This is a genomic window from Mesorhizobium sp. ISC11 (assembly GCF_037162595.1).
Taxonomy (GTDB): Bacteria; Pseudomonadota; Alphaproteobacteria; order Rhizobiales; family Rhizobiaceae; genus Mesorhizobium; species Mesorhizobium ciceri.
In genome coordinates, this window is record NZ_JAVSPW010000002.1 from 279,685 (window position 1) to 395,027 (window position 115,343).

General features: G+C 61.7%; 92 protein-coding genes and 2 pseudogenes (2 of these 94 only partly in view). 30 read left to right on the plus strand and 64 right to left on the minus strand.

The features are described 5' to 3' along the window. The 7 genes from RPF88_RS32435 to tagH (RPF88_RS32465) all read right to left on the minus strand — a co-directional run. On the minus strand, positions 1–1,773 hold the 5' portion of the coding sequence (locus RPF88_RS32435) for a M23 family metallopeptidase (RefSeq protein ID WP_337123937.1). 558 nt of this gene lie to the left of the window's left edge; the window shows 1,773 of its 2,331 coding nt (coding positions 1–1,773); the start codon lies at positions 1,771–1,773; its stop codon lies off the left edge, out of view. After that, positions 1,770–2,180, minus strand: coding sequence for a DUF1036 domain-containing protein (locus tag RPF88_RS32440; protein WP_024504491.1), 411 nt, complete (start codon positions 2,178–2,180; stop codon positions 1,770–1,772). Before RPF88_RS32440 ends, RPF88_RS32435 begins: the two co-directional genes overlap by 4 nt. Positions 2,181–2,264: 84 nt before the next feature. Beyond that, the gene (locus tag RPF88_RS32445) at positions 2,265–4,673 is read right to left on the minus strand and encodes a serine/threonine-protein kinase (RefSeq protein ID WP_063170599.1); all 2,409 of its coding nucleotides are present in this window, start codon (positions 4,671–4,673) and stop codon (positions 2,265–2,267) included. 5 nt (positions 4,674–4,678) lie between these two features. After that, positions 4,679–5,452, minus strand: a complete 774-nt coding sequence (locus RPF88_RS32450) for a PP2C family protein-serine/threonine phosphatase (protein WP_013525286.1) — start codon at positions 5,450–5,452, stop codon at positions 4,679–4,681. Between the two features lie 166 nt (positions 5,453–5,618). After that, complete coding sequence (gene tssM, locus RPF88_RS32455) at positions 5,619–9,182, minus strand: type VI secretion system membrane subunit TssM (RefSeq protein WP_337123938.1); 3,564 nt, start codon at positions 9,180–9,182, stop codon at positions 5,619–5,621. A 19-nt stretch (positions 9,183–9,201) separates the two neighbouring features. Continuing rightward, positions 9,202–10,698 (minus strand): type VI secretion system protein TssL, long form, encoded by a 1,497-nt coding sequence (gene tssL, locus RPF88_RS32460; RefSeq protein ID WP_337123939.1) that lies wholly within the window; start codon positions 10,696–10,698, stop codon positions 9,202–9,204. Between the two features lie 292 nt (positions 10,699–10,990). Further along, positions 10,991–12,031, minus strand: coding sequence for a type VI secretion system-associated FHA domain protein TagH (gene tagH / locus RPF88_RS32465; protein WP_337123940.1), 1,041 nt, complete (start codon positions 12,029–12,031; stop codon positions 10,991–10,993). 365 nt (positions 12,032–12,396) lie between these two features. Here tagH (RPF88_RS32465) and RPF88_RS32470 point away from each other — a divergent pair, with 365 nt between their 5' ends. Genes RPF88_RS32470 through RPF88_RS32480 form a run of 3 tightly spaced genes read left to right on the plus strand, consistent with a single transcriptional unit; the run spans position 12,397 to position 16,339 of the window. Continuing rightward, positions 12,397–14,724 (plus strand): type VI secretion system Vgr family protein, encoded by a 2,328-nt coding sequence (locus tag RPF88_RS32470; RefSeq protein ID WP_337123941.1) that lies wholly within the window; start codon positions 12,397–12,399, stop codon positions 14,722–14,724. A gap of 9 nt (positions 14,725–14,733) precedes the next feature. Then, complete coding sequence (locus RPF88_RS32475) at positions 14,734–15,156, plus strand: DUF6484 domain-containing protein (protein WP_027163193.1); 423 nt, start codon at positions 14,734–14,736, stop codon at positions 15,154–15,156. A gap of 10 nt (positions 15,157–15,166) precedes the next feature. Further along, positions 15,167–16,339 carry a hypothetical protein gene (locus RPF88_RS32480; RefSeq protein WP_027163192.1) on the plus strand — a complete coding sequence of 391 codons (1,173 nt, stop codon included), beginning with the start codon at positions 15,167–15,169 and terminating at the stop codon, positions 16,337–16,339. A gap of 14 nt (positions 16,340–16,353) precedes the next feature. Here RPF88_RS32480 and RPF88_RS32485 read toward each other — a convergent pair whose 3' ends face one another. The 18 genes from RPF88_RS32485 to tssA all read right to left on the minus strand — a co-directional run bounded on the left by RPF88_RS32485 (position 16,354) and on the right by tssA (position 36,332). Continuing rightward, positions 16,354–17,280, minus strand: a complete 927-nt coding sequence (locus RPF88_RS32485; protein WP_156949330.1) for a beta-ketoacyl synthase N-terminal-like domain-containing protein — start codon at positions 17,278–17,280, stop codon at positions 16,354–16,356. A gap of 107 nt (positions 17,281–17,387) precedes the next feature. Continuing rightward, positions 17,388–18,476, minus strand: a complete 1,089-nt coding sequence (locus RPF88_RS32490) for a DUF2169 family type VI secretion system accessory protein (protein WP_050596340.1) — start codon at positions 18,474–18,476, stop codon at positions 17,388–17,390. A gap of 1 nt (position 18,477) precedes the next feature. Further along, the gene (locus RPF88_RS32495) at positions 18,478–18,972 is read right to left on the minus strand and encodes a hypothetical protein (RefSeq protein ID WP_027163190.1); all 495 of its coding nucleotides are present in this window, start codon (positions 18,970–18,972) and stop codon (positions 18,478–18,480) included. A 13-nt stretch (positions 18,973–18,985) separates the two neighbouring features. Beyond that, the gene (locus tag RPF88_RS32500) at positions 18,986–19,453 is read right to left on the minus strand and encodes a hypothetical protein (protein WP_027163189.1); all 468 of its coding nucleotides are present in this window, start codon (positions 19,451–19,453) and stop codon (positions 18,986–18,988) included. Positions 19,454–19,465: 12 nt separating this feature from the next. Beyond that, complete coding sequence (locus RPF88_RS32505; RefSeq protein WP_050596339.1) at positions 19,466–20,263, minus strand: PAAR-like domain-containing protein; 798 nt, start codon at positions 20,261–20,263, stop codon at positions 19,466–19,468. Between the two features lie 2 nt (positions 20,264–20,265). Next, positions 20,266–20,802 (minus strand): type VI secretion system-associated protein TagF, encoded by a 537-nt coding sequence (tagF, locus tag RPF88_RS32510; RefSeq protein WP_084652707.1) that lies wholly within the window; start codon positions 20,800–20,802, stop codon positions 20,266–20,268. Further along, entirely contained in the window at positions 20,784–24,323 is a 3,540-nt protein-coding gene (gene tssM, locus RPF88_RS32515) for a type VI secretion system membrane subunit TssM (RefSeq protein ID WP_337123942.1), read from the minus strand. The genes tagF and tssM (RPF88_RS32515) overlap by 19 nt, the downstream gene beginning before the upstream one ends. A gap of 1 nt (position 24,324) precedes the next feature. Next, positions 24,325–25,647 carry a type IVB secretion system protein IcmH/DotU gene (gene icmH / locus RPF88_RS32520; protein ID WP_127385728.1) on the minus strand — a complete coding sequence of 441 codons (1,323 nt, stop codon included), beginning with the start codon at positions 25,645–25,647 and terminating at the stop codon, positions 24,325–24,327. A 4-nt stretch (positions 25,648–25,651) separates the two neighbouring features. Further along, entirely contained in the window at positions 25,652–26,986 is a 1,335-nt protein-coding gene (gene tssK / locus RPF88_RS32525) for a type VI secretion system baseplate subunit TssK (RefSeq protein ID WP_013525301.1), read from the minus strand. 40 nt (positions 26,987–27,026) lie between these two features. Further along, a complete protein-coding gene (gene tssJ, locus RPF88_RS32530; RefSeq protein WP_024504481.1) occupies positions 27,027–27,479 on the minus strand; it encodes a type VI secretion system lipoprotein TssJ in 453 nt (150 codons plus the stop codon). Positions 27,480–27,482: 3 nt separating this feature from the next. Then, positions 27,483–28,955, minus strand: a complete 1,473-nt coding sequence (gene tagH, locus RPF88_RS32535; protein WP_337123943.1) for a type VI secretion system-associated FHA domain protein TagH — start codon at positions 28,953–28,955, stop codon at positions 27,483–27,485. Then, a complete protein-coding gene (gene tssG, locus RPF88_RS32540; RefSeq protein WP_024504479.1) occupies positions 28,952–30,019 on the minus strand; it encodes a type VI secretion system baseplate subunit TssG in 1,068 nt (355 codons plus the stop codon). The genes tagH (RPF88_RS32535) and tssG overlap by 4 nt, the downstream gene beginning before the upstream one ends. After that, on the minus strand, positions 29,983–31,857 hold the full coding sequence (tssF, locus tag RPF88_RS32545; protein WP_337123944.1) for a type VI secretion system baseplate subunit TssF: 1,875 nt from the start codon (positions 31,855–31,857) through the stop codon (positions 29,983–29,985). Before tssF ends, tssG begins: the two co-directional genes overlap by 37 nt. 1 nt (position 31,858) lies before the next feature. Then, positions 31,859–32,614, minus strand: a complete 756-nt coding sequence (gene tssE, locus RPF88_RS32550; protein WP_013525306.1) for a type VI secretion system baseplate subunit TssE — start codon at positions 32,612–32,614, stop codon at positions 31,859–31,861. Beyond that, positions 32,601–33,059: an Hcp family type VI secretion system effector gene (locus RPF88_RS32555; RefSeq protein ID WP_013525307.1), complete on the minus strand. Its 459-nt coding sequence runs from the start codon at positions 33,057–33,059 to the stop codon at positions 32,601–32,603. Before RPF88_RS32555 ends, tssE begins: the two co-directional genes overlap by 14 nt. A gap of 46 nt (positions 33,060–33,105) precedes the next feature. Further along, a complete protein-coding gene (gene tssC, locus RPF88_RS32560; RefSeq protein ID WP_024504477.1) occupies positions 33,106–34,611 on the minus strand; it encodes a type VI secretion system contractile sheath large subunit in 1,506 nt (501 codons plus the stop codon). A 2-nt stretch (positions 34,612–34,613) separates the two neighbouring features. Continuing rightward, entirely contained in the window at positions 34,614–35,153 is a 540-nt protein-coding gene (gene tssB, locus RPF88_RS32565; protein WP_013525309.1) for a type VI secretion system contractile sheath small subunit, read from the minus strand. Positions 35,154–35,159: 6 nt separating this feature from the next. Next, the gene (gene tssA, locus RPF88_RS32570; protein ID WP_013525310.1) at positions 35,160–36,332 is read right to left on the minus strand and encodes a type VI secretion system protein TssA; all 1,173 of its coding nucleotides are present in this window, start codon (positions 36,330–36,332) and stop codon (positions 35,160–35,162) included. Positions 36,333–36,659: 327 nt separating this feature from the next. Between tssA and tssH the strand changes: the two genes are divergently transcribed. Then, positions 36,660–39,425: a type VI secretion system ATPase TssH gene (gene tssH / locus RPF88_RS32575; RefSeq protein ID WP_013525311.1), complete on the plus strand. Its 2,766-nt coding sequence runs from the start codon at positions 36,660–36,662 to the stop codon at positions 39,423–39,425. Between the two features lie 421 nt (positions 39,426–39,846). On the opposite strand, the gene RPF88_RS32580 is transcribed toward tssH, so the two are convergent. Beyond that, a complete protein-coding gene (locus RPF88_RS32580) occupies positions 39,847–40,062 on the minus strand; it encodes a hypothetical protein (protein ID WP_024504475.1) in 216 nt (71 codons plus the stop codon). Between the two features lie 578 nt (positions 40,063–40,640). Between RPF88_RS32580 and RPF88_RS32585 the strand changes: the two genes are divergently transcribed. Together RPF88_RS32585 and RPF88_RS32590 are read left to right on the plus strand one after the other, a co-directional pair. Then, the gene (locus tag RPF88_RS32585) at positions 40,641–40,841 is read left to right on the plus strand and encodes a hypothetical protein (RefSeq protein ID WP_024504472.1); all 201 of its coding nucleotides are present in this window, start codon (positions 40,641–40,643) and stop codon (positions 40,839–40,841) included. Between the two features lie 410 nt (positions 40,842–41,251). Then, the gene (locus RPF88_RS32590; protein ID WP_442921310.1) at positions 41,252–43,888 is read left to right on the plus strand and encodes a bifunctional diguanylate cyclase/phosphodiesterase; all 2,637 of its coding nucleotides are present in this window, start codon (positions 41,252–41,254) and stop codon (positions 43,886–43,888) included. Between the two features lie 261 nt (positions 43,889–44,149). On the opposite strand, the gene RPF88_RS32595 is transcribed toward RPF88_RS32590, so the two are convergent. Next, positions 44,150–44,431 carry a hypothetical protein gene (locus tag RPF88_RS32595; RefSeq protein WP_063173908.1) on the minus strand — a complete coding sequence of 94 codons (282 nt, stop codon included), beginning with the start codon at positions 44,429–44,431 and terminating at the stop codon, positions 44,150–44,152. Positions 44,432–44,592: 161 nt separating this feature from the next. Here RPF88_RS32595 and RPF88_RS32600 point away from each other — a divergent pair, with 161 nt between their 5' ends. Then, complete coding sequence (locus RPF88_RS32600; RefSeq protein WP_337123945.1) at positions 44,593–46,806, plus strand: putative bifunctional diguanylate cyclase/phosphodiesterase; 2,214 nt, start codon at positions 44,593–44,595, stop codon at positions 46,804–46,806. Between the two features lie 202 nt (positions 46,807–47,008). Here RPF88_RS32600 and RPF88_RS32605 read toward each other — a convergent pair whose 3' ends face one another. The 9 genes from RPF88_RS32605 to nanR all read right to left on the minus strand — a co-directional run bounded on the left by RPF88_RS32605 (position 47,009) and on the right by nanR (position 56,663). Beyond that, on the minus strand, positions 47,009–48,928 hold the full coding sequence (locus RPF88_RS32605; protein WP_337123946.1) for a hypothetical protein: 1,920 nt from the start codon (positions 48,926–48,928) through the stop codon (positions 47,009–47,011). Positions 48,929–48,984: 56 nt separating this feature from the next. After that, positions 48,985–50,079, minus strand: a complete 1,095-nt coding sequence (locus RPF88_RS32610) for an ABC transporter ATP-binding protein (RefSeq protein ID WP_013525320.1) — start codon at positions 50,077–50,079, stop codon at positions 48,985–48,987. 12 nt (positions 50,080–50,091) lie between these two features. Next, positions 50,092–50,940 carry a carbohydrate ABC transporter permease gene (locus tag RPF88_RS32615; protein ID WP_013525321.1) on the minus strand — a complete coding sequence of 283 codons (849 nt, stop codon included), beginning with the start codon at positions 50,938–50,940 and terminating at the stop codon, positions 50,092–50,094. Next, a complete protein-coding gene (locus tag RPF88_RS32620) occupies positions 50,940–51,881 on the minus strand; it encodes a carbohydrate ABC transporter permease (RefSeq protein WP_013525322.1) in 942 nt (313 codons plus the stop codon). The genes RPF88_RS32615 and RPF88_RS32620 overlap by 1 nt, the downstream gene beginning before the upstream one ends. Positions 51,882–51,985: 104 nt before the next feature. Then, positions 51,986–53,641 carry an extracellular solute-binding protein gene (locus RPF88_RS32625; RefSeq protein WP_024504468.1) on the minus strand — a complete coding sequence of 552 codons (1,656 nt, stop codon included), beginning with the start codon at positions 53,639–53,641 and terminating at the stop codon, positions 51,986–51,988. A 115-nt stretch (positions 53,642–53,756) separates the two neighbouring features. Further along, entirely contained in the window at positions 53,757–54,809 is a 1,053-nt protein-coding gene (locus tag RPF88_RS32630; protein ID WP_024504467.1) for an NAD(P)-dependent oxidoreductase, read from the minus strand. A 14-nt stretch (positions 54,810–54,823) separates the two neighbouring features. Then, positions 54,824–55,600, minus strand: a complete 777-nt coding sequence (locus RPF88_RS32635) for an HpcH/HpaI aldolase family protein (RefSeq protein WP_337123948.1) — start codon at positions 55,598–55,600, stop codon at positions 54,824–54,826. Positions 55,601–55,650: 50 nt separating this feature from the next. Beyond that, the gene (locus RPF88_RS32640) at positions 55,651–55,956 is read right to left on the minus strand and encodes a putative quinol monooxygenase (RefSeq protein ID WP_013525326.1); all 306 of its coding nucleotides are present in this window, start codon (positions 55,954–55,956) and stop codon (positions 55,651–55,653) included. Then, complete coding sequence (nanR, locus tag RPF88_RS32645; protein WP_013525327.1) at positions 55,953–56,663, minus strand: transcriptional regulator NanR; 711 nt, start codon at positions 56,661–56,663, stop codon at positions 55,953–55,955. The genes RPF88_RS32640 and nanR overlap by 4 nt, the downstream gene beginning before the upstream one ends. 760 nt (positions 56,664–57,423) lie before the next feature. Between nanR and RPF88_RS32650 the strand changes: the two are divergent. The 6 genes and pseudogenes from RPF88_RS32650 to RPF88_RS32675 form a co-directional block, all read left to right on the plus strand. Then, positions 57,424–57,738, plus strand: a pseudogene (locus RPF88_RS32650) (type IV secretory system conjugative DNA transfer family protein); the annotation flags it as partial. A 939-nt stretch (positions 57,739–58,677) separates the two neighbouring features. Then, positions 58,678–59,880 (plus strand): plasmid partitioning protein RepA, encoded by a 1,203-nt coding sequence (repA, locus tag RPF88_RS32655; RefSeq protein WP_013525328.1) that lies wholly within the window; start codon positions 58,678–58,680, stop codon positions 59,878–59,880. Between the two features lie 77 nt (positions 59,881–59,957). After that, positions 59,958–60,923, plus strand: a complete 966-nt coding sequence (gene repB / locus RPF88_RS32660; protein ID WP_013525329.1) for a plasmid partitioning protein RepB — start codon at positions 59,958–59,960, stop codon at positions 60,921–60,923. Between the two features lie 153 nt (positions 60,924–61,076). Beyond that, a complete protein-coding gene (repC, locus tag RPF88_RS32665) occupies positions 61,077–62,282 on the plus strand; it encodes a plasmid replication protein RepC (protein WP_337124088.1) in 1,206 nt (401 codons plus the stop codon). A gap of 186 nt (positions 62,283–62,468) precedes the next feature. Further along, positions 62,469–62,858 (plus strand): MbcA/ParS/Xre antitoxin family protein, encoded by a 390-nt coding sequence (locus RPF88_RS32670; RefSeq protein WP_013525331.1) that lies wholly within the window; start codon positions 62,469–62,471, stop codon positions 62,856–62,858. Further along, entirely contained in the window at positions 62,855–63,373 is a 519-nt protein-coding gene (locus RPF88_RS32675) for an RES family NAD+ phosphorylase (protein ID WP_337123950.1), read from the plus strand. The genes RPF88_RS32670 and RPF88_RS32675 overlap by 4 nt, the downstream gene beginning before the upstream one ends. Before the next feature lie 23 nt (positions 63,374–63,396). On the opposite strand, the gene RPF88_RS32680 is transcribed toward RPF88_RS32675, so the two are convergent. Continuing rightward, positions 63,397–64,569, minus strand: coding sequence for a site-specific integrase (locus RPF88_RS32680; RefSeq protein WP_013525333.1), 1,173 nt, complete (start codon positions 64,567–64,569; stop codon positions 63,397–63,399). 124 nt (positions 64,570–64,693) lie between these two features. On the opposite strand from RPF88_RS32680, the gene RPF88_RS32685 reads away from it, so the two are divergent. Both RPF88_RS32685 and scpB read left to right on the plus strand, forming a co-directional pair. Then, complete coding sequence (locus RPF88_RS32685) at positions 64,694–65,647, plus strand: DUF1403 family protein (protein WP_337123951.1); 954 nt, start codon at positions 64,694–64,696, stop codon at positions 65,645–65,647. 2 nt (positions 65,648–65,649) lie between these two features. After that, the gene (gene scpB, locus RPF88_RS32690) at positions 65,650–66,372 is read left to right on the plus strand and encodes an SMC-Scp complex subunit ScpB (protein ID WP_337123952.1); all 723 of its coding nucleotides are present in this window, start codon (positions 65,650–65,652) and stop codon (positions 66,370–66,372) included. Positions 66,373–66,410: 38 nt separating this feature from the next. Here the strand turns inward: scpB and RPF88_RS32695 are convergent, their stop codons facing one another. The 3 genes and pseudogenes from RPF88_RS32695 to RPF88_RS32705 form a co-directional block, all read right to left on the minus strand. Next, positions 66,411–66,935: an RES family NAD+ phosphorylase gene (locus RPF88_RS32695; RefSeq protein WP_027163175.1), complete on the minus strand. Its 525-nt coding sequence runs from the start codon at positions 66,933–66,935 to the stop codon at positions 66,411–66,413. After that, positions 66,932–67,318: a hypothetical protein gene (locus RPF88_RS32700; protein WP_013525337.1), complete on the minus strand. Its 387-nt coding sequence runs from the start codon at positions 67,316–67,318 to the stop codon at positions 66,932–66,934. Before RPF88_RS32700 ends, RPF88_RS32695 begins: the two co-directional genes overlap by 4 nt. Before the next feature lie 264 nt (positions 67,319–67,582). Then, positions 67,583–68,511 (minus strand): annotated as a pseudogene (locus tag RPF88_RS32705) (type I restriction-modification system subunit M); the annotation flags it as partial. A 318-nt stretch (positions 68,512–68,829) separates the two neighbouring features. On the opposite strand from RPF88_RS32705, the gene RPF88_RS32710 reads away from it, so the two are divergent. Next, entirely contained in the window at positions 68,830–74,112 is a 5,283-nt protein-coding gene (locus RPF88_RS32710; RefSeq protein ID WP_442921311.1) for an autotransporter domain-containing protein, read from the plus strand. Between the two features lie 74 nt (positions 74,113–74,186). After that, a complete protein-coding gene (locus RPF88_RS32715; protein ID WP_337123954.1) occupies positions 74,187–75,233 on the plus strand; it encodes a hypothetical protein in 1,047 nt (348 codons plus the stop codon). 250 nt (positions 75,234–75,483) lie between these two features. On the opposite strand, the gene RPF88_RS32720 is transcribed toward RPF88_RS32715, so the two are convergent. The 3 genes from RPF88_RS32720 to RPF88_RS32730 all read right to left on the minus strand — a co-directional run bounded on the left by RPF88_RS32720 (position 75,484) and on the right by RPF88_RS32730 (position 78,568). Next, positions 75,484–76,110, minus strand: a complete 627-nt coding sequence (locus tag RPF88_RS32720; RefSeq protein ID WP_337123955.1) for a LysE family transporter — start codon at positions 76,108–76,110, stop codon at positions 75,484–75,486. 131 nt (positions 76,111–76,241) lie between these two features. Beyond that, positions 76,242–77,351 carry a helix-turn-helix transcriptional regulator gene (locus RPF88_RS32725; RefSeq protein WP_337123956.1) on the minus strand — a complete coding sequence of 370 codons (1,110 nt, stop codon included), beginning with the start codon at positions 77,349–77,351 and terminating at the stop codon, positions 76,242–76,244. 74 nt (positions 77,352–77,425) lie between these two features. Then, on the minus strand, positions 77,426–78,568 hold the full coding sequence (locus RPF88_RS32730; RefSeq protein ID WP_013525342.1) for a helix-turn-helix transcriptional regulator: 1,143 nt from the start codon (positions 78,566–78,568) through the stop codon (positions 77,426–77,428). A 639-nt stretch (positions 78,569–79,207) separates the two neighbouring features. Between RPF88_RS32730 and RPF88_RS32735 the strand changes: the two genes are divergently transcribed. The 8 genes from RPF88_RS32735 to RPF88_RS32770 all read left to right on the plus strand — a co-directional run bounded on the left by RPF88_RS32735 (position 79,208) and on the right by RPF88_RS32770 (position 89,340). Further along, on the plus strand, positions 79,208–80,152 hold the full coding sequence (locus RPF88_RS32735; protein ID WP_337123957.1) for a YadA-like family protein: 945 nt from the start codon (positions 79,208–79,210) through the stop codon (positions 80,150–80,152). 10 nt (positions 80,153–80,162) lie between these two features. Next, positions 80,163–80,834 carry a hypothetical protein gene (locus RPF88_RS32740; protein ID WP_337123958.1) on the plus strand — a complete coding sequence of 224 codons (672 nt, stop codon included), beginning with the start codon at positions 80,163–80,165 and terminating at the stop codon, positions 80,832–80,834. An 825-nt stretch (positions 80,835–81,659) separates the two neighbouring features. Next, positions 81,660–84,095, plus strand: a complete 2,436-nt coding sequence (locus tag RPF88_RS32745) for a hybrid sensor histidine kinase/response regulator (protein WP_337123959.1) — start codon at positions 81,660–81,662, stop codon at positions 84,093–84,095. Between the two features lie 5 nt (positions 84,096–84,100). Next, positions 84,101–84,478, plus strand: coding sequence for a response regulator (locus RPF88_RS32750; RefSeq protein WP_013525346.1), 378 nt, complete (start codon positions 84,101–84,103; stop codon positions 84,476–84,478). A gap of 263 nt (positions 84,479–84,741) precedes the next feature. Further along, positions 84,742–85,134: a response regulator transcription factor gene (locus RPF88_RS32755; protein ID WP_063174078.1), complete on the plus strand. Its 393-nt coding sequence runs from the start codon at positions 84,742–84,744 to the stop codon at positions 85,132–85,134. Continuing rightward, the gene (locus RPF88_RS32760) at positions 85,134–86,876 is read left to right on the plus strand and encodes a YaiO family outer membrane beta-barrel protein (protein ID WP_337123960.1); all 1,743 of its coding nucleotides are present in this window, start codon (positions 85,134–85,136) and stop codon (positions 86,874–86,876) included. Before RPF88_RS32755 ends, RPF88_RS32760 begins: the two co-directional genes overlap by 1 nt. 2 nt (positions 86,877–86,878) lie before the next feature. Further along, positions 86,879–87,916, plus strand: a complete 1,038-nt coding sequence (locus tag RPF88_RS32765; protein WP_337123961.1) for a HEAT repeat domain-containing protein — start codon at positions 86,879–86,881, stop codon at positions 87,914–87,916. Next, positions 87,916–89,340 (plus strand): glycosyltransferase family 2 protein, encoded by a 1,425-nt coding sequence (locus RPF88_RS32770; RefSeq protein ID WP_013525350.1) that lies wholly within the window; start codon positions 87,916–87,918, stop codon positions 89,338–89,340. The genes RPF88_RS32765 and RPF88_RS32770 overlap by 1 nt, the downstream gene beginning before the upstream one ends. 15 nt (positions 89,341–89,355) lie before the next feature. On the opposite strand, the gene RPF88_RS32775 is transcribed toward RPF88_RS32770, so the two are convergent. Both RPF88_RS32775 and RPF88_RS33500 read right to left on the minus strand, forming a co-directional pair. After that, the gene (locus RPF88_RS32775; protein ID WP_063170508.1) at positions 89,356–89,640 is read right to left on the minus strand and encodes an Hpt domain-containing protein; all 285 of its coding nucleotides are present in this window, start codon (positions 89,638–89,640) and stop codon (positions 89,356–89,358) included. Positions 89,641–89,973: 333 nt separating this feature from the next. Next, positions 89,974–90,168, minus strand: a complete 195-nt coding sequence (locus tag RPF88_RS33500; protein ID WP_063170507.1) for a hypothetical protein — start codon at positions 90,166–90,168, stop codon at positions 89,974–89,976. Between the two features lie 429 nt (positions 90,169–90,597). Between RPF88_RS33500 and RPF88_RS32785 the strand changes: the two genes are divergently transcribed. Then, positions 90,598–91,266: a N5-glutamine methyltransferase family protein gene (locus RPF88_RS32785; protein ID WP_164752012.1), complete on the plus strand. Its 669-nt coding sequence runs from the start codon at positions 90,598–90,600 to the stop codon at positions 91,264–91,266. Continuing rightward, positions 91,263–92,378, plus strand: a complete 1,116-nt coding sequence (locus RPF88_RS32790) for a hypothetical protein (RefSeq protein ID WP_013525353.1) — start codon at positions 91,263–91,265, stop codon at positions 92,376–92,378. The genes RPF88_RS32785 and RPF88_RS32790 overlap by 4 nt, the downstream gene beginning before the upstream one ends. Before the next feature lie 48 nt (positions 92,379–92,426). Here RPF88_RS32790 and nadE read toward each other — a convergent pair whose 3' ends face one another. Genes nadE through asnB form a run of 4 tightly spaced genes read right to left on the minus strand, consistent with a single transcriptional unit; the run spans position 92,427 to position 97,229 of the window. Continuing rightward, positions 92,427–93,434: an NAD(+) synthase gene (gene nadE / locus RPF88_RS32795; protein ID WP_337123962.1), complete on the minus strand. Its 1,008-nt coding sequence runs from the start codon at positions 93,432–93,434 to the stop codon at positions 92,427–92,429. Beyond that, the gene (locus tag RPF88_RS32800; RefSeq protein WP_013525355.1) at positions 93,431–94,975 is read right to left on the minus strand and encodes a class I adenylate-forming enzyme family protein; all 1,545 of its coding nucleotides are present in this window, start codon (positions 94,973–94,975) and stop codon (positions 93,431–93,433) included. Before RPF88_RS32800 ends, nadE begins: the two co-directional genes overlap by 4 nt. A 26-nt stretch (positions 94,976–95,001) precedes the next feature. Beyond that, a complete protein-coding gene (locus tag RPF88_RS32805) occupies positions 95,002–95,268 on the minus strand; it encodes an acyl carrier protein (RefSeq protein ID WP_013525356.1) in 267 nt (88 codons plus the stop codon). A gap of 23 nt (positions 95,269–95,291) precedes the next feature. Beyond that, on the minus strand, positions 95,292–97,229 hold the full coding sequence (asnB, locus tag RPF88_RS32810) for an asparagine synthase (glutamine-hydrolyzing) (RefSeq protein WP_013525357.1): 1,938 nt from the start codon (positions 97,227–97,229) through the stop codon (positions 95,292–95,294). 186 nt (positions 97,230–97,415) lie between these two features. On the opposite strand from asnB, the gene RPF88_RS32815 reads away from it, so the two are divergent. Next, a complete protein-coding gene (locus RPF88_RS32815) occupies positions 97,416–97,814 on the plus strand; it encodes a M24 family metallopeptidase (protein ID WP_027163535.1) in 399 nt (132 codons plus the stop codon). 736 nt (positions 97,815–98,550) lie between these two features. Here the strand turns inward: RPF88_RS32815 and RPF88_RS32820 are convergent. After that, a complete protein-coding gene (locus tag RPF88_RS32820; RefSeq protein WP_013525359.1) occupies positions 98,551–100,050 on the minus strand; it encodes a winged helix-turn-helix domain-containing tetratricopeptide repeat protein in 1,500 nt (499 codons plus the stop codon). Between the two features lie 122 nt (positions 100,051–100,172). Here RPF88_RS32820 and RPF88_RS32825 point away from each other — a divergent pair, with 122 nt between their 5' ends. Then, positions 100,173–100,430, plus strand: coding sequence for a hypothetical protein (locus RPF88_RS32825; RefSeq protein ID WP_013525360.1), 258 nt, complete (start codon positions 100,173–100,175; stop codon positions 100,428–100,430). A gap of 208 nt (positions 100,431–100,638) precedes the next feature. Here RPF88_RS32825 and RPF88_RS32830 read toward each other — a convergent pair whose 3' ends face one another. Then, positions 100,639–101,232 (minus strand): winged helix-turn-helix domain-containing protein, encoded by a 594-nt coding sequence (locus RPF88_RS32830; protein WP_337123963.1) that lies wholly within the window; start codon positions 101,230–101,232, stop codon positions 100,639–100,641. After that, positions 101,150–102,556 (minus strand): FAD-binding oxidoreductase, encoded by a 1,407-nt coding sequence (locus tag RPF88_RS32835; protein ID WP_337123964.1) that lies wholly within the window; start codon positions 102,554–102,556, stop codon positions 101,150–101,152. The genes RPF88_RS32830 and RPF88_RS32835 overlap by 83 nt, the downstream gene beginning before the upstream one ends. Before the next feature lie 86 nt (positions 102,557–102,642). Here RPF88_RS32835 and RPF88_RS32840 point away from each other — a divergent pair, with 86 nt between their 5' ends. After that, complete coding sequence (locus tag RPF88_RS32840; protein WP_024505318.1) at positions 102,643–103,674, plus strand: GlxA family transcriptional regulator; 1,032 nt, start codon at positions 102,643–102,645, stop codon at positions 103,672–103,674. Positions 103,675–103,960: 286 nt separating this feature from the next. Here the strand turns inward: RPF88_RS32840 and RPF88_RS32845 are convergent, their stop codons facing one another. The 12 genes from RPF88_RS32845 to RPF88_RS32900 all read right to left on the minus strand — a co-directional run. Beyond that, entirely contained in the window at positions 103,961–104,965 is a 1,005-nt protein-coding gene (locus RPF88_RS32845; RefSeq protein ID WP_013525363.1) for a response regulator, read from the minus strand. Positions 104,966–104,978: 13 nt separating this feature from the next. After that, positions 104,979–105,998, minus strand: a complete 1,020-nt coding sequence (locus tag RPF88_RS32850) for a chemotaxis response regulator protein-glutamate methylesterase (RefSeq protein WP_013525364.1) — start codon at positions 105,996–105,998, stop codon at positions 104,979–104,981. 22 nt (positions 105,999–106,020) lie between these two features. Beyond that, positions 106,021–108,294 (minus strand): hybrid sensor histidine kinase/response regulator, encoded by a 2,274-nt coding sequence (locus RPF88_RS32855; RefSeq protein ID WP_337123965.1) that lies wholly within the window; start codon positions 108,292–108,294, stop codon positions 106,021–106,023. Next, positions 108,291–108,995: a chemotaxis protein CheW gene (locus RPF88_RS32860; RefSeq protein ID WP_013525366.1), complete on the minus strand. Its 705-nt coding sequence runs from the start codon at positions 108,993–108,995 to the stop codon at positions 108,291–108,293. The genes RPF88_RS32855 and RPF88_RS32860 overlap by 4 nt, the downstream gene beginning before the upstream one ends. Beyond that, positions 108,995–110,236 carry a CheR family methyltransferase gene (locus RPF88_RS32865; RefSeq protein WP_337123966.1) on the minus strand — a complete coding sequence of 414 codons (1,242 nt, stop codon included), beginning with the start codon at positions 110,234–110,236 and terminating at the stop codon, positions 108,995–108,997. Before RPF88_RS32865 ends, RPF88_RS32860 begins: the two co-directional genes overlap by 1 nt. Continuing rightward, positions 110,233–110,700, minus strand: coding sequence for a chemotaxis protein CheW (locus RPF88_RS32870; RefSeq protein WP_224673617.1), 468 nt, complete (start codon positions 110,698–110,700; stop codon positions 110,233–110,235). Before RPF88_RS32870 ends, RPF88_RS32865 begins: the two co-directional genes overlap by 4 nt. Positions 110,701–110,723: 23 nt before the next feature. Continuing rightward, entirely contained in the window at positions 110,724–112,361 is a 1,638-nt protein-coding gene (locus RPF88_RS32875; protein ID WP_337123967.1) for a methyl-accepting chemotaxis protein, read from the minus strand. A 517-nt stretch (positions 112,362–112,878) separates the two neighbouring features. Then, positions 112,879–113,322 (minus strand): type II toxin-antitoxin system VapC family toxin, encoded by a 444-nt coding sequence (locus RPF88_RS32880; protein ID WP_013525370.1) that lies wholly within the window; start codon positions 113,320–113,322, stop codon positions 112,879–112,881. Positions 113,323–113,324: 2 nt separating this feature from the next. After that, positions 113,325–113,576, minus strand: a complete 252-nt coding sequence (locus RPF88_RS32885; RefSeq protein WP_024505312.1) for a type II toxin-antitoxin system Phd/YefM family antitoxin — start codon at positions 113,574–113,576, stop codon at positions 113,325–113,327. 119 nt (positions 113,577–113,695) lie between these two features. Continuing rightward, positions 113,696–114,049: a hypothetical protein gene (locus RPF88_RS32890; RefSeq protein WP_013525372.1), complete on the minus strand. Its 354-nt coding sequence runs from the start codon at positions 114,047–114,049 to the stop codon at positions 113,696–113,698. A 155-nt stretch (positions 114,050–114,204) separates the two neighbouring features. Next, positions 114,205–114,852, minus strand: coding sequence for a helix-turn-helix domain-containing protein (locus tag RPF88_RS32895; RefSeq protein ID WP_013525373.1), 648 nt, complete (start codon positions 114,850–114,852; stop codon positions 114,205–114,207). Positions 114,853–114,990: 138 nt separating this feature from the next. Next, on the minus strand, positions 114,991–115,343 hold the 3' portion of the coding sequence (locus RPF88_RS32900) for a pyridoxamine 5'-phosphate oxidase family protein (protein WP_013525374.1). The gene runs 94 nt beyond the window's last position; 353 of the gene's 447 nt are visible here — the last part of the coding sequence; the start codon falls outside the window, past its right edge; its stop codon occupies positions 114,991–114,993.

Below are 115,343 nucleotides of genomic sequence, written 5' to 3' on the forward strand. Positions count from 1 at the left end.
GATACGGTCGGTGAGCGTCTCGACCGCGGAATCGTCGGAAGCGACCGCGGTGACCGTGCCGAGTGGGTCGATCGCTGCGCCATTCTGGTAGAGTTCGAAATGCAGGTGGGGCCCGGTCGAAAGGCCGGTGGTGCCGATATAGCCGATCACATCGCCGGCTTTCACCCTGGTTCCGACACCGGTCCCGATTGCAAATTTCAGCATATGCGCATAGCGCGTCTCGCGCCCGTTTGGGTGCGAGATCTTCACCAGATTACCATAGCTGCCGCCATCGCCCTGGAAGGTGATCTCACCATCGAAGGCGGCTGCGATCGGCGTGCCAACGGGAGCCGCCCAGTCGACGCCCTTGTGGATGCGAACGGTGCCGAGAATTGGATGCTTGCGTGGCCCGAAGGTGGATGTCATCACCCCGTTGACGGGCGTGACCATGCCGTTGGTGACCGTCAGCGAGCGGACCTGATCGTCACCGTTAACGCACGCAAACTGGCCCTCGCTCAGCTGGAAGACGAAACAGTCGAGGCTCTTTTCGGTGCCCTGCACGCCGACATACAGCACACGCCCGTCAGTCTCGCCCTTGCCGCGCGGCGTTTGCGAGTAGATCAGCACAAGGCGCTGGTCCTCGCTGGCGAAGGCGTCCAGATCCTGCCCTCGCGATAGGTACATGATCGCTTCGCCGATCACGCCGGTTGGAACACTGTTGCGAGCCGCCGTCGAGTAGATCGCGTCGAGCAGGCGATACTGCCGCTTGTGCGTGCCTTCCCCCTGTGCGCCCGAATAGTTGAACAGATCTTCACGGACCCAGGGATCGACACCCGATACGAATGCGCCCGCCGCATTGCGTGTCAGCGTGCCAACAAAGACGTTCTTGGCGTAGATGGACACCTGCATCAGCGACATGGTCGTCGTCTCGCGCCTCGGCCTGAAACCACGCATGGCGATGACATAGCCCGGTTCCAGGCCGTCGCGGTTGAAAAGCGCCTTCAGCGCTTGCCCTGCCAGCTTGGCGTCCTCTGCGGAGAAATGCGCATCGAGCGCGACGCTGTCCAAAGAGCGGTCGTTGAGGATTTTCACGAACGTGTCTTCGGTCGCCTCGAACCGCTGATACTCATTCGAGACGGTTGCGACACTCGTGTTGTTTTCGATCTGCGTCTTCTGGAATGCGGGAAGGGCTGCATCGCCCGCATCGATGGTCTCGCCCCAGCCGGCTTCGGGATCATCGGCGTCCGCCCTTTGGTCGGGTGCTGCGGCTGGTTCCCCCTCTATCGGCGATGGCTCAAGATCATTCTGCAGATCACCGGATGGTGGGGCAGCAGTCTTTCGTTGCGCCTGGAAGAATGCAAAATCCTCTTGCGTCGACGGTATCGTTGTCATGAATTTTTCGCTCGCGCTAAGCATGACGTCAGACAGGATTTCGATCTGTGGAGAAACGCCGGCCTGGTTGAGTTCCGCCGGGCGCGGCATTGTCCGGCCTTTGGTTGCGGCGCTGGCATCGGGCGCCAGCGTGATCCACATCGGGTCCCCCGCCAGATCGATAATGGCTGGCACATACACGGATGCGTCCGCCGGCATATCGTCCGCCCCTTCGACCGCATGCAACTCCTCGTCTTCGTCTCCGAACGACCAATACTCGGCGGTGAGGTAGAAACCGGCGGCGATAGAGAGCAGCACAGCCACCGCGAGACCGGCAACAAGCCTGCGCCGAAGCGTGCGCCTGCGAAGGGCCGCGCGCGCCTGCTTTTTCTGCCTGAAGCTCGTGTCGATACCGTGCGTCACGGATTGCTTCCCGTAAGAAAGAAAGTCCACCGCGCCTGTTCGAGGGTATCGACTTCAAGAAATTGTGCCGCGATATGGCCGCGCTGCCAGCACTCGTCGATGCCGCGTATCGAAAAACGTCGCCGCTCAATGCACATTTCGGTCGATCCTGTGAGGATCGCATGACCAAACACGTCCGTTGCGTAGATGTAGATGTAGCGGTTCGTCAGTTCCTCACGAATGACGTTTACGCATTGATTGGCGCCGATGGTCCACCAGCCATCGGTCTGGTCCGCATTGTCGACCTTCTGGCCGACGGCGAGATTGACGACATCCAGAGTCTGATTGCAGACCGTGAACTCGGCGCGCGCTTCGCTGGATGACAGCACGGCCAACAGGGCCGCCCCCCCCATGACCGCAAGCCTCATGCTGCCACGCAGGGCAGGGGCCCGAACCGGATCAAACTGCCTTATCGGCGGGTCAGAGCGGCTGAGTTGCATCGGGCGCCCATGCTATCCGCCGAGCCGGAAATACTGGGCGGTGGCCGAGAATTGAGACCCGTCGGTCTCGATTTCCTCAAGAATCTTTGGGAGCAGCACCGAGGCTGGCATGGGCGTGGAGAACGCGGCTGCCTGGATGTCCTGAGGGCCCGTGATCACCATTATGATCTGCGGCACCGCCTTTCCGGCGGCTTTGTCGGCGGCCCCGAGACCAATCGGGATGCTGAAAGTAGCCTTGCCGGGTTCTACGACGATGCGGTCGTCGAGATTGAACACCATGCCTTTATGGTCGATCAACAGCACGCTGGACCTGAGCCCGCCACGCGTCACCAGCGTTCCGCTGATCGGCGTACCGTTTGGCACCGATGTCCGATCGAGAACAAGCTGCGGCTTGTCTGATGCGGTCTGCCCGATAAAGCGCAGAAAATTGGTGACTTCGCATTGGCTTGGTTCAATGAGCCGGACGCTGATGTCCGGCTCGACATGGAATTTGGCCTGGAACTCGGCCAGCATGCCTTCGAATGGCTGGACCGATGTTCCAAAGCCTTCGATCGCGGCAGCCTTGTCGGTTGCTGAGGTCATCGTCGCATAGAAACAGTCGCCGCCGCCGAAGTCGCGAACCCATGACACCCGTTGGGCGATGTCGTCGACGGCCGGGGGAATCTCCGGTTTGGGCACGTTCAACGCGACAGCAGGTTGGTCCGGCTGGTTGCTTGTCGGCAAGGCAGGGCTCTCGGCGTTCGCGACAGCCGGCGGGGCCGCAGTGGGATTGGGCTCCCGCGTTGCGGGTGCCGCCGGCTTGCTGGCCTGCGGTTCGGGCTTTTGGCTCTCGCCAACCTTGGGCTCAGCGGGCGGCAGCGTCGAGGCTTTCTCTACCGGCGGCGTCGGGGCGGTTGTCTCACTGGAAGCGGCCAACGTTTGACTGTCGCTGGTCATCGTATCCGGCTGGATTGGCGGCGATGCCTTTTCGGGTGGCGGCCTGGCGTCCGTTGCGGGTGACTTCGCGACGACGTCGTTCTGCGAGGGGACTTCGGCGGGCTTGGTAGGCTCCGGCTTTTGAACCCCCAACGTATCTGCCGGATTTTCAGCCGCCTGTCCGCTGGCCTGCACGGGCGAAACTGCCTTTGCCGGCTCAGGGGCGGCAGAGTCCGCCAGGGGCGGCTTTGACAGGCCGGGCGGGAGCTTGGACGGCTCCGGTGGCAAAAGCGATGTCTTGCCGGCAGTCGGTGTGGCAGGCGTCATGAAGCCGCCCAGGTAAAGGCCCGCGCCGGAGGCCACAGCCAGCATCGCCAAGCCAGCGATCGCCAGGGTTCGGGTCTTTGTGGACCTTCCAGGCAAACGCGCCGTGGCCTCGCGCGGCATCGGCGCCGGAGGCGGCCGTTCGAACAAATGCGCGGGCCGCACGTGCTCTACGAAGGGCTGTCCGCCTGGGCCCGCTGCGGCTGCGTCGTCGTGCCTCTCAACATTGTGTGATCGTGCCTGGGTTTTGCTGCCGGATGCAAAGGTTCGCGGCAAAGCCGACCGATCGCGGGGTGTGATGGAAGCCGGCGGGGTTGTCTCCTCGTTTTCGTCACGCGTCATCCTGGCGATTTCCGCCATGCTAACCGGTCGGTCCTGCGGATCCGGTTGCAGCATGGGTTCAACGATGTCACGAAAATCATCGTCGATGTCGGTGAGATCAGGCACGGTCCGGCGCTTTTCGATGACCTCGAATTGCGATCCGCTCATATCGATTGGCTTGCCGCGCAAGGCGGCAACCAGCACCAGCCCCAGGCTGTAGATATCGGATTGCTCACTGACATCGCCGCTGTAAAGCCCGAGCTGTTCGGGTGAAACATAGTTGTATTTTCCCGCAAACTTTCCGCCGATCAGGGTCTCACCGCCGACACTCGCCGACCGGGCGATACCGAAATCTATGATCTTCGCGCGGTCGACCCGGCCTCCCGGCAAGATGATGTTATCGGGCGAGAGGTCGCGGTGTATTGCTCCCGCCTGGTGCACGGCGCTCAGGCCGGAGGCGAGGCGGTGGCAGAGCTTGCGCACATCAGCCGCCGGCATCGCGCCACGCCGCATGATGTCGAACAGCGACTCACCGTCGACGAATTCCATGGCAAGGTAGGGACGGCCGATCCCGGGATCGATCGTGAAGACGTGGTAGCGCACGACCGCGTCATGCGACAGGTGATTGAGGATCAATGCCTCCTTGCGAAACAGCGACAAGATCGTCTGGTCACGGGCGAACTCGGGCAAGACGATCTTGATCGCGACATGGTCACCGGTCTGGATATTATGACCACGGTAAACCTCGCCCATGCCACCGAATGCGATGCGTTCGTCGAGCTCGTAGATGCCGCTGAGTTGCGTGCCTACGACGGTGTTGGCCATGCCCCCCGATATGCGCGTCTTGTCGTCGGAGCCCATCAACCTCAGGCCTTCGCTCTATGCAGATATGGAGGAGGCAATTGGCCATCGCGCTCGTGTCCTATCTTTACGAGGACGATCGTGACGTTATCCGTTGCGCCGCGCGCCAGCACCATGTCGAGCAGGTTCTCGCAGGCTGCCTGAGGTGTCGCCGACACCGTCGCCGCCTCGATCTCGGCGTCGGTGACATGCGCCGTCAGACCATCCGTGCTCAACACAAAAATATCCCCCGGCATGATTTCTCCCTGCTGGAAATCGATGACAATCTCGTCGCTGACGCCGATCGCTTGCGTGATGACATTGCGGCGCGGCCACGTGCGTGCTTCGGCTGCGCTGATGATACCGCGGTCGATGAGCTCCTGAACTTCGGTGTGGTCTCTCGAGATCTGCGAGATCGAGGCGTTGCGGACAAGATAGACGCGGCTGTCACCGGCCCACAGGCAGGCAAACCGCCCGTCCATCGCCAGCAGGGCGGCAACGGTGGAACCGATGGTTATGCCGCGGGATTCAGATATGCCTCGGATCTCGGCATTGGCCCGGCCCAGCCTGTCCTCGAAGCGGGCGCGAAGATCGGGAGCTGAGCTCGCAATGCCGATTGTTGACAGATGATCGACGATACTGGCGGAAGCGACCTCTCCGGCGTCATGTCCACCCATTCCGTCGGCTACCACCCAGACGCCAGTTTGTGGCTCGACCAGATAGCTGTCTTCATTGAGCTCACGGACACAGCCTTTGTGGCTCACGCCGAAGCTCTCAACGGAAAGGGCGACAGTATTCAATTTGCCACCAAGCGCTTTTCAAGCGTCCTTCTGCGGCGCACCTTTGGACGCTCGCTGGCGCCACTTTGCCACAGGCTCGAACATTAAAGTATCGAAAACTAAGGAAAACCAGGCTTTGAACGCCGTGGTCAGCGGACCGACGCCATGTTCAGCAGATGAACCCTGTTCAAAACGCCTTGGGACAGCTGAATCCGGACAGGGCCGGGAGGAAGAAGGGGTTGGAGCCTGAGCCTGTCTGGAGAGCATAAGTAACGTCGCGTCCGCCGATCACGAAGCGCGCTTGCATGTTGCTGTCGTCGCCGGTGACGGCAGCCTTGTCCAGAAGTCGTTTCAGCGCCCAGGGCCCTTCGAACTTGATGGCGGATTCGCGGCCTGGCATCTCCGGCGTCAAGCTTAGGCTGGCGGACGCGGAAGCTGCCTCGCCCGGCCAGGTGACCGCGCTCGGCGCGTTGCCCGTCTGATTGCTCCAGACGATCTGGCCTTCGGCATCGAGTATCGCCGTATCGACATCGCCATTCAGTGAGAACGGTGTGAAAGTGATGCTGACCGAAGGCAACGAACCGCCCGATGGGAAGAAGGCGCTGCGGATTTCCGCCGCAAGCTGGAAGTCTTTCAGGGTCGATTTCGACAGGTCGCGTCCAAATCGCGCATCCTGTTTCCAAGTCCAGTCCTGGCTGGTCATGTCGATCAGCGATGCTAGATTTTGTGCGAAGAACCGGTCCAGCAAGCCGCCAGGGGCGAACAATTTGGCGAAATCTGCCATCGCAACATCCTCGGTGGCGTCGCGGGCGAAGGGATAACGGCCGCTGATTGCGGCTTCACAAGGGGCTGTGACCGTCTGGTCAAGTATCTGATTCAAGTTGGTCACCGAGGTTTCGGCAACGTTGCCTTCGAACTCATCCGCCGTCGCGTTGACCATCCGGCCGAGTTGCTTGGGCAGGCGCGAGACATTGGCGCGAAGCGTGGCTATCTGCAGCTGCAGGTTCGAATTGACGCGTTCCGTCTGCGAAGGAACTTCGGCCGCCAGTTGCAGGCTCTGATAGATATCGCTGAAGTTTTGGGTCAGAGCATCGATCGGGCGATGTCCGGCAGGGCCGTTCACCAGGGCCTGGAATGGTCTGAATTGCGCTTCGATGTTTGCTCCTGGACTGAAGTTCCGTGCGTCGGCGGCCCCGGTGCCGGCGCGGCTTTGCGATTTGCCGCTGGCGATTGTTATGCCGATGCGGGCCAGGCCCTTGGCCAGATCCGCGGGGTTGCGCGGCGGGTTCTGGGCCGTGCCTTCGATCTCGGTGCCGGGATCGGGGCCGTCACCTGAGTCCCGCGTCAGAGCTGTTTCATCGGCGATTGCCGCAAAGAGCTGATTCATCGGTGAGCTTGGGGAGGCAGCGGCCGAAAGCGCGATGTAGTGCGGCTTGTCCGTCAGCATCGCCTTGAATTTCAACTGGCCGAGAACGCCGTTCCACGCGGCCGCGAACTCCTTGCCGTAGCGATCAAGAAGTTCGGGGCCGAGCTTGAGCAATTGCTGGTTGATATCGCCTTGTTCGCCGCCGCCCCCGAGAACCCACTGCTCGTCGACAAGCATCTGCGCAATGCGCGACAGTTGCCGGAGATAGAAGGTGTTGAAGCCGGAATGAGTATAGATGCCGGGAATACGAAGCCCTGACAGATCGCCGCCATCGATGCGCTCGAACAGCAGCTGCGCTTCCGGCCCGCCTTTCTGAGACAGTGAAAAATCGTCCAGCACCGCTGCGTATATAGCCGACTTGATCAAGGCCGAAGCGCGATCGGCAAGGCTCATACGCCCGAGTGAACGTTGAGCGGCTTCGACAAGCGGCTGGTTGAGTTCGAAGACCGGATCATAGGCGTCGTCCAATGCAAGCATGGCGCGCAGGTGCTTTTGGAGCTGCTCGCGTCCTTCGCGATTGTTTTCGCCCGGATATCGGTTCTGCTCCCAGTCCCGCTTCATCCACGAAACGATCAAAGCGTCATCGACCTTCGGTGCCTTGCCGCCAAGCATCAGATAGATTTTCAACGGTTCGTAGAGTGCGACGGGATCGGCCATCTTGGCATGGATCGTCCGCTCGGCCTGGATCAACAGGCGCGATCGGAGCAGTCGCTCCAGCGCCTGCCGATAGGCTGTTTTGGATGCCGAAAGAAGTCTCTCCCTCTGGCTGAGGCCGAACGTCTCCTCTAACGGTGTCGGCAAGTCACCGGTTTCATACCCGGCCGGCAGATCGCGCAACTGGTCAAGCGGGCCGATGACGTTTTCAAGGTCGACATCGGTGACCGTGCTGGCCTGGAGCAACGAGGCCGCCGTCTCGCGATACTGGCCCATGGCCAGCGTTGTGGAGGCGATCAGCGACCGGTTGGAAGCAAAGCTCAGGGCGAGCGTACCCAGTGCGGCGGCGGCGATCAGCGTTATGGCACCCAGGCCACCAAATCTGACGATCGCCGCACGCCTTGCAGCCGATTTGTCATACGAAACCCAGCCCGATTCGGCAAAAATGACGTCCGTCAGCAGATCATGCAAAAAGAAGCTTTTGCCGGTTCCAGAAAGGTGAGGGCGGGAATTGCCGCCGAAATTGCGGCCGATCGCGCCCAGCACCTGATCGATAGGCGTGCCCTCTTGCGTGCCGGACGAAAAATACAATCCACGCAGGCTGACATTCACCTGGCTGCGTCCGGGATCGAACAGAGCGGCGACAAAGCTGGTAACTCGGCCCTTTAGTGCGCCGAACTGTGCCGGAAAACCGAAGATGGAGATACGCGTGACGGGATCAGCCTCTTCCTGGAGGCGGTCGGCCATCTCGTCGGCCAGTCGTTTTGCCAGCGCATCGAATTCGGCAGGGGCTCCAGCGGCCATGTTCCTGTCGCGCTCCGCGGTCTGGAATGTCGCGCCCCATACCTTGCGCCTTCGTGACTCGTCGAAACCGCCGAAGTAGTCCATGAAACCGGAGACAAGATCGGCCTTGGTGAAAATCAGATAGACTGGAAACTGAACTTTCAGCGTCTCGTGGATTTCCCTCAGCCGGTTGCGTATCTCGGCGACGTGGGTATCTATCTGCCGGTCGTCGAAGCTCATCAGATCGGCAAGGCTGATGGCCAGGATGACGCCGTTTATCGGTTGCCGGGCGCGGTGCTTCTTGAGCAGTGACAGGAAGGAGAGCCAGCTCTTCTTGTCGCTCTCAGCATTGGAATCCTGCGTCGTGTAGCGACCTGCGGTGTCGATCAACACGGCCTGGTCGGTAAACCACCAGTCGCAGGCACGTGTTCCGCCAATGCCGGCCACCGGTTGGGCGTCTCCTGAACCGGCAAGCGGAAAATTCAGCCCCGAATTGACCAGTGCCGTTGTCTTGCCGGCACCCGGAGGGCCTATGACGACGTACCAGGGGACGTCGTAGAGGAAGTTGCGCTTGCCGCTCGACCCTTTGAGCGCCGCCAAGGCCTCATTCATGCGGGCTTCGAGCAGCCGCCCATCGTCATCATCGCGGTCATCATTGTGCGCAACGACGGTTTCGAGCGCTTTTTGCGCCTTCCTCGCCTGCCAGAAACGCAGCCCGTGAACAAGCGCCAGCGTCGCCACGATTACACCGATGATCGTTGCACGCAGCCAGGCAGGCCCGAGCGGCCGGCTATCGGCAAAGCGGATCAAGGGGCCGGCAAACCATATGGCCGTCGCGAAGCCGATCAGCGCGGTCATGCTGAATATCCGCAGCAGCCAACGCGTCATGGATGCTTCCAGCAGGTCGTCACAATGTCTCCTCCCTGGGGATCATCACATCGACACGGCGGTTCCTGGCGCGGCCTTCCGGCGTCGCGTTTTCGGCAATCGGTTCGTCCTCGCCCTTGCCGTCCACCGTCAGTCGCGAGGGATCGCTGAATTTCGCGGCCATCAGCGCTTCGACGGCTTTGGCCCGGGCCAGCGAAAGGTCGAAGTTGGATTTGAAGGCGCTCGACCGACGCGGTTTGACATTATCCGTGTGGCCGACGATCCGGATCGGTCCAGGCTCGTGCTCAAGAGCCGCGGCGATGTCGGCGGCTATGGGCTGAAATTCCGGCTTCGTCTCGGCCCTGCCGGACTGGAACAGCAGCAGATTGTTGATTTCCACGACGATGAAGTCGCCCTTGGTGCCAATGGCCAGTCCGCCGCCTTCGACGTCCTTGGCCAGCGCCGCACGAATACGATCGATCTGAGCGTTGGCCGCCGGTGGGGCGACTTTGGCTGGCTCGACCAGCGGCGCCACGCTGGCGCGCTCGATAGCGACGGGTATTGATGGGTTGAGTGCCAGCAATTCACCTGCGGCGGCGTCGCCTTCATTGGAGATGAAGACCCGCAATGCGAAGAACGCTGCCGCCAGCAGCGCCGACGCTGACGCGGCAACCACCCAAAGCGGCAGGCGGGCCGAGGACTGCGCCATCGTCTCGGCCAAGCCCTGCCAGCGCGGCGAGATGTCTTCACCCGCACGCGTCCTGAAGTAGCGAAGCGTCTCGTAGACGTCGCGTCGAACGCGCTCGAGATTGTTGTCTTCGCGCCTCACGCCGCGATACTGGCCCTCGAACCCCAGCGACAGACAGACATGCATCAGTTCGAGCAGATCGTAATGTGTCTCGGGATGGGCCAGGATCTTGTTCAGTGCTTCGTAGAAGCCTGTGCCGGAGGACTGGGTATGAAAGAACTGCCAAGACATGCTGCGTTGCGACCAGTCGTCTTTCCCAGGCCAAGGCAGGTTGCCGATAAGATCGTCGGCTGTTTCGCACAGAACATAACGCGCAATCCGCGCATCCTCTTGGGCAACGTCCGATTTCTCCACCGTCCGGTCGAATTTTTCGATGGCCTCAGCGACATGTTGCGCCAATGGCTCCGCCTGTCTTTCGACAGGCATCAGCCTGAGTTGCCCAAACAGCATCAGCAAAGGAGCGGCCGCAGCGAGAATAGTGTTTGCCGCGCAGTATCTGACCACCTCGGCGGCGCCGAGCAGCATGCGCTGCTCGATGGGCGGCTTTGATGCGGCGGCCGAAGAGCTGGTACCTGCTGGGGCACCCAGGGCCGGGCCTTGATAGATGACGGTTCCTGATACCCAGCCCGATGGCCGCACGACGCCAGGATCGAACACGGTTGAATCCTCGATCCTGGAGGTGTCCACGATGGATTGCTCCGGAACCGGCGGCGGTTTTTGCGTGCGCCGTGGATTTGCGCGAATGACGGTCTTGCCCGCCGGACCGAAGGGGTCGTCCTTCGAGCTCATCGCCGATCACCCGTGCAGGCGGGATACCCGCGATTGGGCGAGACAGGGGCAAGACGGTTTCTGGTCGGGTAAAGGGGCAGCTCCGGTCGGCCGCGGTAGTGTCCGCAGAAGGATTGGCCAGAAAATCCTGTCCCGCCGTAGCATGACATTGCCGCAGACCCCCAGGTCAATGAGTCTTACCCGCTTGGCGAACTGTCGTATGCGATTGTAATCTCAGAAATTGTTTATTGGAACCGGATGCCGGGCGTCGGAGGACTTTTCTGATTGGCCTGCCAGGCGTTTCCTGGATCGCCTATTTTTGCTTGTCGGCTTTGGCGTAGGCCTCGCTGAAATACGCCAGGAAGATGTCCAGCATGCCGTTTTCATGTGCCTCCTCCATGGCCCGCCATGTCGCGACATAGGCGTCCCAGGCCTGCCCCTTCTTCGATGTGAACGACGTAGGCGGGAGTTTCCTGCCGATCGCCTCGGGCGACAGGTCGTCAAGCAGTCGGGAGAGCGCAGCTTGCATGGCGGCATAGGTGGCGAATTCGTGCGTCTTCAGATCGCGGAATGCGTCCTCGATACTGCGCCTGGCATCAAGATAGCCGGCCCTGCGGCGGGCGAACATGATTTCGAGGATTTCGCCGGTTCCTGGAACGAACTTCAGCGGATTGTTGTCGGCGGCGCTGATCATCGTTCGTTGTGTGCTCTTGGCCAGCATTTTCGCGGCCGCACGTGCTTTCAGCAGCAACGTCAGTTCCTCGACCACCGCCCGCAGGACCGCGCCGATTTCGGCGGCAACTTCATGCGGGTCGCGTAATTGAAGCAATTCCGGCGAAATGCCGGCTCCGATCGCGATCTCCCGCAAGACCTCGTCTCTGGTCGAAGGCAGGGGTGGGGAGTGCGGCGGAATGCGCTGCCCGGGCCGTTGCTGTGCGGGATCGAAGAAAGGTGCATGTTTAAATTCCAGCGGCCGGCCTGTCGCGGGCGGCATGTCTCGCTGCTCGGATTTGTAGCTGGGGTAGCCCGTCGTGGCGCGCTCTTCGTCGATCGATACCAAGATGACATAACGGCCGATCAGTATCCGGTCGCCATGGCCCAGCCGGTGTGGCCCGGTCATGCGCTGGCTCGATCCGTTGATGAAGGTCCCATTGCGCGAGATGTCGTGCAGCCAGAACGCGCCCGCCTCGTAGCGAACCTCGCAGTGGCGGCCCGAGATGAACTTGTCGGGATCCGGCAAGGTCCAGTCGCAAGCATCGCGTCCGATTTCGAAGCCGCGATCACGCGCCGCGTAGCTGGTCGAGGTACCAGCGGGCAAGGCGTCGACATTGTTGATTTCCAGACTGATGTGCATCCGAGATCGCCGTCGATCGTTGATCGGTACTCCGCCATTCTAGCAGCTTGCGGGTAAAACAGGACAGAAGCGTTTCAAGCCGATGAACCGGCTGGTTAATGCATGTCGCCCAAAAGTGCCCTCCGTTTGAGAAAACGACATTGCATGAAACAAGACCTGAAGGTGCAGCGCGTGAATCCGACCACACGCGATACGGTTTGGGTTTCTGTCGCCCCATGTCCTCTTTGGCCAGCAGGAAAACATGTGGTAGGCTCAACATGGCCTGGCGTGGCGGATCTAAGAAGTTCCTGAACGGAGTGCTGTTAATATAGCGGGAACTTCAAATCCATCACATTGGCGGCCGCGTCCAGGAGGGGGCTCGACCCATGCCCAATGAACGTGCCACCGTTGTCCGGACACCGGTTGGCTCCGAGCTGTTGACCTTCACGCATCTTGTCGGACGCGATGAGATCAGCCGTTGTTTTGCCTATACGGTCGGATTCGTGAGCACCGACTCCGATATCGATCCGTTGAAGATGCTGGGCGGGCCGCTCTCGATCGAAGCTGAATCTGATCCGAAACGCTGGTTCAGCGGCATCGTCTCCGAGTTCCGGCTCACCCGGCTGGAAGATCGGCTGGCCTACTATGAGGCGGTCATCAGGCCGTGGCTCTGGTTTCTCGGCAACACCACCGATTGCCGTATTTTCCAGAACAAGAGCGTCCTCGACATCGTCAAGGACATCTTCAAGAAATACGGTATCGCGGAATTCGATCTGCGCCTGCAAGGGTCCTATCCCCCGCGCGAATATTGCGTGCAGTACGACGAACCCGATCTGGATTTCGTGCAGCGGCTGCTGGAGCATGAAGGCATCCTGTATTTCTTCGAGCATGATGACGGCAAGCACACGCTTGTCCTGGCCGATGCGATGAGCAAGCTGAAGCCTGCGCCGGGCTACGAGAAAGTGCTCTATAACTTTGAAGGTCAGGGTTCGCGGCGCGATGTCGAATACATCACTGAATGGATACCGGGCAGTTCGGTGCGCCCAGGCGCCTATGCCCACACTGACTATGATTTCACGAAGCCGGGCGCCGATCTCATGGCCAAGTCGGCCCAGCCGTTCAGCCACAAGGAGGCAGCGGGTGAGAACTACCGCCAGCCCGGCGCGCATCTCGAAACGGGCCGGGGAGACAGCCTGGCCGCGATCCGGCGTGAGGAAATCCAGGCCGTCCACCAGCGCATCGCCGCCGTCGGGACCGTGCGCGGCCTCTATTCGGGCTGCACGTTCAAGCTGGATAGCTTTCCGCGTGAGGACCAGAACCAGGAGTATCTGGTGGTCAGCGCCGAATACAGACTGTTTGATCCAGGTTACAGAGCCCATGCTGACGTCAACAGCGAGAATTTCAAGGTGATCCTCGGCTTGGCGCCGACCGCCTTGCCCTATCGTCCGCCACGGATCACGCCCCGGCCGATCATGCGCGGCCCCCAGACGGCGACGGTGGTCGGTCCGTCGGGCGAGGAAATATTCACCGACAAATATGCGCGGGTGAAGGTGCAATTTCATTGGGACCGCTTGGGCAAGAAGGACCAGAACAGCTCCTGCTTTGTGCGGGTATCGCAGACCTGGGCCGGCAGCGGCTGGGGTTTTATCCAGATCCCGCGCATCGGCCAGGAGGTGATCGTCGACTTCATCGAAGGCGACCCGGACCTGCCGATCATCACCGGCAGGGTCTACAACGCCTCGCAGATGCCGCCCTACGGGCTGCCGGGCAGCGCCACGCAATCGGGCTGGAAGTCCGACTCCTCCAAAGGCGGTGGCGGCTACAACGAGCTGATGTTCGAGGACAAGGCCGGCTCCGAACTGGTCAATTTCCAGGCGCAGAAGGACCATAACCTTCTGGTCAAGCACGACCGCACCAAGCTGGTGCAGCACGACCAGTCCGACCGCATCGACCACGACGCCAAGCACTCCGTCGGCCACAACCTCGACGAGGACGTCGGAAACAACAAGACCGTCAAGGTCGGCGTGGACCAGACCACCAACATCGGCTCGAACGACACCGAGACAGTGGGCGCCAACCGTTCGCTGACGGTCATGGCCAACGAGACCATCCATGTCGTGTCGAACTCGACGGAGAACATCGACGCCAATCACACGCAGACGGTGGGGATTGTGCAGACGGTGAGCGTTGGCGCTGCGCGTGTCGATACGGTCGGAGCATCGGAGACCCGCAGCGTTGCCGGGGTTCAGAAAAACACGATCGGGGCGACCCGCTCCGTCAGCGTGGCGCTGGGACAGAGCCATGACATCGGAGCTTCCGACAGTTGGACCATAAAATCCAATCAGACGGTGAAAGTTAATGGAAATCAGACATTCAATGTAGACGGCGATCTTACTTCGACGATCGGCAAGGGTCGGGCTGCCAAGATCACGGCGGATGACGGCACTCAAGTCGATGGAGCGCATTCGCTCAAGGTCGGCAAGGGCAGCGCCATCGACGTCGCTGAAGACATGTCTATCGCTTCGGGAAAGAATATAATGATCAACGGGAAGGATTCGATTACCTTTGAATGCGGAAATGCATCGATTACTATGAAGAAGGATGGAACGATTTTGATCCAAGGCAAGGATATCGCGATAAAAGGCAGCGGTAAGATTGATGTCAGTGCTTCCAGTAACGTGAGTATTAAGGGCAGCAACGTTCACAATAATTGAGGACTGGCAATGAATGTAGTCAACCGGATTGACGGAGTGGCGATAGGGCTCCTGATCGGCTTTGACGGCGGAATGCCGTTGGTGGTCTTTGTCGGCAATCCCCGCGAGACCGCGATCCCGGCGCGTAGCTTGGCTGAGCTAGATTCCACCGCGATAGGTTCGGAAGTGGCCTTACTGTTTGAAGGCGGCGATCCAACGAGGCCTCTTGTGGTGGGACGCATCGTCGAGCCGCTACGCAAAAACAGGGATCTGCAGATCATCCGCGACGGTGAACGGGTGTCCATAGCCGCAGACCAGCGCATCGAGCTGCGCTGCGGCCAGGCGTCGATCATCCTGGAGAAGGATGGGCGGATCACAATTCGCGGCAGCCAGCTGACGAGCCACGCCAGCGGCACCAACCGCATCCGTGGCGGGGCCATCCATCTCAACTGAGGCGTTCACGATGCAGCGCATCGCGTCCATCGCTGACATCGTGGACCAGCACGCTAGCGACGCGGCCTTCCTTTGGTTCCGTCGCCGCCATGAAATCGATCGCCCCATCCTGGGTGAAACCGATATCGGCCGCATCGACCAGCGCCTGAATGCAAATCTCGACGGGCTGATGGCATCCGGAAAAGCCGGTTGGGAGGCAGCCCAGGCGCATTTCGCCGACTATTCCGAGCCCGGCGAGCTTTTCGTGCTCGGCGTGCTGGCGTTGCGCTGGGGCGATGCCGAAGCCGTTGCCTTGGCGATCGACGCCGCGGCGACGCTAGGCGAGGTTGGCGTGTCGGCTCTGTCCGGCGCGATCGCGCGCACGCCGCGCGAAAACCTGCGTCCGTTCGTGGCCGAATGGCTGGACGCGCGCGATGCGCGGCTGCGTGGCCTCGGCCTCGCGGCACTCTGGCATCACCGCGTCGATCCCGGTGCTCGCCTCGGCGATTTGCTGAGCAATCCGCATCCGGATGTTCGCAGGCGTGCGTTTCGGCTTGCTGGTGGGCTCAAACGGCGAGACCTCCTTCCGGCGGTGCTGGCCGGACTTGACGGACTTGACGGCGACACGCCGAAGGAACGCCTGACGGCCGCCCTTGCGGCTTGCCTTCTTGGCGAAGCGCGCTCGGCTCACCCGGTGCTCGACCGGATCGTGCTAGCAGAGCCGGGCCTCGCGGCCGCGGCGATTGAGATGCGCCTTCTGACGACGCCCCTGAAGACCGGCCGAAGCTGGTTGCAGGATGGTCTGAGGCAGCCTGCCTTGCGCGCCACCGCGACAGCGGCGATCGGCCTCGTCGGCGACCGGTCGGTCATGCCCTGGCTGATCGCGAGGATGCGTGAGCCGGAGCTTGTCTTCGCTGCCGGGCTGGCGCTGCGCGATCTTCTCGATGTGGATTTCAATGATACCGACCTCTTCACGATAGACCCGGTTGTGCTCGGCAAGGAATTTGAACCCGTGACGGCCAGCCCGCTTCCGGTAGCCGACCGCGTGACGGCGTGGTGGGACGAGGGGCGCGGCGGGGGCAATCACGAGCCCTTCCATTCTATGCGCAGGCTTCGGCTGGACGCAATGCGCGCCGCGCTCGCCAAACCGGATGCGCCACTGACCGATTGGCGCAGGACGCGCCGGTTCCCGGCTTGGATGTAAGTTAAGCTCAAAGCTTAAGGGCGGGTCATGCCGGCCATCACCGCGGCCGCGCGCAGGCCGCCTTCGGAAGCCACCTCGCACATGGCGGTCGGCCCCGGCGCATAGTCGTTCATAAAACTGTCAGCGGCCAGCATCAGGGCCATCGCCCCCCCGGCAGCGCCGATATCGCCGATCGTCATCGCCGGATAGGCGGTGGGCAGGACTTCCCGGCGGGTACGGTAAAAGCGCTGTCGCACCATGAGTTGCTCCCAGCCGCTGTAACGCTCGCCATTGCCGTTGCTGACGACGAAATTGATGTCTGGTTCGGCGGGACCCGATCCGCTGATAGCATCGCGCAGGGCACCGAGCATTGCCCGGCCCTGACTGAACCGCTCCGACAACACGCCATCGCTCTCCTGCGCCGTGCCGACCCCGTGGATCGCCACATGGACAGGACCCACCGTCTTAGGCTCGCGGGTGAGACATACGAAGACGGCGGCTTCGCCTGGTACCAGACCCTGCGCGTTGTCATCCCCAACAAGGCGTCCGGCGCGAGCGAGCCGGGCTAGATCGGTGTCGTTGACAAGGCTGTCGACGCCGCCGAGCAGCACCTGCTCGGCGCCCTCAGTTTCCAGGATATAGATGGCGCGTTCAAGTAGGCCAAGACTGGCCGCCGCGCCGCCGTCCACAGCGCGTGACGCGGGGTGGAAATGCTGCCCGGTCGCCGCGATGATCGCACCAAGGAAGGCTGGCGGGCGGATGTCCCCGTAGGCGGAATGCTCGCGAAAGCTCTCTGGTGGAGTCATAAGAATCGCCGTCGCCTCGGTGCGCACCTGGCCGGTGCGCATCGCTTCGTTGATCGCGCGGGCGGCCATGTTGGCGAGCCACTCGCCTTCGTTTTGGCGTAGCCGGGACCGCGCCGGCACGCGGGCAACTGTGATTGTTTCGCCATCCTTGGTCATCCAAGCATCGACGGCTGATAGACCGGCACGTATGGCGGCGAGCGTCTGCGCAGCGTTAAGGCCAGCAGCTGTGACAGCGCCTGCGCCCGTGATATAAAGCGGTCGCCTCATGGCCGCCACACAGGCTGGTTGAGTAGCGTTCCGTCGCCTCCGATTCCTGTGTATTCCTTGCCCTTGCGGGCGGCGGTAAGGAACATCGGCGTCACGTGGCCGAAGACGATCTCCCGCAGCGCGGGCGCGTTGCGTCGCGTCAATACAGCAAGACGGGCCTTGAGCGTAACGCGCCTGAGATCGGGCTCGATTACTACCGTGTCGGCCCGGAACGCGGCGTCCTCGATGCGATCATCGAAGATCAGCCGCACCGGCGCGGTGACGGATGGGAGGCGGAATTCCCAGCGGCTTTCGGGCGTTAGGCCGATTAGCGTCACATCCTCCCCACCTAGTATCTGCGGCAGATGCTGGTCCGGCGGCGTGCAAAGATAATGCTGGGGATTGAAATCCTTAGGTGGAAGAGGCCACTGGGTGTCAGTCCAGGCTTGATCGTAGGTCCCAGCATAGCGGATTCGAGGCTGCCACCCCCGCCCGATTGCACCGAATCCCGCAGGCTTCGGCCGGTCGGAAGGGCTGAGATAGGGCTCCCCCGGATAGGTTATATTTGGAGCATGAGTCTTCACCGCAGGGTCGGCCGAGCGAGCATGGTGGAAGCCAACACCAACCGGGTTGCGAATTTCGACGCGTCCGTCCTCGGTCGTGCCGCCATATGCGCGCTCATAGACCAGCGACATGGTGCGGAAGGGGTGCGGCGTCGAATAGCTGCCTGCGTCGTAGATACGGTCGCCAGCAACCTGAAGCGTCTTGCGCATTACGCCAATTCTCAAGCCAACTTGCATCTCGCGAACCGGCTTGCTGTTCGGCGCGTATGCGGTGCCATTGACGATGACCTCGGCGACTGGCTTTACTGGCGCGATATCCGCCTCATAGCGTATCGAGGACGCTGCGGGGTCGCCGAACGGCTCGTCGCTCAATGCCACGGGAAGTTGTTCGGCGGCCGGCCAAAATGGGGCGCCCGCGTCGGCCGCCTCGAAACTCGCCGAGAACATGGCCACCATGATCTCCTGACCCTCGGCGTCGACCTGTACCATGGTGGCGACGGCAAACGGCGTTCGGTTCTCTATCCAGACGTTGAAGGCAGCCATGTCAGCACCAACGCCTCTCTTTGGACAGGCCGACAGGCCAGTAAGGTTGGCTGGCCAGCACTTCGACGCAAATGTTCTCGCCAGCTTCGATCACCCATGCGAGTAGGAATTTTGGCGGGTCGACGGATTCGGTTGCACCCAACCCGTGGTTGAGCGCGTCGCAGGCCAGCCAGAACTTGCGCACCACCGCGATGAAATGCATGTCGGCGGCAGGACCAGCCGGATATTCCTGGATCAGGAAGTCCCGCGCGGCCTCGGGGCTGCCGAGCCTGCCAGTCTGATAGGTCATCGCCTCCTGCCAATCAGAGGCGACGCGCTCCACGTGCGGCCGCAGTTCATCGAGATACGTCGTGAACAGTTCGCGATAACGCGGCGCTCCCGGCTGTGGCACGGCCGATCCGGCGAGCGGTGCGCCGGAGAGCATGAGGTCGTCCGGCGCTTCCAGAAGGCGACGAATGTTCTGCTCGCGTCGATGCGGAGTAAGGATCGGGGACATGGCTCGGCTCCTCTCAGACGACGTGGTCGCTGGCGTCGAGACCGACCGGCTGGTAGACCAGCCAGACAACGGCGTCGACGAGGTCCTCGTCTTCGCCATGCAGGGCGTCCACGAGCAGCAGCCAGGGAGCGATTGGAACACCGTCTTCAAATCGCCGATTGTCTTCATCTTCGTCGTCGATACCCCAGTCGTCCTCCGACGGCGGAATCCGTTCAACAGAACCATGTGCGTGGCCGTGGGTCTCGATTTCCTCGTTGATCGCCACCACGCTGAGGTAATATTTGCGGAAGACCGCCAGCACGAATGGATGCGAGGACGGACCGAACGGCCAACGGGTCTCGATCATCCGAGCCGCCTCCTCTTTTGAAGAGGTTTCTCCGGCAATCTTCACCTGAAGCTTTGCCCACCACTCGTTGGCCGCGCCCAAGGCTTCACGCAGGTCAAAAACGTAATTGCCATACAGGCGATCGAAGGCATTCATGCGCGTGTATCCTTATGCCAGATAGGTCTTGATGCGCTGCTGAACCTGGGCAATGGTCGGATTGCCACGCGTAAAATGGGCCATACCTTTCTGCACATTGTTAAGACTGTGGTTGGCGCATTGTGGCTGAACCGCAGCGTTGGATACTGCCCATCTCTTAAACGCCGCTCCGTTCCGGCAGCCACCCTTGTACCATGCGATGACGATCGGGGGCTGGTGGTCGGCCGTCTTGCCCGGTTTTCCGCAACGTGCTCCTGTTGGCCCGATCACCCAGCACGGCTTGCCCTGGATATGGGCAGTCTGCGTGGTAGTAGGACCATATCCCTTGCCTGCGCGCTCGTAATGGCGGGAGCACTTCTTCTTTCCTGAGAAAGCCTTTCGTCGCTTGAACCGGACAAGGGCGGACATGTCGCATGCACCCGCGGGCGCGGATGCTGCCGCCTGGCCCATCGGATCGCCGTGGCGGCCAACCCCCTTGCCCTCAACTTTCACCAAGAAGGACCAGAGCATGAAGAAGCCCTTGCCCTTGATCTTGTGCGTAACGACGTTGCCGCCCTGAACGCCGCCTTCGTCGCCGGAACTCATCATGATCTCGGACGCGTTCTCGAGCGCGGTCGGCTCGCCATCGATTTTAACGCTCTTGCTTCCCTTGATAAGGTCACTGGCCTGCAGCATGTTTACATAGGGCACAGGCACAGGCCCGGCCGGCGGCGGAGGAGGGCTGAGACAGACATCGCCCGGCGCAATGCCCTTGCCACCACTGCCCTTGTGAAAAAAGCCCATGCTCTCGGCGAAGACAGTAAGGCCCATCGTCAGATATCCTCGATTGCGGGCTTGGTGGCGCGCAGCTTCGGCAAGGCGTTGTCGGCGAGATCATGGATATCAGCGAAGTTAAACTCGGTGACGTCGAAGTCATCGCACCAGAAGGTTATGGCAGACGCGTCGCCCGTGCTCGTTTCTCTGAGCAAGGACAGCGTCTCTGCCAGCTTGGCGGTTGACCAGTTACCTTCTACAGCGCCATTGAGGCAGGCGGCGATTTCGTCAAACCATCCGGCGGTTGGCTCCGGCGGCGGTCCAAGCCTTACGATGGCAAAGGGGTATCGTCGCCCGACGCGGTCTTCGCTCATCCGCCAGACGCCAGCACATGGCTGGTCGCAGAAAATCGCGGCGGGTACGGTAAAGCGCCAGACACGCGAGTCCAGTTCACCCTCGTCCGGCCTCGCCAGCAGTTCCATCGACATCCAGCGGTCCCAGCGGTCGATGAAAGTCCGCGGCAGGTTCGCGGAGACGAAGTCTCCAGTCGCCGGAATCTTACCGAAGAAGCCGATGATCATATCTGCGGTGGACATGTGAACTTCTTGAACATTTCCAGATTGTAGGGGTTTTCGACGCTGGCGGCCTTGAGTTCGAAATCGGCATACATGCCCTTCGTGCCCAGGCGCAGGCTGTAGACATCGGTCAGCGAAGTGCTGGCGAAGCGGCCACTGCGGAGCATCCTCAGCCACGCCCAGCTGCCGGTTTCGTTGAGCATTATTTCAGGCGATCCGTCGATCGGCTGGAAGGCGAGCGAGATGACGCCCGTGCCGTCCTTGCCGGGCCATGTCATGGGTTGCGGCCGCGTTGCGTTGTTGTAGTAGACGAGGCTCTGGCCATCGAGATTGAGCGTGACGCGCGTGACGTTGGGAGACAGGTCCTTCGGTTCAAGCGTGAAGCTCATCACGGGTCCGCTGCCGCCCGCAAACAGATCGTCGCGGATGTGCCTGGCCTGCTCGAATGCCGCCAGGGCCGAAGCATCAAGGCCGAAATCGGCGCGCCACTTCCACGGCTGGCTGGTCATGTCGACATAGTTGATCAGGTGGTCGTTGATGAAACCGTCGATCAGCCCGGCCGGTCCGAACAGCCTTGCGAAATCCCGCACGTTGACGTCCACCGCGCTCTCGGCGCTGAACGGATAGCGGTCGTTCAGCGCCGCCTGGCAGAAAGGCAGGATATCGGCCCGCCAGATGGCGTTGAGCTCCGAAGTGACCGCCTTCTGAGTCAAATTGCTGGTGTCGCCGGCAATCCCGCCCAGCCAGGCGTTGATAGGGTCGGGCAGGATCTGTGCCTGCCGGGCGACCGCTCCCGTCAGCTCGGCAAGGCCGCCCTGCTTCTTGATGGCATCCTGCGGATTGGGGTTCGCGGTGACCGTCTGCAGCACGTTGGAAAGTGCGGTCAGCGCGACGACCGCAGCATCCAGTGCCGGCGGCTGGCCATCGACCTCGGCAATGGTGCTCTTGAGTGGTTTGAAATGCTCGGCCACAAGATTGCCGGTCAGGTCCACCTCGCTGGCCGAACCCGCCCGTGGCAACAGTTTTGCCCCTGTTTTCACTATCTTGCCAAGCTTGCCCAGTTTGCCGAGCAGTTTCGAGCCGCCTTTGGCTGCCGCCTTGTCATCTCCGGCGGGCGCGTCATCCGAACGGGTGAGCTCCGTCTCTTGCACCACTGCCGTCAGCAGGCGCTTCAGCGCGGAATCGGCGCTCGAAAGATCCTTGAGGTTCTCACTGGCGACGATGAGATCGGTCAATGGCGCGAGCCTCATGTCGCGCAGGAAGCTGTCCCATTGCGCGATATAGTCGTCATAGTAGAGCTTCAGAATATCCTCGGACAGCGCCGAAACCGAGGTTTCGGAGTTCTCCGAGCAGCCGCCAGCGAAAACGGCACGATCGAGCGCCGCCTGTGCGGCGACATCGTCGATGCGATCGAGAATGACGTCGTGGAATCCGGCATAGGTGAAGGCGCCGGAAATGCCGACGCGAAGCGTCTTGGCTGAACGGCGCGCAAACACCTTGCCGCCGTTTGGGCCGGCGAAATTCGCCGGGACCCACTCCTTGAGCCCGGCCACTGCCGGATCGGCCAGCAACTGTTTGTAGGCGCGCGCCGGCAACGAAATGGTGCACACCGTTTTCAGCGCTTCGGCAACCAGGGCCTGGTCGGGCGCGACATAGCTCTCGTCGACCGTCATCCGGCGGATGGCGGCAAGCTGATGCTCTTCGGCATCGGCGGTCGGAAATGGTGCCGCGGCCGCGAATTCGGGCAAGCTGTTCGCCCACCAGTCTTGGGCGTAATCGGGATCCATCTGAGACAGGCCCGTCATCATGCGATAGGTTTTCAGCGCTCCGAGCATGAAATCCGGGTCGCGGATTTGCCGCCACATCGTCGCTTCGAGCAAGGCGATCATGCGCGGCTCAAGAACATTGCGCAGGGCATGATCGTACGTGTCGGTCTGCGCCCGCACCATTTCCGCGGAGGCCGATGGTCCCAGCAGATCCTGTGCGGCGCCAGGCGGTGCTGTCCGGGCGGTTGCGACCGCGTCCATCGCACCGAGCGCGCCGTCCATGGCGGGCTGCTCCACCGATGCCGGCGTTGCAGCGACGGAGGTCAGCGGCGTCTGCAGCGCTTCGAACTGGCCTGCCTGGGCCGTTATCGCGTTGCGGTTGTCAAAATAGGACCAGGTGAACAACCCGCCGGCCAACAATGCCGCCGCCGCGCAAGCGGCTGCCGCACCCCGCCAGATCCAGGCGCGGCGCCGTTGCGCCAGCGGATCGAACGTGCCGAGGCCCGCTTCCTTGAAGATGACTTCGGTCAGCAGGTTCTTCAGGAAGAAGCTGCGTTTTTCGACCCTTGGTGCGGGCAGCGCCCGTCGCGGCGGCAGGCCGAAGGACGAAGACAGCGCCGCGGTCAGCCGGTCGATGGGCGCTCCTTCCTGCGTCGCTGATGTCAGATAGAGCCCGCGCAGCCAGGCGACCTCTTCATACCGGCTTTCGCCGAACATTGCCTCGACCAGCACCTGTATCGGTTCGGACAGGCTTGCCAGTTGGGCGGGAAAGCGGAAAATCTCGGCACGGGCGGCGAGTTTGTCCTCATCTTCCAGCCGCGGCACCAGCCTCCGCTCAAGTTCCGTCGCCAGCGCGGAAATTTCCCGTTCAATGGTCTTGGCATCGACACGCGCTTCCAGCGCGAAGGTGGTCCCCCATACCTGCTCGCGCGAAGCCGTGGACAAGCCGCCGAAGAAAGCCTCGAAGCCCTTGATCAGATCGGCCTTGGTCAGCATCAGATAGACCGGAAGGCGGATTTCGAGCCGGTCGTTGAGTTCGGCCAACCGGCGGCGGATCTTGCGGCCGTGCGCCTTGATGGCTTCATCGCCCTCCCAAAGCACGTCGATCGAAAGCGCGACGATTACGCCATTCAGCGCGCGGCGTCCGCGGTGCTTTTTCAACAGGTCGAGGAAGCCCAGCCATTCAACCGCGTCCACATCGGGCTGGCTCTCCTGCTGGACATAACGGCCGGCCGTGTCGATCAGAACCGCATGTTCTGAAAAGAACCAGTCGCAGTTGCGCGTGCCGCCGACCCCCTGCAGGTCGTCGGTGAGGTCGATCGGAAAATTCAGCCCGGACTGCCGCAAGGCCGTGGTCTTGCCGGTGGCCGGCGGCCCGACGATCACATACCATGGCATTTCGCGCAGAAACTTTCGTCCGCCCAGCTTGCGGCGCTTCAGTTCGGCCATCACCTCGGCGAACTTGGCACCGACGGCCGCGACATTCTCTTCGCCGGGTCTGAGCGGCTTTTCCACCACCGGCGCGGCAATCTCGGCGACGAACATGCGGTTGGCGCGGATCGCCCGGCGCTGGGCGACGATCAGCCAGGTCAGCCAGAAGATGACCAGCAGCGCAATGATGACGATGCGCACGTTATCAGAGGCGAACGGTTCATAGGGACCGACCCTGATGATCGGACCGAACACCCAGATGACCAGGGAAAGCAGCGTGAGGCCGATCAGCGTCCATAGCCAGCGTGATGTCAGGACAGCCCAAAGGAAGCGCAGGATGAACATCTCACAGCCTCTTTTCGACAAGCACCTCGACGCGGCGGTTCAAGGCCCGCCCCTCGCGCGTGCTGTCGGTGGCGACTGGATCGGTGGCCGCGCGGCCCTCGGAATGGACGCGATCCCGCGGCACTCCGTTCTGGACCAGCATGTCGGCAATCGTCTGGGCGCGAGCCTCCGACAGTCGCTGGTTGGTCGACAGCGGATTGGTCTTTTGCAGGGGAACGCTGTCGGTATGACCGACGACGGTGATGTTTCCGATCAGCTCCTGGTTGGCGAGGATCACCTTGGCGAGCGACCCGATCAGGGGCTCGAAGCCTTCGGTCAGTTGTGGCCGTGACGACTGGAACAGTTCGGGATTGGAGGCCTGGATCGTCAGCTTGGCCAGCGAAACGCTTTCGGTGCCGCTGAGGGCGGATCTGAGGTCGGCGGGCGCCCCGGCCTGAAATTCCGGCAACAGCGCAAAATCCACCTTCTCCGGCGGCGGGGCATCGACTTTGGGCGACGTGCGGGTGATGTCGCCGCGCGCGGGCGGCGGCAGCGCGCGAACAAGTGCGGAGAGCTCGACCGCCTGGCTGCTCAGTGCCATCGAGAGCCCGACATGGATTGTCATGGCTGCAACCGCCGCACCGAGCGCCATGACCCAGATCGGAACGATGAAGCGCTGCGGCTCGTCAGATGCGATCACGCCTTTCCAGTTTGGCGACAGTGGCGCGCCTTCGGCGTCGGCATCGCGTAGGAAGCGTGCCGCCGCCACGCGAACGGCATTGAGCGAGCGGTCGCCGGATCGGGCCGACACACGATATTTGCCACGAAAGCCAAGCGCCATGCATTGATACTGCAGTTCCAGCAATTCGCGATCACGGTTGGGATGGCGCTCGAGTTCGTCGAGACGGGTGAAGAACTGCGTGCCGGCATCGACATCGCCGCGCAGCATGACCACAAGCGGCTGCCGCGGCCAGGCGCTGGCACCGCCCCATGGCGTGTTCAGGGCCAGATCGTCGAGCAACGCCGCCACCACCCAGGCCGCCTGGTCGGCGCGCTCCATTGAGGATCCGACCGACATAGCCGTGTCGCGTGCCCGGACCAGTTCTTCGAGCAATCGGGTACGCAATGCTTCCGGATTGTCCGGCGGCAGCGCACTTTCAAGCTCGGGAGCGAATTCGAGCAAGGGCGCAAATGCGTTGACGAGTGCGTTCGGATGGGTGCGGGAGCGCTTTACCGACGCGCTCGGCAAAGGTGGCGCCATCGGCCGCGGCATCGGCGCGCCGGTCAATCGAATGCGGGTGCGTTCGCGATCCTCCGACAGTCCGAACGGATCATCGCGGCTCATGATCTCACCTGTTCACCGAATAGCAGTCCACCTGCGGCTCGCTTGGCAACACGCCCGAAACGCCGATGACGAAGCCGGGAGCGTCGAGCAGCGACGCCCAGTGCTCACTTTTCTGGTCCAGTTCCAGACATAACCGATCGCCATCGTAAGGAATCTCGCGCGGCTGGGAATGAAGCGGTTTCAGCGGAATGCCGGGCAAGCGCGATTTCCACAGGCCCTCGAACTGGTCGGCCGAGCCGACGGTTGCCTGATTGACGAATATCTTGCGCAGCGCGTCTTCCGACAACTCCGAACCGACCCGGATGACGATCCGGCTAGCCACCAGCAGCTTCGGATTGTCGATACGGATCTTCCAGACATTGGTCGAATGCCGCATGACAGGCAGCGCACGCGATTTCGGCTCGATGTAACGCAGGCTGAGGATGAGCGAGCGCAGCGCATCCGCCAGCGCCGAATAGGCGGGGCCAGGCGCCATGTGATCGTAGGCGGGCAACTCGCCCAGCCGCCGCGCGCTCGATCCGTAGGTCGCCATCGAACCGGCGAGGCCGGCAAGTTCCAGGTAAAGCTCGGCTGGATGGAACACATCCTGAGCCAGCATGTGGGCCAGCCGCGGACGTGCCGCATTGGCGAGATTGAGCATCAGCAAATCTTCGACGCTGCGCCCAGGTCCGCCCATGACCATCTTGCCATGCGCCTCGGCGATCTGGTCGAGGCCGGTGACAACTTCCAGCAGCAATTGCCGGTACCAGGCCACGGCGCCCGTAACCAAGGTCGGTGGCAGGAAGGTCTCGTCCAGGGAGACGCCGCCATCGGCTCGAATCCCCTTGAGGTCGGCTATCGGCAAGGCCGTGTAGCCACCGACCGACTTGCCGGGTGCGAGCAGCAGCGCCTGCGGCCGGGCAATTTCGATTTCTTCAGGGTCTGAACCGCCCTGGACGGCGTCACGCACCGAAACGATCCGCCCATGATATCGCGCACCCGAGGCGGCAGCGTGTGCCGGATCGAAGCCGACACCGCCCGGAGGCTCCAGCGGCAAGGCGATCAGCACCGGTCCGGCGCCCGTGTCAGGGGTGACCGGCAGCGGTCGCGGCGCGTCCATCATGTCCGGGATGGAAAAAGGTGTCCCATCCGGAAAGATGCCCCGCGCGGACAGGATCGAGATCTGGCCGGCTTCCAGCAACGCCTGGTCCAGCGTCAGCTGTTGGAAACCGAACGTATGCAATTGCCCGGCCTGCAACGCGCCGCGCACCGTCGCCTCGAAAAAGCGATCCTGCTGCTGGAAATGCTGGGTCCGCAGGAAAAGCCCTTCGGACCATAGCACCCTGTTTGCATTGCTCATGCCGCTACTCTCTGCATCGAGCTCCCCTTGCCCTTTGCCGCTAGGCGGAAATGCCGCCGCTGCCAAGCGTGACGTTGATCGTGAATTTCGATCCCGACGACACCGACTTAGTTGTCCGCCAGTTCCGGCCGCCGGGCTCGCGGATCAGAGCAACAAAGCCCAGCGCCGTCGCGTCCGGCTCGACCGTGATGGTTTTGGATGCGGATTTTCCCGGCCCGACGGAAATCTGGTCGGATCCGATGAGATCGCCCGCCAGCGCCGTGCCGGCATCCCCCTGCAGCGCGAAATAGTCGGCGGAATTGAATTTGCCGGTGCTTTTCAGCCGCATCACCAGGATCGTTACCGGCCGGTCGCCGCCGCCTGGTCCCGGGTTCATGCCAGCACCGCCGTTTACGTTGACGGTGATCACCGATGGTTTCGGCGGACCACTCTGGCAAGCCGCAAGCAACCCTGTCGCGCCCAAGGCAACAACAAATTCACGTCGATCAATCATCTCTCACTCCTCCTCATATGCATCTCGAAAATCAGCGCCGATTTCGCCAAGGAAGCTCTTTTCAGCACTCTCGGCGATTTCACGATGGCGCTTCTGGTAAAGTTCCCACAGCTTGGCGCCCCGCCCCCCAGAGAGAAGGGTTCCGATCGCGGAATTCGATTTCAGCTCTTCCTCGATCACTACCGGGTCAAAACGGTCGATCATCCGCCGCATGGCGGTCTGTATGCCTCGCCAGGCGCGTACGTGATGTTGCGCGAGATCGCGCACCGCATCGGTGATTGCCGCTTCACCGCCGAGAAATCCTGGGCTGCGCTCAGCGATAAGCGTTATGATGGCGTCGTCGACGGTCGGCAGGAACTTGAGCGGATTGACTTCGGAGGCCCCGACCATGGTCTGCGCGACGCGCGCGTTTCCCTTTTCCTCGGCCCGCTTGCGCAGAAGCTGCATCAGGCCTTCCATCATCATCCGGTATTCGCGACCGAACTTCTCCATTTCCGCGATGCTGTCGCGTCCGGGGAAATCGGCTTCCTCGACACCCATGCCATGCAGGAATGCGGCGCGAAGCGCCATCTCCTCCGGCCGCGCCGCACCCAGCGCCGGGGCGGCTTTGGGAGCAGCACCCACACGTGGTGAAGCAGGGGTAGCTGCGGGCTGCACCGGCAAATCCCAGGGATTGGCTGATTGGGATCGCTGGGCGATGCGCTCGCGCTGTTCGATCGAACTGGCGCCGTTCGCCGGACTGAGCGTGGCGGCTGGTCCGAAAGCAAAGTCATCATGGGTTCCGGACGGCTTGTCACGGGCGGCTTGGGCTGCGCGGTCGGGGGACGGTACCGCGTCGAGGCTGAACGGGTCCGCTTGGCTCGCCGCGCCGCCCGGTTCGCGATAAGGGGCGGGATTTTTCGACACCGGCGTCGAAACCGGATCGAGGCTGAACGGGTCATCGAAAGCGGCCGAGTGGCGCTGGTCGGAGTTGGCACGTTCGAATGCACCCGCAACCGGCTGCTCGAAAGGGTTCGGCAGATCGGCCGGACGTGGCCGTCGCGGCTCTTCTTCGACCTTGGCGGAAAAGAAGTCATCGCGACCGATGCTCACCGGGGCCCGGGATGCTGGCGGCGCGCGTTCCGAAACCGGCTGGCCGGCCGCTGGTGCTTGAGTGGCTGGCGTTTGCAGGTCGACATGGACGACGTAGTCGCCCAATCTCAGCCGCATGCCACTTTGAAGGCGCGTCGACTTGCCGGCACCGAGCGGGCTGTCGGAGTCGTTTATGAACAATCCGCTGCTCGACGTGTCGGTGACGAAATATCCATCTCGCCCGCCAGAGATCTTGCAATGTGCCCTTGAAACGAACATGTCGGGATCGTTGATCTGCCAACCCGCGTCCGCGCTGCGGCCGATCACCAGCTCACCCTCGTCAAGCCGGGCCTGCCGCACCGCCTGGGTGCGTGGCCCTTGCTCCAGTGTCAGCAGCAGGCTCATGCCGCGACCCCCGTCATTTCCGGCCGCCATCCGACGATTGTCCGCAGCCGCATGTCGTCAGCATCGCCCCTTTCGATGGGTCGCGCAAGCCAGGCGGTCCGCCCGAGCCGAACCGCTCCGATTTGGGGCGGCGGTACGGCTTCACGCGCAAGCACGATGCGCAGATCGACGTCGAGCGACTCCCCGACCATGTCGCGAACGGCCTGCTTGAACAGCTTGAGCCGCTCGCCGCCAGGCAGGAACGCCTTGAACTCCTCATACCCCAGCGGGCCGACACGCAGTTCGATCCTGCTTTGGCGGCTGAAAACGCGTGGGCCGATCGTCGCGCCCTTGCCGAGCCCTGCAAAGGCCTTTGCAAGACGGGTCTGGAGACCGGTTGGTACTGTTATCCAGGCGGAGATGAACTCCTTGATCTGTACCGGCGCCTTGAACGCTTCCGCCAGGAACAGCGTCAGCCGTTCCGGGCCGTCGACCTGATTGGCCAGCGAAGCCGCCTGGCGAAGCTTCACCGTATCGAGATTGGGGTCCTGCGTGCCGGGAAGTCCGATCCCGGCCATGGCTTCAAGCATGGCGCGAACGCGCCCGCCGACCGCGCGTTCGGCCTGCACGGCCGGGTGCGCATCCGCCCACGCCCGATAGTAGAGGGCGATCATACGGTGCTGCAGAATGTTGACGAAGTCGACGAACGTCGTGTCGCTGGTCAGTTGTGCCTCGGCGCCGGCGAACCAGCGTTGCGAGAGCCGGTCGAGCACCCAGCGCGTCAGATGCAGCGGCATTGGACCCTCGGGTCCCAGCAGACCAAAATTTGCCACCGTGACCCGGGCCGGTGCCGCATCGCGGGCTTCGCGGAACACAACCAGGTCCCGTGCGGAAAAGGCTAGGCGCACATGCTGGCCGAGCCGTGCCGGCTCACGGTCGGGACGGCCGGAATGGCCGAACAGACCGTTCCGTTGTTCGAGGCGGCGCAGCAGTTCGAAAAAGTCGAACGTCTCGGACAGACCTTCGGCCCTGTTCGGGCCGGGCGTGTCTAGATCAGGTAGCGATTGCCGGGCGTCATCGGCCATGGCACATCCTCCTGCTTCTGCAGCAGCCGCGTGCGAGTTCGCACGAAGCCGTTTATCCCGGCGTGACGAGCAAACAACCGCGCCAGCAAGGCCGAAAGCAGCAAGGTACTTTGGCCGGCCAGGACCGATTGATCAACATGCAACGTGACTTCGGTACCGCGTCCAAAGCACATCGGTCCATCGATTTGCAGACGTTCGATGACCGGCTGCGAGTCGATACGCACGATCGAATGCACATTTCGGGCAAGGCTTGGATCGCCGCGATCGGCATAAAGGTCGAGTAGCGCATGCAGGGGATCGATGCCACGGCCTTCTTTGGCAAGACTGAGAAAGTTGAGCGCGAGCTGCGCCACCAGCCGCCAGGCGAGATCATCGGCCCGCGATTCCCCGTCGGCACCAGCAGGCAGTGCCGCAGGAATAGCTGGCTGCGGCGCACGCAAGGCGCCAAGAAGCCTTACGGTTTCGACCGGGTCGCCGGCCTCTAACGTCAACGTCGGATTGTCATCGAGGATCGGCAGATCACGATTAGTGCAAAGCGCCATCACGTCGAGCCGCTTCAGCGACCGGGTCGCCGGCCTTGCGAGCGGCCGGGACACGGCCAGGAAAACGTCATCCCCGGTATAGGACGTTCGCGTCAGGCCTTCGCGGCGCTCCTCCTCCATCGCGCGGCGAGGGCGCCTTTCGGTCGAATAGACCCAACCACTACCGCGGTTCTGACCCAGGCTGAAGAGCTCGGGGATTTCGGCGTCGTTGCCTTCCGTGTCGGCGTCCTCGACGCGGATGACCCGGTAGATTTCGAAGTCACGCGCCCGCGTCCGGTCCGCATGCAACACCTGGCGCGTCTTGCGTTCATCGACCTCGACGACGTTGCACTCGCGTTCGAACAGATTGATGATCGGTGTCGCGAAAAGTTCGAAGTCCGCCGGCGTCAGATCGGCCAGCTCGGGAACCGTGCGTTTGAACAGGAAAATGATCTCGAGTCCGGCCGCGCATTGGCGCACGACAGGCTGCAATCCCAAAACCCGTGCATAGTGAAAGCGCTCGGGCATCATGAAGTATTCGCGCAGCAACCGGTATCCTTCGAATGTCGGGCGGGTGCGCGGCATCAAGGCCTCGTCGTCGCTGATGCCGATCATCTCGGGTGCCGGCAACGGCGACAGCGGGTTGGTCTTGCCTTCCGGTCGCGCTGCTGTGGCCGTGCAGGCGCCGAAAATCGCATCGAACAGCAGCGGCGCCTTGGTGCGTCCGGCAAAATAGAGGTCAAGCCGGTCGAGAGCCAGTTCGTCGAGCTTGCCTTTTCCGGTCCTGGCCAGCGTGAGGCGGAGCGCCGACTCGCCGCTGACACCGCCGATCGGTCCTATGCCGGCCATCGCCATCGCACTGCGGTCCTGAAAAAAGCTGACCGAAGTGACCGCGATCGGCCATAGAGTCATTTCCTGGGCGGTTGAGAAAATGCAGCGCGTTGACAGGCCTGGCTGCAGGCTGGAAACCAGCCGTGTGTTGCGCTTGACGACGTGGCCGGCCAGCATGGTCTGGACCTGCTGGCCGGGTTTCAGCACCGCCATCGCCGTTGCCGGCGCCGGCGTGACCAGATCGGGATAGAGAACGTCGAGCACACTGCGGGAAAATCGCGAGCGCTCGGCATCGACCTTTAGCCGGGTGCGCGCGGCCAGGAAGGCTACGCCATCGAGCAGGCGCTCGACATATGGGTCCGGACACGGCACCGTATCGAGGGAAAGGTTGCGCGCCACCGCCGGATGCATGTCTGCGAATTCCGCTGCAAGAGCGCGGATATGGCTCAGTTCCTCCTCGTAATATTCGACGAAGACCCGATCCATCTCAGGCCTCCCCAATTTCGGTCCGCGCCAAACCGTTGTCGAGATTGATCGTGGTGCGCAGGCGCATGCGTTCGGGAGTCGGGGTCATGATCAGAACGGCGTCTATCTCGATCTTCAGGCCGACGGTGTTGTCGCCAAGCGTGACCGTTACCTTTGTTGCGCTTTCCTTCAGGCGGGGCTCGAAGGTCGCGAGCACCATGCGGATCTCACGTGCCAACACCTCGCGATCGAAGTCGCGCGACGAGCGGCCCGAGAAGGAGGGCACGCCGTAATTGACCACGCTGCGGCGGACCTCCGGGAAATCGGCAAGCGAAGGGGGATTGTCCGCAACCTGTTCATTTTCCAGGTCGGAAAGAAGCGGCGTCGCCTCGAAGCGCTCTGTGTTGAAGAGCGCCTCGATGTCACGCCGTACCGCTTCCCTGAGCACGCGCGCCGATACCACCACGCCACGGCTTTCGATTTCGACGCGGTGCTGGGTCTGAACGGCCAACCGATGCAGACGGCGTTTCTGATCCGGTGTCAGTACCACATCGGCGTCGATGGCACGCGTGCTGCCGGCAACGAGTGTGTCGAGACGGTCCGCGCCAAGCTCGTCGAGCAGGACATGGCGCAGCCCGTCTATTTCCGAGGTCAGGCCCGGCAGATCATTGACGAGACGATCCCAAAGCGACGGCTGGACGGCTTCGCTTTTCGCCCGCAAGCTGCCAGTGGTCTGCTGCATGCCCGCGCCGGGTCGCCGAACCTCACTTGCCGACATAGACATCCATTTCGGCTTCATCATTGCCGTCATAGACGAATTTGATCTTCTTGTAGGCGAAGCTGACCTCTTCCTGGATCAGGTCTTCCTCATCCTCGGCCTGCGACATGTCGTATTCCATGATCGAGGCGTCGGTGAGGGTAACGACCAGGTAATCCTTGGTCTCGCCATCGATGGTCCGGCGGGCCGAGAACACCACCTCATCAAGGGCCTTGTTTTCGAACAAAGCCTTTTTCAGATAGGGCGATGATTTGTCGTAGTGCTTGGTGAATTTGATCATCCCCATGGAGACGCGGCCACGGCGTGACAGCGAATTGGGATCATAAGGTGCGACCATCTTGTAGTCGACGCCATGGATTTCAATCTCGTCATCGTGGCCGTCGCGGGTGCTGGGGCCTTTGATATCGGGAACCTTCAGGAAGCCATCAATCTTCGTAGTCGGCATTGTGTTTCTCCACCGCTTTCAAAAAACCAGGTTGTCGTTGCTGCGATCAAGTCTTAACGGACGGTAGTTCCGAGACCAGTCGGAGCGACGCATTGATGCCCTCCAGCTGGTAATGCGGGCGCAGATAGAAGCGGGCATTATAATAGCCCGGCCGCCCCTCCACGCTGTCCACCTGGACCTCGGCGGCGGCAAGCGGGCGCTTGGCGCGCGCCTTGTCGTCGGCAAAGGCCGGGTTGGCCAGCACGTATCGATTGATCCACTCGGTCAACCAGATCTGCATGTCGGCGCGCTCCTTGAACGAGCCGACCTTGTCGCGCGCGATCGCCTTGAGGTAGTGCGCAAAGCGCGAGACCGGGAACAGGTAGGGCAGGTTGGCGCTCAGCCGCTCGTTCGACTGTGCATCGGGGTCGACCAGCCGCCCCGCCCGCGTTTCGTCGTCCTGCAGCGAGTGTGCTCCGATGAAGGCCGCGAGATCGGTATTCTTCCGGTGCAGGATGGGCATCAAGCCAAGCTTGGCCAGTTCCGCCTCGCGCCGGTCGTCGATGGCGACTTCCGTGGGACATTTCATCGCGATCGAGCCATCATCGGTCGGGAAGCTATGCACCGGCAGGTTGAGCACCGTGCCACCATTCTCGACGCCGCGGATCTGCGTGCCCCAGCCGAAAAGCTTGTGACTGCGGTTGATGTTGACGCCCATCGGGAAGGCGGCGTTCATCCAGACATATTTGTTGTGATCGCCCTCCACCTCTTCCTCGAAGGTGAAACCCTTCACCGGAACGGTATCGGTGCCGTAGGGCAGCCGCGCCAGGACGCGGGGCATGGTCAGGCCGATGTAGCGAGCGTCCTCACTCTCGCGCAACGACTGCCACGAGGCATAGGCGGGGTTGGAGACGATCTGCTGCAGGTCTTGCGGGTTCGGCAGTTCCTGCCAGCTGTCCATGCGAAATAGGCGCGGCGAAGCGGCCGCGATAAACGGCGTATGCGCGGAAGCGCAGATGCCGGAGATGTTGCGCAGCAGGCCGACGTCACGTGGGTGATTGGAGAACTCGTAGGCGCCGATCACGCAGCCGATTGGTTCGCCGCCAAGCATCGAATACTCGTCTGTGTAGACTTTCTTGAAGATCGGGCTCTGGTCCCACATCTGACCTTCATAGTCTTCAAGCGTATCGGCCAGCTGCTCTTTGGAGATGTTCATCACCCGGATCTTCAGCTTCTGATCCGTCTCGGTGTTGTTGACGAGATACCACAGCCCTCGCCATGTGCCTTCCATCTCACGCACTTCCGGCGCGTGCAGGATTTCGTTGACCTGTGTCGTCAGCATCTTGTCAATGCCGGCGATCAGCGACTTGATCGATTTGATGGCATTGGAAGAGATGGTCGTGGTGTCGGAACGGGACTGCGCCGCGAGCGCGAGATTGCGCACGAGCTGTTGCAGCTTCTCGCTGTCGTCCTTCTTGACCTTGAAATCTTTTTCGAGGAGTCCGCTGAATTCATCGAGGTTTATGGCTTCGGCCTCCGCGGCGACTGAGGCGGTCTTTTGCTGTTCGGCCATGATCATTCCCCAACCTTGTCGTCGTCGGCCAGCGCCTGGCTGGCAATCTTGCCAAGAAGCGGTTCGTTGTTCAGAAGCTGCGCGATGCGCTTTTCAGCATCGACACGGCCATCCATGAAGCCGAGCAATTCCTCGAGTTGACGACGCATCTTGAGGATCTCGGCCAGTTGCGGAACTTGCTCGGCAATCTTGTCGGGGGCGAAATCACCCATCTTGGAAAATGTAAGATCGAGCGCCAGTTCCTCGTCACGCTCCTGGCCCTCGGCCTGCGGCAGCGTGTTCTTCACCCGCGCTTTGACGCGGGGGCCGAGCGCCTCCATGAATTTTGGGAAGCGGTTCGCGTCGGTCTCGACAAAGGAGCGGTCCAGCACCGACTTTGACGCTTCCTTGGTTTGCGAAGCACCGGCAAGGTCGGCCATCACGCCCATGACAAACGGCAGTTCGATCGTCGTCGGGCTGCCGTAGGTTTCCACATCGTAGGCGATCTGCACCCGCGGCGCGCGATTTCGTTCGATGACCTTGGCTTTGCTTTCGGCTGGCATGTGTTGTTACCTTTCATCCTTCTGAGCCGTCTTCTTGGCATCGGGAACGCCGGCCAGCAGCCTGAACTCCTTCAGCCCCGAAGGGGCGAGATCTTCCATCAGTTCAACGAAATCCATGTGCACCATCCGACGGACCCGCCGAGCCAGGTGCGGAATTGGGCTCGACGGTTCGGTACGGTCATAGAAGGCGACGACCAGGTCGAGGCATTTCACCACGTCGTCGCGCGAGGAGATCCGGTCGGGGAGTCCCGTGCTCGAGTCCGCATAGCTTGCCATACTTGCCATAGCATCGGCTCCATGACCGTTTCGAGCAGGCGTTGCCAGTTCCGTCGGCACCGCCTGCGTGGCTGCGCCATTCGTCACCGCGCCGGCCGCTGAATTCCGTTCAAGTGTCGTCAGCAAACGCTGCAGGAACCGTTTTAAGTCCGGAACGGGAGTGCCGCTGCCCTCGAGACGAGCGTTGAGCGCAGTCTCGAGCGCATCCAGTGCCGTGATCGTCGCCCGGGCGTCGGCGATGAGCTGGACCATCTCCGCATTGGCCTGATCGATCTGTGCCGCACATGCGGCACGCACCCGATTCAAGAGTTGTCCGTGCGCACTGACCAGCTGCGCTTTTTCCGCCGCATTCAGCCCCGAGGCGGCTTCCTGGAGCATGACGCGATCGTCGAGCGCACCCTTCTCCAGGTCCTTGCCCTGAACCGGGCCGATTGCGCGCGGCGCGAAGAACGTCATTTGCCGCAGATTCGCCAACAACCCGTCCTGACCATTCTGCAGGTCGATCAGCGCGTTGATACGGCGCAAGGCGGCATCGCGCGGCGAAGCGTTGGGCCGCATAGCCGGATGCATGGTGTCCCAATGCTGATCGAAGGTCTGCGCGATCAGCGTCAGACCTTGCGCCAATCCGGCCAGCCCGTCTTCATTGGCCAGCGCGCGCGTGACGATGACAAGCAGGCGCAAGTCCCTGCCATGCGCGCGCAATTCCTCCGCCTTTGCGAGCACAGCGGGCCAGTCGACTGGAATCGTGCTTTGCGAGCCGGCCTTATTGTTGCCGTCGTGGACGACCTTGAGTTGGGCTTCGGTCAGGCGCTCCAACTCATGGAAAGCCGGGTCGTTGCGCAAATCTTCCCCGGACGGATTCTCACCGTCTAGCGAAGAAAGCCAGAGTGCGAGATCAATCACACCAACCCCCAGCGAAGGCCCTCAAACCTTATGTGACCTTACGTTATCACACCGGTGCACTTTACCACAATTCAACGAGTGCTCCAAAATTAACAGAAGCTGAACACCGCCATGAGTACCGAACTCCGTGGCGCAATTGTCAATCCGTATGAGAAATGCATCGCGCAGGGCGCGCAATTCCGCTGTTGTTTGCAGCCGGTGGTGCAAGACTTCCACAATACGAGGAAGCTGGCTGAACCAGGCATTGAGGCCTCGTCCACAACGCACTTTGTCAAGTGGCGGCATCTGTGGCAGTTTATCGGCTGGCAGATTGCAGGAGCACGTTCGATGGAACAGCGCCGGTCGTCGCAGAGCTTCAAGCGTAAGGAACTGGTCGGCAAGCTTGATCCTGTCGGGGTGCGCGCCTTCAAGGCCGCGGCCGATAGCGCCAAGCTGCGCGGCAATCCTTACGTCGAACTCGTTCACTTCATCGAGCAGCTGGTGCTTTCCGACCGCTCCGATGTGCAAATGATAATCGCCGATGCGGGACTGGATGCCAGCCGGCTCACGGCAGATATGACCCGTGCCGTCGACAAGTTGCCCTATGGCGCAACCTCGATCGAGGAATTCTCCGATCATATCTTCCATGCAATCCAGGAAGCCTGGAACCTCGCGACGCTGGAGTTCGGCGTCGAGGAAGTCCGCAGCGCCCATATTCTGCTTTCCTGCCTGAAAACCCCGGTTCTGGAAGGCCTGCTGTCGAAGATCAGCGGCGAGTTCGACAAGATCGACGCCGATGCGGTTGTCGCGCGGTTCGCCGATGTCGTGGAAGGTTCGCTCGAAGGCGGCGCAGCCATCGCGGTTCCCGCGGCTGAAACGCCGAAGCGGACCATGGGCGGTGATTCGGCCTTGGCGAAATTCGCCACCGATCTGACCCAACGCGCCCGCGAGGGCAAGATCGATCCGGTCGTCGGCCGCGATCCGGAGATCCGGCAGATAGTCGACATCCTGATGCGGCGTCGGCAAAACAACCCGATCCTGACCGGCGAGGCCGGGGTCGGCAAGACGGCGGTCGTTGAGGGCTTTGCCTTGCGTATCGCTCAGGGCGATGTGCCGCCCACGCTGCAAGGCGTCAGCGTGCGCATGCTCGATGTCGGATTGATGCAGGCGGGCGCCAGCGTGAAGGGCGAATTCGAAAAACGGCTGAAGGCTGTGATCGACGAGGTTCAATCGTCCGAAACGCCGGTCATCCTGTTCATCGACGAGGCCCACACCTTGATTGGCGCCGGCGGTGCTGCCGGAACCGGTGATGCCGCCAATCTCTTGAAGCCGGCGCTGGCACGGGGCGAACTTCGCACCATCGCCGCAACGACCTGGGCCGAATATAAGCAGCACATCGAGAAAGACCCGGCGCTGACCCGCCGTTTCCAGGTGGTCAAGATCGACGAGCCGTCGGAGGCGGTGGCCGTTCTGATGTTGCGCGGGGTGGCAGGGGTTCTGGAGCAACACCACAAGGTGCAGATACTCGACGAGGCGATCGAGGCAGCAGTCGGCCTGTCGCATCGCTACATCCCGGCACGGCAACTGCCTGACAAGGCGGTGAGCCTCCTCGACACCGCCTGCGCCCGTGTCGCCATATCGCAGCATGCTACGCCAGCCGAGGTCGAGGACATCATGCGCCGCCGCCAGGCTCTGGAGGTCGAGCGCGGCATCATCGGGCGCGAGGCCGCGATCGGCATCGAGGTGGCTGAACGGCAGGCGCGCGTCGACACCGGGCTTGCCGAAAGCGAGATCACCCTGGCTGCGGCGCAGCAGCGTTGGGATCGTGAAAAGGTGCTCGTCGCCGAGATACTCGAACTGCGCGCCAGGCTGCGCGGCGAGGGTGTGGCGCTCGATGCGGCCACCGTTGGGGCCGATGCCGAACCGGCAGCGGCGAACGCAGAAAAGACCAAGGTAGCGGAGTCGTCAGAGACTGAGCCGCCCAAGGCCGCCCAGACGGACGCGGAGACACAGGCCGCTGCCGATCCTGCCGCCGATCTCGCCCGATTGCGCGCACTGATGGCCGAATTGGCAGCGGCACAAGGCGAGACACCGCTGATTCTGCCCTCGGTTGACCGCAATGCAGTGGCCGCCGTGGTCCAGGACTGGACCGGGATCCCGACCGGACGGATGCTGTCCAGCCAGACCGAAAAGGCGCTCAAGCTCGCCGCCACGCTTTCGGAACGGGTCGTCGGCCAGGATCACGCCATGGAGATGATCGCCAAACGCGTGCAGACCAGCCGCGCCGGGCTTGGCGCGCCTGAAAAGCCGGTCGGGGTCTTCCTGCTTTGCGGCCCCTCGGGCGTCGGCAAGACCGAAACGGCATTGGCGCTGGCCGAAACGCTTTACGGTGGCGAGCAGAACCTGATCTCCATCAACATGTCCGAGTTCCAGGAGGCGCACACCGTCTCGACACTGAAGGGCGCACCGCCCGGCTATGTCGGCTACGGCAAGGGCGGCATCCTGACCGAAGCGGTGCGCAGAAAACCCTATTCGGTGATCCTGCTCGACGAGGTCGAGAAGGCGCATCCCGACGTCCACGAAATCTTCTTCCAGGTCTTCGACAAGGGCATGATGGACGACAGCGAGGGCCGCCGGATCGATTTCAAGAACACCCTGATCCTGCTCACCTCGAATGTCGGCTCCGAAGTTATCATGGACCGCACAAGGAATGGCACGCTGCGGACCGGGCTCGACGATCTGGATACCGCCTTGCGCAGCCCATTGCTGAAGGTCTTCCCGGCTGCCTTCCTTGGCCGGGTGGTGACCATTCCTTACTATCCGCTCTCTGATTCGATGATCGAAGCGATCACTGGCCACCAGTTCGCCAAGATCGCTCGCCGGTTGCGGGCAACCAACGATGCGGAACTGGTGATCGGCGACGGTGTCATGGATCTGGTCAAGGCCCGCTGCACCGAGATCGAATCCGGCGGGCGGATGATCGATGCCATCCTGACCAACACGCTGCTGCCGGAACTGAGCCGCGGCGTGCTTAACCGGTCGCTCGAGGGCGAAAAGATGACCAAAGTCACCGTCGGCGCCTCCAAGGAAGGTTTCACTTATTCCTTCGAGTAGGTTCTGATCGTGTAGAACCTCGTCGCCCTCGGCTGCCGGCCCGCTATTCGCGATCCCCCGTGGCGCCGCAATTCGAGAGGTGGCGGTCTTGCCCGTGCGCGAGAACGACGTGCGCAGCCGGTAGCGGATCGTCCACGACAGCACCGGCCCGCCGGTAGCATCGACGATCGTCCATCTATTGAAGGTTACCGACTGTCCCGCGCATTTCCAGCTGCGGGGACGCCTGGGCTTGAAAGAAGCTCACTGGCTTATCCGATGTCGCCCAGACGCAAATTCCGCAGGCAATCCCGAAGGAGATCAACAGGGCGGGCGAGATGGGTAAGCGGTGCAGGGATTGGCTGGGCCTCTTTGTTGCAGACCCGCCCAAAACCTCCTGCAACCGGATCGGTTCGACATAAAATATTTACCGTGTTGGCATGGTTTACGAATGGTTTCGCGGGCCATCCACCTCATGGCCGCTTTGGCTTTGGCCGGACCGGTTAAGGTTGAGCCGGATGATTTGACCGGCTGCGAAACTCCTCGCAAATTCCTCGTTGTCGAAAAGCTGTTGGGTGGTCAGGCCATCCTCGATGATCTGCACCGCCCATTGGCCGTCTATGTGTTCTACCCGAACACCGTCCTTCTGATCGTCGCCCACTCCCGCACTCCCACACAACGATGTGCGAAAAAAACCATGTGATCGGCAATCCAGCAAGTCACAAAACCGTACGAATCCGGCCGCTGGTTAACTTTGTAAAAGCGTCGAAATTTTCGCAAATGCCCGCACCCGCAGGAAACCAATTTTGGAAGGCCCGTAGCTCACACGGCCGCAGCCCGATCATCATCGATCCAGAGAAGCTGTGGACGGCATGTTGCGAGTACTTCGAATGGGTCGACGCGCACCCGCTCTATGAGGCCAAGCCCTTTTCACTCAAGTGTCGCATCTCTATATAACTGCTACATCCAGAAGTCGCATAACATACATTATGGAACATGAAATTATGGTTTGAAATCAATGTGTTGGCAAAATTTATCGGCTGTTAGCCACCCGCTCCATCATGCTTTCGCCGCACAAGAAAAGCAAAATGCGTTTCATCGTTGGGCCACCTGGGCCCCTTTTGTTGCGAATAGCTGCTTTGTGCCGCGAGGACCTTGGGAAGCTATTTCCTTTCGAAAAAACAGATTTTTCCTTTCGGGTAGAGGTTGGGATATGGTTGCGCGACAGGAGTGCGATCTATGCAGAGTTTCACCGTCGAGCTGATACGCGACGGCAAAGCTGTGGAACGTGCCGAGGTTCAGGCCGAAAATGTTGTTGAAGCTGCGAAGACGTGGGGACCAGTAACCATCCCGTACGCCGAAGAGCCTGACATCGGCGAATGGATCAGAGTAACGCACCCTTGCGGCAGCACGACAAGTTGGTTCGAGGCGGATCGTTAAGCGCGGCCAATTTAGAGCTCACTGGCCAGGATGCGTCAGGGTTGTGGGTAAGAGCCGTGACGAACGTCACGGCGTCGGGATCATAGCAGAAGATGGACGGATGACCCGGTGCGAACCAGCGATGACAGCATGTAGTAGGCTAATCCATCTTCCTGATGTCGATCTCGCCCCTCCCCTCTCCCAGGCTGTCCGTCTCGCTTTCCCTACCCTTCTTCCGCCCGAGCAGGACGACCCTGCTGTTCGGCGCAGCAGGACTGGCCGGCACAGGCCCAACGGTACTACGCGCAGCGCCCAAGCGCAGCCTTTCGAAACTTGGTGGCACAGACCAGAAGCTTTTATGCAGATTGGAAGTCCAAATTTAAACAGTTCATCCTACGTTGGCCGATGGGCTTTTTGTCAAGGAAACGCAATTGAGCCGGTCGGGCAGAACGGATTTTGACTTTGATGGTGCAAGAAAGGCGGTTTTTTCGACCGCCAACTTGCCGGCGGCCATTGCGTTGGCCGTGCTTGTGATCTGCGCGGTCCTTGCGGACTTGCAGAACACGAAAGTGTCCGATCAACTCGCGCGCGCCGAAGTCCAGGCCAAGGTCAACATCATAAGGGCCAAGCTCGAAGGCAATGTAAACGGTAATCTCCAGCTTGTTCAGGGCCTCGTCTCGGCCATAGTTACAGAGCCGTACATGGGACAGCAGAGATTTGCGTCCCTGGCAAGCAACCTGTTCCGACAGAGATCGCAACTGCGCAACATCGCCGGTGCGCCCGATCTCGTCATCTCGCTGATGTACCCGATGGAAGGCAACCAGAAGGCGATCGGGCTCGATTACCGCAAGAGCGAGGCGCAACGGACGGCGGCGCTTCGCGCGCGAGACCTCGGCGTTCTTGTGTTGGCAGGCCCCGTCAACCTGGCCCAGGGAGGGCGGGGCTTTGTCGGGCGCATTCCCGTCTTTGTGCCGACGGCGGGCGGCGGCAGCCGATTCTGGGGCATCCTCTCCGCTGTCATCGATGTCGATCAGCTTTACGCGGCGAGCGGCTTGAATGACCCCGGGATTGATATTGATGTCGCCCTGACGGGGACCGACGCGCTTGGCGGTGGCGGCAAAAAATTCTTCGGGGGAGACAACGTCCTCGCCGGCAAGCCGGTGTCGGCCGATGTGCAACTGCCTTCGGGCTCCTGGCTGATTTCGGCTATACCGAAGGGAGGCTGGCCGGCCATTCCGAACAATGCGTGGATGTTGCGGGGGCTCATAGCCTTTGCCGGCGCGCTGGTGGTGCTGCCGATCCTGGTGGCCGGGCGACTGTTCGGCGAACGACAGAAAAACTATGCCGAGCTCAGACGTCTGTCTGGCCGCCTTGAGTTGGCCCTGGAAGCTTCTGGAATTGGCGTGTGGGAGCACGACCTGGCCACAAAAGAACTGCTATGGGACGACCGCGTCCACCAGATCTACGGCAAGCCAGCCGATGGCAAACCGCGCGGTTATGAAGACTGGGCGATGGCCATTCATCCCGAAGATTTCGACAGGGCGCGCCAGGAGTTCGACGCGGCCGCCGAGAGGGAGGGACCGTATTCTTCGCAATACCGAGTCCTGCTAGCGGACGGTACCACGCGCCACGTGCGCACGCGCGCAGCCTTCTTCCAGGACATCGGCGGCACGCCGAAGATGATCGGCGCCGAGTGGGACGTCACCAGCGACGTGCTGCTCAATGAGACGCTCATTCGAGAGCGCCAGCTGTCGGAATCGAAAAATGCCGAACTCAAAGTCGCAAAGGCGCATGTAGAGCATGTTGCGCTGCACGACCCGCTGACCGGCCTGCCCAACCGCCGCTATCTCGATGAGTTGCTTGCCGAAAAAAGCGTAACGGGGACCCGCACAGCGCTGCTGCATCTGGACCTCGACCGCTTCAAGCAGATCAACGATACACTCGGCCACGCAGCCGGTGACGCCATGCTGGTGCACGCCTCCAAGGTCATCAAGGTCAACACGGGTCCCGGTGATTTTGTTGCACGCATCGGCGGTGACGAGTTCGTCGTGGTGAGCCATGGACGTGATGACAAGCAACTTTCCGCGCTCGGCGACCGCATCATCACGCAGATGCGCCGACCGGTCGATTTTCAGGGCAACCCGTGCCGTTTCGGGGTGAGCATCGGAATTGCCGCCGGAACCGACGCCAAGCAACTGCTCGTCAACGCCGACCTCGCTCTTTACCGGGCGAAAGGAAGCGGTCGCAACCGACACGAATTCTTTGACGAAGAGCTGCAAAGCGAGATCGTGCGGACCAAGCAAATTGCCGACGAAATCCTGGGCGGGTTGGAGCGCGCCGAATTCACAACATACTATCAGCCGCAGTTCGACGCCAGGACACTTGAGATCGTCGGGGTCGAGGCGTTGTCGCGTTGGAAGCATCCCGAACGCGGCATCCTAGCCCCACAAAGCTATCTCAAAGTGGCCGAAGAACTCAACGTCGTGGCAATCATCGATCGCGCTGTCCTGGAACAGGCGCTTGAGAGTTTCGACCAATGGTCGAACAGCGGTCTCAAGATCCCGCACGTCTCGGTCAATGTCTCCGCCAAGCGGTTGGAGGACAAGGATCTGATCGATGGCTTGCGCAAGCTTGCCATCAGGAAGGGCACGGTGTCGTTTGAGCTGGTTGAGTCCATCTTCCTCGATGAGAATGACGACCTGGTCACCTGGAACCTGGAGCACATTAAGGAACTCGGCATCGACATCGAAATCGATGACTTCGGCACCGGCCATGCCTCGATCGTGTCCCTGCTCAAGCTGCAGCCGCGCCGGCTCAAGATCGACCGCCAACTGATCACGCCCGTCACCCAGTCGATCCCGCAGCGTCAGCTGGTCTCGTCGATCATTGAGATCGGCAAATCGCTCGGCATCGAAGTCATTGCCGAGGGTGTCGAGACGAATGATCACGCGCGCATCCTGAAGGAGCTTGGTTGCGATATTCTGCAGGGCTATGTTTTTGGCCGCCCAATGGACGCCAAGGCCTTCACGGCGTTTGCCCAATCGCGCAAATGGTTGGCCGTGGGGTAAGGTCATGCCTCGCGCGGTAAGGCAGGCAGGCCGAGCGGTTCAACCGGCGCCCAGTCGCGAATTGGCTCGAGCACACTGCACTTGCATCGGCAAACCCACCGCCACCCTTGTCCCCAAAGTGCCCGACCGGCTCTGCGTGCCGGTGAAGTGACCGAAAGCAAATTTCTCGTCAGGTCTCTCAGATCTCATGATCCGACGGTCCGGTGGCGCGGCATGGGCTGTTAGCTCCAGACAGCTGAAGATAGCCAAAAGCGTCCGGCGTTATGGGCGAAGGAGCGCGGCACCAAATTGCGTCCACAATCGATCGCAGTCATTTGCCCTGAGGCTTGGCGTTCCCGGTTCGCCGTAGAAGACCATCGCCGAACGGACATCGTAACCGAGCACCGAGGCATTGGCCACGAACTGAATTGCCATTCCCAAATTCATCGCGTTGATCCTTACCTCGGCTTTAGTGCTGAGATCGACCACGCCGAAAATTTCCGCACCCCCACTTCTGCCGGCCATAACCGTCGTCGAGAGCGCGTTCCCCAAAGCGAGTAGCATTCGTGTTCAGTCCCCGCAAAGGCCGCTCTCGAACGCGCGCGCGGCGAATTTGTTCCTTGGCAGTTCAACGCCGGGTTATCGAACTGGCCTTTTCAAACGTGCAGCTTGCCTGATGCCGCGCCTTTAACGGTCCAGCAGTTTTCTTAGCGTAAAGCAGCCTCATGACGCTGCTCCGGCATTTCGGCGAACCAACACGTCGCCTTTTTTTCAAGCGAACGGCTTTGCCCATCATTGTCGTGACGCTGCTTGTTGCGACCCTCACCACAGGCCTTTTGCTGTGGTCGGCGACCCAGTCCGATGGTGTTGCCGTGTCGCGGCAGAAAAGCTTGGTCGCCTTGATCATATCCAAGCTGGAGAGCGGAATAGCCCACGATCAGGAGAGCGTCACCGTCTGGGACGACGCGGTCAGCGCCCTGCGGAGCCAGGATGCCAAATGGGTCGACACCAATCTCGGCACCTGGATGCACACGTATTTCGGCCACGATGAGGTCTACATTCTCGATCCGAAGGACGCGCCAGTCTACGCATTCGCCGATGGATCGGCGGTGGAGCCGGCGAGCTATCAATCCATACGCCCGACCACTGCGCCTCTCGTGGAGAACCTCAGGGCGAGGCTGAAACAGGGGGACACCGACGGCGTCACCGAGCAGGTGCTCACGATAGGTGCTTCCGACATGGTCGTCATCTCCGGCCATCCTGCCATTGTCAGCATCAAGCCAGTCGTTTCCGACAGCGGCCACATTGCACAAGTACCAGGTCAGGAATTCCTACACGTTGCCGTTCGCTATCTGGACGGCAGTCTGCTTGCCTCCTTGCGCCAAGACTATCTCCTCGACGACGCACACTTCTCCTGGTCAAACATGCTTAGCTCTGAAGAGGCGTCCTATCCCCTTGTCGGTCGCTCTGGTTCGACTGTCGGCTTCTTTGTGTGGCAGCCATATCGGCCCGGGGCGTTTGTCCTTTTTCAACTGGTGCCAACACTCGTGGTGGTGTTCGGACTGGTACTTGGCGGAATTATTGTAGCTCTGGCCGCTTTGCGCCGGCGGACTTTGAGGCTGATTGAGACCGAGAATCACATCTATCACCTGGCCCACTACGACCTGCTTACAGGGCTGCACAGTCGCGGCCATTTCAACAGTCGTTTGGCTGATGCGCTGACACTGCTGCCCGCGACGGGCGAGCAGCTCGCGATCCTCTATCTTGACCTCGACCGGTTCAAGCAGGTCAATGACAGCTTTGGCCACCCTGCCGGCGACGAGTTGCTCAGGGAGTTCGCAGACCGGCTGAGGCGGCTGACCGTGGAGGTTGACACGGTGGCGCGCCTGGGCGGTGACGAATTCATTATCATCCAGCGCGCGGTCGCAGGCGAGAATGAGGTCAAAACATTGTGCGAGCACTTGATCGAGTCCGCGCGCCGGCCGTTCGAGGTCGCCGGAGTTCAGGTTTTTGTCGGGGTGAGCGTCGGCGTAGCTCTTGCTCCCAGGGACGGGGTGGACCAGGTCGAGTTGGTGCGGAAAGCCGACCTCGCCCTGTATCACGCCAAAGCCGGCGGTCGCAGCGGCTATGCTCTGTTTGAACCCGAGATGGACCAGACGCTGGCAAAGCGTAAGGGTCTCGAACAGGACCTGCGCAAGGCGCTGCAAACGCCCGGCCACATCCGGGTGCATTATCAGCCGCTTTACACCGCCGACACCAACAGGATGACGGGCGTCGAAGCCCTCGCGCGCTGGTCGGACGCAGAGCGCGGTTGGGTCGCCCCTGACTTGTTCGTACCATTGGCAGAGGAAACGGGGCTCATCGAAGTTCTAGGCGAGCTGGTTCTGCGCCAGGCCTGCCTTGACGCGGTGCATTGGCCGATCGAGACCCTGGCAGTGAACGTATCGGGGTTGCAGCTGAACAATCCGAGCTTTGCCATGAAAGTGACGAGCATCTTGTTGGAAACGCAAATGGATCCACGGCGGCTCGAGCTGGAGGTTACGGAAAGCACGCTCTCCCAGCGCCCCACCGAATGCCAGCAGAACATGGCAGCGTTGCGCAGTGTCGGGGTGCGCTTTGCGCTTGACGATTTCGGTACGGGATTTTCCTCATTGGGCCGACTGCAGAGCCTGGAAGTGGACAGGATCAAGATCGACCGAAGCTTCGTGCAGGGCTTTGGCGGCTCGAACGGTGACGAGGCCATCGTTCAGGCGATTATCGACCTGGCTCGCGCGACTGGCCTCAGCACCACAGCGGAAGGGGTCGAGACCGAGAGCCAGTGCAATTATCTGCGCAAGCTCGGCTGCGACCAGCTACAAGGCTTTTTGCTTTCAAGACCGGTGCCAAAAGAGGACCTTCAGGAACTCCTCGACGGCGGATCAAGGCGGGCGACCGCATGAAAATGCGTCTATGTGATTCCCGACGGTCGACGATGCCGCACGCGGATGCAAGCAGCGAATCTTGGCGGCCTGGGACAAGGTGCGTCGACACTCCCCTGGCCAGTGACGCCTGACGATCTGTGTCACCCGCTTCGGGCCAGAGCGATTGATGCGGCTGCGCATGACGCTGGGCTCAACTCTCAACCTCAGCGCACATCGGGCTCTAGGTCGAAAATGGTAGGTCGAGATCAACTCGCGCGACGGCGTAAGCGTCAAGCGAGATGAATTGGTCATCCAGCGGTCTTGCGGTACTTTCCATGAAGTTGGGATCGGTTGCCGCCCGTTCGAACTGCTCGGCGCCAAGAAGAGCTATACGGGCACTGCTCGGCGCATCCGGAAGTTTCACAGATTGCGCCTTGGAGGTGAGGTTGGCGACCCACAGTGTCACGCGCCAATCTTTTTCAGCTGCGATCGTCGCAATGGCGTCAGCGCCGGAAGTTCCTACGGACAGCAGGGTGGCTCCGCCGAGCCTTGAGAGACCCGCCATGACATGGAAAGCGGGATAGACCGTTCGGCCGTCCTGCTGGTCATACCATGGCTGGACGAAATCAGCCTTCCTGTGGATATGGCCAAAGGGGCCGGTGAAGTCCCCTACCGCGACGGCCTCGACCCCTTCGCGAGCGCAGGCCGCGAAATAGCCGAGCGTCCATGCCGCATTGAACAGCCCGCGCTGCCGCGGATCGATGCGGCTCAGACATATGCGGGCGTTCGCTTTGTTCGGCGCGGTGCCCTTTCCGTAGGGGTTCTCGCGGCAGCCGAGCTGACTGGGACCTATGCGCAGCGGCACGCGGTCGCCCGTGAAAGCATGTGCCGAGCGTATCTGATGAGGGATAGCCTGAAGCGTTTCCATCACCGAAATATCATCCGCCGCGTGCACGCTTGGACAGGTGGTGAAGGTCACGTAGTCGAGCGCTTCGGCTGGCGGACGCTTGCGATTGAGTTCGGTGAAGTAAGCGGCCATGCCTCCGCCCAGCCCGATCCCCGGGAAAGCCCGGCGAGCGGCGGAGTAGCATTCGTGGAAGCTGGGCATGACCGGCCGCGGTGCTCCCGGCTGAACGGATTTCATGTCCTGCGCCGGAAAGACGGAGACAGCTTCCAGTTTGAGGCCGATTGTATGGACCGCATCAGCGACGGGCGCCAATTCGCCGAATGGGTCGAGCGTGCCCTTGGTGATGATCTCGAGGACCACGCCTGCGCCGGTCAGTCGTGCAAGCGCGGCGTAGCTTTCGAGTTCATCTTGGCCGTGTCCGAATCGGAGATCGACTTGGCAGACCATCCACTGCGGAGCCATTCGTCGTAGAAGCTCGGGGGATTCAAGCGCGTGCCTTGCCTCGTCGCCAGCAACGCCGACGCCAACGCGAGGCACTTGGCCGACGGGTCTGCCGATCGTCAGGTTGATGAGTGGATTGCGGTTTTCAGACGCCCCGGCACGAAGCGTTCCTGACACGTGAAGCCGGACGACCTGGGTGAATTTCTGGCCCTTGGGCAGTCGGTAAGGCCACGGGCGACGCAGAGGGCGGACATAGGTTTTATAGGAAGCGTCAGACCAATTGCGTTGATCCTCCATCTCGAAGGCATCACCGTCCATGGTGCATGTGGCCCAGATCCCAGGCGCGATCTCATGCGACAACGCCCGGATATCGGTGAACGGACATTTAGGGTCGATGTGGTCCGGAAAGAGCGATAGCTCATCATGACCATCCTCATGCAGCACCTTTACCGGCTTGCCCGCCAAGGCTTCGATCGGATGAAGGACGATGAAGCCGGTCCGATTCGTCAAAAGGTCAGTCTCGGGCTCTGCCTCGGCCGCAAAAGCCAGCGCACCATCACTACTGCCCGAGATCCGTACCTGATAAACCAGGCGACCGGATGTTGCGGAACATGTTGCACGGTATGCGACGCTGAACACATCCAGCCTTTCATCGATGTGGAGATCATCGAGAACGGCTGTAGCGGTTCCCCAATTTTCGTCCCGCACAAGGAACGAGATTCCGCGCAGAATCTCAATTCCGTCAAGGCGGATGTAGCGTAACGCCCCATTGTCGAAGTCGACCGACAACGGTCCCGCGCGAAGTGTGCGCAAGGGTGGCTCGACCTGTTCGGTTCCACACAAGCGGATGGCTCGAGATGCTGCCAAGGTCAAATTGCTTGCTCCGTCGCAGCGTCAAAAATCGACGCCCGGTTCATGTTGATGTCGATCGGCAGTCTCTCGCCGGGACGGCTGACGTCGTGCGCCTGAAGCTCCGCCACCACTGGCGCGCCGGCAAGGCGGAAGGTCGCATAGCTGCGCGAGCCAGTCGGCTGCAGCAGGTCGATGGTTGCATCATAGCGCAGCGTGCCCGGCTCGGGGGTAGCAGCGTGTGCGCGTGTCAGATGTTCCGGGCGCAGCCCGAGCAGCACCGACTGCCCATCTATAGCGCCATTTAGAGTCCGCCCGGGGGCGATCGGCAGCAGACCATCGGCCAGTCGGATGGCGGCGGCGCTCCCGTCCAAAGCCAGCGTGCCCGGCAGGAAGCTCATGCGTGGGGAACCGAGAAAGCCCGCGACGAAGATCGAGGCGGGGCGCTCGAACAGTTCGAGTGGCGCGCCCTGCTGCTCGATCAACCCGTCGCGCATCAGCACGATGCGGTCAGCCAGTGTCATCGCCTCGATCTGGTCATGGGTGACGTAGATCATCGTCGTGGCGATGTCCTGGTGAAGGCGCTTGATCTCGCCGCGCATTTCGTCGCGAAGCTGGGCATCCAGATTGGACAGCGGCTCGTCGAACAGAAAGATGCGGGGGTTGCGGACTATGGCGCGGCCGATGGCGACGCGCTGACGCTGCCCACCGGATAACTGGCGTGGAAATCGCCCGAGCAAGGGGATGATGCCGAGCATACGCGCAGCCTCGGCAACGCGCGCCTCTACCTCGGGCTTCGGCATCTTGCGCGCCTTGAGACCGAAGCCGATGTTCTTCGCCACGCTCATATGTGGATAGAGCGCATAGTCTTGAAACACCATCGCCACGTCACGATCGCGCGGCCGCAAGTCATTGACCACCTCGCCGCCAATCTCGATCGTGCCTTGCGAACTCTCCTCCAGTCCTGCAATCGTCCTCAAAAGGGTACTCTTGCCGCATCCGGACGGGCCGACCAGAACGGTGAACTCACCGTCGCGAATGTGGAGGTCAATGCCGCGCACCGCATGGAAGGCGCCGTAGCGCTTGTGCAAGCCGGTGATCCTGACTTCAGCCATGCCTGCCTCTTTCTATCCGCGAACGGCGCCGAGCGTCAGCCCGCGCACGAGATGTCGTTGAGCAAGGACTCCCAGAGCGATGGATGGCACGAGGGAAACAATGGCCAGGGCCGCCGCTTCACCATATTGCGCGCCCTGGAAGCCGATGAAGGAGCGGAATACGGTTGGCAGCGTGAACGCAGTTCGACTGGTCAAAATGAGCGCGAAGAAGAACTCCGTCCAGCAAGCGATGAAAGCGAAGACGGCCGCCGCGACGATGCCCGGGGCGGCAAGCGGCACGGCAACGCGCCAGAACGCCTCCCAACGCGTGCAGCCATCGACCAGGGCCGCCTCCTCCATCGACTTCGGCATGCCGCGGAAATACGCGAACATCATCCACACCGACACCGGCAGCGTGAAGACCGTGTAGGCGATGATCAGACCAATATGGGTGTCGTACAGCCCGACGCCACGATAGATAAGGAATACCGGCAGGACGATGCCGATTGGTGGCAGGAAGCGCTGTGACAGCACCCAGAAAGACAGGTGCTGGCCGCCCGTGTTGTAGCGCGCCAGACTATAAGCCATCAGCGTGCCCAACAACGCTGAAAGCACGGTGGCCGACAGCGAAATGATCAGACTGTTGATGAGCCCGTCGAGGCCGCGATAAGCGAACAGCGCAGCTTTGTAGTGTACAAGGGTCGGCTCGGCAGGGAACCAGACGGGCGGCACGGTGAGGTAGTCGTCGCTCGGCTTGATCGAGGTGTTGAACATCCAGTAGAGGGGCCACAGCACGAACACGAGGAAGAAGCCGAGCAGCAGCATGCGACCGATCGGCACCGACCGGCGTTTCCTGCGGCGGGCGGGCGCGACGGCGGCCATCAGACCGGCTCCACCTTCAAGAGCCGCCGCACCAGCAGCGTCACTACCAGCGCGGTGAAAATCAGGAATAGCCAGCTTCCGGCCGTCGCCTGCGACAGATGAAACTGGGTGAAGCCGACCGTGTAGAGATAGTAGGAAGCCGTGTAGGTTTGCGTACCCGGGCCGCCGCCGGTCATGATAAAAATGGTATCGAACATTCGGATGGCGTCAAGCAGGCGGAAGGTCAACGCCAGCAGCATCATAGACCCGAGATGCGGCAGCGTGATCGCCCAGAAGGCCTGCCAGGCATTGACGCCGTCGAGTTCCGCCGCCTCGTAGAGGTTCGGAGGGATTGCGGTAAGCCCGGCGAGCAGGACGACAAACATGAACGGAGTCCACTGCCAGACATCAGCGATGATCAGCGAGACATAAAGCCATGGGCGCTCGGTCATCCAGCCGATCGTCACCTCCTGCCCCAACAGTTGCGTCAGGATGTAGTTGGTTGGCCCGAAAGGCCGCTGAAGCAGCAGCGTCCACGCTTGGCCGACTATCACCGGGCTGATGAAAAGCGGCACGATCAGGATCGACATGACGACACCGCGCCCCGGAAAGCTGCGCACCATGGTGAGCGCCACCAGAAGGCCCAGCACGAATTCGATGGCGACGCTGATGCTCGACAGGCAGGCCGTCAGCAAGAGCGACCACCGTGCCACGGGATCGAACACCACCCGCTCGAAGTTTTTCAAGCCGACAAAGGCGTGGCCTGGCACTTGGAAGTCGTAGTTGATGAAGGACACGACCAGTGAGAACAGCAGCGGATAGATCGACAGCGCCAGTATCAACAGCACCGCGGGCGCGACCAGAAGCCATTTGAAGTGGCGGTCCGCCCACTGTGCGAGGGTCGAAAGCCGAGGCGGGGCGCCGGTGGTCGTCATGCGACTGATCGTGGTGGTGTGCGGCATCGATTTATTCCAAAGATCGCCACGCGGTTGAGCCAGGGTGTTGCGAGCGAAGCGCCCGCAACACCGGTCTGGTGCTAGAAACCCGGCTCCCCTCCAGGCGAGTCTCAGAGGGTGACTGCCATGCCAAGCTTCTCCACTGTGTTGTCAGCGGTGGCGCCGGGCAGTTTCAGGAACTCGGTGTAGAATGCCTTTTGCGACTCCATCCCGAGCCGATCGGTCGTCTCGTTCCACTCGGCGGCCGCCGTTTCCAGCGATGCTTTCGGATCCGCACCAGCCCACACTGCGGTGCACATGCGGTCGATGCTCAAGAAATAGTCCTGCGCACCTGGCATGATCGGGTCGAGCAGGCCGACATTCGCCGAGTTGTTGAGGTTGGCCAGGTACTCCTTGGCGCTCGGGAACAGTGCTCCATAGAGCTCCGACTTGAAATGCGAAATGCGGTATGGGTCGCGCAGCGCATAGGGCAACATGCAGCGCGCCAGTGAGACGGGAGGCGAGCAGGCCCACTGCATGAACAGATACGCCGCCTCCGGATTGGGCGAATCCGCCGACAGCGCCTTGTTGTAGCCGGTGGCATGTTCCGGATTGCCCGGCACGACGGCATAGCCAACCTTGCCAGCGATCTGCGACTGGGGAATGAAGTTGATCGCCGTGGCGGATTGCGAATAGTTCGCCGCCATCCGGCCGCTTGGAGGCCAGGAATAGATCATCGCAACCTTCCCCGTCAGGAATGCCGCCCAAAGGGAGACGGCGTCGAGCTCGTTGTTACCGGGGATCGAGGCCTTGTTGGCCGCGAGCATGTTCGTCAGCGTCTTGACGCCCGCATCCGACACCAAGCCGGCCTTCATGTCGTCGCCGAACAGTTTCCCGCCGTTGGCACGGTACTGCTGCAGAAAGTCGAACTGATTGCCCGGGCTACCCGCCTTGCGGAAGTGGCCTGCACCATAAACCTTCGGTGCCATCTGGTCGGTGATGAATTGGGCGATCTGAGCATATTCCTCCCAGGTCTTCGGTGGTCCGAGCTTCGCGTTGAACTTGGTCTGGTAGGCCTCCATCATCTTCGGATCCTCGAAGATGTCCTTGCGGTAGTAGAGAGCGAACATGTCGCCGTCGTCGAAGAAGCCCCAGATCTTTCCCTTGTAGGTCGGCAGCGCCTTGTAGAGAGGATGATAGTCCTCGAGGTCTGCAGGGTTCATATATTTGGCGATATAGTCGTCGAGAGGTGCGATGACGCCGCCATCGGCGAGCGACGGTGTCCAGGCTGGCGAGATGTCGAGCACGTCATAGGCGCCTGAGCCGGCAATGTGCTCGGCGACCGCCTTGGAGTATTGATCGGGATTCGACAGTTCGACCACATTCGACTTCATGCCCGTAAGCTGCTCCCACATCGGCCCACTGAAATTGCGTGGATCGAGCGCCTGCAGGCCTGCCTCGTAGGTCATGTTGATCGTGACGCCCGCATGCGCCTTGGCCGCCTCGACCGCGCGGAAGGCGGAGCCCTCCGCCGGTCCTTCCTTAGATGCTTTCAGCGCAGCGGCCTGCGCCTGTCCCAGCGGCGACGTGGCGTCGGCCAGTTCGAGCTTCTGCTGCGCCAGCGCCCAATCGGTCATCATACCCAAAATGGGTGCAGACGCTGCCAACATACCGGTCATCTGGCCGAAGCGGGTTATGAAATTCCGGCGGGTCGTTTCGCCACGCATGAAGGCGTCGACCTCTGCTTCGAGACCGGCCTGAAAGTCACGTTTTTCACGATCGTTCATAGTGCTTGGTCCTCCCGTTTTCTCATTTGCTCACTCGTCCGCAGGCGCGGCGGTCGAGCATTCCTCCCGTAAGGCCCCCGCAATGGCCGCGGCGGCGCGCCAAATTCTCGCACTCCTAGCTTCCGAAGCGGCCCGCGAAAACGGCCAGCCTATCCTTCCACCGCTCGCTCGAAAGCACCTCGCGATTGACCACACCGCGCGGCTCGCGACCATGTTGAACCTCGATTACCGCTTTGACGTCTGCAGCGCCGTTGCCGGCAAAGCACTGGTCGGTCCAGCACAATGCGTGCGGCGCAAGGATGACGTTGTCGAGTTTGAGGATTGCATCGTCAGCATCCGGCGGCTCCTGCTCCAGCACGTCGAGACCGGCGCCGGCGATACGACGCTCCCGCAGGGCTTGTGCCAACGCCTCCTGGTCGACGATCGGGCCGCGCGCTGTATTGATCAGGTAAGCAGTAGGCTTCATCAGGGCGAGCCGCTCGGCATTGACGAGATGGCGCGTGTCAGGCGTCAGCGGACAACTTACCGACAGCACGTCGGCGCGACGAAACAGATCTTCCAGTCCGACCAGCTCCACGCCTAGTTCGGCAGCGACCTTCTTGTCTGCAAATGGGTCATGGGCGATGAATCTCATATCGAAGGGCTTTGCCAGGCGAAAAACTTCGGCGCCTATGTTGCCGATGCCGAGCGACCCCAGCGTACGCCCCACGAGCCCGACACCCATATGTTGGGAGCGCTCCTGGAAGCCATGAGGTCCCTTACGGGTGAGGGCGTCCTTCGTGAACAGCTTGCCGGTGAGTGCCAACATAAAGGTGATGACGGATACGGCGACCGGCCGTCTTACCCCATCGGGCGTGATGACCAGAGCGATGCCGGCGGCAGTGCAGGCCTCGACGTCGACAGTATCGTAGCCGACGCCGAAGCGGGCAACGACGGCCAGCCGACCGCTCTTGGGGACACTCGTGGAAACGAAGCGATGAGTGAGAAGGATCAGTGCATCGAAGTCCTCAAGCTGGTCGGCGCGAAGCGGGTTATTCGATTCCAGGAATGTCATCTCGAGGCCTGGCGCCTTGCGCAGAGGCTCCAGGTCGAAGTCGGGATAGGTCAGCGAGCCGTCCGGCATGCGGAAATCACCGGAAAGCGCCACCTTGAACTTTAGGTCGCCCATTCTCTCCTCCGTTCTTACTGGCACCCGGCCCGGATTTTGGAGACCGCGTCGGCGATCGCGTCGTGCAGTATCCAGACGTCGCCCGAATAACAAATGAAGTCGAAGCCTTGTGCGTAGAACTCGTGGCCCTGCTGGACGTTGGGCACCAGGCGCCCGAGCGACTTGTTGTGCCTTTTGGCGGCGGAAACGATTTTGGCCATCGCGGCGATGAAGGTCGGGTGCGCGAAGTCGCCGGGAATGCCGAGCGAGACCGACAGATCAAAGTGACCGACCCACAGACAATCGACGCCGTCCAATCCCGCAATGCCGTCGATGTTCTTGACGCCGTCGGCGGTCTCGATCAGGCAGATGAACACCGAGCGCTGGTTGGCCGCCTCGAACTTATCTGCAACCGAGCCCGGACGGTAACGGTCATGCGCGATCTGCAGCGCCACGCCGCGAGCGCCAGCCGGATGGTATTTCATGGAACTGATGATGTGCTGCGCCTGCTCGACGGTACTCACCATCGGCGCGATTAATCCTTCGGACCCCATATCCATGGCGCGGGCGAGGAAATGGTAGTCCTGCGATGGCACACGCACCATAACCGGCAGGTCGGCCGCCTCGAAATAGCGGATCGCGCTCTTGACCGTTTCCAGGCTGAAGCCCGAATGCTCCATATCGAAAAAGGCGAAGTCACAGCCAGCGGACTTCAGGATGTGGCCTATCCCCGGCGTCGCGAACTCGGCGACAAGGGTCCCGAGCTTGACGCGTCTGTGAGACGCTAGCGCCTTGAGACTTGGCTCCGACATGAACTTCCCTCCCGTTCGCCCACAAGGGGCGCATTGCGCCTATGCGTTCTTCAAGACGAAGCTTCGACAACAAGGTCGCAGATCGTCACCAGCTTGGTGTCGACGAGCGGCGCGCTCTGCGAATTGAATTCCTCGAAATGGGCTGTCCGGCAGTGGAGCTTGAATGCCGCCTCGCTGTCGTAAATCTCGTAGAGCAGGACCCGGTCGGGCTCGCCGCGCGCCTGCGTCACATCAAAGCGGCGGCAGCCGGCTTCGCGGCGTACCGACGCGGTCGCGTTGGCGTCCACGAGCTCTCGGAATCTGCCCCGGGCACCCGGCTTGAGGCGGAAATCGACCCAGACCACGAAGCCGCTCATCCCTTGCCACCCGCAATTTCAAGATAGCGTCTGGAGACATATTCCAGATGCCTGCGCATAGCCGCTTCGGAGGCGTCTGGATCGCGCGCGGCGACGGCATCAAAGATTTCGCGATGAGCCTCGTAGGCCTTTCGGTCTTCACCTTTGGCCAAAGTTGTGCGCCGCTGTTCCAGCAGCCATTCGGCCAACGCCGCGTGAATGGCTGTGAAGATACGATTGCGGGTGATCACAGCCAGCACGTAGTGGAAGTCCACATCAGTGCGCTCGAAGCGCGTCAGGTCCCCGATCGACTGCCGGTTGATTTCGAGCGCCTCCTTGAGGCCCTCAATATCCTCTGACGTGGCATTGATGGCGGCGTTGCGGGCAAGCCCGACTTCGAAAAACAAACGCGCGCTCTGGAAGTCATGAACCCCGCCAGGGGCCGAAATCATGTGGCGCGCCGGCCCCGAGAGGGCGTCGATCACGAATTGGGGGGTTGGCCGAGTGACGCGGGCGCGCTCGCCGGATTTCACCTCGACAAGCCCCATCTTGCTCAGATGCAGCAGGGCCTCGCGGATTGAAGGGCGCCCGACCCCGAACTGCCGCATGAGTTCCCGCTCGGATGGGAGCCGGTCGGCTTCGGCCAGCTCTCCCCTGCGGATCATCCGCTCGAGGTGCGCTGCAACCTCCTCCGAAAGCTTCCGCGGTTTGATCAGAACGCCGATCATGTGGCATACCTGTTATACCAGTCAGATACGCTAGGCTCCCAGAGCGCCTCTGTCAACGATCACTTGGGCTGGATAGAGACCGAACAGAGATGCCCAGGCTCGCGCGGCCCGCCTCTTGGATGGCAAGGACGACGATCGATGGGCTGCTCGTAAAAGATCAGCGGCGCAACCTTCACGCCCTCGACCTCGACCACGGGAGTGGCACAGACATGTGCCCTCGCCCCGCTGCGCTGCCCGACCCAGGCAAGCCAGGGCTGCCAAAGGGCGAGCGGATTTCCGCTCCAGCCGATCGCGCCAGCGGCCACACCGCCGGTGATGAAACCAAGCGAATGCAGCGCTTCAAGGCATGAAAGTGAGGATAGGCCTTGCAAGGCCGAGAATGCCGTCGACCTGAACCCGTCCACCGTGAGTCATATGAACCTGGGTATCTGGAGTGAAGGAAGCCATCGCCCGGAGGAACCACACCGCCGACGAAGGCTGTGATGATCCTACCCTCGGAATAGATTGTGCGAAGTTCGGAATTCCCAAAGCGGACCGGCTCCGCGGGCGCACAGACCTCGCGGGAGATAGCCGCGCACAACCGCAAGGTCGGAGGCCTGCGACCGGGGCGGACAGATAAGGCGATGTCACCGACTCTGGGCTCGTGCTGAATTGCTTCGATTCGGCGAAGGCCAAGCGGATAGCTCGGTGTCATGTTCAGCCGACACCCACTCCATGCGACGTCGTCGAACCACTGCTGCGCGGCGTGACGCAATGGGTTCCGGAACCAAAACTGCGACCCGATTGCAGGATTGCGACTCGTCGCCAGGCGCATTTGTCCGCGAAAACGTCGCCCGCTTCATCAACATGACACCGGAGACATTCTCGGGCATCTATGGGGCCGCATCCAGGGAAACGCACTGGCTGTCCTACGAGAGCTACGCCGCGCTCGTCTCGGGCAGAAGTTTGCGACCGACGAGGTTGCAGCGGGCAAAATCGACATCTTCATCAACGTCGACTCAACACACTCGAGAACCATCCGGACCTCGCCCGGGTCATCATTGGCTCACTGATGAATGCCATCTACAATCGCAATGAAGCAGGCCAGTTCGGATCTTGTCGATGAGCTGATTTCCATGAAATTCGTTCAGGAGATGAAATCCACCCAACAGCGCGTTGGCAAGCCTCCGACCCCGCTTGAAGATGGGCCCCCCTCCCCTTCCCGAGATCAGCTGTTCAACGGTGTCCGCGGCAGCCTACGGCGACAGCGACCTCAAGGGCCAAGAGTGACACCATAGAGCCGGGAATGATGGTCTTGGCATCGTTGTTCCCGAGCCGACAAATTCGGTTTCTACCTCAGGCCGGATTTCATCACCAAGCGTCTGCTATCAACGCTCGGGTGGCACCCTCGTCGGTTGCGAACGCTCCCTTGGCGAGCAGATAAAGGAAGTTTCGGGCGCTCGCCCGCACCGCTCAAAACGATGGTGCGCGAACTGCGGTCTCCAGCGATCGGCTTTCAGTCGGGTAACGGTTGACCTCCGCATGCAAACGCACCTGCAGGAGGCACGCTGACCTACCCTATGTCAGCGAATATCGTTTGAGGCCGCTAGAGACGAATTGGGGTCGGTCCGAGCTTTGGACGTTTGCGTCTCGTCATGATGGAGGAGGTCGGCCATTGCTTTTGATGCCTTCGACCAAGCCTCAGCCGGCAAAGCGAGCCCGCCTACCGCCTTGAGCGGGTGGAAGCGCCCTCCCCTCCCCTAAGCCGCTCCGCTGATGGGGCGGTTTTTACTGCCGTAAAGACTGCTCTTTGTGTCAGAAAAACCAGGCGTTTAGCCAGATGAGCGGGAGAGTTCCAGTCGAACGACAACCCGCCATTATCCGACGACAGCAGGAATCGGCCGCAAGGAAGCCCGCTAGTGCTGTTCACCTTCTGTTAACCTAAAACTTCTTGCCGGGCTTTCCGAATCGGAGCTTAATGGCGCTTGTTGAATAATTTCATCGCAAAAAGCGCCAATTCAGGTTTTCGACGAGAATGAATATCGCCATGCGGCTACCGAGCTTCGAGTTCGATGAGAAAATCCTCGAGCAGGGTGCTGAGATATCACGGCGCCTTAACCAGCTTCGGATGGAGAAATTTCCCCCCGATGCGGCGAAGACGCTGCGTTCGTTTTCGATGGCAGAAGTCGCTCACTATCTTGGTGTCTCGCAGAACAATCTGAAGCGCCTTCATCTGGAGGGCAAGGGCCCCCTGCCCGAGCAGATCCCATCGGGACGCCGGTCCTACACTGCCCAGCAGATGCTTGAGCTGCGCCATTTCCTGGACCAGCATGGCAGGACCGAAGTCAAGAAGTATGTCCCGCACCGCAAGTCCGGCGACAAGCTCCAGGTCGTTGCTGTCGTCAACTTCAAGGGGGGCAGTGGCAAGACAACGACTGCCGCCCACCTCGCCCAGCATCTGGCCTTAACCGGCCACCGTGTTCTTGCAATCGATCTCGATCCTCAAGCCTCACTGTCGGCCCTGCATGGCTTCCAGCCGGAACTTGATAACAACCTCTCGCTCTATGAGGCGATTCGTTACGATGACGAACGCCGCTCGATTGCGGACGTAATCCTTCCGACGAATTTTCCAGGTCTCGATATCATCCCCGCCAATCTCGAATTGCAGGAATACGAATACGACACGCCCCTCGCCATGCAGGATAAGACGTCAAATGCCGGGCGCCAGTTCTTCACGCGCATGGCGAAGGCGTTAACGGAGGTCGACGATCGCTATGACGTTGTCGTGGTTGATTGCCCGCCCCAGCTTGGCTACCTGACGTTGACGGCCATGTCGGCGGCGACGTCGGTTCTCATTACAGTTCATCCGCAGATGCTCGACCTGATGTCTATGAGCCAGTTCCTGCTCATGCTCGGCGGCATATTGAAAACCATCAAGGCCGCCGGTGCGGCAATCGAGCTCGATTGGTTTCGATATCTGATCACACGCTACGAGCCGACGGATATCCCGCAGGCGCAGATGGTAGGCTTCATGCAGTCCATGCTTGCCGGCCAGATCCTGGAGAACCCGATGTTGAAGTCGACGGCGATTTCGGACGCGGGTCTCACCAAGCAGACGCTCTACGAGGTGGAGAAGTCGGCCTTTACCCGTTCCACCTACGACCGTGCACTGGAATCCCTCGATGCGGTCAATGCTGAAATCGCGACGCTGATCCATCGTGCGTGGGGACGGTCATGACGGCGATGTTTACGGCAGTAAAAACTGGAAATTTTGTCTTTGAAATCAAATCGCTAACCGCGATTGGAGGCGGTTAAATGGCACGCAGGGACATTTTCGGCAGTGTGTTGGGCCCTGCGACGGCAGTGGCTGATGCGAAGGACGTATCCGGGTATGCCGTTCGCGGGGCGTCGCGCTCCATCATGCAATCCTTCGAGGAGCTCTCCAAGAGCTCGGTCGTGGATCTCGATCCGGCATTTGTGGACACCTCCTTCGTTTCGGATCGCCTGGACGAAGACGATGAGGCATATCAGGAGTTGCTTGCGGCCATTCGGGAAAGAGGACAAGATTCTCCGATCCTGGTCAGGCCTCATCCTGAGCTCTCCGGTCGCTTTCAGACCGTCTTCGGGCATCGGCGCGTCAAGGTTGCCCGCCAGCTGGGACGGCCAGTACGCGCGGTCGTCAAGAAGATGGGCGATGAGGATCATGTTATTGCCCAGGGCCAAGAGAACGCCGCAAGGGCCAATTTGTCCTTCATCGAAAGGACCCTGTTTGCCGATCGCATTCTCAAGCGCGGCCACACGCCCGACACGGTGAAGTCGGCTTTGGCGCTCGATGACACGACCTTCTCGAAGATGCGTTCTGTTACCAGCAACATTCCAGAGCCAGTCATTGTGGCCATTGGCGCCGCCAAGACTGTTGGTCGGGACAGATGGTGGCAGCTCGCCAAGCTCATGGAGCATCCGGATAGCGCGGGCAGGGCGGCCGACTATGTGGCAAGTCCAGAGTTCGCCACGTCAGGCAGTGACGCACGATTTGCGCGTCTGTTCGACTTCATGAGCGCGCCGGCAAAACGCGCGCCAGCAGCATCGAAGACACAGGAAAAGGCTTGGGCACCGCACGACAGATCCGTGCGAGCCAAGATCACCGACACAGGAAAAGTGTTTACGCTTGCCCTGAAGGCCAAGGAAGCCTCGCCGTTCGGAGCGTTCATAACCGATCGGCTGGACGAGCTTTTCGAGGCTTTTCGGCAATCGGAAACAGCCAAGAAAACAGGAGACTGAAACCGCAAAAGAAAAAGGCCCCCGAACGTCGCCGTCGCGGAAGCCCTTCTCGTCTGTAGCAAGCTGAGAATCGCACTTCCCCGAATCACTGTCAAGAGTCGTGGCGCCATTTCGGCGAGCAGATTTCTTTTGCCTGATTGAAAGGTGAGGGAAATGGAGAGTGGGTTTGCGACGACGCCCTTCGGGCGGCGGCCGATGACGCTTGCGTTGGTGAAAGCCAACACGGCGTCAAGGCAGATACCTCAGGGGTCTGTCGTCGAGAAATGGCAGGTTTATCGGTGGCTGTGCGAGGGCAAGTCGATTGTCGGCGTCGGCGATCGCGCCCTGGCGGTGCTCAGCGGGCTTTTGACGTTTTATCCAGACGACCAGATCAGCGAGGAAAACGGGTTGATGGTCTTTCCGTCCAACGCTCAGCTATCGCTGCGGGCGCACGGCATGGCCGATTCCACGCTGCGCAGGAACCTGGCGGAACTGGTAAGTTGCGGCCTCATCATCCGCAGGGACAGCGCCAACGGCAAAAGATTTGCCCGCAAAGGGCCGGGCGGGGCTGTGATGGAGGCCTTCGGCTTCTCCCTGGCCCCGTTGATCACCAGGGCAGCGGAGTTTCAGCAGGCGGCCGACCAGGTTCGAGCCGACGGTCGGGCGCTCAGACTGATGCGGGAGCGCATCACGCTGCACCGCCGCGACATCCATAAGCTGATCGAGGCCGCTGTCGAGGAGGATGTGCCCGGGGACTGGGGAACGCTGTGGAAGCGGTTCCGGGCCATTGTGGACGCAATTCCACGCCGGGCAGGCCTGTCGGAGCTGGAAGGGGTCGTCGCCGAGCTGGTAGAGCTGCACGAAGCGGTCAACAAGATGCTGGAAAGCTTCACAAATGCCAAGAATCCTAGCGGCAATGAGTCCCATAATGAGCGGCAGCAATCTGATTCAAACACAGACTCCGCTTTTGTATTTGAACCGGCTTTCGAAAAAAGCAGGGCGGAGGCCGAGCCAACATCCCACCCCCCCGAGAAGCCGAAAGGCTACCCGATTGGACTGGTGCTGCGGGCCTGTCCCGATATTGCCGACTATGCCGTCAACGGGATCGGAAGCTGGCGCGACTTGATGATGACCGCCGCCCAGGTGCGAGGATACCTTGGCGTGTCGCCTTCAGCCTATGAGGAGGCTTGCCATGTGATGGGCCAGGAAGTTGCCGCGATCGTGATCGCCTGCATTCTGCAAAGAGCGCAGCATATCAACTCGGCTGGCGGTTATCTGCGCGTGCTGACCGAAAAGGCAAAAGCGGGTGAGTTTTCTGTTGGACCTATGCTCATGGCGGCGCTGAAAGCCAATGGCGCGTCAGCACGGATGACCGGATGAGCGGCAAGATATCGCGGGGCAGCGGCGTAAGGATGTGACCGGTGCTGTTGAGGTGGCCTGGCACATTCCCACCTGTCGGCGGGGTTTGCGGCGCGGCCACTGAACGGGTTCGTTCTTGAAAACAGTCTACAAGTGCCATATCTTCTGCACACGAAATATGACTCCCGATATGGTAGGATGAACACCATGGGCCAGGCACTCAAGATAGCCGAGCAGAATGGACCTCTCATCTTGTCCTACATGGACCGGAATGGGAAGATTGCGATTGGGCAGGTCGCGGACGGTTTTGGCATGTCCAAAGGCCAGTTGGCCCAGACTGCAGGTCTTGCACGCGAGACGCTTTATCGGTCAGAGCGTAGCGCCACGGTAAAGACCCAGGGGCGTCTGCGAGAAATGCTCGAGATCATCAGCCGAGTGACGGAATGGGCGGGTGGCAAGGAGCAGGCGATGGCCTGGTATCGGGCTCAGCCGCTTCCGGCATTTGGGGGACGCACCGCTGAGGCGCTGGTGAAGGACGGCAAGGCAGCAGCGGTCCGTGATTATCTCGATCACATGGCCGTTGGCGGGTTTGCGTGAGGGTCGTCGGAACCTGCTACCGCGCACATGATCCACGTTGGGCATTCAAGCCGACTTCCGGCGAAGGAGCGGCGATCCGAGGGGCTCGATTCAATCCCAAAGGCGTGCCGGCGCTCTATCTGGCGCTGACCATCATGACAGCGATCAAGGAAGCCAACCAGGGCTTCGCACAGCGGATCGATCCCTGCGTGCTTTGCTCCTATGAGATCGATTGTGACGACATCGCGGATCTGACAACGGAAGAGCGGAGAGGAGAGTTTTCTGTGACGCTCGAAGAGATGGCCTGTGCCTGGGCGACGGCTCTCAGCAACGGAGAACGTCCAGCGTCCTGGTCCATCTATGAGCGGTTGCAACCCCGAAATGTTGCCGGCATCGTGGTTCCGAGCTTCGCGCCGGGGGCCGAGATGGAGGATCGCAATCTGGTCCTTTGGAACTGGGGCCCCGATCTCCCGCACAAGGTGGCTGTATTCGACCCCAGTGGTCGGCTGCCGAGGGATCAGCTGTCTTGGCGATAGACCGATCCGCCAGGGGAGGGGGCCTACAGTCCACTGGCCCTGGTGAGATTGACGCGAAACCGGTCCCTGCGCCGCTGGTAGCGGCGGGTCATTTCGGCCGACGTATGGCCAAGCTGCTTTTGAACGTAACGCTCGTCGACCTCAGCCGATGAGGCAAGACCGGCGCGCAAGGAATGACCGGAAAATTTCTCTGCACGATCGCCTTCGGACAGGTCGCCACGAACCCCGGCTGCGAGGGCGGTGCGTTTGACCAGCCGCGCCACTTCCTGGTCGTTGAGCCGCTCGGCTGCAACTGCTTTGCCGTTTCCGGTGACGCGTCGAAACAACGGCCCATGGCCGACCCTCGCCAGTTTCAGCCAGGTTTGCACCGCCACAACCGGGCATGTGGCATCGGACGAGCCACGGCCGATCTCGACCTCGCGCCAGCCGGTCTTTCCGCGCAATGCGACGAGAACGCCTTTGTCCAAAACCTCGATCCAGCCGCGGCCGTCCTGGGTTTGGTCCCTGGCAACGTCCAGGCCAACGATTTCAGAACGCCGCAGGCCGCCGGCGAAACCCAACAGGAGCATGGCGCGGTCGCGCAGGCCGCGCAACGTTCCACGGTCAAGGGTCTCGAGCATGGCAATCAGGTCTTCAGTCAGAATGGCTTCCTTTTGCCGGGGAGGGGAGGCGTGAGTGTTGCGAATGCCGGCCAGCACAGTGGCGATATGCCGGTCCTTCCTGTCCAATGGCTGGCCACGCTGAGAAAAATTCCAGGTGATCGAGGAGAGACGTCGCTCGATGGTCGAGACGGCGTTCGGCTTCTTGTCGCCCGTCACCTTACCGGACGCGCAGGCCGTGATGTAAAGGCCAACGACCTGCGGGTCGGGCGGCAACACATCGAGATGCTGGCGGCGCGCCCAGGCGCAAAAATGCTTCCAATCGGCGGCGTAGGCGCGCCGGGTGTTCGCCGAGCTTGCTGCCTCGACGTAATCGCGCGCGCGCTCGGCGAGCCCTTCCAGGTGCGCCGGCAGGGGAGGGGCGTTTTGCGGCTCGCAGGGTGCCTGCGCCATTTCCATGACGATATCGACAATATCAGGCAAGTCGTCAGCTGGAGGCGAGGGAGGGGAGGTGCTGGCGATCGCGGTCGTGCTGTGGGACGGCGCTTTGCTCTCCTCAGGACGATTTTCGCGGCTCAGGTCGACGATAGGGGCCATTCTGCTAGCATGGCTTGTAACGAACGATAAGGCAACATTATCGTTCGTTTTGTGCTTTCGACAGCCTGTGCGTTTTGGGTCGAAATTGATGGCGCAAAGCGCACGGGCGCTTTACGCTCCAATCATGATTCGCCTCGATCCCGCGACCGCCAGCCTCGCCGCGCCGCCGACCGTACCGGCCTGGGCGCTCGCGTCCGGTCGTGACGCCAGCGAGATCGACGCCGCCTTCCAGGCCGGCGCCGCCCTGGGTGCCCTCGACACGCTTGCCCGCGCGCAAGCCAGTTGGGCCGGGACCTGGCGGCAGCGGCTGGCGCTTCGCTGTGCCGCCGCCAGCATGCGGTTGGCTGGGCGCGCCGAAGACGAGGCCGCCCTGCGCGACGCCTGGCACCTGCGCCCGGCCGGCGCCGATCCCGGCCCCGCCGGCGCCATCCTTGGCGCCTGGCGGCAGTTGGCCGGGCAGCCGCCCGGTGCCAGCGCCGATCGACTCGAAAACATCGTCGGCCAGCTCGGCCTCCATTGGGAAGGCGCCGCGCTTGCCGACCTGGGCATGGAGATCGAACAAGTGGTGAGGTCGCAGCGGCCGGCGCCGTTCGCCGCGGCGGCGATCGCCGCTCACGTCGTCGCCGTACGCCCCGACTGCGAGCTTTTGGCTTGGTGGCTGGCCGACCTGGTGCTGGCGCACGGCCTGCGCTGGCCGCGGCCGGTGCCGCTGCTGATGGCGCAAGCCTTTGGGCCGACTTTTCGCGGCGAGGCCGGCGGCAAGCGCATCCGACCCGCGGACAAGAATTTTGAGCGCGCGGTCTGCGTCGCGCTGGTTCACGCGGCGGCGGACGCGTGCCGGCTGGCGGCCGAGCTGTCGCGTCGCGCGGAGCGGCTCATCGCCGTCGCACCGAAGCTCAGGGCGAAGGGGGCGGGCGATGTGATCCAAAGACTGCTCGACGACGACGCCGTCTCCGGATCGCTGACGACCAAAAGCCTGTCGCGCTTTGCGGCGCGACGCCTGTTCGAGCGGCTGCAACAGCTCGATGCCGTGCGCGAGCTTTCCGGCCGCACTACTTTTCGGCTGTTTGGGCTGTAGCGATGAGCGAAGCGTCCGCCCGCCGCAAGCCGAACGAACAGCCTGTGCTGCTCGACACCGAACTCGCCCACCTGCCGCCGGAGCTGCGCTGGCGCGAGTGGATGGGCCGCGTCGAAGCGGTGATCTTTGCCGCCAGCGAACCAGTAACACGCGGTGTCCTCGCGCGGGTGGTGGGAAAAAACTGCAATCTCGAGCTGATCATCGACGACATTCGCGCCGAGCTCGCCGGCCGCCCCTACGAGCTGGTCGCGGTCGCCGGCGGCTGGCAGCACCGGACCAGACAGATCTTTGGCGACGCCATCCGCGCCGCATTCGGCACGGCAGCGGGCGAGCGGGCAAAAGAACTGTCGCAGGCGGAGGCGCTGGTTTTGATGTGCATCGCCTATTTCCAGCCGATTACCCGTGGCGAACTGTCTTCCTTCTTCGGCAAGGAGGTGTCGCGCGATCTGATCGGCGTGCTGCGCGCGCAGGAGCTGATCGCCTCAGGGCCGCGCAGTCCGCAGCCCGGAGCGCCTTATACCTATGTGACGACGAAGACTTTCCTGTCGCAATTCGGGCTCGACACGCTGCGCCAGCTGCCGGATTTCGAGGCGCTCGAGGACGCCGGGCTGCTGTCGAAGGAGAAGCTGCTGGCCGGGGATATACCGACCGGTCTTGTCCGGGGGGAGGGCGACTTCGAAGAGGGCGACCCAACGACTGGCGTCGTTGAGGATGAGGCGCTCTGAACTGATCGGAAATCGGGTTGCTTACGACAGCTAGCAACTCAGGGCCATGATGACTGATCGGTCGGTAGCCGGTGATCGGGATCGTGAACCGCGACCTTATCACCGTCGACAAGATTGGCCGGAAAGATCACCAGATTGGTGCCGCCGGCGTGACGCAGCGACGGAAACAGAATACCGCGAAGCCCGGTCGTAACGACCAGGTCCGCAAGCTTCCACGATGACGGTATCTTGCTGTCGATGCGAGCGATCTGGCGCCAAGCACAATCCCATTCCTTCCAGGCACTATCCCAAACATTCGGGTCGAACCCCTGAGAAAGATCGGCGATCTCGGAAAGCGTGATCTTGTAGGCGGCAAGGGTGGCGGGCGGGGTGATGCTGGCACCCTGCTTGTATTCCTCCAACGCTGTCTGAGGCGCGCGGGACAGGTAAACGGCTTCGACGCCGGGCCGATTGAAGCGCCCGCCATCGATCGCCGCGCCCCCACCACTGGTGGGCAGGAAGGCCCATTTGGGTGTCAGATAGCGATGGAAGATCTCGTCCGGCCCGACGCGGGTGACCTTCACCCGCGCGCCCCGTTCTCGAGATCCCGGATGAAGGCCAGCACTGCTTCGACCTGGCCGCCCGCGACGAGTTCGGCCGCCGTGCGATGGCCATAGTCGGCGATCGGCTCATTGCGATACCAGTAGATCGCCTTGTCGACGTCGCCGGTGAGTTCCGTTGCGGCCGAAATCACCTTCACCATCTCGCGCATCCGACCCTGCAGTCGCTCCGACGACGGGTTACGGAGCGTGTTGCGGTGGACGCCGGTCAACTGCGCCAAGTTGGCCACCTTCACGCCCAGCGCCTGCGACAGGCGCTTCGGCGAGATATAAGGCGTGCGCGGCTCCTGCAGGCTGTCGACAAAACCTGAGACCACTTTCGATTGTGCGAGCTGTGCGTGGGTCATGACAAATCTCCGACCTCTCTCTTACGCACAATATATGCACATTCCTAGGCATAGCAAGTGAACAGAGCCCGACGCCATTTCCAGCGCACTGCTTGTGCTTCCCCATCCTCGTAGCGGATGATAGCTAGCTGTGAGCTAGCGGCAGCAATGCGCCTCATTACCGCCGTACAAGCCAACATCGATATAGACCGAAAGCGGACGTGGGAAATCAGCAGCTCTCAAGGCGCACCGGCGCGCTGCTTGATGGTCGATTCGAGCCCGGCGTCATCCTTTTGAAAGCGGCAAGGTTGGAAGCCCAAGCTCGCGCAAGAATGTGTTGTGCTTCGCTGTCGCTGCGCGAAACTGCTTCTCGATGTCGACCAAGTCTTCATTGGCGGCTATTAGATCGATTTCGAGCTCATCCTCAGCCGTTCTGATGTAGCGGGAAATATTGAGGTTGTGACCCTCGTCGGCGATACGATCGATGCTGACGCGCTTGGAATAGGTCCTCCTCCTTACGGAACTTGTAGGTTTCGATGATCTTGCCGATATGGTCCGTTGTCCCGTTCTTGCCATCCCCTAATTTGTTCTGACGCTTGTCCTTCAAAAAGTGCTCGGCTGCGTTGATGAAGAGAACATCGTCGGGCTTCTTACACTTCTTCAGAACAAGGATGCAGACCGGGATACCCGTCGAATAGAACAGGTTGGCGGGCAGTCCGATGACGGCGTCGATGTGACCGTCCTTCAGCAGCTTGGTTCGAATGCGCTCTTCCGCCCCACCTCTGAACAGCACCCCGTGGGGGAGGATGATGGCCATTACGCCTTCATCCTTCAGGTAGTGGAAACCGTGCAACAGGAAGGCAAAGTCCGCGGCCGACTTGGGCGCCAGCCCATAGTTCTTGAACCGCACATCGTCGCCCATCGCCTCAGTCGGATCCCAGCGCAAACTGAAGGGCGGGTTGGCCACAAATGGCATCGAAGGAAGGCTTCTTTGCAGGATTCAATTCGCGCAGGATGTCCCAGTCATTGGAAAGCGTATCGCCGTGGTAGATCTCGAATTCAGTGTCCTTCACGCCATGCAGCAGCATGTTCATGCGCGCGAGGTTGTAGGTGGTGATGTTCTTTTCCTGCCCGTAGATTCTGCCGATGCCGTGCGGCCCCATGCGCTTGCGCACGTTCAGCAGCAGCGAGCCGGAGCCGCACGCGAAGTCGAGGCGCAGATCACCCGGTCTCTCTGGAGCGAATATTCGCCAAACCGGAAGCCGCCGGCAGAGCCGGCTCGTGGCGTTGTTGAAAGGTGCGTAGGCATTGTGCGGACAGAGCTCTGACGGGTGGCGTCAGCTCTGCCTGCCACTATTTTCACCTTGGTCGATAATTAGCACAACAGAATATGTGGCCAGCCGGCAACAAGCCGGCCAGCAATCTATTGCTTACCCACAAACCGACGAACAGTCGTCATATGACGACTGTTCGGTCCACGGCCTTGGCCGCAGTCTCCGCCGCATTCGAGAATTCGACGGGAACTGAGCGTGATGGCAAGAATGATCGGGCACAGGCAGGCTGTTCTTTCGCCTTCGATTCCGGGAAAGGCTTCCACGAATTCGGCTTTGCGGTGGAAGCTGCGTTCTCAAGTGAGCCGGCTTGCACTGCGATCCGCTGTTGGCGTTGCCGCAGCTGCGGGCGCGACCCTGCTGGCACCGGGACAGGCCTGGTCGGCTTGCTTCGTTGTTGGCGCCAAGATCCAATGCGACAATACCACCACCATCGACACGACGTATCCTGATAACCCGCCCAATGACCGAGCTTACTCTGGTGCCATCGCAACACCGATCATCCTCAACATCGATGCAGGAACGACGGTAAGCGGCAATGGCCTCGCAGTTTCCAACACTGGCGCCGGTGGTCTCAACGTCACCAACAATGGCACGATCAGCATTGATGCCGGCAACATGCCAACAGCTGGCGGCACCGCGGCGCTCTCGCTCTCGGCAGCCGGCGGCGTGATCACCTACACGGGTGGGAGCATCATCAACAACGGCACCGGCAATGCCTTCGATGCGGCGCAGACGGGAGGTGCCGGTTCGGTCGACATCAACATCGCCGCAAGTGTCTCTGCGGCAACAGGCGAAGGCATCACCGTCCGCGACGTAGCGACCAGCACCGGCGTTTCGGTCAAGACCAACAATGTCAGCGCGCTGGCGTTTGGCAAGGACGCGATCGATGCGCAGAGCCAGTCGCTGACCGGCAACATCGCGGTGACCGCCAATGGAGACCTTCAGGCGGGTAACGCCGGTTTGGTGGCGGTGATCGTTCCAGGTGCGGCAACCGGCAATATCGAGGTGACCACCAATGGGTCGATTGACGCCCGGTTCGGCATCGACGCCGAGAATCTCGGCACGGGCAGGACGACGGTGGTCGCAGGGGGTCCAATTGCCGCGACCACCGGCAACGGCATCTTTGCCGCATCGGTCGGCAGCCATGTAATAGTGGCAGCGCGCGATGTCACCGCCACCGGCAACACGGCGATCGTAGCCTGGCACGCCGGAGCTGGCGCGGGCGCGGTTGACATGAGCGCGAACAATGTCTCCGGCACGACGGGCATCGTGGCCACCAACAATGGCACGGGCACGGTTGGCGTCACTGCCACCGGCACGATCACCGGCACCCTCGCCGAGGGTATTGTGGCGACCGGTAACAATGCAGTGAGCGTAAGCGTCCTCGAGGCAGTGACCGGGGCGACCAACGGCCTGACCCTGATCGGCGGGACCGGCGGCGGCGGCGACATCTCGGTGACCGGCGTCGGCGGCTTCGTTGGCGGGACCGGCGACGCGGCGAACATCCTCAACAACGGCGCCGGCACCCTCACGGTCGACATTGCGGGCGCGAGCAACTCCGCCGGTGGCCATGGCATTTACGTTCGCGATACAGCGCTTGGCGGCGACATTGGCGTCACCACGGGTGCTGTGACCGCACTGGCGCTCGGCAAAGATGCGATCGATGCGCAGAGCCAGTCGCTGACCGGCAACATCGCGGTGACCGCCAATGGCGACCTTCAGGCGGGTAACGCCGGTTTGGTGGCGGTGATCGTTCCAGGTGCGGCAACCGGCAATATCGAGGTGACCACCAACGGGTCGATTGACGCCCGGTTCGGCATCGACGCCGAGAATCTCGGCACGGGCAGGACGACGGTGGTCGCAGGGGGTCCAATTGCCGCGACCACCGGCAACGGCATCTTTGCCGCATCGGTCGGCAGCCATGTAATAGTGGCAGCGCGCGATGTCACCGCCACCGGCAACACGGCGATCGTAGCCTGGCACGCCGGAGCTGGCGCGGGCGCGGTTGACATGAGCGCGAACAATGTCTCCGGCACGACGGGCATCGTGGCCACCAACAATGGCACGGGCACGGTTGGCGTCACTGCCACCGGCACGATCACCGGCACCCTCGCCGAGGGTATTGTGGCGACCGGTAACAATGCAGTGAGCGTAAGCGTCCTCGAGGCAGTGACCGGGGCGACCAACGGCCTGACCCTGATCGGCGGGACCGGCGGCGGCGGCGACATCTCGGTGACCGGCGTCGGCGGCTTCGTCGGCGGGACCGGCGACGCGGCGAACATCCTCAACAACGGCGCCGGCACCCTCACGGTCGACATTGCGGGCGCGAGCAACTCCACCGGCGGCCATGGCATCTACGTTCGCGATACAGCCCTTGGCGGCGACATTGGCGTCACCACAGGTGCCGTGAGCGCGCTGGCCGGAACCGCAATCGACGTGCAGACCCGGTCGGAGACCAGCAATCTCGACGTGACGGCCAACGGCGCAATCGATGGCCGCAGCGGGATTTCCGCCGTAAACTTGGGCGGGGGCACGCTCACGGTGACGGCGGCTGGTCCGGTCACCGCGACTGGCGGCGGCAGTGGCGGCATCTTTGCGCAGGGCAGTGGCGGCAATATCAAGGTGACTGCGGGCGACGTCACCGCCACCGGGTTTGCAGGCATCACCGCCCAAATGGTCTTCGCAGCGACTGCGGCCACGGTCGATGTGACCACAGGCAATGTCTCTGGCACGAGGGGCATCGCCGCGACCACTGGCGGCACGGGCGCGATCACCGTCACCACGGCCGGCATGATCACCGGCACCCTCTCCGAGGGCATTCTGGCGGCCGGCGGCGGCGCAGTGACAGTGAATGCCGCCAACACGGTGACCGGCGCGACCGATGGCCTGGAGCTGATCGCCGGCACCGGCGGCGCTGGCGATATCTTGGTCACCGGCGCCGGCGGTTTCGCCGGCGGCAGCGGCGATGCAGCCAACATCCTCAACAATGGTTCCGGCACGGTCAGCGTCAACATCTCAGGCGCCAGCAGCTCGATGGCAGGCAAAGGCATTGTGGTGCGCGATACCGCCGCAGGCGGCGCCATCACTGTCACCACCGGCGCGGTAACGGCGCTGGCCGGCAGCAAGGACGCCATCGATATCCAGGCGCAGTCGACGACCGGCAATGTCACGGCGCTGGCGAACGGCGACATTAAGTCGGGCAATGCCGGCATCGTCACCGCGATCTTCCCAGCTGCCGCAACTGGCAACATCAACGTGACGGCCAATGGTGCCATCGGCGCACGATTCGGCGTCGACGCGGAGAACTTAGGCTCCGGCTCGACGACGGTGAAGACGGTCGGTCCGGTAACCGCGACGTCGGGCAATGGTGTCTACGCGCGCACCACCGGCGGCAGTGTGTTGGTGAACGCCGGCGCGGTGTCCTCAACGGACAATACGGCGATCATCGCGCGTCAGACCAACGCGGCGGGCGCCGGCACAGTTGGTGTGACGACCACCGGCGCGGTGTCGGGCCTGACCGGCATCGAAGCGACTAATAGCGGCACCGGCACGGTCACGGTGACTGCCAACAGCGCGGTCACCGGCACTGCCGCCGAAGGCATCAAGGCAACCGGCGCCGGCGTGGTGAACGTCAATGTTGCCGGCACGGCCAGCGGCGTAGCGCGCGGTGTGACGGTGACGGGTTCCAGCGGCACCATCACCAATACGTCGGTTGGTACGATCCGCAACAGCTCCGGGCTGCTGACCGACTCAGCGCTCGTGGCCACCGGCGGGCCGTTCGTCCTTGCCAACGCAGGTTTCATCACCGGTACGGTGACCTTTGGCGCTGCTGCTGACACATTCAACAACAACGGCACTTGGCGCACGGCGGGCGGCACCAGCGATTTCGGCGGCGGCGGCGACACGATGACCAATGGTCCCGGGAGCATCGTCGATGCTGCCGGAGTGGGCGGTATCGCGATAACCAACTTCACCAACCTGGCGATGTTCGTGAATCAAGGCCGCACGACGGTGGTCAACGGCTTCGCGGGCGATGTGCTCAACACGAGCGGCAATGCGCAGTTCGGTGGTAGCTCGGTCTATGCGGTCGATATCGGTGGCGTCAATCAATCGGACAAGTTTGTCTCGACCGGCACGACGACGCTGGCTGCCGGTTCTACTCTTGAAGTCCATATGGTGGGCAACCTGCAAGTCGGCGCGCACTACAAGGTGCTCACCGCCGACGGCGGCTTAACCGGCGAATTCGGTTCGGTGACCGGCGTCACCAATACCGCCTTCCTGACGGTCAACCATAACTACGACGCCTATAATGCTTATCTGGACGTGGCGCAGGTCCGTGACTTCGCCGATGCCGGGCTGACGCCCAACCAGATCGCCACCGGCGAGGGGCTGGACAGCCTGACCGGTGGGGCTGTGTTCAACGCCGTCGCCGGCCTGGCCACCGACGCCGAGGCACGCACTGTCTTCGACCAGCTGTCTGGCGAAATCCATGCCTCGGCCAAGGGCATGCTGGTCGAGGACAGCCGCTTCGTCCGCGATGCCGCGACCAGCCGTGTCCGCGCCGCCTTCGGCGATGTTGGCACCGCAGCACTTCCCGTCATGGCCTATGGCGAGGGTGGCCCCGAGATGGTCGCCGCCGACACCGATCGCTTTGCCGTCTGGGGCCAGGCTTTCGGGTCCTGGGGCAACACCGACAGCGACGGCAACGCCGCCGCTTTCGATCGCTCGACGGGGGGCCTGCTGGCGGGCGCCGACACGCTGGTGGGCGGCTGGCGTGTCGGTCTGCTTGGCGGTTACAGCCATGCGAACTTCGATGCCGATGATCGCAGCTCCAGGGGCGACGCCGACAACTACCATCTCGGTCTCTATGGCGGCACCAACTGGGGCGCCATCGCTTTCCGAACCGGTGGGGCCTACAGCTGGAGCAGCCTGTCGACAAAACGCTCGGTCGCCTTCAACGGATTTGCCGATCAACTTTCGGCCGACTATGACGCCGGCACCGCGCAGATCTTCGGCGAACTTGCCTACAAGGTCGGTAGCAGCGGGCCCGATGCCGAGGGCTTCATGTTCGAGCCCTTCGTCAATCTCGCCTATGTCAGCGTGCACACCGACGGCTTTACCGAAAAGGGCGGCGCGGCAGCGTTGACCAGCGCGGGTTCCACCACCGACGCCACCTTCACCACGCTCGGCCTGCGCGGCTCGACCGGTTTTGCGCTCGGCAACATCAATGCGACAGCGCTCGGCATGCTCGGCTGGCGGCACGCTTTCGGCGATACCACGCCGCTGTCGACGGTCGCCTTTGCCGGCAGCGATGCCTTCACCATCGCCGGCGTGCCGATCGCCACGGACAGCGCCGTGATCGAGGCCGGCATCGACCTCAAAATGTCGGCCAATGCGACGCTCGCCCTGTCCTATTCCGGACAGTTCGGCGGTGGCGCTGTCGACAATGGCGCTAAGCTCGATCTCGCGGTGAAATTCTGACGGCGAGAGGTGGCGATCATCAGGAAGCGCCGTCACCTTGGTTGCAAGATTAGCCAGAGACTGATGGAGGCAGCATGGTCAAGTTGATGGGCGATTTCCACACGAAGCATGAAAGCGGCTTTACGCCAACAGAGGGGTGTAAACTGCCGTTCGACGCGGACATTCTGGAAGGTGAGGCCAAGGCGCGAAAGCAATTGCTTGGCCATCAGAACGCTTTCCTTTCCAAGCCCAAACGGTCCGCCAAAGACGTCGACCATCTGATCGAACAGATGGTCGCGTTCGACAAGATCCTGTCCGGGCACTATTGGCGAGAATATCGAACGGATCTGATCGCGCGGAACGTGCGTTCGGCGGTTGGCAAAGCAGGATCCATGCTTGATCTGGGCAAGTTGTCGCCACGACTGGCGACCAGCACAGTCATGATACCGCGCCTCAAATTGCCGGACTTCGACCCCGTTCCTTTTGGTCCGGTCGAACGGGGGGAGCGACAGATCATCGACCTGAGCTCGGTGGCTCGAGGAACCTACTTCGACAAGTGGTTCAACTACAATGGGCGCTGGACGCTCACCCAACTCTTCGATCACGCCGTGACTGATCCGGTACCCCTGTCAATGGATTTCGTCAGCGCCAACAATTTGGACCCATACGATGCGGATGGCCTGTGGGCTGCGAGCGAAACCGGCGTCTGGTTCACCTATGTGCCTGATATCGACGGCTACGTAACGCTTTTCTGGCTATCGGACCCACTTACCTATCGCCTGTTCACACAATACTCTCCGCGCGACGCGGACGGTTGGGCGAATGGTTGGCTCTCGGTGGAAGGGGTTGTCGGCATCTGGACACAAAATTCATTCGCAGGGCGCGACTATGTCGAGATAGCGAGCAGCAACGGCAATGCGCATGACACGCTGCAGGCAACCGGCGTCCTTTTCATTCACAACAGCACATACCCCGTCCAAGCCGGGAAACCGGTCAATGTGCTGATCGGAACGCGGTCGAACATATTTGGTGTCTGCGACGGAACTGGGATTAATTTCGGAGCGGGCGTTGTCGCGCGGATTGACCAGCCCATCTCCGTCTTCACACGAGCGGACCGGGAGCCATATTCGCCGTTCTATTAAACCGCGCAGGCGAGCCGATCTTCGGGGACTGGAGATCGTCGGGAGTGCGTCGCTAATCGCCGATGGCGCGAGTGCGGCCCGGTCGTCGCTTGCCGTCCTAGCAAATTGCAGTGAGCGCGACCCTGTCCAGTCCACCTGCAGCACCGATCGTCAGACGTACCGCCCCAACGGTGAACGCCCGAGAGCTGAATCGCGAATGCCGACGATTGGACTGTCACGTCCTAGTCCAGTCCAGACACCGCTACATGTTTTAGCCCTTCAAAGACCCAAGCGCGGCGAAGCCGAGCGCCACCAGGGCACCTCCCAGGACGATATCCGCATGCTTTCGGAAACGTCTGTAGAACCGCTGTGTTACAGATTGGGAAATGCAAAGGCCAAGAAGACCAAACCAGGCGATCGCAATGGCAAACACCAATGCGACCACGGTTAGGTAAGTCGCCCCGCGGAGATTTAAGTTCAGCGTTGAAGAGGCGAAAAATATTGCAGTTGCGGGATTTGCCACCGCAGTGACAAAACCCAGCCGGAAGTGCCGAACGTTTGCGACCGGTTTCGGCTCATCCGGTCCCGTCTTGATCGACCAAGCTCGCCGCATCGAGTTCCATCCAATGAGGACCAGCAGTGCGCCGTAGAGGCTGGCGGCTATCTGATGCGCGATGCCCTCGTGCGGCAATGAACCGACCCCCGTCGCGACGACGGCCGCCAGCGAACTTGCGCCAAGGGCGATACCGGCGGCAGCGGAAAGCGCCGTAGCACGCGACGCGGTCAGCCCGGCCTGCGCAACGACGGCAAAATTGGCACCCGGCAGCATTGCCACGAGCGTATAGGAAACGGCAAACGGAAATAATCCGGCCGCGACAACGTATCCGGTTTCCATCATTGATTGGCCCCGCATCATCAACGACCTGCCCTACTTCATGGCTGGCCACTGCAAACCTAGCCAAAATCTGGCCGAAAGACGCGGCCCCGAACAATCGGCAAATGCCGACTGTTAGATTTTTTGTTCGGGAATTACCGGCCACGGCCGCTGAGCGGCTCGGTACTTTTGAGCAGCGCGACCAGTTCGCTCTGCTGCCGGGTCCGGGTCTTGGAGAAAATCCGTTCGAGATAGGTGCGGCAGGTCTTCACGGTAATGTGGGAAAGGGCCGCGGCTTCCTTTAAAGACCGCCCCGATGCCAATGCCGTTGCAAGCCTCGCTTCGGCGGGTGTCAGGTCAAACAGGCTGCGAACATGTAGCTCGAAGCCATCGGGAGTGCGCCGGGCGACCTCCGTCACCATGATCACCGCGCAGCGCTCCGACGCCAGGCCATAGGCGCGGGCATCGACGAACGGTGCGACTGACAACACCAGCCGCGTCAGATCAGATCGCTTGTGATCCAATGGCACGATCAGCGTTCCTCCGGTGCCTGGCATGGCGCCGTTCCGCAACGAGCAGGCATCGGCAACCAGCCGTTGAAGCTCCTGCGCATCTCCGGCATTGGAGGCGACTACCACACCGTGCTTCAGCGCCAGCGGACTGTCGGGCCGCGCCAGCATCGCCTCGGCGGCCTCGTTCATCTGCACGATCCGCTGATGGCCGTTGATCAGAAACACGCCGAAGGGCAGATGCGAAAAAGCCGATGCCAGCGCTGACGTATTCTCCAGCCGCCGGCCGATCTGCCCGGCGCGCAGCATGTGCGGCACGATCTTTTGCAACAGCTGGACGTCGTCGCCACCGAACGCTTCCTGCCTCAAACCGCGATGAATATCAAAAAACCAATAGGAGCCGTTGGCGGCCAGAAGATTACAGGCAAGCCCGTGATACATGTCACGCGGCCTGTACCAGTCTTGCCAGAGTTCACGGCGGCGGAAGCCGGCGCCCCCTTCCGTTACCAGCGTGCGGTCATAGACTTTGCCCACAGGCAGGGCGGCCGCGACCACGCTGATGGGATCGCGCATGTGCGCAGCGGTTACTTCGGACGAAACGAACTCGGGATCATAAACTGTTGAAACTGCGTTGCTCGTCGTTGGATCGAGCCGCACAATGCAGGAGCGCGAGCCGCCAAGGAGATCGCGCAGACCAGTCACTGCTTCGAGCCAGCGTTCCTGATCGTAGGCAGCCTCGTAGATCTGGCCGACCACGGCGGACACCGCTTCCAGGTTTGCGTCAGCCATTGGCCTCGAAATCCTTAGCACGCTCGCTGTGCATGAGCCGGCTACCCGCCGCGCCCGCTAAGCGGTTCGGTGCTCTTGAGCAGCGCAACTAGTTCGCTCTGCTGCCGGGTGCGGGTCTTGGAGAAGATACGTTCGAGATAGGTGCGGCAGGTCTTCACGGTGATGCTCGAGCTTGCCGCGGCTTCCTTCAGCGTCCGCCCGGATGCCAATGTCGCTGCGAGCCGGGCTTCGGCCGGCGTCAGGTCGAACAGGCTGCGGACATGCGTCTCGAAGCCATCGGGGATGCGCCGGGCGACCTCGGTGACCATGATCACCGCGCACCGTTCCGAGGCCAAACCGTAGGCGCGGGCGTCGACGAAGGGCGCAACCGACAGCACCAGCGGCGTCAGGTCGGAGCGCTTGTGATCCGACGGCACCATCAGCGTTCCGCCGGGTCCGGGCATGGCTCCGTCCGGCAGCGAGCAGGCATCCGCGACCAATTGTTGAAGCTCCTGCGCATCCCGGGGATTGGAGGCGACGATCGTGCCGCCATTCAGCCTCAGCGGGCTGTCAGGCCGCGCCAGCATTGCCTCGGCGGCCTCGTTCATCTGAACGATCCGCTGGTGGCCGTTGACCAGGAACACGCCGAAGGGCAGGTGGGAGAAAGCCGATGCCAACGCCGAGGTGTTCTCCAGCCGCCGGCCGATCTGCCCGGCGCGCAACATATGCGGCACGATCTTCTGCAACAGGTCGATGTCGTCGGCACCGAACGCGTCCTGCCTGGAGCCGCGGTGAATATCGAAAAACCAATAGGAGCCGTTGGATGCGAGAAGATTCGAGGCGAGCCCATGATGCATGTCGCGCGGCCTCATCCAGTCCTGCCAAAGCTCACGGCGGCGGAAGTCGGCGCCGTCTTCCGCTATCCGTGCACGGTCATAGATGTTGCCAACCGGCAGCGCAGCCACGACGGTGCTGATGGGGTCCCGCATGTGTGCTGCCGCCGCCTCGGGAGTACACAGTCCCGGATCATCGACAGTCCCCACCGCGTTGAACGCCCGCTGATCAAGCCGCGCGATACAGCTTCGCGATGCCTTGAACAGGTCGCGCAGGCCGGTTACCGCACCGAGCCAGCGTTCCTGGTCGTAGGCCGCCTCATAAATCTGGCCGACCACGGCGGAGACCGCTTCGATGGTGACGTCAGCCATGGGAACTTTCCGATCCTTGGGACGATCAGGTTTCGTGAAGAAGCCTAACACACGGAAGCTCTCGCGCAAGTTGCATTGTCGCTGAAGGCGATGATGTCGCCACCGGGTCTCCTCATCGATAATTAGCAAAAATGAATATGTGACCATGCGGCAACAACCCGACCCAACAAGGAGGTAGCGGCCTCACAAAGCGAGGAACAGTCGGCATATGACGACTGTTCGCTTCATCGCCTTGTCTGCACTCTCCCGCCACATCGGCAATTTGATCGGGGGTTTTTGGGCGTGGTGGCAAGAATGATCAAGCAGGCGGGCGCGCCGCGCCAACTAGAGACAGCCGCACCGTCGGATGGGAGGCGGTTCCGTCTCGCATCGAGAGACGCGAAAGCGACTGAGCAAGACAGCTCGCGCGGCGGTCCGGTCCTCGTCACCGCTTTGGCCGGCGCGATGGTTTTGGCCATCTCGGTATTTCCAGGGCATGCGTTGGCAGGTGAGTGCGCTGGCGGCCACGACACTGGCCATTCCAACAGCCTCGCCTGCGGCAATGATACCAGTATCCCTATAGGACAGGCACAGACATCTGCTGCCTTCGCCACAGCCGTCGGTCCGCACGCGTATGTGGGAGAACTCGAAGGCTCGGCCGTGGGTTATAATGCGGAGGCAGGGGCGCAGGGCACTGCCCTGGGCGCCTATTCAAAAGCGGGACTTGATATCGGCTTTCTGAGCAGCGGTGGCACGGCCATCGGCATGGGCGCCGAGGCGGGCGTAGCGGCTGATGGGCAGAACGAAGCCACTGCATTGGGTCACAACTCAACCGCCAATGCCTTGAACGCCACCGCGCTGGGCGCGGGGGCAACTGCCAATTTCTTGGCTTCCACCGCGATCGGCCAAGGCACATCGACAACACGCGATAACCAGGTCGCCATCGGCACCGGGGGGAACACCTACACGCTGGCCGGCGTCAGTTCGCAGGCGAGCAAGGACGCGCAAGGCGCCACGACCTATCTGATGACGACGGACGGCGACGGCAATCTGGCGGCTTCAACATTCGATATAGCGACTCTCGAAACCTTGCCGGCACAGGTCGCCCAGAACAGCACCGACATCACCAATCTGAGCACCACGGTAAACAGTCACACGACGCAGATCGCCGCCAACACCACCGAACTCGCCGATCACGAGACGCGCATCACCAGCAACACCAACACGCTCACCACGCACACCACGCAGATCGCGGATCTCGACACCAGGGTAACGACCAATGCCACCAATATTGCTGCGCTCGACGGCCGCGTTGGCGCGCTTGAATCCGGCTTCCAGGATCTCGGCGAGCAGATCGGCGCAAACCGCACGGAAGCCCGTGGCGGTACGGCGCTAGCCCTGGCGACGGCGGGACTGCGTTACGATGACAGGCCTGAGAAACTGTCGATCGCTGGCGGCTTTGGTCATTTCAAGGGGCAATCGGGCCTGGCGCTGGGACTTGGCTACAACACCAGTGAGGATTTTCGCCTCAACGCCGCCGTGTCGGCGACAACCAGCCGTGGCGATGTCGGCGTCAGCGTCGGAGCCTCATGGACACTGAACTGACGCGGCCGGCATGAACGGGGTTTTGGGGCTTCAGCAGATCGTGTCTTTTCAGTGGCGGGCGCCCGGTTGGCGGACCTCGGGCGCCCGCGGTTTTTTCGCTGCGTTGGCCGTCGCGCTGATGGTCGTCTCGGTGCCTGTGCACCCCGCGCATGCGCAAAGCAGAGACAAGCGGGTGATGCAAAAGGCAGCCCATCCCGCCAGCATCGACCGCAACGGCGTGCTGATCCTCACCAGGACAACGCTGCTGGCGCTCGACCAGGCCAACAAGACCGGCAACTACACCGTGCTGCGCGATCTCGGCTCACCGAATTTTCAGGCCAACAGTGCCGCAGGGCTCGGTGACATCTTTGCCAGTCAGCGCAAGCAGGCGCTCGATTTCAGCGCCGTCGCGGTGCTCGATCCGCAACTGACCTTGCTGCCGCAGATCGAGCCGAACGGTATGCTGCACATAGCGGGGTTTTTCCCATCGGTACCGCTGCAGGTCAATTTCGAGCTGCTGTTCGAACCGGTGAACCGGCAGTGGAAAGTCTACGGTGTGTCGGTCAACCTCACGTCCGGTGGGCCGCAGGCGCCCGACACACCCGCCGCCGAGCCGCCGAAGAGGGCCGTTACAGGCCCGCCGCCGGATGGGCCCTCAATCGCCGTGCAAGCGAAGAAGGGAACCAAAGCGGTCAAGCCGTAGGAACGTGGATGCAGGCGGAGCGCTGTTCATCAATGGAGGCGCAACCGTTACCATCAGCAATGTCGACCTTTCCGGCAACGAGGCCAGGGGCGGCGTGGCCAGCAACATCCATCTTTCGTTTGGCGGCGGGTCCGGCGGCGCAGGCATGCTTCGGGTGGCAATGACTCGGCAAGCCAGGGCGGCATTGGCGGCTCGCCCAATGGCGGCAACGGCGGGACGATGCTCGCAACGGTCGTCATAACCAATAACGGCTCGATCGGCGGTGGCTTCCGCCTTATTGTACTGGAGGTGGGGCACACCCAGCAGATGCCTTCCCAGATTTGCCGTGCGCAAATCGTCAGTGTCGGCAAGGACTAGGGGACCACCTGCTGTAACTGCCCCGGACTGCGCGAGTTGGTGAGCTAGAAGTCCGCCGATCTTTATGCGGCCGATAAGAAGTATGGCTTTGCCACTAAAATTGCCGCGCGATCCCGTGTTTCGACAATAGATGTACCCACGGGGCAAATGTCCCCACCCCTGTGTCTCACAGGCGTGCCGATTTTCGTCAAGGGCTGGTGGGGCAGGGGACGGGTTTTGGCGAACAAGGCTGTTCACGTGAAAACGATGGATGGCGACTGTCTGCCAAAATTGGCGGAACGCGGACTTCACTGCCCTAACCGGACCATCGGCTTTGCGCCTCATGTCGGCCATAGATGCAGCAGCAATCAAGGTGGCCCCACCGAGCTGCCCTGATCGCGGGGTCGACCGCACCGCCGACCGGGCTGTAGCTTCTTTAGACCTCGGATAGGTTTTGGCGCTATCTATCGGAAAAAAGGAGCCGAAGTCATGATCGAGATCTGGCAGTCACTCCTCGCCAATCTTGCACTGGTCTCCATCCTCGTGGTCGCCTGGGACCTTGTGGCGGACTTCACCGGGCGCCTTTCGAAGCGGATGCAGTCGCTGCTTCTTGGCGTGGTCATGTGCGTGGGCGCGATCATTTCGATGGCGACGGCGTTGTCCGTCTCCGGCTTCGTCGTCGATCTGCGCGCCGCCTTCATTGCTGCGGCCGCGTTCTTCGGCGGATGGCCGGCAATGCTGATCGCCACGGTCGGCTCCATTGCCTATCGCGTCCATCTCGGCGGGCAGGGCGCCAGCGCCGGGGTCATGGGTATCCTCATCACCGCAATCGTCGGTATCGCGTGGCATCACATCGTCGCGGCCCGTTCGCGCACCATGTACGACATATTCGGTCTGGGCGTAACGGTCGCTCTCGCCGGGCTGATCACGCTTCTGGTCATCCCCGCGCAAGCCGTCGCCGGCCTGGTGCAGCAGAGCACGTTCCCGTCGCTCGTGTTCCGCTTCCTCAGCACAATCATCATCGGCGTCCTGCTCGATCGGCAGCAGCGCCGGCGGGAGCTCTTGATGTCCAACATGACCTACCGGGCCATGGTTCGCGAACTGCCCGATTGCCTGAACATAAAGGATGTCGACGGCCGCTTCATCGCCGCCAATCCGGCCACCGCCGAAATGGTTGGCGCCGCTTCAGTCGACGATCTGATCGGCAAGACGGATTTCGATTTCTATCCGAAAGAAGTCGCGGAACGGTTCCGGCAGGATGAGATGGGCGCACTGGAGGCCGGGCAGACGTTGCGGATCGATCAGCCGGCGCTTTTACCGGATGGCCGGCAAGGCTGGCTCTACACCCTCAAGGCACCGTTCCGCGACGAGTCCGGCAAGATCGTCGGTGTCATCACCTACAATCGCGACATCACCGAGCAGAAACGCACCGCCCAGCTCAAGAACGATTTCATTTCCACGGTCAGCCATGAGTTGCGCACACCGTTGACCTCTATCCGGGGTTCGCTCGGCCTGATCGCGGCCGGCGTGGCCGGTGAACTGCCGCCCAAGGCCGCCAATCTCGTCAACATCGCCCACACCAATAGCGAAAGGCTGGTTCTTCTCATCAACGACATTCTGGACATGGAGAAGATCGAATCGGGCGTGATCACCTTCAAGATCAAGCAGATGCCTGTCCGCCAGGTCCTGGAGCAGGCCATTGCCGCCAGCTCCAACTACATAGCCGACAGTCGGATCAGGATCGTTCTGGTCGATGATGCCCCGCGCGCCGAGGCCAACATCGATCCGGATCGCCTGCACCAGGTGATGGCGAACCTCCTGTCGAATGCGATCAAGTTCTCGCAAACCGATGGGACCGTCACTGTGAAATTCCAGCGTCGTGACCGCGACATGCTGCGCATTTCCGTGGTGGACCAGGGCGCCGGCATCCCGGAGGCTTTCCGCAGCCGTATATTTGGAAAGTTCGAGCAGGCGGACGCCTCCAGCACCCGTAAAATTGGCGGCACCGGCCTGGGCTTGAGCATCGTCAAGTCCATCACCGAAAAGCTCGGGGGCGCCGTTTCCTTCGAAACCGAGGAAGGCCAGGGAACCTCGTTTCACGTCGACCTTCCCGAGGCGCACAGGCAGGCCGACAAGCCGGTTTTGGTCGAGCGCCGGGCGCGCAAGCGCGATGGCCGCCTGCGTGTCCTCATCTGCGAGGACGAGCCCGACATCGCTGCGGTGATCGCGGCACTTCTTGATGCGGAAGGCTTTTCCAGCGACGTCGCGCCCGATATCGACACCGCCAAGGCGCTCCTGAGCTCCCGCGACTACGTAGCGCTGACGCTCGACATCAAGCTGGCGGGGGAATCCGGCATCAAGCTCTTTCACGACTTAAGGGCATCACCGGTGAATTCCGACATTGCGGTCATCGTCATCTCCGCCGTCGCCGACGAGGCCAGGCGCTCGCTGAACGGCAGCGCCGTCGGCATCATCGATTGGCTGGAGAAGCCGGTGGACTCGAAACGGCTTCACGCCGCTCTCGCCAAGATCGTCGGCCGCAGGGTCGAGCCGAGGCCACAGGTCCTGCATGTCGAAGACGACGAGGGCGTGCTCGCGGTTATGTCGGAGGGGCTGGGCTCGGGCGTCTCGATCACATCCGCAAAGACGCTGCAGGAAGCTCGGCAGGCGGTCGCGAAGCATCGCTTCGATCTGATCATCCTGGACATTGCACTCCCCGACGGATCTGGCCTGGATCTCCTCGTCGATCTGCCGCTGGAGACCGGGGTCATCGTGTTTTCGGCGGCGGAGCTCGACCAGAAACTCGGCGATCGCGTGCAGGCGATCATGACCAAGACCAAGGCGTCGGAGATCGATGTGGCAAAGCTGGTCAGGAGCATGTTGGTTACGTCCCGAACCCGGCTTGCCGCGAACGCCAAGGAGTGATGCTGATGCGCGCAAGGATCCTCTATGTGGATGACGAGGACGATATCCGCGAAATCGCCCAGATGTCGCTGGAGCTCGAGCCGGAATTCGAGGTGCGGTCCTGTTCTTCGGGCATGCAGGCACTGGCCGATGCCGCCGAATGGCAACCCGACCTCATTCTGCTCGACGTGATGATGCCGGACATGGATGGGCCGGAGACGCTGAGGCGTCTGGCCGAGGCTGGCGCGACGGCCTCGATACCCGTGGTGTTCATCACCGCGCGCACCCAGACGCATGAGGTCGAACGCTATCTGGCAATGGGCGCGGTAGGGGTGATCGCCAAACCGTTCGACCCGCTTGCGCTTGCCCGTGAAGTCAAAAGATTGCTTCTGTCGCGCGCCTGAGTCGACGATTGACTGGCCACCGAGCGCGGTCTGGCTGCAGACTGTGCGATGCCGTTCAGGGCTCCTATACCATGTCGCCTTATTCATCTACTGATTGTGCCGAGGGTGCAGGCGCAGCGAATCAGGTTGTCTGTAATCGCGGTGGCATCGGCGGACGTCGATGAGAGAGCTGAGAAGAATATTTCTGTCTGCATGAACCGCATTGGCGGATGTCGGTTCATGGGTTGATCACTCCGGGGGGCGACGGAACCGGAGCAAGGCTGGTGAACGGATCGAAGGCAAGAGTTCTGATTTGCGACGACGATCCCTTGTTGATCGAGCTGATGGAATTCAGGCTCAGGGCAAAGGGATATGAGGTCATCAAGGCAGTAGACGGCGCGGAAGCGCTCTTGAAGGCGGAGCATGAGGCGCCGGACATCATCGTGCTCGACGCGATGATGCCCAAGGCCGACGGCCTGGAGGTGCTTGCCCGCATCAAAAACGATCCGGCTTTGTCCGATACTCCGGTCGTCATGCTGACCGCCCGCAAGGGCGAAAGGGATATCGTCTCGGCCCTGGAGAAGGGAGCGGACGACTATCTTGTGAAACCATTCATTCCCGAGGAGCTGCTGGCCCGGCTTGCGCGTCTGCTCGCGCGAAAGAGCGGGAAGCGCTGATGCGTCGCGGCCGGCGCGCAGCCCTTGCCGCATGGCTGGTCCTGGCGATCGCTGCGCCCCAGGGCGCGGCGTTGGCGCAGACGGTGGATGAACTTTACGAGTTCGGCGTCAAGGCCAGGCAAGCGCAGCGTTTCGAGGAGGCGGCGGGTCTTTTCCGGCGAGCCCTGGCGCTCAGGCCCGACAATGCCGACGCCCTGGTGCAACTCGGTTTCGCCGAGCTTGGCCGCAACAATCTGCCGGCGGCGCGCGAAGCCTTTTCCAAGGCACTGTCCCTTGCCCCAACCTATCGGGACGCCAGCTTCGGCATGGCCGAAGTCGAGTTCCGCTCGGGCAATCCGGACGCCGCCCTGCCGCTCGCCGAAGAGGTGTCGCGTGCGGAGCCCGGCAATGCCGATGCAAGTACCCTTGTTGCCAACATCCGCAAAGCCCAGCGGGCCGGCAGCAGCAAGGCGAAGCCTGCGACCGCGAGGAAGATACCGCGCCCGCCGCGGCCGGATCCCGTCGCCGGCCTGATGGAGGAGGGCCGACGATCGCGGGCTGCGGGACAATTGCCGGAGGCGGAGAATGCGTATCGCCGCGCCCTCCGGCTGGCGCCGAAAAACACTGATATCCTGGTCGCCATCGGTTTGGTGGCTGGCTCCCAGCAGAAATTCGACCATGCCGGGCAGTTCTTCGACCAGGCGCTGGCCATTAGGCCCCGCCTTCTCGGTGCCCGCCTCGGCAAGGTGCGCCTGGCGATCTGGCAGGGCGACGTGCCGCGCGCTCGCGCGATGATCGATGATGTGCTTGGCACCGCGCCTGACAATGTCGAGGCGATGGCTCTCGACGCGCGAATTTCCCTGCTCGAGCAGGATTACACGCGGGCCGAGCAGTCGTTTCAGCGGGTGCTGGCGGTAGATTCGCACAATGCCGAGGCGCTGGTGGGGATCGGCGACCTGCGCCGGGCGCGTGGCGACGACTTCGCCGCGCGGGAAGCCTACCGCCAAGCGCTCGCCATCGAGCCGGGCTCTGCCGATATCGTGCAAAGGCTGGCTGCGCCGCCGCCGCGCAAATGGCGACTCGATCTGGGCAGCGAAGTCAGCGATCTCACCGAGGGGCTTGGCGACTGGACCGACAGTTCGGTTGGCCTTGCCTATCAACTCACCCCGCAGACAACCATTTCAAGCCACACCCGGATGGCGACCCGCTACGGTCGCACCGATGTTCAGATCGACGGCCGCATCGACCAGGCCTTTTCGCCGACGGTTTCGGCCTATGTGCTGGCAGCGGCGACGCCGGATGCCGATTTCCTGGCCCGATATTCGATCGGCGCCGGCGCTTCGTGGCAGATCATGGCGCCCGCGAAAGCGCTCGGTCCGTTCTCGCTCAACATCGATGCTCGCTATGACAATTTCGTCACCGCCGAGGTCACCACAATCTCGCCCTGGGTGCAGGCCTATGTCCTGGACGGCCGGCTGGGGCTTTCGGCCCGTTGGGTTCACGCAGCCGACGATATCGGCACACGCGCCGATGGCTATGTGCTGCGGGCCGATCTTGCAGTCACCCCGGCCGTCAACGTTTTTGGTGGTTATGCAGATGCCCCCGAGATCTCCGACGGCACGCTGGTGCCGACGCGTACCGTCTTTGGCGGCATCTCCTGGGACGCCACCGATCCGCTGACGCTGCGCGGCAGCCTCGCCCATGAGCAGCGCCCGACATTCGACCGAACCATATTCGGGCTCGGCCTAACCACGCGGTTCTGATCATGTTGTACATCTGGCACTTATCCATCCTGCTCAGTGCCCTTTCCCTGGCGATCATGCTTCTACTGATCGTGCGTCGGGTATTGCAGGAGCGCCGGGGGACGACGGGCGCCGATCAGCGGCGCCTTCTTCTGACGGCGCTGATCGCCTTCACCGAAAATCGCGATCGCGAGGCATTGAAGACGGCGCTGCTTGCGGTGCCGGCGAGGGTGGCGGTCGATGCCGGTTTCGAGTTTATTTCGCTGTTGCGCGGCGAGGAGCACGACGAGCTCCTCTCAGCCTTCAACGAATGTGGCCTGCCGGCGCTTGTCAGTACCCAACTGGAAAAAGGCAACGCCGCCGAACGCATCCACGCGACCGAGATGCTGGCGGCGCTGCGTTCGGAAAACGCAGTGGCAAGCCTGCTTTCGGCACTCGACCGCGACGGATCACGCGAGGTCAGGATCGCCGTCGCGATCGCGCTCTGCGATCTCGGCGCCTTGCCGCCGCTCGTCATAACGCTGCGCAAGATCGGCGTGGCGGGACAGCGCTCGCGACGCCTGATCGAGCTTTTCAGGCGCTTTCCGCCGAAGCGGCTCGACGAACTTGAGGATTACGCCAGACTTCAGGGCGCGGTGCCTTTCATTAGAGCGGCCGCAATCGATGCACTTGCCCGCAACGGCGGGTTCCGGTTTGGCGACTTCTTTGCCCGCGCGGCCCGCGATCCGTCATCGGAGGTTGCCGCAGCCGCATTGCGGGCACTCGGGCTGACCGGACATCCCAATGCGACGGCCATCCTGACCAAGGCGATGGAAATTGGCGGCTGGAATGTGCGTGCAGACGCTGCCAATGCGGCGGGCCGCCTCGGCCTGTCTGAACTCGCCGCGCCCCTCGCGCAGCTCATGGACGACGAGGCATGGACTGTGCGCTATGCCGCCGCCAACGCGCTCCGCTCGTTCGGCCAGAAGGGAGAGCAGGTGCTGCGCGAGATCGCCACAAGCGAGGTCTCGCGCCGCCAGCGCACCGCCTCGCTGATCCTTGCCGAGGGGCCGGCCGCCTGATGTTCGACTGGAGCCAAGAGATCGTCCTGGGTGCCTCCATCCTGTCCTGGTTCATCATTGGGGCAGGGCTGGCGCAGACGGCGGTATACCTGCTGCAGCTTATTATTGCCGCCTACGCGCTGTCCAAGCGCCCGCCAGTCGCGCGTTCGGCGCTGCTGTGGCGCCGTTATGGGGACGTCGCGCCGCCAATCGCGCTCCTGGTACCCGCCTACAATGAGGAAGTGAACGTAGTCGAGAGCGTGCACTCGATGCTGGCGCTTGAATATCCGAATTTCGAGGTGATCGTCATAAACGACGGCTCGAAGGACCAGACTCTGCAGCGCCTTATCGAAGGCTTCAAGCTTGTGAAATTCCATCGGCCCTATGAGGAGGCCCTGACGCACAAGCCGATCCGCGGTCTCTATTCCTCGCCGATGACCGAACGGCTGTTTGTGGTTGATAAGGAAAATGGCGGCAAGGCCGATGCCCAGAATGCCGGCGTCAACGTCTGCCGCGCGCCGCTGTTTTGCGTGATCGACGGCGATTCCATCCTCGAGCCCGATGCGCTAATGCGTGCCGCGCAGCCCTTCATCGACGATCCAGAGCGCACCATCGCTGTGGGCGGCACGATCCGGATCGCCAACGGGTCCAGGATCGAAGGTGGCAGGGTGCGTGAGGTCCGGCTGCCGAACCGGCTGCTGCCCCTGTTTCAGGTGGTCGAATATCTGCGGGCCTTTCTCATGGCGCGGCTTGCCTGGAGCCGCATCAACACGCTGATGCTGGTGTCCGGCGCCTTCGGCATGTTCCGCCGCGCCGAAGTGGTAGCGGTTGGCGGCTTCACCGGTGGGTCGATGGGTGAGGACCTCGATCTTGTGATCAAGCTGCATCGTCACATGATGGACACCAAACGCAAATACCGCATCCAGTTCATTCCTGAGCCGGTGTGCTGGACCGAAGCGCCCGAGTCACTCCGCGTTCTTGCCAGACAACGCACGCGCTGGCAGCGCGGTGCGCTCGAATGCTTCTTCCGTTACCGCTCCATGCTCTTCAACCCCCGTTATGGGCGTGTTGGCTTCCTCGGCTTTGGTCACATACTGGTTGTTGATGTGCTGGGGCCGATTTCGGAAGTCCTAGGCTATGTGCTCATTCCGACCTTTTGGCTGCTCGGCATTCTTTCGACCGAGTATCTCTTGGCGTTCACATCGCTGGTTTTCACCTACGGCGTTTGCGTGAGCGTGTGTTCGCTGGTCCTCGAAGAAGCCGAGCTTCAGCGTTTTCCGCGCGCGCGGGACCTCGCCGTGCTCACGGCCGTGGCAGTGATCGAGAACTTCGGCTACCGCCAGCTCAACAATTTATGGCGCGTGAAGGGCTGGTGGCAGTATCTACGCGCCGACCAGAGCTGGGGCGAGATGACCAGGACCGGCCTGACTGGACCTAAGAAGTGAGCCCTTTCGGTTAAGTCACTTCAACGTATGCTCGAGCTGTTCGATAAGCCCGTCGAGTGCGGCATGCACGGCCCCGTCATCCGGCTGCTCGATCAGCAGTGTTTCCAGCGCCGATGCCTGTACGCTGATCTCCGCAAACCCGAACGTTCCCGCGGCTCCGGCGAGCGAGTGCGCGGTCGCAATCAGTGAGGCGTTGGAACCCTTCAAAAGGACTGTGTGCCGCGCCGCCTTCAACTCCGCCAGTTGAGCGGCGCACCTGGCCAGGAAACGTTGCCGTAGGGGGGCGAAGGGATCGTTCAAAGTGGGAGGCGCTCTGCGACCAGGTTTCAGAGACATTCAAGCATAGAATTCGGTGGAGTGAAACGAAGGCTCTCTCTTGTCTGCCCTTGCCGGCGAAGAACTCCGCACTCTCAGCGAACGTTCTTGCTTGGGGCAGGCGGCCCGCAAAATAGTCCCCTCCCATCCGAAAGGCCTCCACGGGGCCTGTAGGAACTGGAATAGTGACCGGCTCCCCGTCGAGCTCGTAGAGACGATTCCCTCACGGCGGATGTCGACAAAGAAGTACTGACCTTCCCTGAGTGCAGTGTTCACCGCCCGGCGGGAGTGGACGGTGACGCTGACGGGTGTCTCCATTCACGCATCAGGCGGTCGGCCGCAGACTGCCAATAGCCGGCGAAATCGGTCAGCTTGCGATTGTTCACCATCACCAGCCTTCAGCGCGTCGTCGAACTCCTCAAGCAGCACCTCCACCGTTCTTGTCAGCTCGCGCTGCTTTGGCGGCGGGAGATGGTCGATGCTGGATTTCATAAACGAGGATCTGTCGTCCATCGGGTATGCTTAGCCGAGACTACGCCTCGAATCCACAGACTGCCTCCCCGGGCAGACGCAATTGAAGTATGTGGAGCTTGCTGGCTCATTCGTTCGCCGCTCAGCAGACCGAGGTTGCCGTCGGTTGCAGCGGTACTCAACCGCATGCTGGCGTGCGCACGCCCGGAGTCTGTCCGACATCAAGTCCGGCAGCTACAATCGGCAACTTCAAAGACCGAAATGCGTTCGATTTCATATCCGCGCACCAACGCCGCATCTATATGGCCGAGTTGGTGCGCTGCGCAGTATCGGCGGCGATATCTTTAGCAGCCGTTTACCGGAGCGCGATAGGTCCTGTGTATGCAATACTGTCGGATGACGTAAGGAACCGCCGTGCCGCACAGAGCAGCAGCCCTAGCCGGCCGTTCTACGCCCCGCCTGCATCGTTTCATGAGCGTGATGCTCGAACTGGCTCCGGGCGTTCTCGTGCCGCGTCAGGAAACGGAGTTGCTCGGACAGAGGGCGCTTGCGATTCTTGGCGATCGCGCGCCCGGCCCGATGGTGATCGACATGTGCTGCGGCTCCGGCAACCTTGCTCTGGCGATCGCCGCGGAAGTTCCGTCGGCCCGCGTCTGGGGGGTGGACGTGACTGACAGCACGGTCGCGCTCGCCCGGAGCAATGCCGAACGCTTGGCCCTTCAGGACCGGGTCACCATCCGGAAAGGGGATCTGTTCGGTGCGCTGGAGGGCGATGGGCTTATCGGCGCAGCGGACATGATTGTCTGCAATCCGCCCTATATCTCGACCGCGCGCCTCGAAGGCGAGAGCGCGCATCTGCTTGAGGGCGAGCCGCGCGAGGCCTTCGACGGGGGGCCTTACGGCATCTCGATCCAACAGCGGCTGATCCGGGACGCAACCGATTTCCTCAAGCCTGATGGCTGGCTGCTGTTCGAGTTCGGGCAGGGGCAGGACCGCCAGGTGGCTGCCCTGATAGCCAGAGCCAAGGCCTATGAACCCGTGACATTCGCCAAGGATGAGGTCGGAATGCCGCGTGTCGCACTCCTCCGCAAGCTTGGGAACGGTTCGCCCGCGATCTCATCCTCCGCGAGTTTGGCATGAGCCAGATTCGTCCCCTGCAGGCTGCGGATATTCCGGCCGTCGCCGGGCTCTTTCAAAGAACCTTCCGGGACGGTGGCAAGCCGCCGCCTCCGGCGCTCGAGACTTATCTGCGCTGGCACTATCTCGAAGGCCCGGTCTGCGATCCGGAGATCGCGTCTCTCGTCCATATTGCGAGCGAAGGCGACATTTCAGGCTTTGTCGGCGTAAATGTGCTGCCGATGAGGCATGGCCAGTGCAAGCTGCGCGCCGCCATCTGTGGTTCGCTCATGGTCGAACCGCGGGCGAACGACCCGATGGCCGGCGCAAGGCTGCTCAGGACATTCCTGGCCGGGCCGCAGGACATCTCCTTCAGCGAAACCGCAAATGCCCTCTCGACGCAGATGTGGACGAAACTGCGCGGGGTCGCCCTGCCGCAATACAGCCTGGACTGGATCCGGGTCATCCGGCCTTCGGCCTTCCTGCTCGATCTAGCCTCGCGGCGAGCCGGCGCCGTGCGCTTGCTTGACCCGCTCGCGCGCGGACTCGATCGCTATCTTCGCGGACGGATGCAGGAGAACGAGATGCGCTGGTCCGGGGTCCCGGAACTCTGGAATGGCAAGGGCGGCCTCAAGGTAGCCGAAATCGATCAAGCCGGTTTTGCGGCTCTTTTGGACCCGTTGACGCGGCAGTTCCCGCTCCGCCCCGACTGGAGCGCCGAGCAGCTTGCGCATATCCTCGCGGAGGCTTCCCAGAAGCCGGACTATGGTGATGCCGTGTTCGCGTCCGTCTCCTCCCCCAGCGGGGCGCTGGTCGGCGCCTTCCTCTATCACACCCGCCCGGGCAGGATGGCGCGCGTGCTGCAGGTTCTGGCCCTGCCGGGGCAAGCTGGTTCCGTCGTCGACTGCTTGATTGGCGATGCGGCGCGGCGCGGCGCCGCCGGCCTGCGCGGCCGGACGCAACCCGCTCTGCTCGCAGCGATGCTGGGCCGGCGGGTCGCCTTCACTCAACCGGCCTCGACCGTGGTGCATTCGCGCGACGAGGAGCTGGTGAACGCGTTTCTGAGCTCGCAAGGCTTCTTCAACGGGCTGGCCGGCGAGCGCTGGAATCGCTTGGCCGGGGAGCAGTTCGAATAGGCCGTCATTTGCCCGCGCGGCGACGTAATCCCGATGGTCGCGCCGATCTCAGCTGGCGATTTCCTCGACGGGGCGGACGAGCTGCGGGCCAAGGTGCAGATGGCGCGTCGCCCGGCGCTTGGCGGCGATATCGGCCCAGACGCGTTCGACCTCGACCGCAGTCAGCTTCGCGGCGGCGCCGACGTCCGCGGCTGAAAGGCCGTTATTCAGGCCGAAGAGGCAAATATCCATGCGGTCATAGGGCAGGGAGAAGTAGAACTCTTCCTGCGTCTGCTCGAGGGAATAGGTGTCGGTCGTCGGCGCCCTGCGGCAGATTTCCTCGGGAATGCCGAGATGGGCGGCAAGCGCATAGACTTGGCTCTTGTAGAGATGGGCGATCGGTTTGACGTCAGCCGCGCCGTCGCCATTCTTCACGAAGAAGCCTTGGTCGTATTCGAGCCGGTTCGGCGTGCCGAGCACGGCGAAATTCAGCCGGTCGGCGTGATAGTACTCGATCTGTTTGCGCGTGCGCTGCTTCATGTTGGTGGCGGCGACGATGCCGAGATAGACCGCCGCCGACATGCGCAGCTTCGTCTGCCGGCCTTCGGGGTCCTGCACCACCAGCGAGGAGATGTTGTAGCCCTCCCCGGCGAGTGAATTGGCGATGACGATCTTTGAGGCCCAGCCCGGCCCGTATTCCGGCACCAGCTCGCGGATGAAGGTATCCCGCCGCTGATAACAACCCATCGCGTGCAGCGTCGGGCCGATATCCTCCACGATCGCTTCGACGCCAAAGGTTTCGGCGGCCAGCCGGCCGAGGCGGAGGCTGTCGGGATCGGAGTCGCTTTCCGGCATGAACAGGCAGAAGACGTTCTTCGCGCCGACGGCGCGGGCGGCGAGCGCGACCGAGACGCTGGAATCGATGCCGCCAGAGAGGCCGAGCACGAGCCCGCGCTTGCGCATGCCGCGTAGCTGCTCGCGCAACCCGGCGACGATGCGATCGGTTTCCGCTGCCTTGTCGAGCGTCAGCGCGTCGGCCGAGAAGGCGGGACGGCTCGGGGCGAGGGAGAGATTCATTGTGCAGTCCCCAACGTTTCGGCCGCCAGCCTTCGGCTGACCTTTCCGGTATCGGTCTTCGGCAACTCGCGGCGGAACTCGATGAGCTTCGGCACCATGAAATCCTCGAGATGAACGGCGCAGTAGCGAATGATGTCCCGCTCGCTCAGGGTCTCGTCCGAGAGAACGACGAGAGCGGCAATGGCGTGGCCGAGCACCGGATCCGGCACGCCGGTCACCACGGCTTCCACGATGCCTGGATGGGCGTGCAGCACAGTTTCGACTTCCTTCGGGGCGACCTTTTCGCCGCGCGTCTTGATGATGTCGTCCTTGCGGCCAACGAAATAAAGGAAGCCGTCCTCGTCCGTCCGGAACAGGTCACCGGTGTGGAGCCGCTTTTCCCAGGGATGCGGCCCGGGACGCAGCATCTGCTCCGTGGCCACGTCGTTGCGCCAATAGCCCTGCATGACATGCGGGCCGCGGATGACCAACTCGCCCGCCACGCCCGGTGGCATGCGGTTGCCCTCATCGTCGACGACGATCGCTTCCGTGTTGGGAATAGCGATGCCGACGGAACCCGGCCGGCGGTCCAGCTCCTCCGGGGGCAGGTAGGTGCAGCGCTTGCATTCCGTCAGACCGTACATGGAAAAGAGCCGTACGCCGGGGAACAGCTCGCGCAGCCGGGCGATATGCACCGGCGGCAGGGCGGCGGCGGTGTTCGAGATATAGCGAAGGCTCGGCAGGAAACCCGGCGCCAAATCGCGCATCTGCAGGATCAGCGCCGCCATCGTCGGCACCAGCGGGAAACCGGTGACCTTCTCGGCGCGGATGCGCTCGAAAATGGCCTGCGGAAAGGCGAATGATTTTTCGAGGACGAGGGTCGCGCCGAGCTTCGTCGCCATCAGCAGCTGATAGAGGCCGTAGTCGAAAGCCAGGGGCAGGACATTGAGGATGATGTCGTCACGGGTGTTGCGCAGATAGGTCGTGATGGATTCGGCCGCGGCATCGATATTGCGATGCGTCATCATCACGCCCTTGGGGCGGCCGGTGGAGCCCGAGGTGTAGATCAGCATGGCGAGGTCGATATCGATCCCGCCATGGCGAATGGGCACGGGCGCGACCTTGAGACAATCCTCGAAGGAGGCAGCGCCATCCGGCGTATGGCTGGATGGCGCTTGCGTCGACGCGACGAAGAACGGCCGGTCCGACAGCGCACGCGCCTGGATCACGACAGGCATCAGCTTGGCCTGAGTCAGGATCGCCGCAGCCTCGCAATCGTCGATGACATAAGCGAGCTTGTCGGCCTTGGTGGAGGCGTTGATCGGGCTGAAGGTCGCGCCCGCCTTGAGAACCGCGAAGATCGAGACGGCGGCTTCCCAGCAATTGTCCATGAAGACGAGAACGCGGTCGCCGCGCTGCACGCCATTCTCGGCGAGAGCGGTCGCAAGCCGGTTCGACAGATCGTCGAGCTCGTCATAGCGCAACCGCTCCCGGTCGGTGACAAGCGCCGTCTTCGCGCCATGCGCGGCCGCGTTCGTGATGAGGAATTGCTCGACCCGCATGAGCTCGGGCCTTCCGCTGCCAGCCGTCACGCCGCGACGAGCGATGCGGTCTTCGCTGTGATGAAGGCCGTGATGCGCGCCAGTGAATCGAGGTTGGCCGGCACGATATCGGCGTCCGCAACTGTGATTCCGCAATGGTCCTCGATAAAGGCCACCAGTTCCAGAACGCCGGTCGAATCGATGATGCCGTTCTCGATCAGCGAGTCCGTATCGGCGAGGGCGTGGGTGGTGTCGCCGAACAGGAAGTTCTCGATGACAAAGGCCTTCACTGCGTCTTGGATCGTATCGGTCATGTCGTTCGCTTTCCTTGGTGGTGTCAGGCGGCCTTTGCGTTGCAAATGCCTGTGCCGGTGAAAGTCGTCAGCCACAGCTGCGTCGACAGGATGCCGACAAAGGCCGCGTTGTCGCGAAAGCCGGAGGCCGGCTGGCGGCTGCATTTCTCATGTAGTTTTGCCACTGCCTTCGGATTGAAGAGCCCGCCGGCGCTGACTGCGGCGTCGCCCAGGGCCGACTGGACATAGTCCCTCGTGCCCGGCCCAACGAAGGACTGGCTATCCGGTGCGCGATAGGGCTGCTTGGTCCGCCGGCCGATGGCGGCCGGCAGCAGGTCTTTGGTCGCCTCCCGCAGAATATGCTTCTCCACGAGCCCCTTCAGCTTCATCTCGGGAGGAAGGCCGGCGGCAAACTCGACCAGATGATGGTCGAGGAAGGGAAAGCGGCCCTCGATGCCGTGGGCCATCGCCATGCGGTCGCCCTGGCTGGACAGGATATAGCCAGGGAGAAGGAAGCGGGCTTCCAGATATTGCGCCTGATGCAAGGGATGCCAGCGGGCGAACGCCTCGGGCAGCCGCGCGGCGAGCTCCTCGGCGGCGTCATATCCGGACAATGTGGCACGCAGATCGCCCGAGTAGAACAGCTTCGTCGCCGCCGTGCCGTCGAACCTCGGCCGATGGGAGAACAGCGGATCGTCAAGCGTCGCGCCGCTAGCCCCGAAGAAGGAGAACAGGTACTCGGCCGATTGCTGCCTTAGGCCGGGAAGATAGGGGTAGAGCTTGCGGAACAGATGCGGCCGGATGCGGGAGCCGGGCTGTCTCCCGCAAAAGCGCCGAACCCTGGCCTCCTTGAAAATATCGTAGCCGGCAAAGACTTCGTCGGCGCCTTCGCCCGTCAGCACCACTTTCAAACCGGCCTCGCGCACGAGGCTCGAGAGCTTGTAGAGCGGGGCAGGGGCAGTGCGCAGGATCGGCCGCTCGGTGAAGCGGATAACGTCAGGGAAGACGGCGGCGATATCGCCTTCCCCGCAGGCGACGGCGCTGTGATGCGTGCCGAGCGCACGGGCCATCTCGATCTGGAAGGGGCTCTCGTCATGTTCGGCGCTATCGAATGTGACCGAGAAGGTCCTGAGGCCACCCGGCGCCATGCCCGCCGCCAGCGCCGATGTGATGGAGGAATCGAGGCCGCCAGACAGATAGGCGCCGACTGGCACATCGGCGCGCATGCGCATGCGGGTCGCCTCCGTCAGGAGGGCGCGCAGTTCCTCGGCCGCGGCACGCTCGTCCCCCTGCCGGGGCGGCGCGTCCCGGTCGGGATACTCCAGACTCCAGTAGGGCCGGGTCGAGACGCTGCCCTCTTGCACGATCATCAGGCTTGCGGGTTCGATCTCGTAGATGTTGCGGAAGGGCGTGCGCGGCGCGATCGGGGCCCAGAGCGTGAAGATCTGGTCGAGTGCGACCGGATCAATCTCGGCCGCGACGCCCGGGGCCTGGAGGAGCGCCTTGACCTCCGAGGCGAAGTAAAGCCGTTCGCCCTGCCTTGTATAGAAGAGCGGCCGGACCCCCATGCGGTCGCGGGTCAGAACCATGCGGCGGCGGCGGCCGTCCCAGAGCGCAAAGGCGAAATCGCCATTGAGCGCGGAGACGCAATCCTCCCCCATCTCGTCATAGAGATGCAGGATCACTTCGGTGTCGCTGGTTGTCCGGAAATGGCGGCCTTTCGCGCGAAGCTGCTCGCGCAATTCCACATAGTTGAAGATCTCGCCGTTGAAGGCGATCGTCAGATCGCCCGTCGCATCGGACATCGGCTGCTGGCCGTCCCCGAGACCGACGATGGACAGCCGCGCATGGCCGAGGCCGGCCGCCTTTGTGGTGAAGAACCCCTGCTCATCGGGGCCGCGATGCGCAATGGCAGCCGTCATCCTTTCAAGGAGCGCCCTCCCATCCCGGACAGTGCCGAAATAGCCGCTAAAACCGCACATGCCGAGATATTTCCAAGTCCACCAGCGCGGCCCGGACTATAGCCGCCAAGATATCGGTAGGTGTTAAATATTTGGGACTATTCATGAGAATGGTAAATTTTGAGCGGCCGCCGACGGCTGATTCCTTGCGTGAGCATTGGATCTGCCGCGAGATGAGGGCAATGAAGCTTTTGGCGTCGTGTTCGCATGATGTTCACGGGGTCTGAGGGGCAGGCCCTCATCGCCTTCTGTCGAGGGCTAGGTCTGGGACTTCTCAAGGTCTGTCGTTGTCGGGGAAAGTGGTCCGCGCGGCAGAATGAAATCTACGACGGTGCCATTGCCGGAATTGAGGCAGGCGTGGCCGCATGCCGCCTTGGCGTAACGGCAAGCGATCTGTACAAGGCAGTCCTCGATGTTCTTGACGGCCGCGGAATTTTTTGCGGCTACCCAATCCATGGCCATTCCTTCGGACTGGGCTGGGGCGGACCATGGTTAGTGCCAGATAACAGCTTCAAGGTTGGAGCCGGGATGGCCATCGCCGTCGAGTGCATGGCGGGCCGCGAAGACGTCGGCTATGTCAAGTTCGAGCACAATTGTCCATCCTGATCGCACCGAGCTCATTTCCACCTGTCCGGCGAGGCTCTGAAGACTTGCCCTCAAACGCATGCCCAAAACACAGCTGGTATTGGTAGCAATCCGAGCGGACCAGGCGAGGCTGCCTCACTGCCGGGTAGCGAGAGAACCCACTTGGTGAACTCACGCGTGCGCCTGACATTCCGGGCACCGTGGACACGCGTCAAGTCGAGAGGATACTGCGCGAGCGATATCGAGTCCATGTCAAGTACCGCAATGTAGAGAACGTCGCGACTGCGCGTTTCTTCCAGTTTTACATGCACGAGGACGAACCAGATATTGTTGCCGAAGGTCGAAACCAGCCGTCGCTGACACTCATGGGAGTATGGCGGTCCCGAACAGGATGCCGTGACGCCCGACCGTGATGATCGGGTCCGGCAGCTTCCACATGGCGGGTCTTTCTTCTGATGCGAGCGACCTGGCGCCAGGCACAATCCCATTGTCCTTCCTCACCCTCGCAGCGGTTGCCGGCTGGCGGCAGCAATGCGCCTGATCTCGGAGTTCGGCAAACTTTACCTTCGCCCGAAAGCGGACGGTCTGCCAAAGGTAACATGACTGCGTTGCTGGACGACGGGCCTGATCCAGCAATGACCCCGTATGTCAGGTTCCAACAGTATGGGAGGTTGTCCTGTCGATTATCATTGCCGTCATCCTTCTTACTGCTCACATGCACGCAACTGCGGCGATGAGTTGTCGGACCGGCTGGATCCTATAAAAAGCCGGCCTTTCTGAAGCCGGAGAGGAAGTGTTCGGAGGAAGATGGGTCTGCGAAGGGAAGGTGGGCAAGGTAGCCAAGCGAGAGGTCCGGTTGCAGCCTCAGTGTGGCTTCGACTGCGACATGCGCGTTTTCCATCTCGCCTAGATGGGCGTAGGCCGCCGCGAGAAAGGCATGGATGAAGAACTGGTCGCCGGCCTTCCGATAAGCGTCGATGGCGTCGGCGTATCGGCCGAGCAGGAAGAGCGCGCTTCCCTTCACCTCCCAGAACCAGACCGGGGGCAACGGGTCGAGCAGTATGGCCCTTTCGAGGACCGCCAAGGACTGCTGAGGCTGGCCGCCGTAGTTGAGCCAGCTTGCATAGTCTCCGGCAATGTTGACGTCGTGCGGATTGAGCGTACGGGCCTGCTGGAAATGCAGTCCGGCATCCCCATGCTGGCGCATATGTACAAGCACGAGACCCATGCTCTGGTTGCAGATGCCGTCATTCCGGTCGAGCAGGAGCGCTGTGCGCGCAGACCGCAAGGCACTTTGCAGCGTACGAGGATCGCGGTCGTACCAGAATCGCGCAACCAGGCACTGCGCTAGATAGGCATGCCCTTGAGCAAAAGTCGGATCGAGTTCGGCGCTCCGGGTAAACATGGATTCGCCCTTGTCCATTTCATACTGATGGTAGTGCGCGCGACCCTGCAAGTAGTAGTCGTAGGCGGCCCAATCGGCCGGCGGCGTTCGCCGCGAGCGGCTAGTCGCATCTGCCTCGGCGGCGCCTTGGACGGTTGAAGCCACGAGGGCCGCCACCTCCTCCTGAACCGAAAAGATGTCCTCAAGCGCCCTGTCGTAGCGTTGAGCCCACAAATGGAAGCCGCTGGCGCCGTCGATCAGCTGCGCCGTGATCCGGATACGGCTCCCGAGCCGTCGCACGCTGCCCTCGACGAGGTAGCGCGCGCCGAGTTGCCGGTGGACTTCCGCGCCCTCCGGCGCTGGCCCACGAAACTGAAAAGATGAATTACGCGCGATCACCACGAGCGACCGGTAACGCGCCAGTTCAGTGATGATATCTTCGGTGATGCCGTCGCTCAGATAATGCTGGTCCTGATCGCCGCTCAAATTGGCGAAGGGCAGCACGGCAATGGTGGGTTTGCCGGACGGCGCGATTGGTCGCTGCACTGAACCTTCCACGCGCTCGACAGGCGCGGTGAAGCGGTAGCCGACGCGAGGCACGGTGGCGATCCAGTCGCCACCTTGGTCGGTGGGGCCGAGCGCCTTCCTCAGCGTCGCAATCTGGACGGTGAGATTGCTTTCCTCGACCGCTAGGCCCGGCCAGGCAGCTTCCATCAGCTCGGCCTTGGTCAGGATGTCGCCGGGCCGGGCCGCAAGCGTGGCGAGCAGCGTGATGCCGCGATGCCCGATGGAGATCGGTATTTCATGTCGCAGGAGCGTCCCCTTCTCAGGGTCGAGCACGAACGGACCAAAGGTGAGGTGAACCCGTTGCATCCCGCCATATTAAACGTTTCGGAATTTTTCGGAACAGTTTCGGCCGCGCTTTAGTACGCAGGTCCGCTCATCCGCCAAAGTAGCGTTATCGATTTTAGCAGCACCAAGAAAGGACGAGCCAAATGAGCACGCAGCTTTCTCTTACCTCAAGACTCTACCAGTCTCTCTGGAGCGAACAGCCGACGTGGACGACTGAACCGGTATCGGTCTGGGCGAGACTCTTCGCCCTGCGCGGCCTGGTCGCGGTCTGGCGCGAGCGCAAGTACTATCGCGAGGAACTGAAGCGACTGGCGGAAGATGGGCCTCAGCGGATCGACGACGTCGGTCTCACCCTGGCTGCCGTCGAGGCGGAACTTCAAAAGCCGTTCTGGAAGGCGTGATTTGCATCCATAGCTGTGAACGATTGTCTGCACAGGGCCAGCAAACTCCGCAAGTACTGTCTCATCGACGCCGCAAAGACACGACCGGCATGTTCTATCAGTAGCCGATCAAGGACCTGCCTGTAGGCCGTGGTAGGTGCAGCAATGCTCCGCTCATCCTGGCCTGCCGGCCGGACCTCGGCGGCCAATTCTGCCGCCAGAATTGTAATCATTCTTGGTCCGGCATTTGAGGGAAGGACCAACCTGTAACCGCGCGTCGGCACTGTCTGCACGACGGCCTGGCGACTGTCGTGAGCGCCGCACGGATCTCGTGAATGCATTGGACCAGGCTGTCATCGGTGACGGCTAGCCCGTTCCAGACCGCCGTCATCAACTCGTCCTTGGTGATGACGCGATCAGCGTTCTCCAGAAGGTGGCGAAATACCGCGAAGGTCTGGTGGCGAACTGCGATTGTCCTGTTGAATTGGTCGCGCAAGGTCTCCCTACTCACGTCGCCGGTTACGCCGTTGAGTACGAACGTTGTAGGCGGCGAGCTATTCAAGCCGGTTCCCCTCAAGCACGAAGCCGCAGTCCAATAGTAGCACGGTTTCGCGCTGCGAAGACTGATCATCATCCAGCGCGTGCGGGGAGCTCGGATTTCGGCGAATGATCGTAAGCCGTTCGTGACTTGGCAAATGCCCAGGCGAGAGTCGCTACCGTACGCCGACTTGAATTGTGCGTTAGTGCATTGGCAGGATGTTCTGGTTGAGGCGGAACAGATTGTCCGGATCGTATCTGTGCTTGATCTTGGCGAGCCTCCCATAGGCTTCGGCTCCCAAGGCGTCGCGTACGAGGTCCGCTCCTTCGCCATGGCCGGGGAAGTTCAGATAGAGGCGCCCGGTCGAGTAGCGCTGCACGTCCTGCCAGAAGCTGCGAACCCAGCTGATGTTCGCGTCGTCCTCGTCAGCGCCTGGCCAGATGGCATCGAGGCTGAGCATGAAGGGCATGGACCGGTCACCGAAGGCAGTGGCATCGGCTGCAACGCGCTGGACGAAACCGCCGAACTTCCAGATCGAGGCGAAGGTCATTTCGGAGGGCCGCTTCGCCATCCGCGCGGTGATCTCCCCGATGACCTCGTCGTCGAGGCGCGAGAGGTAGGTGGATTTCCAGTAGCAGCGGTCGCGGCCTTTCGGGAACAGGCCGTCATAGAGCGACTGGATGGTGCGATACGGCATGCGGCCGCTGAAATCGACAAGCGGTGCTCCAAAACTGCGTAAGGGCGCCACGACCCGCTCGCCCTCGTCGGCCAGTCCGTCATAGACATGCGCAAGCGCCAGGACGCGCCGGCCCCTTGCACGCTCGGGAATCGAGGGATCGTTCGGCAGCGTGGAGAATTCCGCTAGGCCGCTCAGGCGATCGGGTGCGGTCTGCATGAAGTCGCGCCAGAGTGGAAGGATCTCGTTGGCGCGCTCTTCGGGATAGGCCGGACCGCATAACATCAGCTCCGGCTCGATCGGATGCAGCTTGAACTCGAAGCTCGTCACCACGCCGAAATTGCCACCGCCGCCGCGCAGCGCCCAGAAGAGATCCGGGTTCTGGGTCGCGTCGGCATGAATGAGGCGGCCATCGGCGGTCACCAGATCGGCCGCCAGCAGATTGTCGACGCTGAGGCCGTGGCTGCCGCGCAGCCAGCCGATGCCGCCGGAAAGAGTCAGGCCGGCAACGCCCGTCGCCGAAATCAGGCCGCCCGGCGTGGCGCGATCAAGCGGGGTGGTGGCCGCATCGACATCGGCCCAAATAGCGCCGCCCTCAACGAAGACACGATCGAGGCCGGGCGCGACCCGCACGCCATTCATCAGCGACATGTCGATCATCAGGCCGCCGTCGCAGACGGCGTAGCCTGCAACATTGTGGCCTCCCGAGCGGATCGCGATCGCCAGCCGCTCTTCGCGCGCGAAATTCACCGACGCCTCGACATCGGCAAAACTCCGGCAGCGCGCGATGAGAGCGGGACGTCGGTCGATCATGCCGTTCCAGACGATCCGCGTCGTGTCATAGGATGGGCTCGACGGCTCCAGCACCTCGCCGCGCATGATGGAACGGAAGCTTTCGATGCTCGATGCTGCAAGGGTAGCGGTGGCGGCCATGTGGCGGTCTCCTCGTTTCACACACGCTAGCGCGGCGCGGGCAGGGCCGCTAAAGTCGAAAATGCTGAAAGGCGGTCATTTCTGCCATGGTTGAACAGATCGGCCCATTGAATGTGGCGATCCTTGCCGTTCCGGAGGCTACCGCCTCCACGATCTACGGCATGTTCGACCTGTTTTCCTCGCCCGGCAGGGATTTCCTGTTCATAACCAGCGGTGCGGCGGGCACGCCGCGCATGCGGCCCTATGTGGTTGCTGGGGACGGCAGCCCGTTTCGCGCTGCAAACGGCATCTGGATGCGCCCAGATCACAGCCTTGCCGATTGCCCGCCACCCGACATCGTCTGTATTCCAGATTTCTTCGTCAATCCGGGAGAAAGCGTCGCCGGGCAGTATGACGCCGAAGCCGCATGGCTGAAGCGAGCGCATGACGACGGCGCCATGCTGGCCAGCGCTTGTTCGGGCGCGGTGCTGCTCGGCGAGGCCGGGCTACTCGACAATCGCGATGCCACCATTCACTGGGGCTATGTCGAGACGCTCACGAACAACTATCCCGGCGTTAAGGTGAAGCCGGGCCAGTCACTCGTGCTGACCGGCGAGGCCCACCGCATCGTCATGGCCGGGGGCGGCTCGAGCTGGGAGGATCTCGCCCTCTATCTGATCGCGCGCTTCGTCAGCCTCAAGGAGGCGATGCAGGTCGCCAAGGTCTACATGCTGCAGTGGCACGACATGGGCCAACAGCCCTTCGCCGCGCTGATGCGCTTTCGCCAGACCGACGACGCGGTGATCAACCGCTGCCAGAAATGGGCCGAAGGCAACTACCGGACGCCCTCGCCCGTCGCCGCCATGACCAAGTTGTCAGGCCTGTCCGAGCGCTCCTTCGTGCGCCGCTTCGCCAAGGCCACGGAAATGAAGGCAATCGACTACATCCACGCGCTCAGGCTCGAGCAAGCCAAGCAGATGCTGGAGACCGGCGATCTCCCGGTCGAAGCGGTGGCGAGTGAAGTCGGCTATGAGGATGCGAGTTTTTTCGGGCGTCTCTTCCGCCGCAAGGTCGGGGTGACGCCGGCGCAATATCGCATTCGCTTCGGTGCTCTCCGGCGAGCATTGAGCCGCGATTGAATCTCAACCATCGCGGCGCGATGCCGATATTCGGCTTTGCGCCTCAAGTCAGCCGTTGAGCTGGCCCCAGCGGAATCCCAAAAGCAGAAATTCGAGCGATCAGGCGAACCGGCACGTTCCCACCCAGAACCGGACGCCCAGCGGTCATTAACGATGGGTTCGAGCTCCAGCCGCAAAGTAAGCGAGCTGGTCGGCATAGAGCTTCTTGAAGGCCCGGGCGAGCCCAGGCGCGTTCAACGTACGCTCAGAAAGTTCCATCTTAGCCTGAGAAGTACGTTCAGCTTGTCTAGCTGCGGGACATATGAACCGCGACACGATTTCGTCCTTCCGATTTGGCACGAAATAGGGCCAAATCGGCAGCATTGACGAAATCATTTGGCGTCTCGTCCGCGGTGGGCACCGCTGTTGCAACCCCGACGCTGATGGTCACACGATCCGGGCCGTGGGGTATGTTCAACTCCCGCACGCCCTGGACGAGCCGCTCTGCGATCGCACTGGATTGTTCCAGTAAAGTGTCGACCAGCACGACCACGAACTCTTCGCCTCCGTACCGCGCAGCTAGGTCGGTGGAGCGGCCGGAACCGCTCTGGATTACGCGGGCGATTTGCTTGAGCACCTCATCGCCGGCCATATGGCCATAGGTATCGTTGTATCGTTTGAAGTTGTCGGCATCGATCATCAACAGCGACAATGGGGACTGTGCGCGAAAAGCGCGCTTCCATTCGGCCGCCAGATATTCATCAAAATAGCGCCTGTTGCCGAGGCCCGTCAGGCCATCGATCCGCGTCAGACGTTCAAGCTCGAGATTTGCACCGATCAGCTGTCGCTGGCTTTCCCTCAGCGCTCGGTATGCCGCGTCTCGCTGTACGTGATCCAGATAAGCCCGCGTGTGATATCGAATACGTGCAATCAGCTCGATACGATCCGGCAGTTTGACGAGATAGTCGTTCGCTCCCGCAGCGAAGGCTTCACCCTTGGTGGCTGGATCTTCCTTGCTCGACAGCACAATGACTGGGACCGCGCGCGTCGACGCATGCTTCCTGTATTCTCGCACCAGATGCAGCCCATCGACGCCGGGCATGACGAGATCCTGCAGGATAACGGTTGGCTTTACCTCATCCGCGACTGTCATTGCTCTCAACGGGTCGGTGCAGAAGTGTAAGGAAATATCGGGCTCGTTGGCTAAAGCACGCCTGACCGCCTCGCAAACCATGATCTGATCATCGATGAGCAGAACCATGGATGAATAGTTATCTGCGAGTGGCGGGACCAGCTCTGGTTCTTGCGTCATCTGACGAGCCCTTTCACGTGGAGCGTTCGCAGGCTTCGATTATACGTGAGCCGATCGCACTCAAAGGAAGAATATCAACAGCCGCGCCGATGTCGGCAGCGGCCTTCGGCATGCCATAGACGGCACTCGTTGCTCTATCCTGCGCGATTGTGAGATGCCCCTTGTCGCGGAGCTGTCTTAGCCCGCGCGCACCATCTCTGCCCATGCCTGTGAGCAGGACACCAATCACCGAGCCAGGCCACCATTGCGCCGCACTTTCGAAGAACACATCCACGGACGGCCGATAAACATTGTCCTTGGGGCTGGGCGTATAGCCAAGTTGCTGAGCTGATTTGAAAACCAGATGATCCGCAGAACTGGCTACGAGAACAGTGCCCGCTTGAGGACTATCCTTTTCCCGCGCCGGACGGATCGGGAGAGGCGTATGCTGTCCCAGCCAATCAGTAAGCCCCGGCACGAACTGAGCATCGAGATGCTGGACGAGCACGATCGCGCCGTCAAAATCAACGGGAAACGCACTCAGGACTGCGGCAACGGCGGCCGGCCCGCCCGCGGAGGCGCCGATTGCAATTAAGCGTCGAGGTGTCGGCTCAGCGTCACGTGACATCCGCCTTTTTGTCTTGGCCGGCGCATCACCGATCAGCTTGCCGATCGTCGCAATCTTGTTCGTTAGAAGCCGTGCGGATTGCGAGGACGCGTTACCTTCGATGCCTACTGACGGAATATCGACCGCGTCAAGCGCGCCATGACCCATTGCTTCGTAGACACCGGCGAGGTTGGCTTCGATACTGGCGGTCACCAGCAAGATTGAGCACGGGGTTTCCGCCATGATTCTGCGCGTCGCTTCCACGCCGTCCATCTCTGGCATCGCCAGATCCATGAGTATCAGATCCGGCAGATCACGTCTGCAGACCTCGACCGCCTCACGCCCATTAGTCGCGACCCATGCGACCTGATGTTCGCCGGTCGACAAGACCAGCCGGCGCAGAAGCTCAACCGCCATCGGCATGTCGTTGACTACGCCGATTCTCATTCGTTGGCTTCCAATTTCGATCTCATTCAGTCGCCTCGCCAATCATGTCCACGACCGCATGGATCAGCGCCTCGTCCTGAAAGGTACTCTTGGTCAGATAATAGTCCGCACCGGCGTCAAGCCCGCGCGAGCGATCTTCTTCCCGATCCTTGTATGAAACGATCATTATGGGTGTGTTCTTGAGATGGGCGTCCTTTCTGATCAAGCTCACCAACTCGATGCCATCCATGCGCGGCATATCTATGTCAGTGACGACAAGATCGAAAGGACCAGACCGGACGGCATTCCATCCGTCCATACCGTCGACCGCCACTTCGACATCATAACCGTGATTGCCCAACATCTTGCGCTGGAGTTCGCGGACCGTGAGTGAATCGTCAATCACGAGCACGCGCTTGCGTCTGCTCGGTTCGGGACCGCCCGCAGCGCGCCGAACAGCCCTAAATCCGCTAGACGATGCAAGTTTTTCCACCGATCGGATCAGATCATCGACGTCGAAGATCAGAACTGGCGAACCGTCTTCCATCAGGGCCGCTGCGCTGATGTCCTTGATCTTGGCAAACCGTGGATCGAGAGGTCTGATCACCAGCTCGCGTTCCCCGAGAAAACGGTCAACGATCAGGCCGTATGCATCGCCCCGACCTGCATCCACGACGACAACCGAGAGTTCGTCCGGTTCCGATCCGGACTCTCCTCGATCCAGCACTTCGCGCGCGGTCACCAGCCCGATCTGTCGATCGTTCAAGCGAAAATGCGGTCGGCCCTGCAGCAGGTTGATCTGCATCCGCTGCAATCTCATTGTCTTGGAGATGGCGGCGAGTGGAAACGCATAGGGCTCCCCATCGACTTCGACGAGTAGTGTGCGCAGGACTGACAACGTCAGCGGCAGCTGCAGTTGAAACCGGGTTCCACGACCAAATTCCGAGGAAACGCTCGTGATTCCGCGGACCTCCTTCGTCATCGCCTGCACCGCATCGAGGCCCACACCACGGCCGGACACGTCGGTAAGGCCCGCTTTCATCGAAAAGCCTGGCAGAAACAGGAATGCGAGCAATTCGGTTTCGCTGAGTGTGTCAGCACTTTCCCTGGTCGCAAGCTGTCGGGCGATGACAGCCTCGCGCAGCTTCGAGATCTCGATCCCCCTGCCGTCGTCCACCACGGCTATCTGCAGCAGCCCGGCATTGTGCCTCGCTTCGAGCCTGATCAGCCCCTCTTCGGGTTTCCCCATCGCGAGGCGCTCCTCAGGCGGTTCAAGCCCATGGTCTACAGCGTTGCGCAAAAGATGCCCCAAGGGGGCATCGAGCTGCTCGAGGATATCGCGGTCGATGCCGGTCGAGCCGCCTACGATCTCCAGTCGCGCCCGCTTGCCAAGGGTACGACCGAGGTCGCGGACCGTTCTTGCGTAGTGTCTCACGCCGTCCTCGAAAGGCCGCATCCGGCTCGCCAACGTTTCGTCGTACAATCTGTTGGCAAGATCGGTCGCTTTGCGATCCACTGAATCCAATTCATCGAGACGCTCCGCCAGGAACGCTTGGCTCAACCGAAGCTTTCGCTGGGCTTCAGCCAGCGCCTCCACTACGGCCGCATCATTTGAACCCGGCGGCAGCACTGCGTGAAGGTTGTCGAACGCACTTGCGAGGTCCGATTGAAGTCGCTTCAGTCGCAGTAGCCCGTCAGCGAATGGCCTGAGCCGCCGAGCTTCCATCAGCGACTCGCCAGCCAACCCGAGCAATCGGTTCAGGCTGTCTGCCGTCACCCGAACCATTCTATCTGAGCCAATGCTGCCGTGGGTTTGCGGTGGCGTCCCAACGAGGAGATTCGCTGAAGAGGTCGTCGCCAGCTGATCCTGGGCATGATCAGGAGTGGCGAAATCAGCTGCAAAATTTTGGGCCCCGGGCTTCGCCTCGGGGGGCGACAATTCCTCAAACTTCGCGAGAAAGCTTTCGATTTCTGAGTTGGCGCGCTCGCTCGATGATCCCGATGCGATCAATTTCAAAAGGTCACAGCCTTGCAGGAGCGCATCTATATGCTCCCGTCCCACTCTCAGATGCCCACGTTGCGCGGCGACCAGGCAATCTTCCATCGCATTTGCAACTTTGACCGCGGGCATCAGGTCGATGATGCGGGCAGCTCCCTTCAGGGAATGTGCGGCACGCATGCATGCTTCCAGGGCATCGGCGGCGACAGGATTGCGTTCCAGTGCCAGAAGCCCAGACGTTAGTGCCTGTGACTGCGTCTCCAGTTCGGCCTGGAAGAGGCTGAGCATCGAAACCTGGCTGAAGTCCTCATCTGTCATGCCATGCTCCGATCCAGCATCGTGAGCAGTTGTTCTGGGTCGAGACAACCAACGGCCCGTCCCTGCCAGGGCAGAACGGCATTAGTAGCCGCAGACAGCGCCTTGTCGATCGTGGCTGGCACAGCGAGAGTGTCGCGCGCCCGATAGCGATGTAAGCCGTGGATCTCATCAACCGTAAAGGCAACCCGCTTGTCGCGCTCGCCCACAACAACCAGGCGGCGAAATACCTTGGTTCGCGTGCTTTGCTCCCCCTCCTTGCGCTCGTCTATCCCGAGCAATTCAGCCAGGGACAGGCAAACGAGCAATTCACCACGGACATTCGCAATACCGAGCAGTGCACGGTTTCTGCGATGTGGAAGTGAATGAACGCGGCGAGATTCAGCCACTTCATGAAAAATACCGACCGGAAGTGCCAGCCATTCTTCCCCCAAACGGAAGAGAACAGCCGTCTGCAGCGCCTCGCCGTTGGCCGGATCGATCCCCGCTCGACCAGCGTTACCAGGCCATTCGTCGCGATATACCGAGGGAGCCGCACGGTCGAGGAGGTGTCGTGCAATCTTCTTATAGGTCGGGCAATTCCGGCAGTGGAGATGCTGCTCCAGCAGCGGACATGACTTGTCACCCCGTACGCCTATTTGCCGCCAGCAGTCGTCGATTTCAATCTGCTCCAACGGCTGAGCGATCCCTGTCGAAGCCGCCATCAGCTGCCGCTCCTTTTCTGGACCCGGCCTAGCCGGCCAGCCAGGGCCTCGGCGCCGTTATGGTCGCCTTGCTTGCGAAGCAGCAAAGCCAGATGGATGAGAGCTTCTCGATGATTTGGCGCGAGATAGAGCGCCTTGCGATAGCTTTGCGCGGCTTGGGGTGCTGCGCCATCCGCATCCTGGACGAGGCCCAGCAAGTAGAAGATTTGCGCGGAAGGACCGAATTCCTTGAGATGCGCCAGGGCGACCTCCTGTGCCTCCTTTACCCGTCCTGCATTGGCGATCCGTTCAACCGCGATGAGGCTTTCCGAGGCCTGTGCAAGCGGCTTGGCCGGCGCCTGGCCACGGGCTTCATTGCCAATTGTCGGTCGGGGCCGAAGAAGAGGCTTGCTCTTGTTGACCTTCGGGGTTGGTGTCGGCACCGGGATGGCGGCCGAAACTGTCGGCGCCGTGGTCTTGACGGGCTCCGATTTCAGGAAGGCAAAGGCCAATGGCCATTCAGCGGAAATAAAGCCATGCAACCTTGGAAGAGCTGCTTCCGCCGGACCGACCAGGAGGAGTCCGTCTTTGGCCAGTAGGTCCTTCAGGCAGATCAACGCGCGATCCTGCAGCTCTCGATTGAAATAGATCAGCAGATTGCGGAAAAGCACGATGTCATAGACTTCTTGCCCGAAAGACGCGCGAGAGCCGAACAGGTTTCCTACCCTGAACCGAACCTGTTTCAGCACCGCAGCTGTAGGACGCAACCCGCTCTCGGCCGCTTCGAAATAGCGATCCTTGAATTCGAGATGGCTGCCGCGAAACGAATTGCGCCCATAGACCGCGCGTTCAGCCGTCGCGATATTGCGGCTGCTGACGTCCACACCATCGATCTTGAACTCGTGCGCCTCAAAGCTGGCATCGAACATGGCCATGGCGACCGAATAGGCCTCTTCGCCGGTTGAACATGGCAGGCTCAGGACTTTAATCGGCTGAGCACGCTTGTGCACGCGCGCATGCCGCGCCAGCATGGTGAACGCTTCTCGGTCGCGAAAGAACCAGGTCTCCGGGATCACCACCGCATTGATCAACTCCTGCAACTCCTGCGAGGAACCGGTCAAGTGTTCCTTATAGGTCTGAGCGTTGGTTATCCGGCATGCTGCCATCCGATCTCTGACCGCCTGACGGACCACTGTCGGACCAACGCTGGCACTGTCCAGTCCGATGGTTTCCGTCAGGAGCTTTTCAATTGCGCCGGTCATTGATCACCGGTCGCGGCCTGGCGGAGCAATGCGGTACGTATCTCTTCCGAAAGCAGCGATGCCACTTTGACCCACTGAATGATCTCCGAACCATCGGAAGCCACCGGCCCAAGATAGGGCGGGGTTCCTGGTTCAAGTCCGAACGGCGCGAAGTCGGCAGGGTCTCGCTCAAGCGTATCCGTCACCCGTTCCGCGATCAGTCCCAGCAGGCGCTGCTCGCCATCCTGCGCGTGATAGCGCGTCACAACGATCCGGGTGCTCAATAGGCGCTCCGACGGCCGGCCAAGCGCAAGAAGAGTAACATCGATCAGCGGGATGGGTATTCCGTTGTAGCTGACCAGACCCACCACACCGGTTGGCGCACCCGGCAGGACCTTCACATCGAGACGAGGCAGCACCTCTTCAATTTGGTGGACATCGATCAAGTAGCGATCCGGACCCATGCTGAAGGCGAGAAATAGCATTGTCACCCCCTACTGCCGGCTCGCTACGCTCTCAGCTTGAACCTCGAAATGCTACTTCGCATGCCGCCTGAGACTTGATTGAGCTCGTCGATCGCGAGCGTCGATTGCTGAAGGGATTCGACTGTTTGCTGAGCTGCCTCACTCAGCTGCGTTAGCGTGTCGCTGATCTGCCCCGCGCCGGTCGCCTGCGCTTGCATGCCTTCATTGGCGACTTCGAAACGTGGCACCAGCCCCTGAACCTGCTGAATGATCTCGAAGAGTTGCCCGCCGACCTGCTGGATTTCCTGCATACCCCGGCGGACCTGTTCGGAAAACTTGTCCATGCCCATCACCCCGGCCGCGACTGCCGACTGGATGTCCTTGACCATCTGCTCGATATCGTATGTGGAGACAGCCGTCTGGTCCGCGAGCCTTCGGATTTCCGTCGCCACCACTGCAAAGCCCCGGCCATATTGGCCGGCCTTCTCAGCCTCTATGGAAGCGTTGAGCGACAAAAGGTTCGTCTGATCGGCCACTTTGGTGATGGTCGTCACCACCTGATTGATGCTGCCGGCTTTCTCGCTCAGGATCGCGAGTTTGGAATTGATCGCGCCGGCCGCTTCCATGACCTGCTGCATGGTTTCTTCCATACGGGTTAGCCCCGCTTGCCCTCCGCCGGCGACGGCAGCAGTTTGCTCGGCAACTGTCGAGACCTCGTTCATCGTGCGGACGAGCTCGTTTGACGTGGCGGAGATCTCCTTGGCTGTCGCGCGGATTTCTGTTGTGGTCGCTGCGATTTCAGTCGCAGTTGCCTGCTGTTGCTTGGAGGTGGCGGCGATCTCAGTTATCGATGTGCCGACCTGTATGCTGGACCTTTGAACCTGACCAATGAGGGTTGTGAGATCGTCCGCCATTGCGTTGAAGCCGTCGGCAAGAACGCTGAATTCGTCTCGGCGCCTCAGATCGAGGCGTTCGCTGAAGTCGCCTTGCCGCATCAATTGAACCGCGTTGACCAAACGAGTGAGCGGACCTGTAATGGCGCGAAACAGCTGGTAACCCAAAAGAAGGGCTAGTCCGAGGGCTATCAACAAGCCAACGCTCAAACCGACTTCGGCCGTTCTAACGATCGAGCTGATCCGCTGCGTCGCGCTGTTTGCCTCGCCTCTGTGATCCTCAACCATGGCCTGCAGAGCGGACTGCAACTTTACAAAGATCGGCTCTACGGTGTTCTTGATGGCCAGGCTTTCATTGGGAGTTTCACCTTTCGACAAGGCAGCCCGGCTTGTGTCCAGCACAGCAGTTTCAGCCAGGCGAAATTGGTTGGCGAGTTCTTTGACGACTGCATAATTCTGCTTGTCGATGTCGGAGACGATTGTTGCTTCATAGTCGCCCATCGACCGCTGCACTTGGTCGCGATTGGTCGTGATCGCGCTTTCAAGCGTGCTTCTATCCGATGGGTTGTCCTGAAGGGCATATTCCTGAAGCAGACTATGGGCCGTCATCTGGCCCACCATGATCGCGGTGCTGTGATAGAGGTCTGGAAGGATGCCCTTCTCGACCTCAGTCGCCTCCTGCCCCGCCTGAAGAAACCAGGCGTACGCGATGACGGCGATCACGGACATGACCACCAGAACGGCAGCGAAACTGACGAGGATGCGGTGGTGTATTGTCAGACTCTTCATGGATCCGATTCACCAATGGGGGCATCGTGGGCTGCGCGACAAGCGCTCGTTCCGACGTGTTCGAAAAAGGTGCGTCGAAAAGCGGTAGTCTGACGCTGAATGGTTTCTTTTCCGTTCCATCACTAATGATGGCGATGCCGCTCGCCAGAAGTGACGGTCGAGGACACGTGTTCCGTCGGCGCACATCAGCCCGACATCCGCTGGGCGGCACGCCCGCGTCAAGGTGGGTGGATGACTGATTGTTACCGTCTCGTTGGACGTCGATGAGAAAGGTATTCGCTGACGATGAAGCTCTCACCTCACGTCCAAGGCCCTGTCAGCGTTGGGCCTTTGAAGCAAACAACCTGGACAGCCCATAGGCAACAAGGCCTATGAACCTTGAAGGGGCACAAATATACGCTGGCCGCTGGTCGATCCAGGAAGTCCGGTGCACCGCCATCAGACTCGCCCAGCGTCGCATAACCCCGCCTACGTCATCGCATGGTCATGCTGGAGGCGCCCATCGGTCGCCGTCCGCCTATTCTGGAAGCCCGATGAACGGATTCTGATGCCGAATGCCGAGCGGCCTGAAATCCTTCTCGTTGTCCGTGAGCACGATCAGATCGTGTTGCATGCCTGTTGCAGCAATAGCGATGTCCTCGAAACCAGGTGAGATGCCAGCGGCCCGAGCGACTGTCATGAGTTGCCCAGTTATTGTTGCCGTTTCGAGGTCAAGAGGGAGGATGCGGCTACTGTAGTAGTGACGGATTTCTCCCCACCATTCGGCGAGCGCGCCCGCCTTCTTGGTGGCACCGGTTCGCTTGGCGTTCGCGATGCCGTCCTCGATCTCGGCCAAGGTGATTACGGAGAGCCAAAGGTCGGACGATCGCTCGACTATCCAGGCCGCTAGTTTCTCATCGGAGGGCGTCCTGCGTTTTGAAGGGGCAAGCAAGCTGACGACATTCGTGTCCAAAAGGTACAATGTCAGAACGCCGGATCGCGCAGAGCCCGTGCGGGCTTTCGGCTTCGCGCTGGCAGGTCAGCTTCCTCCAGGGGCGAGTTTGTGAGCAGCCAACCCAGCGACGGCACACGGGAAAGGCGTTCGTACTCCGAATAGCTGATTACGACAGCCTCTCTTTTGCCGTGACGGGTGACGACCGTCGGTGTGCCCGCAACCGCTTCGTCGACCACATGTGAGAACGTAGCCTTGACGTCTTTGAGCTGAATCTCTTTCATCATGATTGCTCCCGTGACTAAAGTGGTCATATAAATTATGGAGCGAGTTTTGGCAAGCAGTCAGGACGGATCGGTGCGCCTACGGCGCTCGATCTGCCGCCAGTTGGCAGGCTGACATCTCACATCAGGTCTAATCCGGAAAACCGCGTCTTCCCCGTTGATCTGGAAAGTACGGCGATCGACCCCGACACAATCGCGATTAGCCAGCAACACGCAGCAGCCGACACCGCCGACGGCAGATAGAGCCTGTCAAGACTGGACTGGGCGGCAGCGAGCAGCGGCTCGACCTTCTGCCCGGCGACGCTCAATTCGATGTCGGTTAGCCGCCGGGGTGATTTCCGGCCTGCAGGAACCAGCCTGTGCAACGAGGCCGAGCGCCGCCACGAATCGACCAGCGCCGATTTTTCAGCGGCATCCGACGTGATCGATGCTTGAACACGGTCTGCACGCAATGTGGCCATGTGCCGGTCCATGCCTTCCTCCCGAAGCCTGAACGCCGATAGACTTGCCGCTGTTTCCTCAATCTTCCAGCGGCATAACAGATGTCCTCCGCGCTGCTATCTTGCTCTTGTTGCCCCGCTGTCAAATGGTCTGAAGTGCTTGTACCATCCAGGAGTCGGAGCGCAGCTCATTCGCTCATCGCATGAAGCGCATCATGCCTGATGATTTCGATGCTGCGCAGGCTGAGCAGGCGGATGACGCCCTTGTCCTTCAGCCGGGTGAAGATCCGCGATACCGTCTCGATGGTGAGGCCAAGATAATCGCCGATATCCATGCGCGACATCGGAAGTTCGACCTGCCGCAATCCGCCCTGGCGCTCCGACAGGTCGACCAGGAACGCGGCGACGCGTTCGATGGCGCTCTGGCGACCGAGGACCAGCAGGTGTTCCTGCGCTCTGGTCAACCCCTTCAGCGCCAGAGGCAGCAACTGATGGGACATATCCGCTCCAGCTGTGAGGCGGAAGACGCGGACACCGGTGGAATTGACCGCTTCAGCAAAGAAATGGTGCGTCGTGTCGGCTTCGAAGCCGAATGTCTCTCCGGCGAGATGAAAGGCACTGATCTGCCGGCGGCCGTCAGCAAGCAGGCGGTAGACGCGGACGGCGCCGAACTCCACCTGGTAGAAGCCTCCGGCCTTCTCGCCCTGGGCGTAGATTTCCGCGCCTGCGGGATAGAAGCTGAGTGGTTGCAGCAGTGCGGGCTCAAAAGCCTCCGGCAGGTTGGGCTGGGCAGACCGTGACGGCAGCGAAATTCTGGAGGAGGTGTAGGCGTGCATGGCTGTTTTCCCGGTTTATCCGTGACACAGCAATCGCGCGAATCCGCGGGTCGCGAAATTCGGTTATGTCCCTACGGGAAACTACCTAGAGCCGCTCCTCCTGAATCGGTCCAGCGCTGGTCGCCGCAGTGAAGAAAGCTATTCACTTGCTTCGCGGCCCGACACCTGCTGGATCAAGATACGGAAGAAAACGTGGGGTGCACTGTCCGACACCGCAGGCATGAGTGGCTTGAGGGCGCCGGGCTCCCACCAAGCGGCATGCTTGCTCAACATCGCCCATGCATGGTCACGCTCGAGCTTGTGGCCAATCCGGTCCGGCAGTTCCTCATAACGGCCATCGACGACGACGCTTCTCCAGCCTCGGCCCTGGCCGCGTTCACCCACCTGGACGGACACCAGGGGATTGGCACGCATCCAGTCGATCTTCTTGCCGGGCATGGAAAACGCGTAGAGATGATTGTCGGCGTGCGCATAGTGCACCGGCACCACGT

Coding starts and splice junctions, on each gene's coding strand:
- RPF88_RS32440 (WP_024504491.1), bottom strand. CDS start 2,180: ATGAGGCTTGCGGTCATGGGGGGGGCGGCCCTGTTGGCCGTGCTGTCA.
- RPF88_RS32445 (WP_063170599.1), bottom strand. CDS start 4,673: ATGGGCTCCGACGACAAGACGCGCATATCGGGGGGCATGGCCAACACC.
- tssM (WP_337123938.1), bottom strand. CDS start 9,182: ATGACGCGTTGGCTGCTGCGGATATTCAGCATGACCGCGCTGATCGGC.
- tssL (WP_337123939.1), bottom strand. CDS start 10,698: ATGAGCTCGAAGGACGACCCCTTCGGTCCGGCGGGCAAGACCGTCATT.
- tagH (WP_337123940.1), bottom strand. CDS start 12,031: ATGCACATCAGTCTGGAAATCAACAATGTCGACGCCTTGCCCGCTGGT.
- RPF88_RS32470 (WP_337123941.1), top strand. CDS start 12,397: ATGCCCAATGAACGTGCCACCGTTGTCCGGACACCGGTTGGCTCCGAG.
- RPF88_RS32475 (WP_027163193.1), top strand. CDS start 14,734: ATGAATGTAGTCAACCGGATTGACGGAGTGGCGATAGGGCTCCTGATC.
- RPF88_RS32480 (WP_027163192.1), top strand. CDS start 15,167: ATGCAGCGCATCGCGTCCATCGCTGACATCGTGGACCAGCACGCTAGC.
- RPF88_RS32485 (WP_156949330.1), bottom strand. CDS start 17,280: ATGACCAAGGATGGCGAAACAATCACAGTTGCCCGCGTGCCGGCGCGG.
- RPF88_RS32490 (WP_050596340.1), bottom strand. CDS start 18,476: ATGGCTGCCTTCAACGTCTGGATAGAGAACCGAACGCCGTTTGCCGTC.
- RPF88_RS32495 (WP_027163190.1), bottom strand. CDS start 18,972: ATGTCCCCGATCCTTACTCCGCATCGACGCGAGCAGAACATTCGTCGC.
- RPF88_RS32500 (WP_027163189.1), bottom strand. CDS start 19,453: ATGAATGCCTTCGATCGCCTGTATGGCAATTACGTTTTTGACCTGCGT.
- RPF88_RS32505 (WP_050596339.1), bottom strand. CDS start 20,263: ATGGGCCTTACTGTCTTCGCCGAGAGCATGGGCTTTTTTCACAAGGGC.
- tagF (WP_084652707.1), bottom strand. CDS start 20,802: ATGTCCACCGCAGATATGATCATCGGCTTCTTCGGTAAGATTCCGGCG.
- tssM (WP_337123942.1), bottom strand. CDS start 24,323: ATGTTCATCCTGCGCTTCCTTTGGGCTGTCCTGACATCACGCTGGCTA.
- icmH (WP_127385728.1), bottom strand. CDS start 25,647: ATGAGCCGCGATGATCCGTTCGGACTGTCGGAGGATCGCGAACGCACC.
- tssK (WP_013525301.1), bottom strand. CDS start 26,986: ATGAGCAATGCAAACAGGGTGCTATGGTCCGAAGGGCTTTTCCTGCGG.
- tssJ (WP_024504481.1), bottom strand. CDS start 27,479: ATGATTGATCGACGTGAATTTGTTGTTGCCTTGGGCGCGACAGGGTTG.
- tagH (WP_337123943.1), bottom strand. CDS start 28,955: ATGAGCCTGCTGCTGACACTGGAGCAAGGGCCACGCACCCAGGCGGTG.
- tssG (WP_024504479.1), bottom strand. CDS start 30,019: ATGGCCGATGACGCCCGGCAATCGCTACCTGATCTAGACACGCCCGGC.
- tssF (WP_337123944.1), bottom strand. CDS start 31,857: ATGGATCGGGTCTTCGTCGAATATTACGAGGAGGAACTGAGCCATATC.
- tssE (WP_013525306.1), bottom strand. CDS start 32,614: ATGTCGGCAAGTGAGGTTCGGCGACCCGGCGCGGGCATGCAGCAGACC.
- RPF88_RS32555 (WP_013525307.1), bottom strand. CDS start 33,059: ATGCCGACTACGAAGATTGATGGCTTCCTGAAGGTTCCCGATATCAAA.
- tssC (WP_024504477.1), bottom strand. CDS start 34,611: ATGGCCGAACAGCAAAAGACCGCCTCAGTCGCCGCGGAGGCCGAAGCC.
- tssB (WP_013525309.1), bottom strand. CDS start 35,153: ATGCCAGCCGAAAGCAAAGCCAAGGTCATCGAACGAAATCGCGCGCCG.
- tssH (WP_013525311.1), top strand. CDS start 36,660: ATGGAACAGCGCCGGTCGTCGCAGAGCTTCAAGCGTAAGGAACTGGTC.
- RPF88_RS32585 (WP_024504472.1), top strand. CDS start 40,641: ATGCAGAGTTTCACCGTCGAGCTGATACGCGACGGCAAAGCTGTGGAA.
- RPF88_RS32595 (WP_063173908.1), bottom strand. CDS start 44,431: ATGCTACTCGCTTTGGGGAACGCGCTCTCGACGACGGTTATGGCCGGC.
- RPF88_RS32600 (WP_337123945.1), top strand. CDS start 44,593: ATGACGCTGCTCCGGCATTTCGGCGAACCAACACGTCGCCTTTTTTTC.
- RPF88_RS32610 (WP_013525320.1), bottom strand. CDS start 50,079: ATGGCTGAAGTCAGGATCACCGGCTTGCACAAGCGCTACGGCGCCTTC.
- RPF88_RS32615 (WP_013525321.1), bottom strand. CDS start 50,940: ATGGCCGCCGTCGCGCCCGCCCGCCGCAGGAAACGCCGGTCGGTGCCG.
- RPF88_RS32620 (WP_013525322.1), bottom strand. CDS start 51,881: ATGCCGCACACCACCACGATCAGTCGCATGACGACCACCGGCGCCCCG.
- RPF88_RS32625 (WP_024504468.1), bottom strand. CDS start 53,641: ATGAACGATCGTGAAAAACGTGACTTTCAGGCCGGTCTCGAAGCAGAG.
- RPF88_RS32630 (WP_024504467.1), bottom strand. CDS start 54,809: ATGGGCGACCTAAAGTTCAAGGTGGCGCTTTCCGGTGATTTCCGCATG.
- RPF88_RS32635 (WP_337123948.1), bottom strand. CDS start 55,600: ATGTCGGAGCCAAGTCTCAAGGCGCTAGCGTCTCACAGACGCGTCAAG.
- RPF88_RS32640 (WP_013525326.1), bottom strand. CDS start 55,956: ATGAGCGGCTTCGTGGTCTGGGTCGATTTCCGCCTCAAGCCGGGTGCC.
- nanR (WP_013525327.1), bottom strand. CDS start 56,663: ATGATCGGCGTTCTGATCAAACCGCGGAAGCTTTCGGAGGAGGTTGCA.
- repA (WP_013525328.1), top strand. CDS start 58,678: ATGAATATCGCCATGCGGCTACCGAGCTTCGAGTTCGATGAGAAAATC.
- repB (WP_013525329.1), top strand. CDS start 59,958: ATGGCACGCAGGGACATTTTCGGCAGTGTGTTGGGCCCTGCGACGGCA.
- repC (WP_337124088.1), top strand. CDS start 61,077: ATGGAGAGTGGGTTTGCGACGACGCCCTTCGGGCGGCGGCCGATGACG.
- RPF88_RS32670 (WP_013525331.1), top strand. CDS start 62,469: ATGGGCCAGGCACTCAAGATAGCCGAGCAGAATGGACCTCTCATCTTG.
- RPF88_RS32680 (WP_013525333.1), bottom strand. CDS start 64,569: ATGGCCCCTATCGTCGACCTGAGCCGCGAAAATCGTCCTGAGGAGAGC.
- RPF88_RS32685 (WP_337123951.1), top strand. CDS start 64,694: ATGATTCGCCTCGATCCCGCGACCGCCAGCCTCGCCGCGCCGCCGACC.
- scpB (WP_337123952.1), top strand. CDS start 65,650: ATGAGCGAAGCGTCCGCCCGCCGCAAGCCGAACGAACAGCCTGTGCTG.
- RPF88_RS32700 (WP_013525337.1), bottom strand. CDS start 67,318: ATGACCCACGCACAGCTCGCACAATCGAAAGTGGTCTCAGGTTTTGTC.
- RPF88_RS32710 (WP_442921311.1), top strand. CDS start 68,830: ATGGCAAGAATGATCGGGCACAGGCAGGCTGTTCTTTCGCCTTCGATT.
- RPF88_RS32715 (WP_337123954.1), top strand. CDS start 74,187: ATGGTCAAGTTGATGGGCGATTTCCACACGAAGCATGAAAGCGGCTTT.
- RPF88_RS32720 (WP_337123955.1), bottom strand. CDS start 76,110: ATGATGGAAACCGGATACGTTGTCGCGGCCGGATTATTTCCGTTTGCC.
- RPF88_RS32730 (WP_013525342.1), bottom strand. CDS start 78,568: ATGGCTGACGTCACCATCGAAGCGGTCTCCGCCGTGGTCGGCCAGATT.
- RPF88_RS32740 (WP_337123958.1), top strand. CDS start 80,163: ATGAACGGGGTTTTGGGGCTTCAGCAGATCGTGTCTTTTCAGTGGCGG.
- RPF88_RS32745 (WP_337123959.1), top strand. CDS start 81,660: ATGATCGAGATCTGGCAGTCACTCCTCGCCAATCTTGCACTGGTCTCC.
- RPF88_RS32750 (WP_013525346.1), top strand. CDS start 84,101: ATGCGCGCAAGGATCCTCTATGTGGATGACGAGGACGATATCCGCGAA.
- RPF88_RS32760 (WP_337123960.1), top strand. CDS start 85,134: ATGCGTCGCGGCCGGCGCGCAGCCCTTGCCGCATGGCTGGTCCTGGCG.
- RPF88_RS32765 (WP_337123961.1), top strand. CDS start 86,879: ATGTTGTACATCTGGCACTTATCCATCCTGCTCAGTGCCCTTTCCCTG.
- RPF88_RS32770 (WP_013525350.1), top strand. CDS start 87,916: ATGTTCGACTGGAGCCAAGAGATCGTCCTGGGTGCCTCCATCCTGTCC.
- RPF88_RS33500 (WP_063170507.1), bottom strand. CDS start 90,168: ATGGACGACAGATCCTCGTTTATGAAATCCAGCATCGACCATCTCCCG.
- RPF88_RS32785 (WP_164752012.1), top strand. CDS start 90,598: ATGAGCGTGATGCTCGAACTGGCTCCGGGCGTTCTCGTGCCGCGTCAG.
- RPF88_RS32790 (WP_013525353.1), top strand. CDS start 91,263: ATGAGCCAGATTCGTCCCCTGCAGGCTGCGGATATTCCGGCCGTCGCC.
- nadE (WP_337123962.1), bottom strand. CDS start 93,434: ATGAATCTCTCCCTCGCCCCGAGCCGTCCCGCCTTCTCGGCCGACGCG.
- RPF88_RS32800 (WP_013525355.1), bottom strand. CDS start 94,975: ATGCGGGTCGAGCAATTCCTCATCACGAACGCGGCCGCGCATGGCGCG.
- RPF88_RS32805 (WP_013525356.1), bottom strand. CDS start 95,268: ATGACCGATACGATCCAAGACGCAGTGAAGGCCTTTGTCATCGAGAAC.
- asnB (WP_013525357.1), bottom strand. CDS start 97,229: ATGTGCGGTTTTAGCGGCTATTTCGGCACTGTCCGGGATGGGAGGGCG.
- RPF88_RS32815 (WP_027163535.1), top strand. CDS start 97,416: ATGATGTTCACGGGGTCTGAGGGGCAGGCCCTCATCGCCTTCTGTCGA.
- RPF88_RS32820 (WP_013525359.1), bottom strand. CDS start 100,050: ATGCAACGGGTTCACCTCACCTTTGGTCCGTTCGTGCTCGACCCTGAG.
- RPF88_RS32825 (WP_013525360.1), top strand. CDS start 100,173: ATGAGCACGCAGCTTTCTCTTACCTCAAGACTCTACCAGTCTCTCTGG.
- RPF88_RS32830 (WP_337123963.1), bottom strand. CDS start 101,232: ATGGGAGGCTCGCCAAGATCAAGCACAGATACGATCCGGACAATCTGT.
- RPF88_RS32835 (WP_337123964.1), bottom strand. CDS start 102,556: ATGGCCGCCACCGCTACCCTTGCAGCATCGAGCATCGAAAGCTTCCGT.
- RPF88_RS32840 (WP_024505318.1), top strand. CDS start 102,643: ATGGTTGAACAGATCGGCCCATTGAATGTGGCGATCCTTGCCGTTCCG.
- RPF88_RS32845 (WP_013525363.1), bottom strand. CDS start 104,965: ATGACGCAAGAACCAGAGCTGGTCCCGCCACTCGCAGATAACTATTCA.
- RPF88_RS32850 (WP_013525364.1), bottom strand. CDS start 105,998: ATGAGAATCGGCGTAGTCAACGACATGCCGATGGCGGTTGAGCTTCTG.
- RPF88_RS32855 (WP_337123965.1), bottom strand. CDS start 108,294: ATGACAGATGAGGACTTCAGCCAGGTTTCGATGCTCAGCCTCTTCCAG.
- RPF88_RS32860 (WP_013525366.1), bottom strand. CDS start 108,995: ATGGCGGCTTCGACAGGGATCGCTCAGCCGTTGGAGCAGATTGAAATC.
- RPF88_RS32865 (WP_337123966.1), bottom strand. CDS start 110,236: ATGACCGGCGCAATTGAAAAGCTCCTGACGGAAACCATCGGACTGGAC.
- RPF88_RS32870 (WP_224673617.1), bottom strand. CDS start 110,700: ATGCTATTTCTCGCCTTCAGCATGGGTCCGGATCGCTACTTGATCGAT.
- RPF88_RS32875 (WP_337123967.1), bottom strand. CDS start 112,361: ATGAAGAGTCTGACAATACACCACCGCATCCTCGTCAGTTTCGCTGCC.
- RPF88_RS32885 (WP_024505312.1), bottom strand. CDS start 113,576: ATGAAAGAGATTCAGCTCAAAGACGTCAAGGCTACGTTCTCACATGTG.
- RPF88_RS32890 (WP_013525372.1), bottom strand. CDS start 114,049: ATGGACCGGCACATGGCCACATTGCGTGCAGACCGTGTTCAAGCATCG.
- RPF88_RS32895 (WP_013525373.1), bottom strand. CDS start 114,852: ATGCACGCCTACACCTCCTCCAGAATTTCGCTGCCGTCACGGTCTGCC.